The following is a 114,831-nucleotide window of genomic DNA, read 5'->3' as shown; positions in this document are numbered from 1 at the left end:
TAGTATGATCGAGTGAACTCGACCGGAGGGGGTGGCCTGGATGATCCGTGCGTACAAGTTCCTCCTGCGGCCCACCGTCCGCCAGGCCCAGGCGCTGGCCGAGATGGTGCGGGATCACTGCTCCCTCTACAACGGGGCGTTGCAGGAACGCCGCGACGCCTGGCGGCACGTCTCGAAGACCACCGTCAAGTACGGGATGCAGTCCGCGCAGCTCAAGGAGATCCGGGCGTTCGACCCGGAGCGTCAGGGCCGCTGGTCGTTCAGTTCGCAGCAGGCCACCTTACGCCGTCTCGACAAGGCGTTCGCCGCGTTCTTCCGCCGGGTCAGGTCCGGCGATGCCCCGGGCTACCCGCGCTTTCGCGGGGTGAACTGGTTCGACACGGTGGACTTCCCCAGGGACGGGGACGGCTGCCGGTGGAACTCCACCCCGCACGACCCCGTCACCCGGGTCCGCTTCCAGGGCGTCGGCCACGTCAGGGTCAACCAGCACCGCCCGGTGGCCGGCCACGTCAAGACCGTGTCGGTGAAGCGCGAGGGCCGAAAGTGGTTCGTCGTGCTGACCGCTGAGCAGGACCAGCCCGAACCGCTGCCCGCGACCGGCTCCGTGGTCGGCATCGATCTGGGCATCGCGAACTTCCTCGCCGACTCGCACGGCGATTTCGTGCCCAGCCCGCACCACGGCCGCCGTGCGTCCGCGAAACTGGAGGCAGCGCAGCAGGCCCTGTCCCGGTTCCCGCGCCGCAAGGCGAAGGACCGCACCGCCAACCCCCAGCGCGCGGTGGAGAAGGTCGCCCAGCTCCACGGCAAGGTACGGCGCCGGCGGCTCGACCACGCACACAAGACCGCGCTCGGCCTGGTCCGCGCACACGACTTCATCGCGCACGAAGACCTCAAGATCCGCAACATGAGCAAGGCCCCCGCACCGAAACCCGACCCCGGTCGGCGGGGCACCTTCCTGCCCAACGGAGCCGCCGCGAAGGCCGGGCTCAACAAGTCGATCAACGATGCCGGATGGGGGGTGTTCCTGACGATCCTGCACGCCAAGGCTGAAAGCGCCGGACGGGAAGTGATCGCCGTGGACCCCCGCAACACCTCCCGCACCTGCCCCGAATGCGGGCACACCGCCAAGGAGAACCGGCCCACACAGGAAAAGTTCCACTGCGTCTCGTGCGGCCACCACGCGCACGCCGACACAGTGGGAGCCACCAACGTTCTACGGGCCGGGCTGGTCCGTCGCGACGCCAACCCGGCGTAACGAGAAGCCCCCGGCTTCAGCCGGGGGAGGAGTCACGATTCCCACGTACTACAACGTGCCGGAGACACTCGCGCAGCTGCGGGACGAGTTCGTCGAACGCGTCCTGCAGTTCCTGGGCCTGCCCGGCACGGACCGCTACCAGTGGGACGGCAGCGACACCGCGGCGCGACGCGAGCACACGCAAGCGCGGTAATGGACGCGCGGTGTTGGACGGCCATCAGCGGCGTACGCAGGGGGCTGCGGGCGGGCATCAGGTCCTGCCCGACGGGTCGTTGACGGGGACAGTGATCGGTCCCAGGGTCCGGGTGGATGGTTCAACAGCGGTCGGCGGTTACTTCGAAAGCGGTAAATTCCCTGCTCAGCGCTGATGTGCCAGGGAATTCGGTCCGTCCGGCGGGCCGGGAGCGGGGCACATACCGGTTGCATACCAGCGATTCACCGATCCCGAATGGGCCGGACCTAGCGTCGGTCCCACCGGTCGGCGATCGCCGGTCGGTCCGCTGAAATCCACCGGAGGATCACTGTGGCCGACGAAATCGAGCCCACCGCCGAAGAGATCGTGGAGACCGAAGCGACCGAGGAGGAGCCGGAGGTCGAGGCGCACTCCGCGGAGGAGGTGCTGGGTCTGCAGGGGATCAGCATCGACGACGAGACCGGGATCTCCGACCCGGCGGCGGGGAGCTGCAGCTCCTGCCTCGGCTCAACGTGCATGTGACCCGCATGAAGTAGTCGGGTGCCGGCCGGGCCTGTGGCGGACCACCGGCCCGGTCGGCGGCCGGCCCCCGATCGCCGGACGTGGACGAGAGAGGAACCCGTAGGCATGCAGCTGCCCTGGAACACGATGCTGCGTTACCTGAAATATCACCCGCGGTGGTTCGAGGACGCCGGCCGTCGCCAGCCGGACAGCGCCCATCTCGTCGAGTTCCGTGCGGCGATGCCGGGCAGCTGGCGCCTGCGGCGCCACGGCCACTGGCTGATAGCGGACCCGCCCGGCGCGCCGGAACTCGGCCAGGGCTGGAAACTGCACGTCAGCGCCGCGTCGCGGACCAGCGCCGACACCCTGCGCCGAAGCCTGCCCGTACTGCGCGACGCGGGCGTGCGGTTCAAGTTCCTGGTCGACCCCGTCGAGGTGCGGGAGTTCAACAGCAAGTCCTTCTCCCGCGAGGCGAGCGGGAAGTTCATCACCGTCTACCCGCCGGACGAGGAGTCCTTCCACCGCGTCGCCCGCGCGTTGACCGAAGCGCTCCAGGGGTTCGACGGACCGTACGTCCTGTCGGACCGCCGCTATCCGGGCTCCCGCGTCGTCTCCTACCGCTACGGCGGTTTCACCAGCAGGTTCCGGCTGCAGGCGCTCGGCTTCCGGGAGCTGTTCATCGAGTCTCCCGACGGAACACTGATCCGGGACACGCGCACCCCTTACTGGACCATGCCGGACGGGGTCACGGATCCGGTGACCCACGAGGGCCCGCCCGCCGCCGTGTCCCCGGACGCGCCGGACGCGAAGCGGCTGCTGGGCGGGCGGTACGAGGTCGAAAGCGCGATCGTGTTCAGCAACCGCGGGGGCATCTACCGTGCGGTCGACACCGTCACCGGCGCGGACGTCGTGCTGCGCGAGGCCCGGCCGGGCGTGGAGATCGGGCCGGACGGCATCGACGCGGTGACGCTGCTGCACCACGAGCACGATCTCCTCGTCGAACTGGCCGACAGCGGGTTCTTCGTCCGTCCGCTCGGCCTCTTCCAGCAGTGGGAGCACTCGTACCTCGTCGAGGAGTGGGTGGGGGACAACTACCTCGGACGGTTGACCACGACCGAGAACCCGGTGTTCGAACTCGACCTGACCGCGGCCCGGCTGTCCGACTACTACCAGCGGCTGCAGGGCCTGTGGCTGCAGATCGCCGACGCCATCGCGCTGTGCCACGAGCGCGGCATCGTACTCGGCGACCTGTCCCCGACCAACGTCATGGTGACGCCGGACGACCGGATATGCATCATCGACCTGGAATCGGCCTTCCACGAGGGTGTCGACCGCGGAGCCGGACTCTGCACCCCGGGCATGGTCACGCGGCGCGCCCTGGCCGCCAGGCACGGTGACCGCCGTACCGACTACTACGCGCTGGGCGGCCTGATGCTCGGGACCATGCTGGCCTGCCAGCAGAACGACATGGTCGACCACGAAGTGCCGCTGCGGCTGCTGGCCGAGGCGGCCGAGGACCTCGCGCTGCCGGCCGAACTGGTGTCTTTGATCACCGACCTCTACAGCGAGGACGAGCAGCTGCCCGACCCGGCGGCGCTGCGCCGGCGGATGGCCGAGCTGCCGTTCGCCACCGCATGGCGGCAGCCGCCGCCACTCGCTCACCGGCTGCCCGCCGAACCGGCCCGCAGCGCCGAGTTGCACGGCCGTATCTCCGAGGTGCTCGACGGCGTCGTCGACTACATGAACGGGACCGCGGACACCACCCGCGAGGACCGCCTCTTCCCCGCGGACGTCCTGGTGTTCGAGACCAACCCGCTCTCCATCGCCCATGGCGCCTACGGCTGCCTGTACACGATGCACGCGCTGAAGCGGGAGATACCGGACGCCTACCTCTCCTGGGCCCTGCGCCGGCCGACCGACTACGACGCGCTGCCGCCCGGCCTCTACTACGGCTCGGCGGGGGCGGCCTGGACACTGTCCGCGCTGGGCCACCGGGACCAGGCGGTACGGCTGCTGCGGGAGGCCGGCGGGCACCCGTTGCTGCACACCGAACCCGGCGTGCTGACCGGCGCGGCCGGCCACGGCATGGCATGCCTGCGCCTGTGGCGGGACCACGGGCTGCCGGAGTTCCTCGACCGCGCCCGTGAGATCGGCGACCGGCTGGCGGCGACCGCCGTGTGGGAGGACGACCGGGCGCACTGGCCCGACTCGACCGGCCGGGTCCCGGTCGGCTACGGCGGCGGCGCGTCGGGCGTCGCGATGTTCCTGCTCGCCCTGCACACGGCCACCGGTGACGGGCAGCCGCTCGGCCTGGGGCTGGCGGCGCTGGACTTCGACCTCGCGTCCGCCTTCCCCTCGACGAGCGGAGTGCTCTCCTTCCCCTCGTTCGTCAACGGCGACGGCCCCCGGGTGCGGCGTCACTACTGGGACGAGGGCACGGCCGGCGTCCTGACCACGCTCCTGCGCTACTGGGACGTCACCGGCGAGGACCGGCTGCGCAAGGAAGTGGACCGCATCCTCCCGGACGTCCGGCGCAAGTACACCGGCCTTCCGCAGTTCTTCCACGGAATCAGCGGCCTCGGCAATGCCCTGCTGGACGCCTACGAGTTCCTCGGGGATCCGGAACTCCTCGGCGACGCGGAAAGGGCGGCGGAGGCGGTGCTGTGTCACGCGGTACGGCGCCCGGAGGGCATCGTCTTCCCGGGGGAGCAGTCGCTGCGGGAGTGCTGTGACCTGGCGAGCGGCTCGGCCGGGGTGGCGCTGTTCCTGGACCGGGTGCGGTACGCCGCCCCGGGACTGCGCACCAACCGGAATTTCGTGCTCGACGACCTGCTGTCCCGTCCGTCCTCCTCTCCGGGTGACGACTCGTGACCACCGTGACCGTGGAGGCCGACGGCCGGGCGTCGGTGCTGCGCCGCAACCGGCAGTTCCGTCTGCTGTGGGTGGGCCAGGCGCTGTCGGGCTTCGGCTCCTCGATGTCCGCGGTGGCGTTGCCGCTCGCGCTGCTGGCCGCGGGCCATCCCGCCACCGCCGTCGCCGTGGTCGGCACGGCGTTGGCGGTCGCCGGGCTCGCGGTCCGCATCCCGGCCGGGCTCCTGAGCGATCGCTACGACCAGCGCGTTCTCCTGATCGGCTCCGATCTCGTCCGCCTCGTGGCGGTCGGCGCGGTGGCCCTGTGCCTCGTCGTGCGGCCGCTGCCACTGTGGCTGGCGATCGTCGCCGCCGTGTTGTCGGCGAGCGCCACGGAGGTGTTCAAGCCGGCGCAGTTCCGGCTGATCCGACGGGTCGTCAGCGCCGAACAGATCCCCGCGGCGATGTCGCTGAACCAGGCACGCGGCTACGGGGCCGCAATGATCGGACCGGCAGCGGCCGGACTGCTCATCGGGGTGCTTCCGGCGCTGCCGTTCACGGTGGACGCGATCACCTTCCTGGTGTCCGCGCTCTGTATCGCGGCGATGGCACAGGGGGTCCGGGCGGCGCCCGCCGTACCGGCGGCCCGAAAGGACGACCGCCCCGTGCGGTGGGGGCCGCCACCAGGATTCTGGAGCCGGCTGACCGCCGGATTCCGGCACCTGGCGCGCGACCCGTTCCTTCGCCGCTCCACCGTGATCTTCAGCGGTCTCACGGTGGTCTTCACCATGTTCAGCTCCGCCCTGCTCCTCGGGGTGGGGCGGGAACCCGGCGGCGCGACGGCCGTCGGCTGGGCGCTCAGCACCGCGGCCCTGGCGGGGCTGCTCGGCTCGCTCGCCGCTCCACACCTCCAGCGCCTGCTGCCGCTGGCGGTCCTCGTCGCCACCGGCCCGGCCGTCGCCGCCGTACTGCTGCTGACGGCCTGGCTCAGCGGAAGCACCCTCGCGTTCGTCGCCGGATTCTCGGCGATGTGCCTGCTCGTCCCGGCGATCAACTCCGCCGTCGTCTCGGTCATGGCGATCTCGGTCCCGGAGGAGATCTACGGCCGGGTCACCACCGCCAACGACTTCGTGGTCCAACTGCTGCAACCCTGCGCGCCGTTGGCCGCCGGGACGCTGCTGGTCACCTACTCGCTCCCGGTGACCGCCCTGGTCCTGGCGGCCTGCTTCGGGGTGCTGGCGCTGCTGGCACTCACCCTGCCCACGCCCGAGCCCGTACCCACCGGTCGTCCAGAGCCCACCGGTGGTCCAGAGCCCACCCGGAGTGACGCATGACCACCACCTCGCAGTCCGTGCCGCGGTCCGTGGACCTGCCGCCGCTGCCCGTCCCGTTCTCCGTGCTCGAACGGGGCGGCCATCTCGCGGGGACAACCGGCGAGCAGGCCGTCCAGGACGTGGTGGACACGGCCAGGACCGCCGACGCGTACGGATACCACCGCATCTGGATCGCCGAGCACCACGCCGCGCAGAAGAGCGCCAGCAGCTTTCCCGGCGTGCTGATCGCGCACATCGCCGCGCGGACCGAGCGGATACGGGTGGGTTCGGGCGGTGTCATGCTGCCCAATCACCCTCCTTTCACGGTCGCGGAGCAGTTCGCCACCCTGCAGGCCCTGCACCCCGGCCGGATCGACCTCGGCGTCGGCCGCTCCTCGGGCGGAAACACGGACGCGCACCGACTGCTGGAGGCCGCTCTCCGGCGCGCCCCGGACGCCTCCGCCGAGTTCCCCGCCCAGGTCGACGAACTGCTGGCCTTCCTGCATCACCGGGGGCCGGACCGCAACCGTTTCCACGCCCTGCCGTTGACCCCGCACACGGCCACGGCCCCCGAGGTCCACGTCCTGGGCGCCGGTGCGAGCAGCGCGCGGATCGCCGCGGAACGTGGCCTGCCCTTCGCCTACGGCCACCACCTCAGCCGCACCATATGCCGCCCGGAAGCCGTCGAGCGCTACCGCTCCGCCTTCGAACCCGGGCAGGACGGCGCACGGCCCTATCTCATCGTCTCCGTCAACGTGGTCTGTGCGGAGACCGACGAACTGGCCGAGTCGCTGGCGCTGCGGACCGCTGCCTACGTGGTCGAGCACTCCCGGGACGCCGCCCCGGACGCTCCGCTGTCCCCGGTCCGTGCGGAATACCTGGCCCGCCGGGTCCTCGACGAATACCAGGTGGTGCACGGCGCATCGGCGAAGGTGGCCGCCGAACTGGAGTCACTGAGCGCCGCGTTCGGCGCGGACGAGCTGCTGATCGTGCCCTACGAACTCACCGGGCCCGCGCGCAGCCGCACCCTGCGCCTGACGGCGGGCGTCCGCCGCGCGCGGCGACCGGAAAGGATCTCCCGCTCATGACGGCGGCGCCACCACTGAGCGCCGGTGCCGCCGGACGCGACCACCTGCGGACCGTGCTCGGCCGGTTCGCGACCGGGGTGACCGTGCTCACCGCGGGACGGGAGGTCCCCCAGGGGATGACGGCGAACGCCTTCACGTCGGTCTCGCTGGACCCGCCGCTCGTCCTCGTCTGTGTGGCGCGCACCGCCGCCGTGCACGGGACCGTTCTCACCGAGGGCGGCTTCGCGGTCTCCATCCTCCGCGCCGGCCAGGTCCACCTGGCCCGGCACTTCGCCGACCACCACAGACCGCGTGAGGGCCGCGAGTTCGACACGGTCGACACGTTCAGCGGCCGCTTCACCGGTGCTCCGCTGCTCGGCGGGGCACTGGCGTGGCTGGAGTGCTCCCTGGCCGCTGTGTACGACGGCGGCGACCACTCCATCCTGCTCGGGTCGGTGCTCGACCTCTCCCGCGGGACACCGGACGAACCGCTGCTGTACTTCGACAGCGCCTTCCGTCCATGACCGGCCTCGACTCCCGAAGCACCCCGGAGCGAACGATGACCATGGCTCAGCGGACCGCGGCGGACGCCCTGGCCCCGTCCACACCTCCCTCTCCCTCTCCCTTTCCCTTCCCCGTTTCCGTACTCGAACTCGGTGCCCGCCTCCCCGAGGCCGGTGCCGAGCGGGCCGTCCAGGACATGGTCGAGACGGCCAGGACCGCCGACGCGTACGGATACCACCGCGTCTGGATCGCCGAGCACCACTCCTCGCGCAGGACCGCGAGCGGCTTTCCCGGCGTGCTGATCGCGCACATCGCCGCGCGGACCGAGCGGATCCGGGTGGGTTCGGGCGGTGTCATGCTGCCCAACCACCCTCCTTTCACGGTCGCGGAGCAGTTCGCCACCCTGCAGGCCCTGCACCCCGGCCGGATCGACCTCGGCCTCGGCCGCTCCCTGGCCGGACCCGCTACGAACGGGCTCCTGGAAGCGGCCCTGCGCCGCGATCCCCGGGGAGTGGTCGAGTTCGCGGAGCGCATCGACGAGCTCATGGGCTTCCTGCACCACCGGGGGCCGGACCGGAACCGTTTCCACGCCCTGCCGTTGACCCCGCACACGGCCACACCGCCCGAGGTCCACGTCCTGGGCGCCGGCGAGGGCAGCGCGCGGATCGCCGCGGAACGTGGCCTGCCCTTCGCCTACGGCCACCACCTGGGCAGGTCCAAGTGCCGCCCGGCGGCGCTGGAACGCTATCGCTCCGCGTTCGAACCCGGGCACGACGGCGCACAGCCCTGTCTCATCGCCGCGGTCAACGTGGTCTGCGCCGAGAGCGACGAGGAGGCCGAGGCCCTGGCGCTGGGCGCCTCCGCCCACCTGGCGGGAGACCCGGAGGAGCCCGCCCCGGACGCTCCGCTGTCCCCGGCCCGTGCGCGATACCTGGCCCGCCGGACGCTGGAGGAGAACCAGGTGGTGCACGGCGCACCGGCGAAGGTGGCCGCCGAACTGGAGTCGCTGGCGGCCGCGTTCGGCGCGGACGAGCTGATGCTCGTGCCCTACGAACTCACCGGGCCCGCGCGCTGCCGCACCCTGCGCCTGACGGCGAGTGTCCGACGCACAGCGCCGCGCGAGCAGCACCCGGAACCGACCGCGGCTCTCTGAAGGCCGACCAACTGCCGGCCGCAACCAACCACCTTCAGGGCACCGGCAGGAGCGTACGCACGCTCCTGCCGGTGCCTGTTCCTGCTCCCGGCCCTGTTCCCGTTCCCGTTCCCGTTTTTGCTCCGGCACCGGCGGCCGACGCCGCCGGTGCCGGAGGCGAGGACCCGTCAGACCGACGTCTCCAGCAGCCGACGGAGATCCTCGGCCATGCGGAGTGCCGCGGCCCGGTCGTCGCTGCCGAGGGCCGGGCCGTCCGCCTGTCGCCGGCGGTCGGCCACCACGCGGAGCGCGACGGCCGCCTGCCGGGCGAACAGCGCCAGCAGATCCAGCTCGTCGAGGCTGGAGCGGGACTGGGGGGCGGGGTCGAGGACCTCCAGGACGCCGAGGATCCGGTCGCCGTGGGTGAGCGGAGCGGCCATCAGGGAATCGGGGACGTACTGCGTGGACTTGGCGAACGCCCGGTCGAAGTCGGTGTTGCGCGACAGGTCGTCCACGATCACGGGTTCGCCGGACATGACCACCCAGCCGGCGATACCGCTCTTCGCCGGGAAACGCCGCCCCACCAGGACGTCTTCGCCCTCGCCGGAGACCGCCTGGAAGATCAGTTCGTGCCGCGCCTCGTCCAGCAGGAACACCGAGCTGGCGGCGGCGCCGAAGAGGGCGCGCGCCACGTCGACCACGGACCGCAGGAGTTCCTGGGAGAGCGGATCGGTCTCGGCGTTGTCCCCGGCCGTGCTGTCGGCGGTTCCTCGCGCGTCGGTCGAGGTGTGGATCCGGGCGTTGCTCTCGGCGCTGTTGTCGTTCACGAGGCACCTCTCATGCCGATGTGTACGTTGGCCGCGGAAAGGTAGAGCGCGTTCTTGAGCTGAAAGCTCGTCAGCCTGCGATGCCTGGACAGGATGCGGGCGCACAGTCCGGTGATGTACGGCGTGGCGAAGCTGTTCCCCGTCGTACGAATCGTCGTTCCGCCGAGCCAGGCGACCTGGACGTTCTGGCCGGGGGCGAAGAACTCCACCGGAGGCTGGGGGTTGTAGAGATGCAGTTCGGGTTCGTCCTCCGTGTGGCTGCCCACCGAGATCACGGAGGCGAACCGCCACGGGAAGCTCTCCACCGAGGTGTTGTGGGCGGAGGCGACGATCACGGTCCGGCGGAAGTACGCCTCGTCGGCGAGGGACCGCAGTTCCTCGACGAACTGCGCCCGGGTCGTCGACAGGCTCAGGTTGATCACGTCGAAACCCTCACGGATCGCCCAGCGCAGGCCCGCGAGCAGTACGTCTCCCGTTCCCCCGAATGTCTTGCCCAGCACCTGCACGCTGTAGAGCTCGCACTCCGGCGCGGTTCTGCGGATGATTCCCGCGCAGGCCGTGCCGTGTCCGCAGCCGTCCGTGGCCTCGGTCTCCAGCACGCTGATCCCGTGCTCGTCCTTGGTCACGGTCCAGGCGCCGTCCACCCGGCCGATCAGCGGATGGCCGTCCTCCACCCCGGAATCCACGACGCACACGCGCACACCGTGCCCCCGCGCGTCCCCCCACTCCCACGCGGGCCCGGGGCGCTCCCCGTCGGCGGCCACCCCGATGTCCTGCGGTCGCCTGCCGCGCAGGCTCCACACGAGACCGGGGCGGCGCGCTGCCGTCTTCGCGGTATCCATTCAGCGGCCTTTCGGAGTCGGGTGGGGGAGGGGGTTCGGGTCGGTGCGGGGGCCAGGGTCCGGTTCGGCGCGGCCAGCGGCGGGTGTGAGGCGCGCGTGGAGTTCCGCGGCCCGGCGTGCGCCGGGAAGGTGTCCCTTCGCCTCGAAGCACCGGACGGCCCGGCCCGCCGCCGCATGGGCCTCGGCCGGGCGGCCCGCCTGCCGCAGGACGTCGGACCGGTCGAGCCATGCGACCGCCCTGACGACGGGGGAGTCCGTGCTCGCGGCGGTGTGCACGGCGCGTTCCGAGAGGGTGGCGGCCTCCACGGGCCGCCCCTGCGCCGCGGCGATCCGGGCCATCAGACCGTCGAGGTCGGCGGCGTCGGAACGGGCCAGGGCTGCTGGAGCGTGCGGGGAGCCGCTCGGACCGCTCGGGCTGTTCGGACCCCTCGGACCATTCGGACTGTTCGGACCGCTCGGCCCGGCGGTCGCGGCCAGGCGCTCGACCGCCTCGTCGACCCGGCCCGCGTCCACCAGCAGCCGTGCCGACTCGCGGGCCACCGTGCCCACAAGGCCGTCGGCCTTGAGTGCCCGTCCCGCGGCGGCGGCCTCGTCCAGCAGGAGGAGCGCGCGTTCTCCGTTGCCCGCGAGGGTCTCCACCGCGGCGTTGAACAGCGGCAGCACCACCGCGCCCTCGGCGTACCCGAGCCCGTCGGCGAGCCGTCGTGCCTGCGCCATGCAGGCGTACGCGTCCTCCCACCGCTCCTGGAGGGCGAGCAGTACGGCCAGCGGACAGTTCAGCGTCAGCCGTACGGTCGGCCGTCGTTCGCCGTGCCGGGAGAGCAGGCTGCGGCCACGGGACACGGCCTCGGGCACCGGCTCCGGTCCCCGCCACAGGGAGACCCCGATGGCGCCCAGCGCCAGGGCGCGTTCCGGCTCGGCGCCCGAGCGCTGCGCGTGTCCGAGCCCGCGGGTGAGCAGGGCGTCGGCCGCAATGTGCCTGCCCTGGAGCTGCCGCTCCTGCGCCAACCTGATGCACGCCCTGGCCTGGCCGAGTTCGTCACCGGCCCGTTCGAAGACGCCCATCGTCCACTCGGCGACCTCTCCGGCGGTACCGCCCGCGGAGGCCGCGGACACCACGGCCAGCGCGAGCCGCGCATGCGCGGCCTCGACCGTCCCTACGGTCGCCGTGTCCGCCGCGCCCGCGCCCGTCCCGCCGCCGCTGCCCACCCCTGCGGGTTCGCCACCGGCCGCCGATGCCAGGACGGCCTCCAGCAGAGCCCGTCCCTCGTCCGTGTGGCCGGTGGCCAGGCGGACTTCGCCGAGTCCGCGGGCGGCGGTGGTCCACTCGGGTTCGCCCTCGCGGGCGAGGTCGAGGGCGCGGCGCAGCAGGCTGCCGGCCCAGGCGAGGTCGGAGCGGGCGAGTGCCTGGGCGCCGCTCTCGACCAGACGGCGGACGGCGGCGCGCCGCAGTTCGTCGGTACGGGGCTCGGTGAGGCCCAGTTCGGTCCGGTACCGGTAGGCGTTCTCCAGGTGGCCGGCCACCGCCGCGCTCGCTTCCGCCGTCCGGCCCTCGCCCCGTACGGCCGCGTCCGGCAGGCGCGCGGCGAGCAGGGCGGCGACGTACTCGTGCCGCTTGGCCCGCGCACGTTTGGCCATGGACTGGTAGGTGACCTCGTGAATGAGACCACTGCTGAACCGCAGGGCGGACGTCTCGCGGCCGACCCGTTCCGTCGTCCGGTCCGCGGTCTGGTCCACGGTCTGGTCCGCCGTGCCGACGAGCCGCTGCCGACGGAGCCGCGCGAGGGCGGTGCCGACCCTTCTGCGCGGGGACGACAGACCGGAGAAACCGTCTGCCGCCCGGGCGTCGCCCGCGCCGCCACCGCCATTGCCGTCACCACCACCACCACCGTCGCCGCCTTGCGCGGCGTCGTCGTCGTGCAGGGCGCCCCCGGGTGCGCTCTCGTGGTCGTGCTCCGCGAGTGCTACCACGTCGTCCACGGTGAACTCCCGCCCCACCACCGCGGCCAGATCGAGAGTGGTGCGCTCGGCCCGGCCCAGCGCGCCGATCCGGGCGCCGAGCAGGGCCTGGAGGGTCGTGGGCAGGTCGCTCGCGCCGTCCGCCCGGTACCCGGACCCGTGCTCCGCCAGGGCCGCGAGCAGGTGCTCCAGGTGGAGGGGGTTGCCGCCGGCCGCCTCCAGTACATGTGCGGGTACGCCGGCCCGGGACCCGGCGCCCTCGGCCCCGGATCCGCCGTCCCAGTGCGCGCCGACCTCCATGAGCGAGTCGGCCACGGCGCCGACCTCGGGCGCGGTCAGCCCGAGCAGCATCAGGGACCGCGCTCTGGGCCGCGTGGTTCCCCAGCCGGGGCGGCGGTCGAAGAGGTCCGGCCGGGCCACGCAGACGAACAGCACGGCGGACGACGCCAGTTCCTCGGCCAGCGTGCCGAGCATGTCGAGCAGCACGTCGCCGGCCCACTGGCAGTCGTCCACCACCAGCACGATCGGCCGGCTGCGCGCGAGGACGGCCAGCAGCTCGCCGACGGCGGCGCAGGTGTCGTCCACCGAGGGGTTGGGCGTGCCGTCCTCCAGCAGACCGCCCGCCAGCACCGCGAGCGCCTGCCCGGCCTCGGCGCGCTCGTCCGGTGCGAACGGTCCGGGCCGGCTCCGGTCCGGACCGGACGAACCCCGGTCGGCCCCGGCCATGTCCCCCACGTCCGGGAACTGCCGCAGCAGTTGCCGCAACGCGTCCGCCAGTGGTGTCAGGCTTCCGTGCTCGCCGTAGGGGCGGCAGCGGCCCGAGCCCTGGGCGCAGTCGGGGGTCGCGGTCTTGCGCCATTCGTGGACGAGACGGGTCTTGCCCATCCCCGCCTCGCCATGGAGGACGAGGACGTTCGGGGCGCCACGCCCGTCCACGATGTCCCTCAACGCCCGTTGGAGTTCGGCCAGTTCGTGGGTACGGCCGACGAGCGGCAGGTCGAAGCGGCGTGACACCTCCGGGTCGTCCTCGGTGATGCCGAGCAGCCGGAACGCGGTCACCGGTTCGGCCTTCCCCTTGAGCCGGAGCGGGCCGACACGCTCGGTGCGGGCGGCGGGGCCGGCCGCCTGCCGTGTCTCGGGGCCGATCAGCACCTCGCCCTCGGCGGCGTGCTGTTCCAGTCGGGCGGCGATGTTGACCGTCTCGCCGGAGACCAGGGCCTGGCGCGTCGATACGTCGCTACTGGTCACGGCGGGACCGGTGTTGATGCCGATCCGCACGCTGAGCCGGATGCCGAAGGTGGGGTCGAGTTCGGTCTCGTTGAGTTCCCGTACCGCGTCGAGCATGGCGAGCGCCGCGGCCAGCGCTCGGCGGGCGTCGTCCTCATGGGTCACGGGCACCCCGAAGACGGCCATGACGGCGTCCCCGATGAACTTCTCGACCGTGCCGCCGAATTCCTCCAGCCGCGCCCGCATCAGGTCGAAGTACCGCAGGACCACGGTCCGCAGGGTCTCCGGATCCAGTACTCCCGACAGCGCGGTCGAACCGACGAGGTCGCAGAAGACAACGGTCACGACCTTGCGTTCCTCGACGGGAGCGGCCGTGACGGCGGGGCCGACCGGCCCGCCGCAGAACGGGCAGAAGCGCGCGTTCTGCGGCAGCGCGCCGTCGCATGTGGCACACCGCAAGGCTGACTCCTCTCGTCCGTGGCGCCTTTCCGCGACTCCGCTCAGAAGAGCGCTCCGCCCGCGATCTCGCTGTGCGCCTGCACTTCGGGGCCCACCTCGTCGAGACGGCTGTTGATGTCGAGGATGAGTTCGAGTTCCTCCGCACTCAGGTCCCGCAGCACCTGGCGTTGCTCGGCGGTGAGTCTGGCGAGGTCGAAGCCGTGCGCTTCGAGGACGACGAGCGTGTCGTCCGCAGAGTCGCCAAGGCCGATGGAATCGCCAAGGCCGATGGAATCGCCGGTTTCCTCTGCGCGGTCGCTCATGACGGGTACGTTCCTCCCCTGGTGCGGTGGTGTGGGCGCGGCGTCCGTTCGATCCGGGCGAACAGCCCGGTGAGGCCGTCCACGGTGTGCACGGCGCTCGTGGTGACGGCGGACCGCAGGACGGGGGTCAGGGGAAGCGCGTCGAGCAGCGTGAAGAGGGCGGCGGTGTGCTCCCCGTCGAGTTCGGCGTGCTCGCGGACCGTACGCAGAGCGGCGTCCGGAACCCCCGCCGCGGCGATCCGGTCGGCGAGCCGGGGGGCGGGCGCGTTGCTCTCCAGTACGGCGATGTAGCCGAGCAGGGCGATCGGGTGGTGGTGCTCGACCCAGTAGTACTGGGCCCCCACGAACCGGGCGACCGAGGGCGGCGGCTGCTCGGCGACGACGGTCGCGGGGGTGCCGCCCAGCGCGGTGAGGTCGGCGAGCAGCCAGTCGTCGTGGCCGCGTTCCTCGGCGGCGTGCGCACGGAAGTACCGTTCCAGCGGTCCGGCGACCGGGTCGTGCGGGCCGAGTTCGCCGCAGCGGGCGGCGGCGCGCTCCATGAGCGGCACCGAGGCCCGGACCACCCCGTGCATCACCGCCAGGTACTCCGCGTAGCGCGCGCCGAGCCCGGTGGTGTGCCACAGCCGGGCGGTGGCTCGCCGCACCGCAGGCTCGGTGAGGGCAAGACGCGCCCGCAGGGCGGCTCCCGCGGTTCCCGGCACCGCGGGAACCCCTGGCGAGCCGTATGTCTTCTCCGCCGGTGCCGGTGCCGGTGCCGGAGCGGGTCGCGCGGTGGTGCTCATCGCGCGGCTCCCGGCAGTTCGACCAGTTCCGCGTACGCGGCCGAGCCGTGACGCCGTACGAAGGCCACCGGACCGGCCGCTTCCTGCCGACGTGCCACGTGCAGGTCGAGCAGGGCGCCTGCCGGGCCGCCGGCCAGCCGGTTTGCGGCGGCGAGAACTTCGGGGTGTTCGCCCAGCGCACGGCACCCGGCGCAGTACCCCGGCCGCGGTCCGTCCCCGGTGGCCGCCCCGTACCTGTCCCTCAGATGGCTCGGCCCCACCGTCCTGATCATCCGCAGTACCGGTGAGGACCGTACGCGTTCGCTGACGGTGGCCCAGTCGTCCTGCGCGACATGACCGACGGTCAGATGGGCGGGAGCCGGCCTGCGGTCGACCGCGTCCTGGTTGCAGCAGGCCAGGACCGTGCCGTCGGCCGCCACGACGGGCCAGGCGGCCATGGAGCACGGCAGCACCCGGCGGGGACCGGGGACGGCGGCGGAGCGGGCCGCCGCCCAGGACGCGGCGCGGCCCACCGGGCGCAGCGAGTTGACCAGCATGGGGACACGGTTGCCGAAGGTCCGGCGGATGCCGGTGGTCACGTCGGCGAGGTAGGGGTCGTCGGGCCCGTGACCGACCACGTGGAAGCTGCAGGCGACCCCGGCGTCGAGTGCCTGCCGCACCACCGCGAAGGCGTTCGCGCGGGGGACCTCGCGTTCGTGGAAGGCGTCGACGCTCACGGAGAAGTGGTCGACCGCGGTGATCGCCCGCATGACGGCCTCCGGAATCGCGGCCCGAGGCGATCCGGTACGCCGTGACCCCGTACGCCCCAACCCCGTACGCTCCGAGCCGCCGGCTGCGGCGAAGTACGCTCCGGTGAGCAGCGCGCTGCGGGTGCCCGCGGCCCGTGCCTTCGTGGCGAGTTCGGCCGTCAGCCCGGGGCGCAGCAGCGGCTCACCGCCGGTCAGCATCAGCACCCCGGGGTGGTGGGTGGCGTCGAAGGAGCCGATGAACCGCAGGAGTCGACCGGCGTCCGGCTCGCGGGAGGCCATCGTCGAGGCGGTGGAGCAGTGCGCGCAGTGCAGCGGACAGCGCCCGGTGACGGTGAGCAGCAAGCCCGCGGACGGGACCGGACGAAGTGACATCAGCTCGGCGAGTTCCATGGCGCGCTCACCCTCCCTCTGCGGGCTCGGCCTCCCCCGAAGTGTCGGCGGGGGTGGTTGGAGACTCGGGTCGAAGCGGTTGGGATGCGGTAAATCACCAGGTCGTGGCGGGGTGCGGAAGGTGATTCAAGCCGACGCCCAGGCGGCGGGGGGCACTTCCGGGACGCCCTGCTCCCGGGCGAAGACACGGATGAGCCGCGGCAGTTCGTACAGTGCGGCGTGCGAGGTGACCTCGCTGTCCGGGGCGAGGATCGCTCCCGAGTCCATCAGGGACTCCAGCCTGCAGCGCGCGGCATGCTGCCCGCAGGTGAGGGCCGCGGCCGCCTGACCGAGAGTGAAGGGACCCTCCGGGAGCTCTGCCAGTCTGCACAGCGCGGACCGGTCCGCCGGGGACAGGTCCTGCCAGCCGCTCGCCAGCCGCGGCCGTACGTCCATGTCTCCGGCCACGAGTTCGTCGAGCACCGTCCGGCTGTCGGCCAGGCGTTTCGCGTACTCGTCCAGCGGAAGGTACCGCCGCACGGCGAGCTTCAGACCGCACACGCGAACCGCCAGCGGCAGCATTCCGGTCGCGGTGACGATGTGCTCCGCCGCCTCCCGGCCGGTGCTCAGCCGGTCGGGGCCGACGATCCTGCCGAGCAGTTCCAGGCTCTCGGCGGCATCGAACGGTGTCATCTCCATCCGGTGGGCCGACGTCAGGCCGGCCAGCGGGGTCCTGGCCGTGACCAGCACGGCGCTTGCTCCGGTGTCCGGGACGAGCGGCCGTACACCCGCCTCGTCCGCGCAGCCGTCCAGGAGGAGCAGGACCTTCCGCCGCGACAGCCAGGCACGCCAGGCGGCCGCGGTCCGTTCCGGCTCCGGTGCGCCCGCGGCCCGCGAAGCCGGGGGTCCGGACGGTCCGAGGCCGGCGAGTTCGGCGACCTCGGCCAGTACCGACGCGGCCGACCGTGCCCGGCCCGCCGTGTCCCGCATGCGTATCAGCACCCTGCCGTCGGGGAACTCCTCGGCGAGCCGGTGCGCGGCGTGGACCGCCAGCGCGGTCTTCCCGGTCCCGACCGGTCCGGCCAGCACGGTCAGCCGCCGGCCGCCGTCCTCATGGGCCAGGAGGGCGAGCAGGGCGCGCAGTTGCTCCCGGCGTCCGGTGAAGTCCGGCAGGTCCGGCGGAAGCAGGGTGCCCAGGCGTCGGCCCGCACCGCGCGCGGCCCCGGCGCCGGCGGGGGCGAACAGACCGCCCGCTTCGCCGCGGCCGCCGGAGAGCATCGACCGGTAGAGCGTTTCGAGCGCCGGGCTCGGCCGCAGTCCGTACTCGGCGGCGAGCAGTTGGCGCAGCCCCTCGTAGGTGGCCAGCGCCTCGGTCTGCCGGCCCTGGTTGAACAGGGCGTTCATCTGCGCGGCCCGGAGCCGTTCGCGTTCGGGGTACGTCTCCACGAGTTCGCCGATGGTCTCCGCCACCTCGTGGGGGTTGCCCAGCCGCAGTTCGGCCTCGGCCCAGTCCTCGTACGCCTGGAGGTGACGGCCGTCCAGACGGTCCGCCTCGTACCGCAGTGCCGGGGAGAACCGCAGTTCGTGCAGTGCAGGTCCGTGCCGGAGGGAGAGCGCCTCCCGCAGCATCCGGGAGGCCGGGGCGTAGGAGCCCTGGCACGATTCCTGCCGGGCGGCGCGGACCAGGTGCTGGAAGCGCAGGGTGTCCAACTCCTCGGCGCCGACGCGCAGCAGATAGCCCCCCGCCTGGTGGACGAGCCGGTCACCGGCGCCGGCCGAGTCCAGCAGTCTGCGCAGCGCCGAGACGTACACCTGGATGTTCTTGCGCGCCGTACGCGGCGGTTCGCCGTCCCACAGCGTCTCCGTCAGCAGGTCGAGCGAGACCGGGGCGCAGGGACGGCACAGCAGCATCGCCAGGAGCAGTCGCTGTTTGAGCGGCCCGAGCGGGAGGACCCTCGTGCCGGTCGCGCCCGGGGCTTCCGCGGACAGCGGGCCCAGGACGGAGAACCGTAAGCCGGTGCACGGTGGTTCGGCCATATCCGGTTCACCCTTCTGATCCTGTCATGAGCTGCCAAGAGCCTTCATGGGCCTATGGGCCTTCACGGACTTTCACGGGCCTTCACGGGCCTTCAATGGCCTTCATGAGCTGAGATGAATGACTGAGCCGCCTGACATATATCAGATGATCCGGGCAAATGAGAACAGGCAGTGCTCGCCGGGCTCCGCGCGGTGACCGCCGTACTCGGCCCGCCGTTGCGGGCCTTGGCCCGCTTGCCCGCTTGCTTGCCTGTGGGGCGGCGTCCGCTTCCCGTACCGCGGTCGGAAGCCTTCTGTCGGGGATACGGGCCGTCAGCTACGATGAACGGGAGTGGACACCGCCCAACTGGGGCGGCTCGACGGGGCGGAGGGCACGTGATGCGCGAGACCGGGTCCGCGCCGACGCCGTCCGCGCCGACGCCGTCCGAGTCGCCACCGTCGGAGTCGACGCTGGCGGACCGCATCGACGCGCTGTTCCGGGTCGTGCGCCGCCCCAACCGCGAGCAGTACAGCCATGAAGAGGTCGCCCGCGCCTGCCGCGAGGCGACGGGGGAGAGCTTCTCCGCCACCTATCTGTGGCAATTGCGTACGGGGCGCCGGGGCAATCCCACCAAGCGTCACCTGGAAGCCCTCGCACAGTTCTTCGACGTCCCCGTCGTGTACTTCTTCGACGACGAACAGGGCGCCGTCATCGCGAAGGAACTGGAACTGCTCGGTGCGCTGCGCGACGCCGAGGTGCGCAGCGTGGCGTTGCGCGCGGTCAACCTCTCGCCCGAAGGCGTCGGCACGATCAGCGACATGATCGACGTCATCGCCCGCCGCGAGAGCGACGCCAACGGCGGAGGGCCGTAACCGAACCACTCGCTCGTGCTCGGCAAAGCTCGCGGGTCCCGGTGGCGGTGGGAGGACGGCTTGTGAGTACTGACCGGCGAAGGCGACAGTGGCGGCGATGTCGGCGGATCGTCAATAAGCTCGATCTGCCCAACCCTTTCGACGTCACCGAATTCATCCGTGCGCTCGCCCGCACCCGCGGCCGCCCGATCGAACTGGTCCCGGTCTCCTCCCGGCTGGACGTTCCGTGTGGTGTTCTGGTCACCACCGACCGCGCCGACTACATCGTCTATGCCACCGACACCACGCCACTGCATCAGCAGCACATCCTCCTGCACGAGGCCGCCCACGTCATCTGCGGCCACTACGAGACGGCGTCCGCCGCGTCCGTCGCCGCCCGCGTCCTGCTGCCCGACCTGCCCCCGGCACTGGTCCAACGCGTCCTCAACCGGAGCGTGTACACCGAGCCGCAGGAGCAGGAGGCCGAACTGGTCGCCTCGCTCATCCTGACCCGCGCGGCACATCTGGCCCGGACCGGACCGGCCGTCCCGGAGTGGTCGCGACTGCGCACACTGTTCGGACGGCCACGGGACCGCGAGTCCTCCAGCGACCAGGGCGGCCCGAATGGCTGACCTCGGCACGCTGCTCGCCGCCGCCGTCTTCCTCGCCTTCGCGGCCCACCGCGCGGTGATCATCCTGCGGGGGGCCGACCCCGCGCAGCGGTACATCGCCGGCTTCGCCGGGTGCATGGGAACGGCGATGCTGTTCAGAGCCCCGGTGGTGGTGTCCGCCCTGCACCGCCGGCCGCCGCTGGACACGGTGATGATGCTGGCCACTCATGAACTCAAGACCTGCGCGCAGGCCCTGCTCCTCTTCGTGGCACTGTCGCTCAGGCCTTCCGGTTCCGACCGGCGTTCGGTACGGCGGCAGTTGTGGCTGGCGGTCGCGGTACTGGCGGTCGGGGCCGTGACCCTGCTCGCCGCGGGCGCCAGGGCCGAGGGCGGCCTGGGCGCCGCCCCGGTGGACCGGCGGTGGCTCCTCGCCTCGTACAACGTGCTCTTCGCCGCTTACGGCTCCTGGTGCCTGCTCGTCCTGGTCCGCGAACTCGTCGGCCAGACACGTCACTTGGCGTCGGGGCCGATGCGTACGGGACTGCGGCTGATGACGCTCGCCGCGCAGGTCGGCACGGTGTGGACCCTGTGGGTGCTGACCTACATCCCCACCAACCTGGCGCGCGGGGTTCAGATGCCCAGCGAGGACGCGGTGTGCAGTGTGCTCGGCGCCGTCACCGCCATTCTCGCCACCAGTGGGGCCACCGCGACCTGGTGGGCGGCGCTGCCCGAGGGCCCCCTCGGCGCGCCCGGCCGCTGGCTGTTCGCGTACCGCACCCACCGGGCTCTGGAGCCGCTGTGGTCGGCTCTGCGCACCGAACTCCCGCAGATCGCCCTCGATCCGTCCGCCGCCACCCGCCGCCCGGCCCTGCGGAGGGCCGAGTTCGCCCTCTACCGCCGCGTCATCGAGATCCGCGACGGCCACCTCGCTCTGCGCCCCTACGTCCCCACCGACGTTCCGGGCTGGGCCGCCGAGGCCGTGGACCATTCCGCGGACCGCCGCGCGGTCCTGGAAGCCGCCACGATCGCCGCGGCCCTGGAGAGCAAACGCGCCGGACACCGTCAGGCCGGTCCGCACCGCCCCGGTCCCGTACCTCAGCAGATAGCGGGCACGATCGCCGCCGAGGCCGCGTGGCTCCTCCAAGTCACGACCGCCTTCACCTCTTCCCCCACGGTCGCCGCCGTCCGCATCCGAGCCCGCACGGCCTCCACCACCAAGGACCGGGTCACCTGACACCCGTGACACCCCTGACACCCGTGATGGTCGGGTGCCATGCCCTGTGCCGGGGCCAGGACGAGCCGCACCAGATGCTGGGCCACCTCGCGGGCCGCGACCGGCTGGGTCCGCATCCGGGGCACCACGGCGAGGGGCTTCGGTACCCGGTCGAGGGTCTGCTCGGCGAACTCGTGGAACTGGGTGGCGCGCAGCACCGTCCACGGTGTCCGCCCGTTCTTGACGACGTCCTCCTGGCGCAGCTTTCCCTGGTAGTAGCCGAGGCCGACACGGTCGATGCCGACGATCGACAGCAGGACGTAGTGGCCCACCGCGGCTCGCTCACTCGCGTCCAGGAGGTGGTGGGCTGCGCTGTCGAAGAACGCGATGGCCTTCTTGCCGCTTGTGGTCGTCGTGTTGCTGACGTCGATGACCGCGTCCACGTCCGCCATGGCCGCGTCCAGGCCCGCGCCGGTCACGAGGTCCACACCGTGTGATCTCGACAGCACCACCGGTTCCTGTCCTGCCGCCGTCAGCTCTTCGACCACGTGCCGTCCGACCAGTCCGGTCCCGCCTGCCACTGCCACCCGCATGCCGAGCCTCTCCTTCGCGTTCATCCCGCTGTCGCTGTCGCTGTGGTTGTCGCCGTGGTTGTGGTTGTGGTCGTACGTCATCGGGTGTCGTCCCGTCGCCCGGGGAGGGCCGGGATCAGCAGCAGGACCGCCAGCAGGACCAGTGCGGCCAGGGACACGACGTTGAGTACCTGGTCGCGCGTGTTGTACATGTCGAGGTGTTGCACGTGGTAGGTGAAGTGCAGCACGTTGAAGATCAGCCACACCGCCCCCGTCGTCTGCACCAGCCGGGTGTTGTGCACGGAACGCATGGCGATGATCGTCAGCACGGCCAGCGCCAGGAACATGGCCCCTGCGTCCTTGGCGAGGTGTTCGTTGTAGGGGCCCAGCTGGGGCAGCCAGCTGAGGCCGAGGCCGGGGAAGTTCGCGTACCAGCTCGTGGGGGAGAAGTAGGCCCAGAAGCCTGTGTACAGCCCCGTCACGGTCAGGATGCCGAGAGCGGCGTACCGGAGTTTCGTGTTCATACCCCTATGACGAGACAGCCCCCTCGAATGTGATGCGGGCTGTCACTCGAATGCGTCAGGGAAGTGGTTCGCGCCGGTCGGAGCGAGTCAGGGTCTGCCGGGAGTGGAAAGCGGTGCGATAGGCATGGGGGGAGGTGCCGGTCAGACGGGCGAAGTGGTGGCGCAGCGTCGCGGGTGAGCCGAAGCCCGCCAGGTCGGCCACGTGATCGATGGGGATGTCGGTGGTCTCCAGAAGCTGTTGGGCGCGGTGGACGCGGGCGCGCAGCAGCCACTGCAGGGGTGTGGTGCCGGTCTGCGCGCGAAAGCGCCGGTTCAGGCTGCGCACGCTCATGGCGGAGTGTTCCGCGATCTCCTCCAGTGGCAGGGGGCGGTGCAGGTTGCCTTCCATCCAGTGCAGGGTCGGTTGGAGGGAGGTGTCGTACGCGGCGGGGCCGGCGTGCTCGATGAACTGGGCCTGTCCGCCGTCGCGTTGCAGCGGCATCACGGTGCGGCGGGCGGTTGCGGCGGCCAGGTCGGCGCCGAGGTCGCGGCGTACGAGGTGCAGGCACATGTCGAGCCCGGCGGCGATGCCCGCCGAGGTGATCAGACTGCCGTTGTCGATGAACAGGACGGCCGGGTCGACGTCGACGCGAGGGTGGCGGCGGGCGAGTTCGTCGGCGTACTGCCAGTGTGTGGTGACCCGGAGTCCGTCGAGCAGACCGGTGGCGGCGAGGGTGAAGGCACCGATGCACACGGAAGCCAGGCGGGCGCCGCGCAGGGCCGCCTCGGACAGGGCCCGCAGCACGGCGCTCGGGGGCGGTTCCAGAAAACCGGTGTGGCCGGGGACGACAACGGTGTCGGCCTCGGCGAGGCCGTCCAGGCCCCAGGGGGCGTCGAGGAGAAAGGCCCCGTGTTCGGCGGACGTGGTGACGCTACGGCGCTCGGCGCAGACGCGTACCTCGTAGTACGGGGTGGACATGGCGAGGTTGGCGGTGCCGAAGACCTGGCCGGGCACCGACAGCTCGAAGGGCAGGACGCCGTCGAGTGCCAGGATCGCGACAACATGCATGGCTAGAACTTAGCGGATGCTGGCATTCTGGCCCCTGGTCGCGAGGCTGCGCCGGTCACAGGATGGTGAGACATCCCGGTCCGAGTCAGGAGCACTCGCCATGGACCTCGCGCTGCCCGCCCCTTATGACGATTTCGAACTTCCGCTGACCGAGCTGACCGTCGGCGCCCTGCGGTTCGCCGAGGAGACCGAGCCCGGCGTCGTCTACCGCCACAGCCTGCGCAGCTACCTCTTCGCCGCGGAACTCGCCGACCGCCGGGGGCTCGGGCCCGGCACCGACTACGACGACGAGCTGGTGTTCCTGAGCTGCGTGCTGCACGACCTGGGACTGTCCGAGCAGGGCAACGGGGACCAGCGTTTCGAGGTCGACGGCGCCGACCTCGCCGCCCGGTTCCTGAGGGACCGCGGAGCCGGCGAGGACACCGTCGCCGTGGTGTGGGACGCCGTCGCGTTGCACACCTCGGACGGGATCGCCGCACGAAAGGGCCCGGAGGTCGCCCTCGCACAGGCGGGAATCGGCCTCGACATCTTTGGCCGCGGCAAGGAAGAGCTCCGAGCGGGATTCGCCGAGCGGGTCCACACCGCTTTTCCGCGGGAGGACCTCGGCTACGCGCTGACCGACATCATCGTGCGGCAGGCCCTGGCCAACCCCGCCAAGGCCGGCCCCGTGGGTGGCTTCCCCGGCCAGGTGCTCCGCCGCCATCTGCCGTACGGAACGCTGCCGGACTGGCACGACGTGATCGACGCCTCGGGCTGGGGCGACCGGCCGGCGGCCGTCCGTTCGGACGCCGCCGTCGCCAGGGAACCCCACGAGCTCGCCGGGCTCTTCGAACGGTGTCTGGAGGCCGGTGACCTGGACGGCCTGGTCTCCCTGTACGAGCCCCGGGGCGTCTTCGTCCCCGATCCGAGCGGCACCGCGGTCACCGGCACCGCCGCCATCAGGGAGGCACTGCGCCCGTACGTCGACAACGAGGCGCATGTCGCTCTTCAGCTCAGGAAGATCCACCGGGTGGGAGACATCGCCGTGCTGTCCTCGACCGCCACGGTGACCGGCCTCGCCCCCGAGCCGGTGACGACCGACACCACCGAAGTGGTGCGCCGCCAGCTCGACGGCCGCTGGCTCTACGTGGTGGACGATCCGTTCTTCGGCGCGTAGGACGAGACGATGGCTGATTCCGGTCCCCGGCAGGGGGGCCGGACGCGGCGGCCCGCCGGAAATTCGGTTGACCGCGATGGTGCGGCGCGGGCTAGGTTCCACGCATGGTCGAGATTCAGGGCTCGTACGACGAACTGTTCTCCGCGGTGCCCGGCGCGCTGGCCGCATTGCTGGACGCCGGGGACGCGGGCGCCTCGGTGGCGGTCTTCGTGGACGGCGAGCCGGTGGTGGACGTCTGGGGCGGATGGGCTGACGCGGACCGTACGATCCCCTGGCAGCGCGACACGATCACCGGCGTGTGGTCGGTCACCAAGACGATGACGGCGCTGTGCGCCCTCGTCCTGGCGGACCGCGGTGAGCTCGACCTGTCCGCGCCGGTCGCGCGGTACTGGCCGGAGTTCGCCGCGGCGGGCAAGGGCGGGGTGCTGGTGCGGCATCTGCTCGCGCACACCGCGGGCCTGCCCGACTGGGACGAGGCCTTGACGGTCGAGGAAGTCTGCGACTGGCCGTCCGCCACCGGGCGGCTCGCGCTGCAGGCTCCGCGGTGGGAGCCGGGCACCGCGGCCGGATACCACTCGCTCACCCAGGGATTCCTGGTGGGCGAGGTCGTGCGCCGGATCACCGGCGGCAGCGTGGGTGAGTTCTTCGCCGCCGAGGTGGCCGGGCCGCTGGGCGCGGACTTCCACATCGGGCTGTCCGCGGAGCACGACCACCGGGTCGCGCTCTCGGTCCCGCCGCCGTCACGGGACGAGGACTACCTTTCGAGCGCCCCCGGCAGCACCGCAGCACCCGCCGACGGGACTGCGATACGGGTTCGTGACGGCAACAGCGTGGCCTGGCGCCGCGCGCAGATCCCCGCGGCGAGCGGGTTCGGCCATGCCCGCTCGGTCGCGCTCGCGCAGTCGGCCATGGCGTGCGGGGGAACGGTACGAGGTGTGCGGCTGCTGTCGCGGGAGGGCTGCGAGCGGGCGTGGCAGGAGCAGTTCCGCGGCGAGGACCGCATGCTGGGCATGCAGATGCGCTGGGGCCTGGGGTACGGCCTGTTCGGCAGCACCTACGGCTGGGGCGGCTGGGGCGGCTCGATGGTCATGATCGAGCCCGACGCCCGCATGGTGGTGGCGTACGTGACCAACCAGATGCGCGAACCCGGGGACGACAATCGCGGACTCGACATGGTCATGGCCGCCTACGACGGCCTTACGGGCCTGCGCGCCTGACCCACCCACCGGGCGACCCACCTACCGGGCGACCCACCCACCGGGCGCGCATCAGGGTCCCGCGACACCGCCACCCTCCTGGACGTGACGGGCCGGGGACACGCGTGTCCCCGGCCCGTCGAACGGATCGGCCCGTCGAACGGATCAGTCGGCGGGCAGTTCGGCGCGGACCGTTCGGGCGGCCGCGACCAGGTTCTCCAGGGACGCCCGGGTCTCGGGCCAGCCGCGGGTCTTCAGTCCGCAGTCGGGGTTGACCCAGAGCCGTTCGGCGGGGATGGCCTCAAGTCCCTTGCGCAGCAGGGCGGCTGCCTCGTCCGCGCTCGGCACGCGCGGGGAGTGGATGTCGTACACACCGGGCCCGGCCTCCCGCGGGTAGCCGTGCTCGGCCAGCTCGCGGCCCTGACTCTGGCGGGGGTGGCCGTACACGGTGGCCCGTGCCGCCGCGGCTGCGGACTTCGCTGTCACGGAACTCTCCTTCGCGAGCTGTGTCCCTGGGATCCCGGGACGGGACGCGAGCGCGAAGGAACGCCAGACCGGGCGGACGCACGGTGGCCGTGCCCGCCAGGTATGTACGCCGACCCGCCCACGAGGTCACCGGGATGTCCGCGCACGCATCGTTCGTACGCGGGCAGTTGGCAGGTCTTCGGACTCGCGAGCACGCCCTCCTGACGGAGGAACACCTACTGGCCGTCGCTTCCCAGACCCTGTTCGTCGGGCCCAGTGCGTATGACGGCGGTCGTTCCCGCTCACCGCTGCGGGGCAGTCCCGGATTCCCACCGGGTTCCCTCTTGCGACGCATCCCGCCTGGCGGACGGGGGCGAACCAGCTGCACGGGCCAGCTTGGGGGGTGGAGCCCGGCCGGGGCGAAGACTTTCCGGCCGGCATGATCAGTTCGCGTCGCTCCCGAACGCCCGCAGGATGCGCTCGGCGGCGAGCGTGGCCGTCAACTCGCCGTCCCTGACCTGCTGTTCGAGGGCGGGCCCGAGGGCGCGTACGGCCGGGTCGGCGTGCAGCCGGCCGAGGAGTTCGTCGCGGACCATCGTCCACGTCCAGTCCACCTGCTGCTCGCGGCGCTTGGCGGCGAGCCGGTCGGTGGAGTCGAGGAGCGTACGGTGCTGTTCGAGACGCTCCCAGACCGTGTCCAGGCCGGTCGACTCACGGGCGCTGCAACTGAGCACCGGCGGGGTCCAGGCGGCGTCGACGGGATGCATCAGCCGCAGCGCGCCCGCCAACTCCCGTGCCGCGCCCCGGGCGTCGCGCTCGTGCGGTCCGTCCGCCTTGTTGACGGCGATGACGTCGGCGAGTTCCAGAACGCCCTTCTTGATGCCCTGCAACTGGTCTCCGGTGCGGGCGAGGGTCAGCAGCAGGAAGGAGTCGACCATGTTCGCGACCGCGGTCTCGGACTGGCCGACGCCGACCGTCTCCACCAGGACGACGTCGTAACCGGCCGCCTCCATCACCACGATCGACTCCCGGGTCGCCTTGGCCACCCCGCCGAGCGTGCCCGCGGTGGGGGAGGGCCGCACGAAGGCCGCCGGGTCGACGGCCAGGCGCTCCATCCGCGTCTTGTCACCCAGGATCGACCCGCCCGTCCGACTCGACGACGGGTCGACGGCGAGCACCGCGACCCGGAACCCGAGCGAGGTGAGCAGCGTGCCGAACGCGTCGATGAACGTCGACTTGCCGACGCCCGGCACACCGCTGATCCCGATCCGCCGGGCCCGCCCGCTGTGCGGCAGCAGCTCGGTCAGCAACTCCTGTGCCATGGCCCGGTGCTGGGGCTTCGTCGACTCGACGAGCGTGATGGCACGCGCCACCAGCGCCCGCTTCCCGTCGAGTACGCCCTTCACATAGGTGTCGAGGTCGATCGCCATGGGGGTCAGAGGACGTGACCGAGATCGGTGGCCAGGCGCTCGACCAGGTCGTACGCCGCGTCCGGGATCACCGTTCCGGGCGGGAAGACGGCCGTCGCGCCCATCTCCAGCAGCGTGGGCACGTCATGCGGCGGAATCACCCCGCCGACCACGATCATGATGTCCTCGCGCCCTTCCTCGGCGAGCTGCTCCCGCAACGCCGGTACGAGGGTGAGGTGTCCGGCCGCCAGCGAGGACACCCCGACGATGTGCACGTCCGCCTCGACGGCCTGGCGGGCCACCTCGCCCGGGGTCTGGAACAGCGGGCCGACGTCGACGTCGAAGCCGAGGTCGGCGAAGGCGGTGGCGATCACCTTCTGGCCGCGGTCGTGGCCGTCCTGGCCCATCTTGGCGACCAGGATGCGGGGGCGGCGACCCTCGGCCTCCTCGAAGGAGGACACCAGCGTGCGGGTGCGCTCGACGGACGGGGACTCACCTGCTTCGGTGCGGTACACACCGGAGATCGTACGGATCTGGCTCGCGTGCCGCCCGTACACCTTCTCCAGGGCGTCGGAGATCTCGCCGACGGTGGCCTTCGCGCGGGCCGCGTTCACCGCCAACTCCAGGAGATTGCCGGTGCCTTCGGCGGCCCGGGTCAGGGCGTGCAGCGAGTCCTGGCAGGCCTGCTCGTCGCGCTCCGCGCGCAGCCGCCGCAGCTTCTCGATCTGCTGGGTGCGCACCGAGGAGTTGTCGACCTTGAGGACGTCGATCTGCTCGTCGGTCTCCACGCGGTACTTGTTGACGCCGATGACCGGCTGGCGCCCGGAGTCGATCCGGGCCTGGGTGCGGGCCGCGGCCTCCTCCACGCGCAGTTTCGGGATACCGGCGTCGATGGCCTGCGCCATACCGCCCGCCGCCTCGACCTCCTCGATGTGCTGCCAGGCCCGGCGCGCGAGGTCGTACGTCAGCTTCTCGACGTACGCGCTGCCGCCCCACGGGTCGATCACCCGGGTGGTGCCCGACTCCTGCTGGATCAGCAGCTGGGTGTTGCGGGCGATGCGCGCCGAGAAGTCGGTGGGCAGGGCGAGCGCCTCGTCGAGGGCGTTGGTGTGCAGCGACTGCGTGTGACCCTGGGTCGCCGCCATCGCCTCCACACACGTACGCGTCACGTTGTTGAACACGTCCTGCGCGGTCAGTGACCAGCCGGAGGTCTGCGAATGGGTGCGCAGGGAAAGGGACTTGGTGTTCTTCGGGTCGAACTGCTTGACCAGTTTGGCCCAGAGCAGCCGCGCCGCCCGCATCTTGGCGATCTCCATGAAGAAGTTCATGCCGATGGCCCAGAAGAAGGACAGCCGGGGCGCGAACGCGTCCACGTCCAGCCCGGCGCCCAGGCCGGCCCGCAGGTACTCCACCCCGTCCGCGAGTGTGTACGCCAGCTCCAGGTCGGCCGTCGCGCCCGCCTCCTGGATGTGATAGCCCGAGATGGAGATGGAGTTGTAGCGCGGCATCCGCTGCGAGGTGAAGGCGAAGATGTCGGAGATGATCCGCATCGACGGCTTCGGCGGATAGATGTAGGTGTTGCGGACCATGAACTCCTTGAGGATGTCGTTCTGGATGGTCCCGGCCAGCTTCTCGGGCGGTACGCCCTGTTCCTCCGCCGCCACGATGTACAGCGCCAGCACCGGCAGCACGGCGCCGTTCATCGTCATCGACACCGTCATCCTGTCCAGCGGGATGCCGTCGAAGAGCTGCCGCATGTCGTAGATCGAGTCGATCGCCACACCCGCCATGCCGACGTCACCGGTCACGCGCGGGTGGTCGCTGTCGTAGCCGCGGTGGGTGGGCAGGTCGAAGGCGACGGACAGGCCCTTCTGGCCGGCCGCGAGATTGCGCCGGTAGAAGGCGTTGGACTCCTCGGCGGTGGAGAAGCCCGCGTACTGGCGGATCGTCCAGGGCTGGTTGACGTACATCGTCGGGTACGGGCCCCGCAGATACGGGGCGATGCCCGGGTAGGTGCCCAGGAAGTCCAGGCCCTCCAGGTCCTGCCCGGTGTAGAGCGGCTTGACGGCGATGCCCTCCGGGGTCTCCCAGAGGAGGTCGTCGCCGCCGGTGGCCTTCTTGACGGCAGCGCGCCATTCGTCGGCGCCGCCGTCGGCTGTCGGGACCCCCAGCTCGATCCCGGAGAAGTCGGGGACGGGCATCAGGACACTCCCATGCGGTCGAGGGTGGCGGAGAGCACGGCTACGGCGTCACAGCCCGCGAAGACGTAGGCGTCGACACCGGGGTACTGCCCGGGACGCCCCGCGAGGAACACCTGCGCGGCGCCCGCCGACCGCACCGAGGCGGCGACCTCGGCGGCCCGTTCCTCGTACAGCGCGTCGCTCGAACACAGACAGACCTCGGTGGCACCGCTGTCCTCGAAGGTGCCCTCGGTGACGGGTTCGATGCCGCCCGCCTGGAACAGGTTCGAGGCGAAGGTGAGGCGGGCGGTGTGGGCGGCGGCGGGGCCGAGGGCGGCCAGGAAGATCCGTGGCCGGGTCCCGGTCGCCGCGAGGTGGGCGTCGGAGCGGGCGCGCAGGTCCTCGTACGCCTCGTCGCGGTGTACGCGGGGGAGTCCGCCGGACGGCGGCTCGGGGGCGGATTCGCGCTCCACGGGGCGTTCGGCCAGGTTGGGGAACTCGCTGACCCCGGTGACGGGTTCGCGCCGCTTGGCGAGCTTCGCGCTGCGCGCCTCCCAGGTGGCGGCCAGATCCTCACCGACGCGGCCCGAACGCAGGGCGGCGGCCTGACCGCCGAGTTGCTCGATCCGCTGGAAGAACTCCCAGCCCGCGTGGGCCAGTTCGTCGGTGAGCCGTTCCACGTACCAGGAGCCGCCCGCGGGGTCGATCACCCGGGCGAGATGCGACTCCTCGACCAGGATCGTCGAGGTGTTGCGGGCGATCCGGCGGGCGAACGCGTCCGGCAGGCCGAGGGCGTGGTCGAAGGGCAGCACGGTGACGGCGTCGGCGCCGCCCACCCCGGCGGCCAGCGTGGCGACCGTCGTGCGCAGCATGTTCACCCACGGGTCCCGGCGGGACATCATCACCGGCGAGGTCACCGCGTGCTGGAGCTGTCCGCCCGGGGCCCCGCAGACCTCGGCGACCCGCGCCCACAGCCTGCGCGCCGCCCGCAGCTTGGCGATGGTCAGGAACTGGTCGGCGGTGGCCGCGTACCGGAACTCCAGCTGAGCACAGGCCTGTTCCACGCTCAGCCCCGCGGCGGTCAGCTCCCGCAGATAGGCGACACCGGTAGCGAGCGAGCAGCCCAGCTCCTGAGCGGCGGACCCGCCGGCCTCGTGGTACGGCAGGGCGTCGACGGTCAGCGCCCGCAGTCCCGGGTACTCCTCCGCGCACCGCCGCGCCAGAGCGGCGACGGGCGCGAAGTCGAAGCCGTCGTCCCCCGTACGCGCCTCGAAGCCCAGCGGGTCGGCTCCCAGGTTGCCGCGCGCCGCCTCCTCGGCGACCCCCCGTTCCTCGTACAGCCGCAGCAACTCCCCGGCGGCGGACTCGACTTCACGTCCCGCGTCGAGGACAACGGGTGCCAGGTCGAGGTAGACGCCGTCGAGGACCCGGCCGAGCGACGACACGGGGAAGCCGCCCGCGCCGACGACCAGCCAGAGCGAGGTGACCCCGTTCTCCAGGTCCGCGAGGACCGCGGCGCCGTCGGCGGCCGTGTGCCGCTGCCGTACGCCCCAGCCGCCGAGGGTGGTGCCCTCGGCACGGCCGCCCCGTACGAAGGGGGCGAAGCCGGGCAGGCCGGGGTCGGGCGCGGAATCGTGTGTGGTGTACAGGGGCCGGGCGCGCAACCCGTCCTCCAGCGTGGTGGACAGAGCCTCCTCGGCTGCCTCGTCCGAGACTTCCTTGCCCGACTTGCGCAGTACGCCCGCCACGAGGCGCTGCCACTGCTGATGGGTCGCGTCAGGGAACTCGGCGGCCAGCGAGAGCCCGTCGTCAGGCAGGACCGTCATGCTCGGATGCTAGGCCAGATCCGCAGGTGAGCAGCAGAGGGCGCGGCTGTGACCTTGCCCTCCCGGAGACAGCCTTGATCCCCGGGCCGGGTTCGTACTACGGCAGTGCCCGCGCTTCGGGCAGTGCCGGGTGCCGCGGAGCGAGGAAGACGACCGGCGCGGGGTGCGCGCCCGGCCGGGGACGGACGGGTCTTGACGCCACCGAGCGCCGAGTCGCCCTGACGGACGGTGGTACCGACGTCCATGAACCGTTCCTGTGGACCGAGCGGGAGGGCGGCGACACGCGTCCTGTGCGTGGTCCGTTCCCGGGAGGCCAGTTCCCGGCCCGCGAGCCGACCATCACACGATCGAAGGCTGAAGGCCGAGGTCAGGGCACGGCGGGTCCGGTGATGAGCACACCCGCGGTGTCGTACGGCCAGACGTTGGGGGTGCAGCCGAGCATGCCCTTGATCTGCTGCATCATCACGGGGGCCGGCCGGCCCGCGCCGGGGCAGGTCACGTGGTTGTGGCCGAGGAAGTGGCCGACCTCGTGGTTGATGATCAGCGCCCGGTAGGCGTTCACGTCCTTGGCGTACACGGGAGTGGCCAGCAGCCACCGCTTCAGGTTGACCACGACGTCCTTGCCCACGCTGCAGTTGACCTCACCGCCGGTGTCGAGCCCGTACCGGCCGCAGATCTTGTCCACCGTTGTCGGCGTGGCGAGCCGTACGACGAAGTCGGGCGTACCGCTGGAGACGCGCCGGAACGCGGACACGCCGTCGGCCGTCCAGCCGCGCCGGTCGGCGAGTATGCCCTCCACCTGCTGGGCGACGCCGTCGGCCGACTGCTTGAGGCCGTCCTCGACGACGACCTCGTAGCGCAGTAAGCGGCTGCCCTTCCCCACGGTCGGGCTCGTGCCCCCGGCGGTGGTGAACGTGCCGGGGCCCGAGGCCGGGACGAAGTCCACGGAGGAGCTTGAGGAAGAGCCCGAAGTAGAGCCCGAAGACGGGTTGACCATCCCGCTGGGTTTGCTGTCGGCCTTCTCACCGCCCTCGGCTCTGGCAGCCGTGTTGCTCGGCTTCGGGGGCGCGGACACGGACGCGGACACGGACGGGGAAGAAGACGGGGACGATGCCGACCGGGAGGGCCGTGCGGCGGCAGCGGGCTCGTCGTCGGATGTGGAGGCGGCGGGCGACGTCGCGTGCAGGGCCAGGGCGGCGGCCGAGGCGAACACGGCGAGCGCGGCCAGGCCGCCCAGCAAGGGGCCTTTCCCCTTACGGTTCGGGTTCCGGTTACGGTTCCGGCCGGGCCCGCCGGCGTCCACGGGACCTCCGCGACGACGGGATCGCGAGGTCGAAGGCGTCGCACGGTGAGCGTTCTTGGTCATGGCCGCCAAGGCTGTGCGCGCGATGTGATGGGATCTTGCCCAAGAGGTAACGAAAGTGTAACGTTCCGGCGATGGTCGGACTATGTGATCGTCGCGTAACAGTTCCCCGGTCACGGCTCGTCCTCGCCTCAAGTCTCCTGAGCTGTACGGATACTGAGCGCATGTCACGTGTCCTGCTCATCGAAGACGACCGCGCCGTACGGGAGGGCGTCCTGCTCGCGCTGCGCCGCCAGGGACACGACGTCACCGCCGTGGGGACGGGAGAGGACGGACTGGCCCGGTTGCGGTCCTTCCGGCCGGATGTCGTCGTGCTCGATCTGATGCTGCCCGGCCTGAGCGGCCTGGACGTGTGCCGCCGGATCCGTGCCGAGGACCAGGTGCCGATCATCATGGCGACCGCCCGGGGCGACGACACGGACATCGTGATCGGGCTCGAAGCCGGAGCGGACGACTACGTCGTGAAGCCGGTGCAGGCACGCGTACTGGAGGCCCGTATCCGTGCGGTCCTGCGCCGGGTCGGCGGCACACCCGCGGAGGGCGGCATACCGAAGATCGAGGCCCACGGCGAGAACGGCGAACTCGCCATAGACCGGGCCGGGTTGACCGTCACCCGGCAGGGTGTGCCGGTCACCCTCGCCCCCTCCGAACTACGGCTCCTGCTGACGCTCTCGGCCTCGCCCGGCCAGGTCTTCTCCCGCCAGCAGTTGCTGGAGGCGGTCTGGGAGCACAGCTACCACGGCGACTCCCGGCTGGTGGACGCCTGCGTCAAGCGGCTGCGGACCAAGATGGGCGAACCGGCGGGGCAGCCGCGGTACATCCAGACCGTGCGCGGCTTCGGCTACCGGTTCCAGTCCCGGTGAAGTCACCGCTGCGCGGGCTGCGCGGCCGGCTGCTGGTGGCGTTCGTGCTCGTCGCCGCCGTCGCCACCCTGACCACGGGCGCCCTGACCTTCCGGGAGGCCCGCACGGGGGTGCTCCAGCAGAGCCAGGACGCCGTGATCAAGCGCCTTCGCTATCACGTCAACACCCTTGCCGTGAGCATGTCCTACCCCCCGAGCCGGGCCGACCTGGAATGGCTCGCCACGCTGGTGGCGCGCGCCGAACCGGCGCAGAACTGGCGCGTACTGGCGACCTATCGCGAGTTGCGCGCCACCTCCGTGCCACAGGACGGGTTCACCGAACTGACGCCCGCCATGCGGTCGGCCGTGGGCTCCCGCCGGGCCGCCGTCTTCCAGCGGGTGTCGACGGACGGCCGCTCCTCGCTCGTCGTCGGCCTGCCGGTCACCCTGGAAACGCCCACCGAACACCCGTCGTCCGGGGTCGCGGTCTTCCTGGTGGTGCCGCAGACCGGCGAACAGGGGTACGTCGACGCCCTGGTCGCCGCCATCGGGCGCGCCGTCGTGCCCGCGCTGGGCCTGGCCGTCCTGCTCGCCCTGCTGGCCGCCCGGGGCGTGCTGCGCCCGGTACGGGAATTGCGCCGGGCCACCCGCAGGATCGCCGAGGGCCACCTGGACACCCGGCTCGCCATCAACGGCTCCGACGAACTCGCCGACCTCTCGCTCACCTTCAACGAGACCGCCGCCGCGCTGGAGGAGTCCGTGGCCGAACTGCGCCGCATGGAGGCCCGCGCCCGCCGTTTCGTCGCGGACGTGTCGCACGAGCTGCGCACCCCGCTGGCCGCGATGTCGGCGGTCACCGACATCCTCGACGAGGACGCGGCCCGGCTCGCCCCGGACACCGCCACGGCCGTACGGCTCATCAGCGAGGAGACCGTGAAGCTGGCCCGGCTGGTGGACGACCTGATGGAGATCTCCCGCTTCGACGCGGGCGCGGCGGGCCTGCAGCTGGACGACATCGACCTCGCCGAGTCCCTGCGGCGCACCCTCGGCGCCCGCGCGTGGCTGGACCTGGTGGACACCCGGCTTCCCGGGCCCGGCGAACTGCGCGGCCGGGTGGACCCGCGCCGTCTCGACGTGGTCGTCGCGAACCTGGTCGGCAACGCGCTCCGGCACGGGGCCCGCCCCGTGGAACTGCGCCTGTACGCACGGGAGTCGCCGGATGCGGAGGGAACGGGGTGGGCGGTCATCGAGGTGCTGGACAGCGGGCCGGGCATTCCCGAGGACGTCCTGCCGCAGGTCTTCGACCGCTTCTACAAGTCGGACACCGCCCGGACCAGAACGGAGGGCAGCGGCCTCGGGCTCTCGATCGCGGCCGAGAACGTCCACCTGCACGGCGGCACGGTCGGGGCGGCGAACCGCGCGCAGGGGGGCGCCGTGTTCACGGTCGAGTTCCCCCTGAGCCGACCTCCGCAAGGGCCCCGACGACAGCCATTGGAACGGCCGTTGGAACCGTCTCCGGAACGGCCCTCGAAGCGGCCCTCGAAGCGGCCCTCGAAGCGGCCGTCGGAGCGGCTCTCGAAGCGGCCTTCGGAGCGGCTCTCGGAACGGTTTCTGGCCAGGGAGAAGTCGTGAGCCCCGCCCGCCGCTCGCTCCGGCCCGCGCTGCTGCTCACGACCGCCCTTCTGCTCTCCTCCTGCGGCATCCCCGAGACCGGTGTCGTGGAGGCCGGAGAGCCCGCCACCGGCATCCGGCCGGCGCTGGTCCTCTACTTCGTCGGCAAGGGCACCCCGCTCGCCGTCCGCCGCCAGGACTTCGGCCCGGTCGACATCGAGACGGCCGTGCAGTCGGTGCTCAGGGGCCCGGAACCCGTGGAACTCCGTAAGGGCCTGACCACCGAGCTGCCCCTGCTGGCGGCCACCCCCACGGTGCGGACGGACGGCGCGCGGGTGACGATCGAACTGCCCTTGGACACCGAGCCGTTGACCGAGACGGCCGTCGCCCAACTGACCTGCACGGCCGCCGCCGCCCGCCTCGTCATGGCCCCGGACACCGACATCGCCTCGACGAAGGTCACCGTGACGGCTCGTGGTGCCTGGCGCACCGAAGGCTCCGCCGAGAGGTGTCCCTCCGTGACGAGCGACGGCTGACCCCGTCCGAGGCCGGTGGGCTCGGCCGGTCGTCACGGTCCGACATGGATGTACGGCGCCCACAGGCTGGGGTTCTGCCGGAAGCCCTCGTCGGCGTCGCGGATCCCGCGCACCGCGTCGCGCAGCGCGTGCGCCGTGTGCCGGGGGAAGGGGCGCTCGGTCTCGAAGGCCGCGTAGAAGCGTTCGGCCAGCTCCCGGGACGTGTCGTCGTCGACGGCCCACAGGGTGCCGACGACATGCGTGAACCCGGCCATGTGGAAGGCGCCGGTGATGTGCAGCGCCTCCTCGGCGTACTCGCTGCGCCCGCGGGTGGTGTCGCACGCCGAGAGATAGGCCAGCTCCGCGCCCGGGAGCCGGAGCCGGGCGATGTCGGAGAGGGTGAGCGGGGCCGTCTCGTGGTCGTGCAGCAGCACCCGGCCCGCCGCCGCCCCGTCCGTCGCGCCGACGGCGTGGCAGGCGAAGTGCACCCACGCGTGCCGGGGGAGCGCGTCCAGCACGGCCCGGCGCACCGCCTGCTCGGCCATCAGCACCCGGGCGCCCGGCACCCGGGCCAGTCCGGCCGCCTCCTGCCGGACGCCGTCGAGCGGCGGGAGTCTCGCCCCCGGCGGCTCGGGTACGGCGACGACCAGCGGGGCGGTGGGGAGCGGCGGCGCCGGGTCCGGACGTGCGGCCTGGTGCCGCCGGGCATGGACGAGGCTGTTGACGGTCGGCGCGTACGAGGAGACCGCCCGGTCGAGCAGGTTGTCCCCGTCGTTCCTGTGGTGGCCCGCCGCGTGCAGGGGCAGGGCGATCAGCGGGCCGGTGGGGATCCACCACATCCGCGCTGCGGACGTCTCGCCCGGCCACCCGTCGGCGCGGAGCGCCGCCAGGACGGGTTCGGCCACGGTCGTCCACAGCCACGCCAGCGTCTCGCGGACCCGCGACTGCGCGTCCCGCTGCGCGGACATCGGCACGGAGGGGTCGCCCGCCGTCCGGACGGCGGCGAGGTAGCCGTTCGCCCGGCGGACGGCATCCGCGTGGCCGAGCCCCGCGAGCGGTTCGCAGTGCACGCGCCCCTTGTACAGGACGAGCGCGTCGCAGCGCAGCGGGCTGATGTTGACGATGACGACCGGGCCCTCGTCGCCGAGATCTTCGAGCAGCTCGCGGGCGTGCGGCAGCCGTAGGAAGCTCTCGCATCCCGGCTCGTCCCGGATCGCCGCCACGAGCCGCTCCCACCGCTCGGCCAGGGCGTGCCGGTCCTCGCCCGCCAGCGGGGCGTCCGGAGCGGGGCCGCCCGTCCCACCCGGCCCGGACGAGGTGAAGGCGGCCGCCTCGGGACGGTCCAGCTGCGGGAGCAACCTGGTGTATTCGGCGGCCAGTTCGTCCGGCAGCCGGCTCAGCAGCCCGGTGGTGTCCGTGCGGGCGTCGAGCGCCTGGGCGAGCAGCACGCCACGGCCCTGCTCCAGGAGCGTGACGGCCAGTTCCGGATCGCCCAGCTCCAGCGCGCACGCGGCCGCGTCGACGGCGAGTCCCGCGAAGTCGCCCAACTGGCGGGCCCGGTCCATGCGTCCGACGCGGTACGAGGCGGTGCGCGGCAGCAGTTCGACCGCGAGCCGGAACGGCTCCATGGCGGCCTCGTAGTCGTCGGGCGAGGGGTGCGCGCGGCTGCCGAGGGTGTTCAGCGCCCACAGGTGCGCGCAGCCCACCCGGATACTCACGTCCATGGCCGGATCGAGGGCGGCCCGTTCGAAGAGGGCGTTCGCCGCCGCCCGGGCGCGCGGGTCGTCCTCGCTCACCCCTTGAGCGGCCAGGGCCGAAGCGTGGTTCAGCAGGGCGAGTCCGTGCAGCACATGCCCTTCGGGCGTGGTGACGTACGCCTGTTCGGTGGCCTGGACCCAGGCGCGTACGGCCCGCCGTTCGCGCCGCGCCCTACGACGTCCGGCGTTGCCGCCGAGGCCCGAGGCGTCGATGAGCTCCAGGTGCCGCACGGTCGCCAGCACCGCGTTGCGCTGCACCAGGTTGGGATGCCCGGCGGGCGTCGCCGCGACCGCCCCGCGGGCGCTGCGCGCGGCCTCCCGCAGATCGTCGGGGTCCGCCCGGAACCGGTAGCGGTCGGTCAGGACCAGGGCGAGGTTCGACAGGAACCGTGGATACAGCCGGTGGTGCCCGGAGATTCCGGCGAGCACCTCCCGCGCCAGCAGGGTGGCCTCGTCGAGTGCCTCGGGGTCGCCGCCCGGGGCGTGATGGTGCCGGTGGCGCAGCGCCTCGGAGAGATTGGAGCGGGCCCAGGCATGCTCGTCGCTGCCCGGATCGGCGCAGGCCACCGCGGTCCGGAAGCTCTCGACGGCCTCGGCGAGCGCGCTGGAGTCGCGATGCAGGTGGTAGAGGCTCAGCAGCGCGTCGCCCAGGCTGTTCTGGCGGTTGGAGCGCCGCGCGCCCCGCGCGGGCGTCGAGTCGAGGGCCGTTCTGATCGCGTCGACGGAGGCGTTCAGGTCCCGGATGTCGTGGGCGCGCAGCCACCGCAGCCGCAGCGCGCCGGAGAGGTTCGTCCAGTAGGACGGGGTGGCGACGGTGACCTCCGCCCCGTACGGGGCCAGGGCCTCGCGGAAGAGGGTGATGGCCCCGTCCAGGTCCGCCGGTTGCCCGAACCGTTCGTAGCGCGACCACAGGACCATCCCGATCCCGTTCATGGCGCCGCTGCGCAGGTCGATGTTCTGCGTTCTGGCGAGCACGGCGTCGAAGAGGACGAGGGCGCGTTCGAGGTCCGGGAGGTGGCCGGTGCTCTCGTACTGGGTGTGCGCGTTCTCGGCGGCACCGAGCACCGTCAGCAACTGGTCGTGTCCCGGCGTGCCGAACAGGTCGTACGGAGTCGTCATCGGGGTCAGCGGCCGCCGGCGGCCCCGGGATCGTCATCCTCGCCGCGCTTCTCGCGGATGCTCTGGGCCATCATTTCGCCCATCGGCCCGTTCCGCTCGAACCACGCGGCGGCCTCCTCGCGGCGTCCCAGCGAGAGCAGGGTCAGGGCGAGGTTGGCCGTGGCGTCCTGGTGGCCCTGCTCCGCGGCCCGGGTGAGGACTTCGACAGCCTCCTCCAGGCGCCCTTCGATCCGCAGTTTGATGCCGTACTGGTTCAGCGCCTGCGGGGACCCGGTCGCGGCCCCCCGGCGCAGCTCGGCATCCGACGGCATGGCCCTGACCGTGAACTGCGGCCCGTCGGATCCGCCCTGCTCCGCCTTGCGTGCCCGAGCGCGTCGACGCCAGAACATCGGCATCACCCCCAGTGATCGTCGGTGATCGCCCAGTATCCTCTCAACCCGGTTGACTTGTAAGGAGGTTGCACGGATGGCGGAAACCCGCACCGGCGACGGGGACGGCGAGTCGAGGGCGGTGCGGTCGGCCATCTGCGCCCGGCTGGACCAGATCCGCGAGGCTGTCCCGCCGGAGCGTGGCCCGGAGTTGGAGGAGATCCTCGCGGCCCTACGCGGCAGCGGCGACCCGACCGTTCCGCAGGCGGCGCTCCATCTGTTCCTGCGCCGCTGCGGGGTGGCTCTCGGGCTGCGCGCGTTCCCCCGTGGCGCCGGTGTCGGCGGGCTCCCGGCGGCCGTGGCGGGCCACCCCGTGGTGGAGGCGTACGTCTGTCCGGGGGACAGGTGCGACCGCCGTGTCCCCGCCCGGAACCAACCGGTGCCCCAGACCTGCCTGCTGTACGGCGAGCCCATGCGCCACCGCAGGCTGTCATGAACGCCGTGCTCGCCGAGCTGGGCAAGAACCTGGCCGCGCGCTGGCTCACCCACCTCGTTCCCTCGGGGCTGCTGTTCCTGGCCGTCGCCGGGGCCGGACGGCTGCTCGGCCAGGCGCACTGGTACGAGGTCGGCCGGGTCACGCGCGCGCTCGACGACCTGGCCGGGCATCCGGCGAGCCGGTCGACCGGCGGGGTGGTGCTGGCGGCCTCCGCCGCGGTGATCGCCTCGGCCGCGCTCGGCCTCCTCGCCCAGGCGCTCGGCGGCCCGGTGGAGCGGCTCTGGGCCGGGGAGTGGCCCGCACCGCTGCGGCCGCTCGGCAGCCGGCTGACCGGACGTCGGCTACGGAAGTGGCGGGCGGCCGAGGACGCCTACGCGCGGGTGGAGGAACGGGCCGTCGAGCAGGGGGCGCCCCTCGACCCCGGTACGGTCCGCGCCCTCGCGCGACTCGCCGCGGTCCGCAATCGGATCTCCCTCGTGGAGCCCGCCCACCCCTGCTGGACCGGTGACCGCGTCCGCGCCCTCGACCTGCGCGTCCACCAGGCCTACCTGCTCGACCTCGACTCGGCCTGGTCCCGGCTCTGGCTCGTCCTGTCCGCCGACACCCGCTCCGAACTGCGCACCGCGCGCGAGTCCTACGACGCCGCCGTACGCCTCACCGCCTGGAGCCCGCCGTATCTGCTGGTCGCCGTCTGGTGGTGGCCGTCCGTCCTGATCGCGCTGGGCCTGGCAGCCGTCGGTGTGCGCCGTGGCCGGGCGGCGATGGACGCGTTCGCCGAGCTGGTCGAGTCCGCGGTGGACCTGCACGGCCGCGACCTGGCCCTCGCGTTGGGCGTGGACTGCCCGGGCAGGCTGGACCGGGAGACCGGCCTGGAGATCACCGCCCTGCTCCGCAAGGGTGCCTGAGACCGCGACCCGGCGCGGAAGGCGTACGCGCTTGTGTTCGCATCAAGGACTCCTGCGCGTCACACCCGCGCCACGGGGTCTTCCCCGGCATTCGATCCTCTTGGAACACTCCCCCCGCGCAGGCCCCATTCACAGCACCACGTCAGGACAAGAGGTCACCCAGCCATGCCTCAAGTGAACCGACGCCGATTCCTGCAACTCACCGGTGGCACCGCGGCGTTCACCGCTCTGTCGAACAGCATCGAGCGCGCCGCCGCGCTGCCCGCGCACCACCGCTCCGGCACGATCGACGATGTCGAGCACATCGTCGTGCTGATGCAGGAGAACCGGTCCTTCGACCACTACTTCGGCTCGCTCAGAGGCGTCCGCGGCTTCGGTGACCCCCGCCCGTCCACCCTGCCCAGCGGCAAGTCGGTCTGGCACCAGTCGGACGGCACCAAGGAGGTGCTGCCCTTCCGGCCCGCCGCCGACAATCTGGGCCTGCAGTTCATCCAGGACCTCCCGCACGGCTGGAGCGACGGGCACACCGCCTTCAACCAGGGCAAGTACGACAAGTGGGTGCCCGCCAAGTCGTCGACCACGATGGCGTACCTGACGCGTGAGGACATCCCGTTCCACTACGCGCTCGCCGACGCGTTCACCATCTGCGACGCGTACCACTGCTCGTTCATCGGCTCCACCGACCCGAACCGCTACTACATGTGGACGGGTTACACGGGCAACGACGGCAAGGGCGGCGGCCCGGTCCTCGGCAACGACGAGGTGGGCTACGACTGGACGACGTACCCGGAGCGGCTCGAAGCGGCCGGGGTCTCCTGGAAGATCTACCAGGACGTCGGCGACGGACTCGACGCGAACGGCTCCTGGGGCTGGATCCCGGACGCCTACCGCGGCAACTACGGTGACAACTCGCTGCTGTACTTCAACCAGTACCGCAACGCCGAGCCCGGCGACCCGCTCTACGACAAGGCCCGCACCGGCACCGACGCCCGCAAGGGCGAGGGCTTCTTCGACCAGCTGAAGGCCGACGTCAAGGGCAGGAAGCTGCCCAAGATCTCGTGGATCGTCGCGCCCGAGGCCTTCACCGAGCACCCCAACTGGCCCGCGAACTACGGCGCCTGGTACATCGCGCAGGTCCTGGACGCGCTCACCTCCAACCCCGAGGTGTGGGCGAAGACGGCCCTGTTCATCACCTATGACGAGAACGACGGCTTCTTCGACCACCTCGTGCCGCCGTTCCCGCCGCAGTCCGCCGCGCAGGGCAAGTCCACGGTCGACGTCGGCCCGGACCTCTACAAGGGCGACGCGAGCCGTACCGCGGGACCCTACGGGCTCGGTCAGCGGGTGCCGATGCTCGTCGTCTCGCCGTGGAGCAAGGGCGGGTTCGTCTGCTCCGAGACGCTCGACCACACCTCGATCATCCGGTTCATGGAGCGCCGCTTCGGCGTGCACGAGCCCAACATCTCGCCCTGGCGGCGCGCGATCAGCGGCGACCTCACCGCCGCCTTCGACTTCTCCCGCAAGGACACCAAGCCGGTCGTGCTGCCGGACACCGACGGCTACCTGCCGCCGGACCACGACCGCCACCCCGACTATGTGCCCACCCCGCCCGCCAACCCCGTGCTGCCCAGGCAGGAGCGCGGTCTGCGGCTCGCCCGCCCGCTCAAGTACGCCCCGCTGGTGGACGGTTCGGCGGACGCGGCGGCCGGGACGTACACGCTGACCTTCGGCTCCGGTGCCAAGGCCGGTGCCGCCTTCTTCGTCACCTCCGGCAACCGTACGGACGGCCCCTGGACGTACACCACCGAGGCCGGCAAGACCGTCTCGGACACCTGGAACTCGGCGTACTCCGGCGGCTCGCACGACCTCACGGTGCACGGTCCGAACGGCTTCCTGCGCGTCTTCAAGGGCTCCGGGAAGACCGCGGGACCCGAGGTCACCGTGCGGCACCTCGGCACGAACGTGGAGCTGACCCTCACCAACAAGGGCTCCCGCACGGTCGAGCTCACGCTCACCAACGGGTACGGAGGGCGGCCCTGTTCGTTCAAGGTGCGGGCGGGCGCGACCGTGAAGCACACCGTGGACCTGCGGGCGAGCAAGCGCTGGTACGACCTGACCGTCGTGTCCGCCGCCGACGCGGGGTTCCTGCGGAGGTTCGCCGGACATGTCGAGAACGGTCTGCCGGGTGTGAGCGACCCGGCGATCGTCACCGGCTGATGGATACCCGAGCGATTACCCCGGCTCTGGTCAATTTCCAGCCAACTCACGGTAGTGTGCCCCGGTGACCACGCATTCGAACACTCCTGCAGGTTGGTACGCGGATCCGAACGGAGCGCCCCAGACGCTGCGCTACTGGGACGGCTCGCAATGGACCGAGCACACCAACGGGGACCAGCAGGCCCCGGCCGGGCAGCAGGTTCCGCAGCAGGCCCAGCAGCCCTACGGACAGCCGACGGCCGGCCCCGACCCGCGTGTGCAGAATCAGGTGCAGCAGCAGGCGGGTGTCGCGGGCGGCGGCGTCGGCGGCGGCACCCTGTTCACCGAGCCGGTCCTGGTGGTGAACCAGAAGGCCAAGCTGATCGAGCTGACCAACGAGTACAAGGTCATGGACCAGCAGGGCAACCAGCTCGGCTCGGTCGTCCAGGTCGGGCAGGGCATGATCAAGAAGATCCTGCGCTTCGTCTCCAGCCTCGACCAGTTCATGACCCACAAGCTGGAGATCCGGGACGCCCACGGCCGGCCGCAGCTGCTGCTGACCCGGCCCCGGAAGTTCATGAAGTCGCGGGTGCTCGTGGCGCGTCCGGACGGAACGCCCGTCGGCGAGATCGCGCAGAAGAACATGATCGGGAAGATCAACTTCGCGATCAACGCGGGCGGCCAGCAGGTCGGCGCGGTCAAGGCGGAGAACTGGCGCGCCTGGAACTTCTCGATCGTCGACCACGCGGACAACGAGGTCGCCCGGATCACCAAGACCTGGGAAGGTCTCGCCAAGACGATGTTCACCACTGCGGACAACTACGTCCTGCAGATCCACTACCAGCTGCCCGAGCCCCTGCTCAGCCTCGTCGTCGCGACGGCGCTGACCGTCGACACGGCGCTCAAGCAGGACTCCCGCGGCCTGGGCTGACGCGGACATCAATGACGGCGGCGGCCGGCGCGTCATGCACGGGTGAAGGCCGACTCCGCCCGACGTCAGAGCGGGGTGAGGTGCCCGGGGCCGGTCTGCCGGGGTATCAGGGAGGGTTCCGACCGGGCCGCTTCCGCGTCCAGCGCGAGTACCGCGGCGACCGGGTGGTCGTCGTCCACGAAGGGTTCCGGCAGCGCAGGCTCCGGGACCGAGCGGGACAGCGTCACCACACCCCAGGCCGCCACGCCCGCGCTGGCCGCGGCCAGCAGCAGGCCCGCCGCGCCGCCCTGGAGCTGCTCGCCGAGCAGGAAGAGACCGATCGCGGCCGCCGCGACCGGATTGGCGAGCGTCACGACGGCGAGCGGAGCGCCGAGACCGCCCCGGTAGGCGGTCTGCGACAGGAGCAGTCCGCCCGCGGCGAAGGCCGCCACGAGCAGGGCCACCACGATCACCTGCGCGCTGAGCAGCGGGCCGGAGCGGTCCGTCACCGCCACCGTCACCGTCTGTGTGAGCGCGGACGCGACCCCCGAGGCGAACCCGGAAGCGGTCGCGTGCCGCAGCCCCGGCCGGGCGCCGGGCCTCGACAGGATGCCGATCAGCGCCGCCGTGGTGGCGGCCACGCCCAGTGCCTGCGGCACGCTCAGCACCTCGTCGGGCGCGGGCCCGGACGCCGTGACCAGCAGCGCGGACAGCCCGATCAGGGTGAGCGCGGTACCGCGCCACTCGACCGCGCTGACCCGGCGGCCGGCGACCCGTGCGCCGAGCGGCACCGCGGCCACCAGCGTGAGCGCGCCCAGCGGCTGGACGAGGGTGAGCGTTCCGTACTTGAGCGCGGCCACGTGCAGCAGCGCGGCGGACGCGTTCAGCACGACCGTCCACCACCAGGCGGCGCTGCCCAGCAGGCGCAGCATGCCCGAGTCGGAGGTCCGGGACGCGAGCCGCTCCTGGGCCACGGCCGCGGCGGCGTACGCCACGGCCGAGAACAGCGACAGGACGACGGCGGCGAGAGTGGCGTTCATCGTCTTGCCCCCACGAGCTCCGGTACGGATTCCTTTGCGCCGGCCTCGCCGGACTGCCCGGTTTCGGCGACGGCTTCTGCGGCGGTGACGAGCTTCTCGGCGTGCTTCGCGGTCGCCTCGGTCCGGCGCGGCAGGCGGATCACGGCCAGGGCGACGCCGAGCAGCGCGCTCGCCACGATCGCGTCGAGCCAGTAGTGGTTCGCCGTACCGACGATCACCAGCAGGGTGAGCAGCGGATGCAGCAGCCACAGCCGGCGCCATCGGGAGCGGGTCGCGGCGATCAGGCCGATCGCCACCATCAGCGCCCAGCCGAAGTGCAGCGAGGGCATCGCCGCGAACTGGTTCGCCATCTGGTCGGTCGCCGGGTGCGCTCCGTACACCGTGGGTCCGTACACCTGCCCGGTGTCCACGAGGCCCGCGGCGGCCAGCAGCCGGGGCGGGGCGAGCGGGAAGGTGAGGTGCAGTACCAGGGCGGCGGCGGTGACCACGGCCAGTATCCGGCGGGACCAGATGTAGTGGACGGGGCGCCGCAGGTACATCCAGACCAGGAAGGCCACGGTGGCCGGGAAGTGCACGGTCGCGTAGTAGGTGTTCGCGAAGTGCACCAGGGTGTCGCTGTGCAGCAGCACGCCCTGCACGGAGCCCTCGTCCGGCAGGTGGAGCGTGCGTTCCCAGTCCCACACACGACCCGCGTTGCGGAAGGCCTCGGCGGTGTGGCCGTCGGCCGCCTGCCGGCCGATCTTGTAGACGGCGAAGAGTCCTACGACGAGCAGAAGCTCACGGACGAGCGGCGGCCGCGCCGCGGTGCCACGTGGCGCCGGCCGCGGTATCGCCGCGGCCGGCTCTGGTGCTGCTTCCGCAGGCTCGGTTCGGGATTCCATCCCCCGGCCCCTTTGCTGACGGTCTTGCGTGGGGTGGTGCGTGATGAGCCCAGGACAGAATCCACGCGACATCCACTCGGCAGAAGAGTGGGTTCTGTCCAAGGCTCATCGATACGAGAGTGTACCGATACGATGATGTACCGATACGCCAGTGTACCGATACGTGACCGTTCCGGTACACTGGTGTTTCGATTAGACTGTGTGCAGCGCAACACCGGACAGGGCACAAAGAATTTCCACGACGAGCGAGGAGAAGAGCCATGACGTCGCAGGCCGCGGACGGACCGGAGACGGTCGTCGCCTCGCGCCGCTCCAAGATCACGCCGGAGCGTGAGCAGGAGTTCTACGACGCTGTGCTCGAACAGATCCGCGAGTGCGGCTATGACTCGCTCACCATGGAGGGCGTGGCCGCGAGCACCCGCTGCAGCAAGTCCACGCTCTATCGCCAGTGGAAGACGAAGCCCCAGTTCGTGGCGGCCGCGCTGCGCGCCACCACCTGCCCGCGCTTCTCGGGCATCGACACGGGCACGCTCGCCGGGGACCTGCGCGCGATGGCGCGGGCCGCGGGGAACTGGGCGGGCCGCGACAGCCAGCTGCACCAGGCGCTCGGCCATGCCGTGCTGCAGGACAAGGAACTGCAGGAGGCGCTGCGCGACGCGCTCATCGAGCCCGAGGTCGGCGCGGTCAGGGAGATCCTGGCTCGCGGGGTCGCCCGGGGCGAGGTGGCCGCCGGCCATCCGGCGCTGGAGTTCATCCCGGCGCAGCTGTTCGGTGCGGTGCGGGTGCGTCCCGTGCTGGAAGGGAGGAACGCCGATGCGGCGTATCTCACACAATTCGTCGAGGCGGTCGTGATTCCGGCCCTCGGCCTGACCTGAGACTCAGGTCGCCGTCCGCGGGATGACCGGACGGTGGCCTGCTCGCGCCGCACCGTGGGGACGGGGGCGGCGCGCACCCCCGGCCGGGTGGGGCTCCTCTTGAGCGGAGGGGCGCCCCACCCGGCCGATCCATGTCCGGGGATCCCCCCCGGGCCCCGGATGCTGTTGGCCAACCCGGTTGGCCACGTCGGCTCCGTGGCATGTGTGCCGGAAGCCGTGAACACTAGATCGGTCTAGTGTTCACGGTTTCCGGGGAGAGTGCTCCCTGCGGCGGATTTGCCAACAGCATCCGGCCCCGGGGGGCTAGACGTTCTGCCCGTCGCCGCCCGCCCCGGGCGCCACCTTGATGCCCTTGGTGATCGTGTCGATCACGGACTCCTTGGGCGCCTGGGAGCTGACGTCGACGCCGAAGCGGACGACGACCAGCGACTTGGAGTCGACGGGGGACGGGAAGACGAGCGACTCGACATAGCCGTCGTCACCCTTGCTGGTGACGACCTTCCAGCGGACGAGATAGCCCTTCGCGCCGGCCACGGTGACCGCCTTGGAGGCGAGCTCCGTGTGCGAGGTGATCTCGCCGTAGCCCTTGCCGTACGACTCCTGGGCGTTCTTGGAGATGTCCTCCTTGGCGGCTGCCTCGGCCGTGGTGGACTTCAGGCCCTGTGCCTGCGCGGGCGCGGAGTAGGCCCCGCCCCGCTGGCAGTCCTCGGTGGTGGCGCCGGGGCACTTGTAGGTGTCCTTGGTCGACAGCACGGCACCGCTCGTGGTGCTCCCGCCGGTCCAGTCGTCGGGCACCGGCATGCTGATGCCGCTGATCAGATCGGTGGCGTAGCCGTCCTCCAGCTGCGGCTGCGCGGACTGGCCCGGCGCCGGGGTCTGGCCACCGGAGCCGCCCGAGCCCCCGGAGCCGCCGGGAACGCCGCCCGGTCCGCCTTCGAGGCCGCCGCTGCCGCCCTGGCCGCCGAACCCGCCCTGGCCGCCGTTCTGCCCGCCGGGGCCCTGGGAGTTGGCGCTGTTCCCGCCGTTGCCGTCGTCCGTGGTCAGGGCGTACACGCCGCCTCCGATGCCCGCGAGGACCGCGATCGCGGCGGCGACGGCTATGCCGGTGCGCAGCCCGCGCCGCGGGGCGCTCGGGGGAAGGTCCGGATAGTTCGGATAGTCCGGATAGGGGCCGCCCGCCGGCGGGTGCGCCGGGGGACCCCATGCGGCGGCCGACCCGACGGGGCGGGTCTGGTCCGTCCATGTCCTGCCGTCCCACCAGCGTTCGGTGGCGGGACTGTCACTTGTCTGCCCGGGGTCGGGATACCAGCCGGGAGGAGTCACCTGCGTCATGGACCCACCGTATGAGCCCTGGGTGAAAGGCGGATGAGAGGGTTCCCGGAGCTTTGCCCCGGGAACGCTTCCGCGGCACTCGCGGATGTCATGTCACGACCAGTCGTGTCGGTGCCTCTTTCGCCCGCGCCGGCAGCCGTGGCCCGCCCCGACCCGGCGTGATCGAGCCGAGCACGCTCGGGTGCCGGGCCCCGGTGCTCACCGGATCGGTGCCCGCGAGCCCGTGCAGGGTCAGGAAACCCAGCACGGCGAAGGCGTACGCCTCCTTGGCGGCCGACGGCAGCCCCAACGCGTCGGAGGTGCGCACCACGAGCCCCGTCAGCTCCTCGCCCAGCATGGCCATCAGTACCGGGTTGCGGGTGCCGCCGCCGGAGGCGATCACCTCCGTGGCACCCACCGAGCGCACGGCAGCGGCGACCGTGCGGGCGGTGAGACGGGTGAGGGTCGCGACGAGGTCCTCGGCGGTGAGCGTGCCGAAGCCGCTCAATGCCGCCCGCAGATGACCGAGGTGGAAGAGCTCCTTGCCGGTCGTCTTGGGCGCGGGCAGGGCGTAGTACGGCTCCGCGAGCAGGCGCTCCAGCAGCGGTTCGTGGACTGTGCCGCGGGCGGCGAGGGCGCCGTCCACGTCGTGGTGGAGGCGGCCGCCGGTCAGACCGTGCACGGCCGCGTCGATGAGCGCGCCCCCGGGCCCGGTGTCGAAGGCGGTGCCGTCCGGCGCCGTGAGATTGGCGATGCCGCCGAGGTTCAGCGCGACCGGCGTCCCCGCCCTGCCGCGTAGCCACAGCAGGTCGACCAGGCTCACCAGGGGCGCGCCCTGCCCTCCGGCGGCGATGTCCCGCGGACGGAAGTCGGCGACCACCGGCAGCCCGGTCGCCTCCGCGATCCACGCGGGCTGCCCGAGCTGCAGCGTGCCGTGCACCTCTCCGTCCTTGGCCCAGTGATAGACGGTCTGCCCGTGTGAGGCGACCAACTCGGCTCCGCCGTCGCACAGTTCACGGTCGGCCCGGACGGCGGCCGCCGCGAAGGCCTGCCCGATCCGGGTGTCCAGCAGACACACCTCCGCCAGGGTGGTGGCGGCCGGGGGAAGCGCCGCCGCCAGTGCGTCGCGCAGTTCGCCGTCGTACGCCTCGCTCACCAGCCCGAGCGGCCGTAGGACGAGGCTGTCGCCGTCGAGGGCCAGTTCGGCCGCCGCCGCGTCGATGGCGTCGTACGACGTCCCCGACATCAGGCCGATCACCCGCATGTGCTCAACTCCCTTGTTCGTCGGGGAGCGTGGCCAGGGCGAGCACACTGACGGCGCACGCCGCCGCCGCGTAGTACGCGGGAATGTCCACGCTTCCGGTCCGCTTGACCGTCTCCGTGATGATGACGCCCGCGCAGCCCGAGAACACGGCATTGGACAGGGCGTAGGCGAGTCCCAGGCCGGTGTGGCGCACGCTTGTGGGGAACATCTCGGAGAGCATCGCGGGCCCCGGTCCCGCCATCAGCCCGACGACGGCACCCGCCCCGAACACGGCGGCCCCCTTCGCGGCGTGCGGAGTCCCCGTGTCCTGAAGGACGTTGAGCAGCGGGAGGGCCAGGACCACGACCAGGCCGGCGCCGGTGAGCATCACGGGGCGGCGCCCGATCCGGTCGCTGAGCAGGCCCGCCGGGACGATCGTCAGCGCGAACCCGAGGTTGGCGAGGACGGTGGCGAGCAGTGCCTGCTGGAACGTGGCGCCCAGGGTGCTCTGGAGGTACGAGGGGAGCACGACCAGGAAGGTGTAACCGGCCGCCGCCCAGCCCATGACACGCCCGGCGCCGAGGACGACGGCCCGGGCGACCTCGCGGCCGGGCGGGCGTTCCCGATGGGCCCCGCGGCGGAAGGAGGGCGTCTCGTCCAGCCGCAGACGCAGCCACAGCGCGCCCAGTCCGAGCGGCAGCGTCAGCAGGAACGGCAGCCGCCAGCCCCAGTCGCTCAACTGGCCCTCGGTCAGCACCGTGGCCGACAGCGCGGCCACCCCGGCACCGCCCAGCAGCCCCAGAGCCACCGTGAAGGACTGCCACGACCCGTACAGTCCCCGCCGGCCCGGCGGCGCGAACTCCGTCATGACCGCGACCGCGCCCCCGAACTCGCCACCCGCGGACAGCCCTTGGAGCGCCCGGAGGAAGGTCAGCAGCCAGGGCGCGAGGGCGCCGGCCGTGGCGTACGTGGGCAGCGCGCCGATCAGGGTCGTCGCGGCCGTCATCAGCGCGATCACCAGGATCAGCACCGGACGGCGCCCGACGCGGTCGCCCAGCCGCCCGAACAGCGCGGCGCCCACCGGCCGGAAGAAGAACGCCAGTGCGAAGGACGCGTACGCCTTCACCAGTCCCTCGGCCTCGCTGCCGCCCTCCGGGGTGAAGAACCGCGCCGCGATGACCGTCGCGAAGGAGCCGTAGACCCCGAACTCGTACCACTCGACGAAGTTGCCGACCGAGCCGGCGACCAGGGCCCTGCGCCGGACGCGCCCGGGTCGGCCGGTGCGGGGGCCCGAGTCGTGCACCGGGGCGCTCATGCGTTCTCCCGTCCCGTCCCGAGCGGTCCCGAGGCCGTGTGGAGGCGGTCCCAGGGTCCTGTGGACGGCGGACGATGTTGGAAATTTGGCTTCATTTCCCTGCCTGTTGACTGTCGACGACTTTCCGCACGGCAGGTCGGCGCCCCGCCGCGTCGCCCACGGGCACCTCACGTCACCCGTCTCGGCAACAGGTGCACCGACCCGCCTCCACATCGGCTTCCGGACGGCTAGGCTCAATGTCTGTACGCCGTACGGGCGACCTGGGGAGGCAGCGGCATGACGGAGGCGCGGTCCGGACCGGCTCCCGCGGCCTCCTTGTGGGAACGTGAGGCGGAGATCGCCGATGTGCTGGCGGTCGTCAAGGCCCTGCGCGCGGACGCCTCCTCCTCGGGCAGCCTGCTGGTCTTCAGCGGTGAGGCGGGCATCGGCAAGACCGCGCTGCTCGCCGAGACACGCCGGATCGCGGAGGCCCACGGCTGCACGGTGTGGTCGGCCCGCGGCGGCGAGACCGTCACCTCCGTGCCCTTCAACGTCATACGGCAGCTCCTCCAGCCCGCCATCGTCTCGCTGATGCCCGAAGAGGCCCGCGAATACCTGGGCGACTGGTACGACATCGCCGGACCCGCGCTCGGCATCGCCGAACCGGGCGACCGCCAGGCCGACCCGCAGGGCGTGTGCGACGGACTGGTCGCGGCGGTGCGCCGGCTGGCCAAGCGCGAGTGGCCACTCGTCCTGATCGTCGACGACGCGCACTGGGCCGACCAGGAGACCCTGCAATGGCTGGCCGCGTTCGCCGAGCGCCTCGACGACCTGCCCGTCCTGGTCGTGGTCGCCCGCAGGCCCGGTGACGTCCAGGGCGAGCGGGCCCGCCAGCTCGACGCCGTCGCCGCCGCGGCCCGCCCGGTCGTCACGCTCAGCGAGCTGACCCCCGACGCCACCGCCGGGCTGACCCGCGCCACGCTCGGGGAACACGCGGACGCCCCGTTCTGCCGCGAGGTGTGGGCGGTCACCGGCGGCAATCCCTACGAGACCGTCGAACTCCTCGCCAAGGTGCAGGACAGCGAGCTGGAACCGGTCGAGTCCTCGGCCGCCGAACTGCGCGCCCTGAACCGCTCGGCACGCGGCCGCGGACTCGTCGCCCGCCTCGAAGGCCTCGGCATCGACGCCACCCGCTTCGCCTGGGCGGCCGCCATCCTCGGCACCGGCATCTCCCTCGACCTCGCCGCCCAGCTCGCCGGGATGCCGCACGACGAGGCCGTACGCTGCGCCGAACTGCTCGGCGCGGCCCGCATCCTCACCGAGACCGCCCCCGAGAGCCGCCATCTGGCCGGCGGCGACCTGGAGTTCGTGCACCCGCTCATCGCCAGCGCCGTCTACCGCTCGATCCCCGACGCGCTGCGCACCGCGATGCACGGCCAGGCCGCCTGGGCGGTCACCGAATCGGGACGCGGAGCCGCTGCCGCCTCCCGCCATCTCCTCGAAGTGCACCCGGACGACGACCCCGAACTCGTCGAGCAGATGCGCGAGGCCGCCCGCGAACACCTCGCCGTCGGAGCCCCCGACGCGGCCCGGCGCTGTCTGGAGCGCGCACTTGAGGAGCCCCCGCTGCCCGAGGTCCACGCGCGCGTGCTCTACGAACTCGGCTGTGCCACCCTCCTGACCGCGCCCTCCATCACGATCAGCCATCTGCGCGCCGCGCTCGACCAGCCCGGCCTGGAAGGCGATCTGCGCGTGGACGCGGTCTTCCGCCTCTCCCAGGCGCTGGTCCACAACAACCAGCTGGACGAGGCCGTCGGCACGGTCGACACGGAGGCCGCCCGGCTGACGGCGGGCCCCGCCCGGATGCGGCTGCAGGCCGTGCACTACATGTGGGAAGGCATCCACGCGGGCGAGGACCACGTTCCGGGTCGCTCCAGGAACCTCGCCGAACTCGTCAAGACCTGCACCGGACGCGACAACTCCGAGCGTGCCCTGCTCATACTGCGCGGCTTCGACGCGATGACCCGCGGAGAGAGCGCCGAGGAGGTCGTGGAACTCTGCGACCGCGCCCTCGTCAACGGCCGCCTCGCGCCCGGACTCGGCTGGACCGACACCGAGTGGGGCATCGAACTGCTCATGATGCTGGGCAGTTCGTACGCCTACGCGGACCGGCTCGACCGGGCCGAGAGCCTGTTCTCCGAGGCCCTGCGCTCGTACACGACCGCGGGCTGGAGCGGCGGCCATCTCGCCCTGGCACACGCCTTCCTCGGTCTCGCCCACCGAAGGCGGGGCCGCCTCAGGGACGCGGAGACCACCCTGCGCGAGTCGCTGCGCATCGCCGAGCGGGTCGGGCGCGGGCTGCCCCTGTACTGGTCCGCGACCTGCGGTCTCGTCGACACGCTGCTCGCCCGCGGCGACGTCCAGGAGGCCTGGGCGATCGCCGAGCAGTACGGCTTCGCACCGCCCTACCCCTCCACCATCGTGCTGCCCGACACCCGCTCCGTGCGGGGCCGGCTGCTGCTCGCCGTCGGCCGCGTCAAGGACGGCATCAACGAACTGGAGGCCGCCGAGAAGGCCGCCGCCGTGCGCGGCCACCACAACACGGTGATGGCGCCCTGGGCGATCGACCTGGCCCGCGCGCTCGCCTCGGAGGACCCGGCCCGCGCCGCCGCGCTGGCCACCGACGCCCGCCGCCAGGCCGAGCGCTTCGGCACGGACACCGCGATCGGCGAGGCCCTGCGCTGCGCGGCGACCCTCGAATCGGGACAGCGTGCGGTACGCCTGGCCGCCCAGGCCGTCGCCTATCTGGAAGCCTCGCCCTGCCAGTACGAACACGCGGCGGCCCGCGTCGAGTACGGCATCGCCGCGCGTTCGGTCTCGGAGCTCAACAAGGGCCTGACGCTCGCCCGTTCGTGCGGGGCGGACGGGCTGGTGGCGAAGGCGGAGGAGGTCCTGGCGATGGGCAGGGGCCTGCGGTAGCCGTCGGACCTCCCGGTCCTACGCCCCTTCGTACGACGGCCGTCCAGCAGCAGGATCGCCCTCAGGCGCCGCTGGTGCCGTCCTCCTCGGCGAGCACCCGCTGGGCCGTCGCGAACGCCGAGTTCGCCGCCGGCACACCGCAGTACACGGCCGTCTGCAGCAGCACCGCGCCGATCTCCTCCGGCGTCAGCCCGTTGCGCCGGGCCGCGCGGACATGCATGGCCAGCTCGTCGTAGTGACCGTGCGCCACCAGCGCCGTCAGGGTGATCATGCTGCGCTCGCGGCGTGAGAGCGTCGGGTCGGTCCAGATCTCGCCCCACGCATAGCGTGAGATGAAGTCCTGGAAGCGCGCGGTGAACGGGGTCTGCCGGGCCTGCGCACGGTCCACATGCGCATCGCCCAGCACCTCGCGCCGCACCTCCATGCCCCGCTGGGCGGCACCGTCGAAGTGGGCCCGCAGCGCCGTCAGGACCGCCCGCGGACACTGGGCGGGCGCCAGGTGCGAGGCTCCCGGCAGCTCGACGAGCGCGGCGCCCGGCACCGCGTCCGCGATCTCCCGCAGATGCGCGGGCGGCGTCGCCGGGTCCTCGCGGCCCGCGATCAGCAGGGTGCGCGCGGAGATCTCGGGGAGCCGGTCGCGGAGGTCGAAGGCGGCGAGTGCGTCACAGCAGGCGGCGTACGCCTCCGGGTCCGCGTCGCGGTGGTCCTCGATCAACCGCGGCACGGTGAAACCGGGCGTGAACCAACGGGATTTCGCGCTCTCCGCGAGCGCGCCCAACCCCTCCCGCCGTACGGTCTCCGCGCGCTCCTCCCACGGCTTGGAGCCGTTGAAGTGGGCCGAGGAGCAGATGACGGCCAGGGCCGACACCCGCTCCGGGTGATGGACGGCGAGATGCAGGCCGACCGCGCCGCCGAGCGAGACACCCGCGTAGTCGAACCGGTCGATGCCGAGCGAGTCGGCGAGGGCGAGCACCAGCGCGGCGAGGTCGGCGACGGTCGCACCGGGCCCGATCAGGTCCGCGGGGGAACCACCGTGGCCCGGCAGGTTCCAGCGCACGACCCGGTGGGTGACGGACAGCTCGGGCGCGACCTGGTCCCACAGGGCGTACGACGTGCCGAGCGAGGGTCCGAGGAGCAGCGGGGGAGCCGTCTCGGGTCCCTCGGCGTGGTGGTCGAGCAGGGTGCGGGTCACGTTCGCTCCAGAGCACGGTCGGTGAGGGCTCCCGCGGAGCCCGTGTAGCGGGTGGGGTCGGTGAGGTCCACGAGGTCGAGATCCTTGAGTTCCGGCTCCTCGCCGAGCACCTCCACGAGGGGCCGGTTCTCGGCCACGGCCCGCTCGGCGGCCCGTGTCAGCAGTTCCTTGGCGCGGGCCCGTCCGAGCACGGGAGCGAGCTCGACGGCCAGCCGCTCGGAAACGATCAACCCGTGGGTGAGACCGAGGTGCGCGCGCATGGCGTCCGCGTTCACCCGGAGCCCTTCGGCCAGGTCGGCGGCGTATCGCGCGGCACCTCCGACCAGCCGCAGCAGCTCGCGCAACGGTTCCCACTCGGCATGCCAGGCACCGGCGGGCCGCTCGTCCTCGGCGACCATCGACCCGTAGAGCGTGGCCGCGAGCCCCGGCGCGCGCCGTGCGGAGGCGACGATCATGGTGGCCGCCACGGGGTTGGCCTTGTGCGGCATGGCGGACGATCCGCCGCCGCTCCCCTCGGACACCTCGGCGATCTCCGTACGGGAGAGGGTGAGTACGTCGGCCGCCAGTTTGCCGAGGGCTCCGGCCGCGAAGGCCAGACCGCCTGCCAGATCGGCGATCGGTGTCCGCAGGGTGTGCCAGGGCAACACCGGTTCCGCGAGCCCGAGTTCATGGGCGTACGCCGCCACGAGGGCCTGCGCGTCCTCGGCGCCGAACGCGGTGAAGGCGGCCAACGTCCCGGCGGCACCGCCCAGTTGGGCGGGGAGCCGGATGCCCGAGAGCCGGTCCCGCGCGTCCAGCAGCAGCGACCGCCACCCCGCCGCCTTCAGCCCGAAGGTGGTCGGGACGGCGTGCTGGGTGAGGGTCCGGCCCGGCATCACCGTGTCACGGTGGGCGGCGGCCAGCCCGCCCAGCGCCCGCGCCGTACGCTCCAGATCCTCAAGGACCACATCCAGCGTGCGACGGGCGACCAGCACCATCGCCGTGTCCATGATGTCCTGGCTGGTCGCGCCCCGGTGGACGTACGGCCCGTGCTCCTTGCCGACCGCCGCCGTCAGATCCGCGACCAGGGGGATCACCGGATTGCCGCCGCTTCGGGCGCGCAGCGCGATCGCGCGTACGTCGAGGTCGCGGGCAACGACGGCGGACACCGCGGCCGCGGCCTCGGCCGGGGCCGACCCGAGCCGCGCCTGAGCACAGGTCAGCGCCGCCTCGGCGTCGAGCAGCGCCCGCAGAAACGCGCCGTCCGAGGCCGAGGCCGCGGCCGGGGAACCTGCCCAGCCGGGGGCGAGCAGACCGGCATCGGCATCGGACTGGGCATCGGACTCGGCATCGGCATCGGACTCGGACTCGGACTCGGCATCGGACTCGGAATGGACCGGGCCAACAGGTGTCACTGGAACTCCAGGAAGACCGTCTCGCCTTCGCCCTGAAGGCGGATGTCGAAACGGTACGTCCGGTTGGCTCCCTCGGTGGCGATCAGCGTGGCGCGCCGGTCGGCCGGGAGCGAGTCGAGCAGCGGGTCGGCGCCGTCGGCGAGGTACGCACGGGTGAAGAGGTGGTGCACCAGGCCGCGGGCGAACACGCACACGCTGATGTACGGCAGCCCGGCGTTGCCCGGCGGCAGCGTGTGCAGCGCGAAGTGGCCGTCGGTGTCCGTGGCGACCCGGCCGAAGCCCGTGAAGTCGACGCCGTTGCGGCCGACGAAACCGCCCGTCGACGGGTCGCGCCGCATCGAGCCCGGGGCGCCCTTCGACGAACCGTCGGGCGCCGCCTGCCAGAAGTCGAGAAGGGCGTCCGGGATCACCTGGCCCGCGCCGTCGAACACGTACCCGTGCAGGGTGATCGTGTCGGGACGGCCCTGGGGCGCGACCTGCCCGCCTCCGGGAAACGGGAGGGCATGACCGTAGAAGGGGCCGATGGTGTGGGACGGGGTGGGGAGCAACCGCTCGGCCATGTTCAACGGCCTTCCTCGATCCGGGTGGCGGAGGGACCGTCGAGGACGATGTCCCACTCGTAGCCCATGGAGAACTCGGGCCGGGAGAGATCGTGGTTGTAGGTGGCGATCAGACGGTTGCGGGCCGCCTCGTCCGTCACGGACTGCAGAATCGGGTCGTACCGGAACAGCGGGTCGCTCGGGAAGTACATCTGCGTCACCAGCCGCTGGGTGAACGCCGTACCGAAGACCGAGAAGTGGATGTGCGCGGGCCGCCACGCGTTGGTGTGGTTGCCCCACGGGTACGGGCCCGGCTTGATCGTGGTGAACGAGTAGCGGCCCTGGTCATCCGTCAGGGTCCGTCCGACACCGGTGAAGTGGGGGTCGAGCGGCGCCGGGTGCTGCTCGCGCAGATGGGCGTAGCGGCCGGCGGCGTTGGCCTGCCAGATCTCGATGAGCTGGCCGCGCACGGGACAGCCGTCGCGGTCGAGCAGCCGTCCCGAGACGGTCATGCGCTCACCGATCGGCTCGCCCCGGTGCTGGAGGGTCAGGTCGTTGTCGAACTCGGTGATGTCGGTGACGCCGAACACCGGCCCCGACAGCTCGACCGTCTCCGGGTCACCGCCGTCGATGGCGACCAGCGGCTGCTTGGGGTGGCGCAGGAGGGAACTGCGGTACGGGGGGTAGTCGCGGACCGGGTGGTTGCGTACCGGCGCGCCACCGGCGACCGCCTTGCCGTACGCGTCCTGGAGATCCTTGATCTCGACGTCGATGTCCGACTGAGTGAGAGCCATGGTCGACTTCCTATCGTTCGAGGACAAGGGCGAGGCCCTGGCCGACGCCGATACAGAGGGTGGCGATGCCGGTGCCGGTGCCCTGGCGGGCGAGTTGGTGGGCGACGGTTCCGGCGAGGCGGGCGCCGGAGGCGCCGAGGGGGTGGCCGAGGGCGATGGCGCCGCCCTGGGGGTTGAGGATCGCGGGGTCGAACTCGGGCCATTCGGCCACGCAGCCGAGGACCTGGGCGGCGAAGGCCTCGTTCAACTCCAGCACGGACAGGTCGTCAAATCCTCTGCCTGCCTTGGCGAGTGCGCGGTTGACGGCCTCGACGGGGGCGAGTCCGAAGTAGTGCGGGTCGAGGGCGTGGACGCCGGTGGCGGAGATCCGGGCGAGGGGTTCGCGGCCGGTGGCCCGCAGGCCGTCCTCGTCGGTCAGGAGGAGGGCGGCGGCCCCGTCGTTGAGGGGGGAGGCGTTGCCTGCCGTGACCGTGCCTCCCCCAGCCTCCGGCCGGGGGGACCCCCCTCTCGCTTCGCTCGCCGTGCGGAAGGACGGCTTGAGGCGGGCCATCGCCGCCAGGGAGGTATCCGGGCGTACGCATTCGTCGGCGGCGAAGAGCACCGGGTCGGCCTTGCGCTGTGGGACGGGCACGGGCGCGATCTCGGCGTCGAACAGGCCGTCCGCTTGGGCCCTCGCGGCCTTGTGGTGGCTGGCGAGGGCGTAGGTGTCCTGCTGTTCGCGGGTGATCTTGTGTTTGTCGGCGATGAATTCGGCGGACTCGCCGAGCGGGATGGTCCACTGCGGGTCCATGGCCGGGTTGACCATGCGCCAGCCGAGCGTGGTCGAGTACAGCTCGGTGTGTGCGGCGGGGAAGGGCCGGTCGTTCTTGGGCAGGACGTAGGGGGCGCGGGTCATGGACTCCACGCCGCCGGCCAGGGCGATGTGGGCGTCGCCGGTGGCGATGGCGCGGGCGGCCTGGATGACGGCTTCGAGTCCGGAGGCGCACAGCCGGTTGACGCTCACTCCCGGCACGGAGGTGGGCAGGCCGGCCAGGAGGGCGGCCATGCGGGCGACGTTGCGGTTCTCCTCGCCGGCGCCGTTGGCGTTGCCGAAGTAGACGTCCTCGATCCGCGCCGGGTCCAGCTCAGGTGTACGGGCCAGGAGTGCGCGGATGGTGTGGGCGGCCAGGTCGTCGGGGCGGACGGAGGCCAGCGAGCCGCTGTACCTGCCGATGGGCGTGCGGACGGCGTCGACGATGTAGACGTCCCTCATGTCACGGTCTCCTCAGCGAGGTCTTCCGGGATACGGACCGTCGCGGCGGTCTTGGTGATGATCTCCCCGACCGGCACACCGGGCGCGGTCTCGACGAGGACCAGCCCGGCATCGGTGACGTCCAGGACCCCCAGATCGGTGATGATCCGGTTCACGCACGCCTTCCCGGTCAGCGGCAGCGCGCATTCGTGGAGGATCTTCGGCGAGCCGTCCTTCGCGGTGTGGGTCATGACGACGATGACGGTGCGGGCGCCGTGGACGAGGTCCATCGCCCCGCCGATCCCGGTGATCATCTTCCCGGGTACCGCCCAGTTCGCGAGGTCACCGCCCGCGGAGACCTGCATCGCGCCGAGCACGGCCACGTCGATGTGCCCGCCGCGGATCATCGAGAACGACAGCGCCGAGTCGAAGTACGAGGCGCCGGGCAGGACCGTGACGGTCTCCTTCCCGGCGTTGATGAGATCCGGGTCGACCTGGTCCTCGGTGGGGTAGGGGCCGGTGCCCAGGATCCCGTTCTCCGACTCCAGCACCACTTCCACGCCGGCAGGCAGGTAGTTGGGGATCAGGGTCGGCAGCCCGATCCCGAGGTTGACGTACTGGCCGTCGTGCAGCTCGCGCGCGGCACGGGCGGCCATCTCTTCCCTGCTCCAGGCCATTACCTGCTCACCGTCCGCTGCTCGATCTTCTTGTCCGCCGCCTGTTCCGGGGTGAGCGCGATAACGCGCTGGACGAAGATGCCGGGCAGGTGCACCGCGTCCGGATCGATCTCGCCCGGCTCGACCAGTTCCTCCACCTCGGCGATCGTCACCCGCCCCGCCATCGCGGAGAGGGGGTTGAAGTTCCGGGAGGCCTTGTTGAAGACGAGGTTGCCGTGCCGGTCGCCTTTCGCCGCCCGTACCAGCGCGAAGTCGGTACGGATGCTGTGCTCCAGCACGTACTCGGTACCGTCGAACTCCCGGACCTCCTTGGGCGGCGAGGCGAGCAGGACTCCGCCGTTGCCGTCGTACCGCCACGGGAGTCCGCCCTCGGCGACCTGGGTGCCCACTCCGGCCGGGGTGTAGAAGGCGGGGATCCCCGCGCCACCGGCGCGCAGCCGCTCGGCCAGCGTGCCCTGCGGGATCAACTCCACCTCCAGCTCACCGGCCAGGTACTGCCGTGCGAACTCCTTGTTCGCCCCGATGTACGAACCGGTGACGCGGGCGATCCGCCCGGCGGCGAGCAGTACCGCGAGCCCGGACTCCATCGCCCCGCAGTTGTTGGAGACGACACTCAGACCGGAAACCCCACGCTCGTACACCGCCTGGATCAGCACGTTCGGCACCCCACTCAGCCCGAATCCGCCCGCCGCGAGCGACGCGCCGTCCGGCACATCAGCCACCGCCTCCAGGGCTGTGGCGACCACCTTGTCCATCCGTGAAGCCCCCTCTCTTCCGAGCGTCCCGCGCCCCGATTAATCAGGGCACTGAGCATTTCCGCAAGGTTTCCTTCACGCTGCCACTCGCAGGTCCAGTCGTCAAGAGCCCCAGGGAACCAGCAGATCAGAGCGCTTCCGCCAGGCAGAAGACAGGGCGCGTCGCGAGCGGTATCGTTCAGTACACCAACGATTTGGCGCCGACTTCGACGACCCTGGAGCACACATGGCCGCGGTGGACCTCTCCACCCACCCCGGGCACCTGGCCCGGCGGCTGCAGCAGGCGCACTACCTGCTGTGGAACACGATGGTCTCCGAGGAGATCACCTCCCCGCAGTTCGCGGTCCTGAACGCGCTGGTCGCGGAGCCGGGACTGGATCAGCGCACGGTGGGGGAGCGGGTGGGGCTGGACCGGTCGACCATCGCCGAGGTCATCAGCCGGCTCAGCCGTCGCGGCCTGCTCGACAAGGTGCGCGACCCGCAGGACGGCCGCCGCTCTCTGCTGCGCCTCACCGACGACGGGACGCGTACGCACCGCAAGCTGACTGTGCGCACGGCGCGGATGAACCAGGTCTTCCTGGCCCCGCTCTCCGCCGAGGAGCAGACCGTCTTCTTTGATCTCATCCAGCGTGTCTCGGACGCGGCGGAGGGGCTCCGCAACCCGGGGGAACCCCTCACCACCCAGCGCTAGGCGTCCGGCAGCTCGACCTTGTCGACGTCGACGTCACGCCTTGGCGAAGACCACCCATACCTGGCCCTGCGCGAAGTTCATCGGCGCGCCGTCCGCGGTCGTGAACTCCGTGCCGCCCGTAGCCTCGGGGCGGTCCCAGTGCGCCGTGTAGACCTTGCCGTCGCGCAGCACCTTCGCCGTCCCCGAACCGACCGTCTCCGTGTACGGCGTGTTGTTGCCGAGAACGTCGTGGTACTTGGACTTGTGCACCTTCACGTACTGCACCACGACGGTCGCGGGAGCCACTCGTTTCCCGTCCGTCGTCACCGTCGGCGTCCCGTCCATCGACACCAGCCAGCGGTGCTTGCTCGCGGACCAGGAGAAGGCGAAGCGGGCGGCCGGGAAGCGCACCGTACGTGAGGTCTCCGGGGTGCCGCCCGCGGGGGCCGCACCGTAGTGGAACCCCGTGGTGAGGGCGGCGGCGCCGGGTGCGGAACGGACCAGCTTCCGGGGGTGCAGATAGAGGTTGTGCGGGGCGGCCTTGTCCGTGCCGCGGTAGTAGGCGCCGGATTCCTGCTCGGGTGGTATCGCGCGCAGCGGGGCCTTGTCGATAATCGGGAGCAGCTTGTGCTGGGCGCCCGAGAAGGCGAGCGTCGGCTTGTCGAACTGGCGCAGCAGTTCGAGGTCGGATTCGCGCGCACTGCGCACCGGCCCGATGGCCTTCGGCAGCTTGCTCGCATAGATGGCCATCAGCCGGCTCAGACCACCCTCGACCTGCTCCGCGTACACGATGTCCGCCGCGTCGAGACCCGTCTGGGGGCGGGCCGCGGCCACGTTGTCGATCTTCACGGCCAGTACGGGGCCCGCGTCGGCGACGCCGGCGGGGCTCGGCGCGGGTCCCTGCCCCGATTCCTGCGGCCGGCTCGCGCTGGGCACGGGTCCGCGTCCGTCGTCGGTCGCGCCACCGTTCGAGCTGCAGCCCGTCACCAGGGAGCCCGTCACCGCGACGGTCAGCAGCGCCGCCGCCGTCGTCGCGCCGCGCCGTATCCGCATCCGCATCCGCGCCATCTGTCGCATGCCCACCGTGCCACCCTGTCCCGTGCCGTCGATTATGTGCTCATAGGTTCATCGGTGGACATGCCCGTTCAGTTCTGTTCGTGCGCGTCGAGTGGGGCCGATCAGTCCACCTGTTGGACTGATCGGGCGGCGGGTCGGTTGTGCGGGTGACGGGGTCAGTTCTGCGGTCCGAGGATCTCCGCGAGGTCGTACCCGACGGGCTCGTCCAGCTGGCCGTAGGTGCAGCTCTCGGCGGTACGGTCCGGGCGCCAGCGGCGGAAACGGGCCGTGTGGCGGAACCGGACGCCGTTCTCCATGTGGTCGTACGCCACCTCGGCCACCCGCTCGGGCCGCAGTGGCACCCAGGAGAAGTCCTTCTTCGTCGACCACCGGCTGGGAGCCCCCGGCAGCCGAGCGGACTCGTGCGCCGACTCGTCCGACCAGGCCGCCCAGGGATGCTCCTCGACGTTCTCCAGGCGCAGCGGTTCCAACTCCTCCACCAGTTCCGCCCGTTGTCTCATGGGAAAGGCGGCGCTCACGCCCACGTGCTGGAGGGTGCCCCCGTCGTCGTACAGGCCGAGCAGCAGGGAACCGACAATGGGCCCGCTCTTGTGGAGGCGGTACCCCGCGACGACGACGTCCGCCGTGCGCTCGTGCTTGATCTTGAACATGGCCCGTTCGTCCTGCCGGTAGCGCAGGGTGAGCGGTTTGGCGATCACCCCGTCCAGGCCCGCGCCCTCGTACTGCTCGAACCACCGCGCCGCCACCTCGCGGTCCGTGGTCGCCGGTGCCAGATGAACCGGAGCCGTCACCCCGGACAGGGCCATCGTCAGCAGGGCGCGACGGTCGCCGAGCGGAACGTCGAGCAGTGACTCGTCGGACAGCGCGAGCAGATCGAAGGCCACGAAGGAGGCGGGGGTCTTCTCCGCCAGCATCCGCACCCTTGAAGCCGCGGGGTGGATGCGCTCGGTGAGGGCGTCGAAGTCGAGCCGCCCGTCCCTGGCGATCACGATCTCGCCATCCATCACACAGCGCTCCGGCAGCCGCTCCCGCAACGCCTCCACCAGCTCGGGGAAGTACCTGGTCAGCGTCTTCCCGGTGCGACTGCCGAGCTCGACCTCGACGCCGTCGCGGAACACGATCGCGCGGAAGCCGTCCCACTTCGCCTCGTACTGCATGTCCGGGGGGATCTTCGCCACGGACTTGGCGAGCATCGGCTTCACGGGTGGCATCACCGGCAGATCCATGCCTCGATTCTGCTGCGGTCCGTCATCTTTCGCCCGGTGTGCGAGGTGCCGGTTCCGCCCGGTGTGCGAGGTGCCGACGCTGCGCCTACCGTGGCTCGCATGGCGGATGCGGTGGAACTCGACGCAGCCGGGAGGACCGTACGTCTGTCCAGCCCGGGCAAGATCTTCTTCCCGGAGCGCGGCTTCACGAAGCTGGACCTCGCCCAGTACTACCTGTCCGTCGGCGACGGCATCCTCCGCGCCCTGCGCAACCGCCCCACCACCCTGGAGCGGTACCCGGAGGGCGTCACGGGCGAGAACTTCTTCCAGAAACGGGCGCCCAAGAACATGCCCGACTGGATCCCGACCGCGCACATCACCTTCCCCAGCGGACGCAGTGCCGACGAGATGTGCCCCACCGAGGTCGCCGCCGTGGTGTGGGCCGCGCAGTTCGGCACGCTCACCTTCCACCCCTGGCCGGTACGCCGCGACGACGTCGACCGCCCCGACGAACTCCGTATCGACCTCGATCCGCAGCCCGGCACGGACTACGAGGACGCGGTGCGCGCCGCCCATGAACTGCGCGAGGTGCTCCACGAGTACGGGGACCTGCGCGGCTGGCCCAAGACCTCCGGCGGCCGCGGGCTGCACGTCTTCGTGCCGATCGCACCCCGCTGGACCTTCACGCAGGTACGCCGGGCCGCCATCGCCGTGGGGCGCGAGCTCGAACGCCGGATGCCGGATCAGGTGACCACCGCCTGGTGGAAGGAGGAACGCGGCGAAAAGATCTTCGTCGACTACAACCAGACGGCGCGGGACCGCACGATCGCCTCCGCCTATTCGGTACGGCCCCGCCCGCACGCCCCCGTGTCGGCGCCCCTGCGCTGGGACGAGGTGGGCGACGCCCGTCCCCGGGACTTCGACCTGGCGACCATGCCCGAGCGCTTCGCCGAACTCGGTGATGTGCACGCGGACATGGACGACCACGCCTTCTCCCTCGAAGCACTGCTGGAACTGGCGAGCCGCGACGAACACGACCATGGTCTCGGCGACCTGCCGTATCCCCCCGAGTACCCGAAGATGCCGGGCGAGCCGAAACGGGTACAACCGAGCCGGGCCAGGCGCGAGGAGGGGTAGCGGGCCGGGGCAGGCCGGATCGGACCGGCCAAGGCGGAGCAGAGTGGAGCAGGGCGGAGCAGTGCGGATCAGGATATGTCGGGGCGGGAGGCGCGGAGGTGCCTCGGCGGTGGTGACGTCGGCGCGCGCCGGCAGCTGCCGCTCATCCGGCCTGGAAGGGGGTTTCGGGCGGGGCCGGTGCGGGTCGGGGAGCGCTCTCATCGCGCGCTGCCTGGGGCTATTCTTCTCCGCAACCGCCGAGGAGGAGCCCTGAGGTGACCGAGACAGCGTCGCGCCCCACGCTGGAGGCCGTGGCCGCGCGGGCCGGGGTCTCCCGGGCCACGGCCTCACGTGTGGTCAACGGCGGCGACGGAGTGCGCGAACCGCTCGTCAGGCGGGTCAGACGGGCCGTCGAGGAGCTCGGTTACGTGCCCAACCAGGCCGCACGCAGCCTGGTCACCCGGCGCCACGACGCTGTCGCCGTGGTCATCGCCGAACCGGAGACCAGGGTCTTCGCCGACCCCTTCTTCGCCCTCCAGCTCCGGGGCATCAGCAAGGAGTTGACGGCGCACGACTCGCAGCTCGTCCTGCTGCTCACGGAGGGCCGCGACGACCACGCCCGCGTCGGCCGCTATCTCGCCGGCGGGCACGTCGACGGCGCGCTCGTCTTCTCGCTGCACCTCGACGACCCGCTCCCGGAGCTGATCCACGGCGCGGGCGTGCCCACCGTGTTCGGCGGCCGGCCCGGCTGGGGCGACGGTACGCGCCACGCCGTGTCCCCGGTGTACGTCGACAGCGACAACCGGGGTGGCGCCCGCGAAGCCGTACGCCATCTCGTCGGACTCGGCCGTACGCGCGTCGCGCACATCACCGGCGCCCTCGACCAGACCTCCGCGGTGGACCGGCTCGACGGGTTCCGGGACGTCATGGCCGACGCCGATCCACGGTTTGTCGTCGAGGGCGACTTCACGCCCGCGGGCGGCGAGCGCGCGATGCGGGAGCTGCTGCGGCGCTGCCCCGACGTCGACGCGGTGTTCGCCGCGAACGACCTGACGGCCTCCGGAGCCCTGCGGGTGCTGCGCGAGCGGGGGCGGCGGGTGCCGGAGGACGTCGCCGTGATCGGGTTCGACGACATGCTTCCGGTCGCCGAACAGACGGACCCGCCCCTGACGACGGTCCGTCAGGACATAGAGGAAATGGGCCGGTTGATGGCCCGCCTGCTGCTGTGGGAGCTCGGTCGACGGACCGGCAAGGTGGGTTCGGGGGGCGGGCCTGCCAGCGTGGTGCTGCCGACGACCTTGGTACGGCGGGCCTCGGCGTAGGTCCGCCGCGATCACGTCCGTTCGCGTCCGTCCACGTTCGTTCGCGTTCGCTTGGGTCTGCTTGGGTCCGCCTTGGTCTGCTTGGGTCCGATTGCTTCCGTCAGTTCCCGTGCGGGCCCAAGTACCCGAGGAATGCGCCGAGTTGGCGAGGGGTGAGGGACGGCTCGGGCAGCGGATCCGCGGCGGGAGAGGCGCGCAGGCCGGCCAGGAGGAGGGCGAGCGGACGGCGCCAGGCGTCCGGGGCCGTGCTCGTGAGGGCCGGGACGGCACGGCCGAGGGCGGCCAGTGCGACAAGGAGGTCCTCGGTGGTGAGATCGCCACGGATCGTGCCCTGTTCACGGCCGCGCCGCAGAAGCACCTCCACCGTCTCCCTGTTGTGGGCGTGGACGGCATCGAGGGATTCGACGCCTTCCAGGCGGGTGGTCATCAGATCGTTGGTCCCGCGGTCGGCGGCGAGGCCCGCGAAGACCGATTCGACGTAACCCAGCAGACCCGCCCAGGCGTCCTCGGCGGTCCGGGCCAGCTCCCCGGCGTCCATGGTCTGGGTGAGCGAGCCGCGGAACACCTCGTCGACCAGCGCGGCGCGGCTCGGGAAGTGCCGGTAGAGCGTGGCGTTTCCGACGCCGGCCCGGCGTGCGATCACATCCAGCGGCGCGTCCAGGCCCTGCGCGGCGAACACCTCCCGGGCCGCGTCGACCAGCAACTCGCGGTTGCGCCGCGCGTCGCGCCGCCGCACCGGATCGGGCCCGTTCACCCCGACGGTCATGATCTCGCCTCTCGGTAGTAACGGGGACTGCTCCCCGGAACTGATGGTATCCTCGATCGGCGAAACGGGGATCAATCCCCGTTTTGTTGGGGCGCACGGAGATGGGGAGTGCCTTGGTGGTGGGGGGACCGGGAGCGCTTCCTCGGGCGGGGGATGTCCTGGCGGCTCCGGTGACGGGGGGGATCGGTGGGGTCCGTACATCGGGACTCCACCGGTCCCGGTCCCGGCTCGGTGCGATGTCAGCTCTGCCGCGGCGCGCTCTTGATCACCGCGAAGCGTGCCCCGTAAGGGTCGGCGAGCTTCGCCATACGGCCGACACCTTCCAGGTCCGTGGCCGGCATGCGGACCGTGCCGCCCAGCTCCAGCGCCTTGGCCACGGTCGCGTCCGTGTCCGTGACCTCGAAGTAGGGCAGCCAGTACGCGCCGGACTCGGCCTCGGTCGGGTCGTCGGCCAGCGGGACCACGCCGCCGAACATGTCCTCCTCCTCGCCTCCCGCGGGATTGACGCAGGTGTAGGTACCGCCGGGGAAGGGCGCGGCCGAGGTCTCCCAGCCGAACACGGAGTTGTAGAACGCGGCGGCCGCGGGGACGTCCGGGGTGTAGAGCTCGACCCAGCACAGCGAGCCCGGGTCGCCGGCCACGTCGACGCCCTTGGTCTGGCCCGGCTGCCAGATGCCGAAGGGCACCCCGGCCTCGTCGGTGAGGATCGCCATGTGGCCCTGGCCCATGACGTCCATGGGCTGGAAGAGCACACTGCCGCCGGCCTGCTCGACGGCCTTCGCCGTGGCCTGCGCGTCAGGACTCTGGAAGTACACCGTCCAGGAGGGCGGGCCCTGTTCGGCGGTGGTCTGCATGCCGCCCGCGGCGGTCTTTCCGGCGAGTTGGAAGAAGCCGTAGCCGCCGGCGTCGGGCCCCGCCGACTGGAACTGCCAGTCGAAGAGGCCTCCGTAGAAGGAAGTGGCGCCTTCGATGTCGGGGGTGCCGACATCGAGCCAGTTCGGAGCGCCGGTGACAAAGCGGGTGGTGAGCATGATTGCCCTCCTTTGAGGGGTCCCGTTGTCTGCAGTGCCGAGTCTTGCACCGCCTACTGACAATCGCTGCCGGTACGCCGACCGTGGGCGAGCGTGACCGCTGTGCTTACCCTGGGTGATCGGGTATGTTTGTATTGTTTTCATGACTCGCGCGCGCCGCTGTGCGTCGCCCTGTTCGGCGGGCCATCATCGGGGGCGCCGAGCACTTCGGAACGCGGCGTTGATCCCGCGTTGATCGAACGTTTTTCGCCGCGCGGCACGATCTCTGTCATGCACACCGACACCATCACCCCGGCCGACTTCGCCTGGCAGGAGCAGGCGCTGTGCGCGCAGACCGGGGCCGATTTCTTCTTTCCCGAGCCGGGCAGTTCGGTGCGTGAGGCCAAGCGCATCTGCGGCATGTGCGAGATGCGCTCCGCCTGCCTCGAATACGCGCTCAACAACGACGAACGCTTCGGCGTCTGGGGCGGCCTGTCCGAGAAGGAACGGCTCAGCCTCCGGCGCGCGGACCAGAACTGACCGGGCCCCTCGCACGCGTGCAGGGCAACCCGCACACCTGCACACCTGCACACCTGCACCGTGAACGGCCACGCCCCGGCCGACTCCCGACCGTAATTCGGTAGGGCGGCCCGGTGGGTGTGCGGTTAGGATCCGGTGGCGCACCCGGGCGTAGAGCAGAGGCAGACTCGCCGCCTGGCAAGGCGGGCACGCCGGTTCGAATCCGGTCGTCCGGGCTGCGTCCGGTCCGGCGGACCGGGAGAGCGGGGCCCTGTAGAGCAGAGGCAGACTCGCCGCCCTCTCAAGGCGGTCACGCCGGTTCGAATCCGGCCGGGGCCACGGCAGTGCACACGCGGGGCGGGGACACATGGGTGAGGGCGGCGGGATCACTGACGACGAGCTTGCGGCATTCCACCGTACGGTCGGCAAGCTGCGGGCGCTGCCCGTCGACGACCCGGTGCGGCTGCGGGCCGAACAGGTCGCCGCGTCCTTCGCGCGCGACGGGCGGCTGCGCAGGCGCAAGGCGCGCGGAGCCGAACTGTCCGCCGCCGACGCGGCGGTGATGGCCGCGACCGCGACCGGGGCGCTCGACCGGCGCGAGGACGCGCCGCTGTCCCTTCCTCAAACCGCGGGGGTTCCCGGAACCGCGGGGGTTCCCGGTGGCACGGGTGCTTCCGGAGCCGCGGGGGTTCCGGGAGCCGAGGCTTCTTTCGAAGCCGGGGGTGTCCCGGGAGCCGGGGCGGGTTTCCGTCCTGGGGACGTTCCGGGAGCTGAGGCTGTTTTCGAAGCCGGGGGCGTCCTGGAGCCCAGCGCTGTTCCCGGAACCGCGGGTGTTTCCGGAACCGCGGGTGTTCCCGGAGCCGGGGGTGTTTCCGGAACCGCGGGTGTTCCCGGAGCCGGGGGCGTCCCAGGATCCGAAGCTGGTTTCCGGGCCGGGGCTGTTTTCGAAGGCGGAGGTGTCCTGGGCCCCGGGGCTGTTTCCGGAATTGTGAGTGTTTCCGGAGCTGGAGGTGTCCTGAGGCCGGGGGCTGTTCCCGGAGTCGCGGGTGTTTCCGGAGACGGACATGTTGCAGGGCCCGGGGCCGTTTCTGGCGCGGGGGTCTTCGTGAGGGCTCGGGCCTGCTACGTCTGCAAGACGTCCTATCGACAGGTCGACTCCTTCTACCACCGGCTGTGCCCGGACTGCGCCGCCGACAACGCCGCCCGGCGTACGCTCGGCGCCGATCTGAGCGGTCGGCGCGCGCTGCTCACCGGGGGCAGGGTCAAGATCGGCTTCCAGCTGGCCTTGATGATGCTGCGCGACGGCGCCGAACTCCTGGTCACCAGCCGCTTTCCGCACGACACCGCACGTCGCTTCCGAGCCGCTCCGGGCAGCGAGAAGTGGCTGGACCGACTGACGGTGCTCGCGGTGGATCTGCGGGATCCGCGCCAAGTGCTCGGGATCTGCGAGCAGCTCAGGCAGGAGGGCGAACCCCTCGACATCCTGGTGAACAACGCCGCGCAGACGGTGCGCCGCCCCGCCGAGTCGTACGCGCTGCTGGCCGCCGGGGAGCGCGCCGGGCTGCCCGAAGGCGCCCGGTCGGCGCCGGGGTTCGCGCCGATGCGGGCACTCGGGAGCGGCCCCGCGGCGCTGCCCGCGGCCTTGCGGGAGGCCGACGAGGCCGGACTGCTGCCCGATCCCTCCCCGGAGAACTCCTGGTCGGCCCGGCTGGGCGAACTCGACCCGGCCGAGGTCCTGGAGACCCAGTTGGTCAACGCGCTCGCCCCGGCGCTGCTGTGCGACCGGCTGCTGCCCCTGCTGCTCGCCTCGCCCCACCCCCGCCGATATGTCGTCAACGTGACCGCCGTCGAGGGCCGCTTCGCCGTACGCAACAAGATGCCGGGCCACCCGCACACCAATATGGCCAAGGCCGCCCTCAACATGCTCACCCGTACCAGCGCCGCCGAACTGGCCGAGCAGGGCGTGCACATGTGCGCCGTCGACACCGGCTGGATCACCGACGAGAACCCCGCTCCGAAGAAGGAGCGGATGGCGGACGCCGGCTTCCGTACACCGCTCGACGTGGTGGACGGCGCGGCCCGGGTGTACGACCCGATCGTGCGCGGTGAGGCGGGCGCGCCCGTGTCCGGGGTGTTCCTCAAGGACTACCGGGAGGCGGAATGGTGAACGAGCCGGAAGGGGAGCAGGAGGAGGAGCAGGAGTCGGCGTCGGAACAGGCGTCGGTATCGGCGCCGGAGTTCGCGGGCGTACCGCCGGTCGTGCCGCGCCCCTTGGCCGAACTCGCCCCGCTGCTCGACTGGTTGCGCGGCGGTCGTCCGGCGGGCGAGCGGCTGGACTTCACGGCCGGTACGGCGCTGCCCGACGGCCGTCTCGACCTGTGCAAACAGGGACTCGGTGCGGAGGGCGCGGCGCTGGTCGCCGAGGCCCTCTCCGAGGTGTCCGCCGTCTCGGAGGGGCCCTCTCCCGTGCGGCACCTGCTGCTCGGCACCGACGGGCTCGGCGACGAGGGTGCCGCGGCCGTGGCCGCGAACGCGGATGTCGAGACGCTGTACCTCGGCTGCAACGGGATCACCGCGGGCGGCGCCTGCCGCATCGCCGACAACCTGCGCGCCTCGCCACGGGTGGTCACGGGTGTGTGGCTCAAGCGCAACCCGCTGGGCAGCGGGGGCGGTCGGGCCGCCGCCGAGCTCGTCGAGTCCGCACGGTCGTTGCGTACCCTCGACCTCGTGCAGACCGGACTCGACGCGTCGGGCGCCCTCGTCCTCGTCGACGCGCTCCTCGCCGCGGCGGAGCACGGGCGCCGCATCGAGCGGCTGTTCGTGGGGGGAAATCCGCTCGGCGCGGCGGGCGCGGTACCGCTGTCCGCGCTGATCGCCGAGGGCGCGGTCGACGAACTCTACGTATCCGCGGCGCGGTTGGGCGACCGGGGCGCGCTGCGTCTCGCCGAGGCGCTGGAGCGGGCTCCGTACGGACGGCTCACCCGGCTCTCCGTCGCCAGCAACGGCATCGGACCGAGCGCCGCCGCCCGGCTGGTGACGGCGGCGACCACGGCCGGTGTCACCCTGCTCGACCTCGGACGGGTACGGGCGGCCGCGGTGCTCGGCGCGGCCGACAACAGGGTCGACCTCACGGCGGCCGGCGACATCGCGGACATCCTCGCGAGCGCCGAACACCGTCTCACCCATCTCGTCCTCACCCACACCGGCATGCGCAGCCGCGAGGCCCACCGGCTCCTCGACACCGCCCCGCGCGCCGCGACCGCGACCCGGTTCGTGCTGGGCCAGTCCATCGCGACCAGCGTCAAGCGCCGCCTGGACGTACTGAGCGCGCACCTCCCGATGCCGGCGGTGCCCGCCGACGTCGCCGCCGTGCGCAGTGTCCACCGCACGGCGCCGCCCGGCGGCGACGCCGACCGGTGATCAGCGCCGCATCGCGACGAATATCTCCGTCCAGAACCGCTGCTGCTGCTCGGACGCCCCCACCAGATACGTCGCCCGCAGCTTCGGCGGCAGCAGCGGCACCAGGCGGGCCACCACCGCCCGGTGCTTCCTCAGCTGGGACAGCTCCGCGTTGGCGAGGATCTGGTGGACGACGTCGCTGTCGTCGGCGCCCTCCTCGGAGTGCTCCGCCGCACGCCGCAGCCGCGCCTCCCACCCGTCCGCCTCGCGGGCGAGCTCGCGCAGGCCCGTCACCGGGCGTCCGCGCAGCCGGTCGACGAGCGCCGTCAGCGACACCGGGGCGTACTCGCCGTCGCCGAGGTAGACCGTGCCCATCTCCAGCGGCAGCCCCCGCCGGTGCAGTTTGATGAGCCGCTCCAGGGTCCGCTTGGTGATCCAGGCACGCCCGTCGTCGTCGATGTCGTGCTTCCACCACTCCAGCACGGTCTCGGCGTCCGAGCCGTAGCGCGCGAGCAGCCACTCGTTGGCCGGGATGTCCCCGGGCTCGACCGTCAGCGAGGCCGTGAAGCGGCTGGCCTGCGCGATGTTGTTCCGCGCGACCAGGAGCTTGCGGCCCAGGTGGTACGGCGGGTTCTGGACGGCGATCTGCGCCCGCAGGTTCTCGATCCGCCGCCCGGCGAGCGACCACTCCTGGGTGATCTCCATCAGCTTGGCGAACGCGGCCTTGTCCTTGGGCCGGTTGTACTCGTCCCAGACGATCGCCTTCGGCTCGGGACCGGTGAAGTTCGCCGCGAGCAGGTTGTCGAGCGTGCCGTCCGCCGACGGGATGGGGGCGCACAGATCCTCGACATTGGTCACCGGCAGCGAGAAGTACAGCGGCTCCCGGCCGAGCCCCGCGCGCACCGTCTCCCGTACGAGCTCTGTCTTGCCGCACCCCGGCGGGCCCTGGAGCAGTACCGTCCAGCGATTGCGCAGTGCGGCCCGCACCACCTGACGCACCGGATCGGGCAGCGTCGGGGGATTGGACACGCCCAGGTGCTCGGCGATCCGGTCCAGGATCTCGGCCGTGCGGTTCTGCCCGGGCCTGCCGTCCGGCCGGGGCTCGACGAGACGCAGCCGCTCGCCGTCCACCAGCGGCAGGCCCCAGCGCAGCGGGAATCCTTCCCGGGCGTTGGCCAGCACATGGTCCAGCGTGCGCGGTGACAGCAGCTCGCGCAGCGCGGGGGAGAGGGACGCCCACAGGGAGAGGACCGGAGTCAGGTCCCACTCCCGGTACGTGGCCGCGAGGTGGCGGCGCCACGAGGTGTCGTTCGCCGAGACGCGCAGGGTGACCATGCGGTCGAGGAGCGCGAGGTCGCTGCGCCGCGCCGAGGTCTCGGCGAGCGACTCGTTGTCGGTGAGGAAGACGCCGACGCAGCCCAGGGCGCGCAGATCGTGCTCGCCGAGGGTCCAGTCGCAGGCGATCTGCATCAGCTGCGACTGGACCGTGTCGCCGGCCTGCAGGGAGTCGTCGATGAGCAGCACGAAGGGAGTGCCGGGCTTCAGCTGGCTCATGACGAGCTGACGCAGCACGAGTTCGCCGGTGCGGGGGTCCCGTACCGGCGCGTTGACGAGCAGGTCGTCCGGGGTGAGGTTCGCCGCGGGCACGTAGACCAGCGTGGCGTCGGGGTGGGCGCGTGCCACGTGCGAGAAGAACGTCGCCGTCTTGCCGATGCCGTGCTCGCCGAAGATCTGGCCGGTCTGCCCCATGTCGATCATCGCGTCGATGAACGCCTCAAGGCGGGAGGGCACGGGTGAGGTGCGGTCGGAGTGGCTGGAGTCGGTGGCGGTGGTCATCCGTCCTGGTCCTGTGCTGAGGGGGCTTGGTGGCTAGCGTGATCCGGTGGTCACGCGATGGCAGTCCATGGCCGGTATGTGCGTCTCGGGCCACTCGCGACCGCCTTCGGTGATCAGCCAGATCCATTTGTCGGGCTCGGCGGGGGTGATCGGCGGGGCGTATCCGTCCGTGAGCATCACCACGGCGTCCGGACTCGCCTCACAGCGGCGGCCGTTCACCTCCGTGCGCCCCTCCACATAGTCGGCGACGGCCTGGAAGCTCGTGCCGCCCCCGCCGTAGACCCGGCCGCCCGGCTCGAAGGGCATCACCTCGGCGTCGAAGGACAGCCAGTGCGCCTCGACGCCGTCGATCCTCCCGACGAGGTCGGTGAGCCAGTCGACCACCCGGTCGGGCATGGAGCCCGAGGTGTCGTACGCGATCACGAGCACCTTGTCCCGCACCGGGCCGCGCCGCGAGAGCATCGGGTCCTGGCCGAGCGCCGCGAGCAGCGCACCCCGCTTCTTGGGGTACACGAGCCGTTCGCCGTCGCGGAGTTTCGAACCGAGCACGTCGACGAGCCAGCGCTGCCACCAGTCGACCGTCCGCGTGCGCGCGGTCTCGCCGCGCAGCGCTCCCGCGCCGAGCCGCCCCCAGATCTTCGCGGCCCGCGCCGACGCGTCCTCGGTCCGGCCCATCAGGTCCAGCAGCTCCTGCTCGGCGCCCGTATGCCCGCGACGGGCCGCGAGCAGGGCGTTGAGCAGAGCGGAGGAGGACACCTCGTCGACGGTGTCCTGATCGGCGGGCACCCCGGACGCCAGGTGGACGCACAGGCGTCCGGCGGGAACCGGAGGCCGGCGCATCCTCTTCAGCTCGCCGTACACCGTCATGTCCGTCTCGGTGAACTCGTCGTAGGCCACGGGCTCCAGTCCCTGCGCTAGCAGGTCCTCCCGGTACCCCTCATGGACCGTGCGCGGATCGATGCCCGTCGGGCGGCCGTCCAGCAGGGGCAGTCCCTTCCGGCCGAGCCGCACGAGTGCCACGTGGTTGATGGACACCTCGGTGGCGACCTCGAAGACCGGGTCCGCGTGCAGCTCGGGGTCGGCGAACAGATGCCGCTGGACCAGATGCCGTGCCTCGTGGAACAGCACGAACTTCACGCCGTCCAGGCCGAGTCGTACGAAGAAGTCCGGGTTGTAGAGCAGCAGGCAGGAGCCGTCGCCGGAGGCCACCACGGCCGCCGTGTCCACGGCTGTCGTCGCCAGCTGGTGGTGGCACTTCGCGTACAGCCAGGAGGCCACCGCCGACTCGGTCAGTCCGAAGTCCAGCAGCGCGGCCTCCTTGAGACGGCGCGCCGACTCGACCACCGCCGGGTCGGCGGGCCGGAACCGCTCCAGTGCCCTGCGGTCCGCCAGATCGACGACGGGCCGCCGCCCCCGCTCTCCATAGGCCATTGCCCCACCCCCGTGCCCGACCAGACCCGACCTTGTGTCGGATCTCCCCCTTGCCTCCTTGGTACCAGGCCCCACTGACATCGGGCCAAGGCATTACGCTCGGAGGCAAGGGCGGGGCCGTAGCGCAGAGGCAGGCGCATTGGTCTCCCAAACCAGAACACGCTGGTTCGAATCCAGCCGCCCCGCCCCCCTGCGTGCCGGCCGATCCGCCCCCTCGCCCTGCAGCCACCCGCCCCTTGCAGCCCTTTCCGGCCCCTGCCGACTCAGGCGATGGCACCGGCCGTCATCACCAGTTCAGGAATCGTCCCGTGGTACGTCCCGACCAGTTGGGAGACCACGGCCCACGCGTCCTCACGCTCGCCCAGGTGGTCCCGTACGAGCGGCCGCAGCGTGTCCTCGGCCTGCCGCACACGGGCCGGGAACATGCTGCGTCCCAGGGACAGCACCCGCAGCACCTGGTCCGCGGGGCTCCCCGACATCGCGTACTGCGCGGGACTGTCGAGGACGCCCGCCCGCCGCACCCGATGGGTGAACTTCGTGTGCGAGCCGAACTGGGCGCGCAGCGCGTCGGGGCAGTCGGGGCGCACGGCCAGCGCCCAGCGCGCGTAACCGGGCAGCGCGCGCTCCCCGTCCGCCGCCGCGACGGCTTCCCAGCCGGGGCGCCCGACGACCATGGACGCGGCGGTTCTGGCCGGCCCCATGGACGTGGCCGCCCGCAGCGCACCGATCAGCCCGAACGTGTGGAAGTGCGGGGGCACCGGCGGTTCCGGCTCGCGGCGCAGTGTCTTGTCCACCCGTACGGCACGCGTACGGCCGGGCCCGTGCGGTACGCCTCGCAGGATCGCGCGGCGCATCGCGTCGTCCGCCGACACATGCCGCCACACCAGGGCGTTCAGTTCCGGATCGTCCTCCTCCAGCACCCACAGCAGCACGGAGGACGGCACGGCCGTCCGGGCCCACCAGGAGTGCACCGTGCGCCGCACATCCACGGACTCCCCGGAAATCCCCGGTTCCCCGGCCGGAAGGGGACGCGCGCCGATCCGCCGCCGGACCCGCTCGGCGTCCTCGTCCCCGATCAGCCCCAGCAGGAACCCGACCGCCCGCTCCGAGGCGCTGTTGGCATCCATGGCCGCATGATGCCGCAGGCGTGCGCCGGACCGCACCGGGAAATCGGTACGCCGCACCCGTTCCAGCAGGCACAATCCCCGCATGGATCGCACCCCGCAGCGGCACGCCGAAACTCTGCTCAACGCCCTCGATCCGCTGCCGTTCCCCCAGCGCATGTGTGAACTCGCCCTGCGGGTGCGGGAGACGGCCCCGCTGCGGCCGGTGCTGGAAGAGCTCGAAACCCGCGGACCGTACGAACGGTTCATCGCCGTCGTCGCGGCCTCCGTCGGCCGCGACGCCGAGTGGATCGCGGACCGTATCGCCGACCCGGACGCCGTCGTGCGCGGACATGCCCTGCGGGTCGCGCACAGTCTCCAAGTACCCGACTCCGCGTACGAGTCGGCGCTCGACGACGCCCCGGAGGCGGTCCGCAGAGGGCTGCTGCGCGCGATCGTCGCGGGCCGGCGCACCGCACTCGCCGACCGGCTGCTGCCGGGCCTGCGGCGGGACTGGGGCGACGCGGAGGCCGCACGGCTGCTGCCGGCCTGCGCGCCGGAGACGGTCGCCCGGCTGCTTCCCGGCCTCTTCCACGCCGTCCCGGGCTGGAAGATCCTCGCCGAGCGGCATCCGGGCACCCTTCTCGACGTCGCCGAAGGGGAGTTGGCGGCGCTCCCCGAGGCCCTGCGGGACACCTGGTGGGGCCGGTACGCGCCCGGCGTGGCCGCCACGGTCGCGGCGGAGCCACTGCGCGTGCTCGACCTTCTCGAACGCTTCGGACCCGCCACCCTTCCCCACCAACTCCGCGACCGCTTCGCGCAGTTCGCGGCGGCCGACCCGAGTCGGCTGCTGAGGCTGCTGCTCACCCCCACCGGATTCGCGGCGCGCCGCAGCCGGGCCCTGAGCTCCGCCGTGCTGCGCAGGCTGGCCCGCTCCGGCGCACCGGAACTCACCGCCTACGGCAGGGACTTGGCCGACCGGGGTGATCTCGCACCGCTGCTGAAGGCGCTGCCGCCCGCGCGACGCCACGCCTTCTACCGGGCCGCGCAGGAAGGCCGAGGAGCCGGACACATCACCGTCGACGCGGCCATCCTCGAAGTGCTGCCGCGCAGTTGTGTCGCCGAGGAGGCCCGGCGGACGGCCGCCGTCGCACACGAACGCGGCGCCCCGTGGCACTCCGTGCTGCTCGCCGAGTCCTTCCTGCCCGTCGCCGAGGCGTGCGCACGGCTCGTCGAGGCCACCCGCCGCCCGTCCGCCGAAGACCGTGCCGAGGCATGGCCGTTGCTCATCCGCAACGCCGCCCGCTCCGGCGACCGCGCGGCCGTCACCTCCGTACTGGAGGAGATGGGCCGGCTGCGCAACGAACACGACCCGGTGCGCTCGGCCGCGCTCGACGCACTGTCCGAGGTCCGGCCCGCGCTGTTCACCGAGGACGCCGAGCCGCACCTCGACCGCATCGCCACGGACGCCGTCGAGGCCCGCGACTCCTCGCCCGCCACCCGGCAGAACCTCAGCCACCTCGCCCTGTCCGTGCTGCGCGAGCACGCGGCGGGCGGGCAGCGCGAGCTGGTGAACTGGGCCCTGCGCACCCTGGTCCGGATCTCCGGCAACACCGGTGACGCCGACCTCGGCCGCCTCGACACGATCCTGCGGCGCGGCCAGGAGCACCAGGTGTACGAGGCCCTGCGCCCCTGGATCGAGGCGGGCGCCGAAAAGGCCGACTACAGCCTCGCCTTCACGCTCGCCCGTGCGGTCGGGCGGCGCGCCGCCGGCATGCCCGAACTGCAGGAACTCCTCTGGCAGGCCGTCCGCTACGGCAATGACGCGACCGCGCGCCGAGCGGTCGACCTGTGGCTGGAGCCACGCGCGACCCGGGACGAGCGGGTGGCACGCGTCCTCGCCTTCGAACCGTCCGCGGGTGCGCTGTGGCCCGTCCTGCGGATCGTCACCCGGCGCCGCACCGACCTGCTCGACCCGCTGCTCGCCGAGTCACCTCCGTACGGCCGCTTTCTGACCAAGGGCACCCCCTGGACCGTACCGGCGGGCTCTGCCGTACGGCGCTGGGTGCCACGCCAACAGCGCGCGCTGGCACGACAGTTGACGGACCAGGCCGAGGACGCCGGCCTGCCGCTCCGCGAACGGGCCGCCGCCGTCGCACAGGGCGCCCTCGTTCCGGGACGCGGCGCCGATCTCGTACGCCACTGGACCGGATCCTTGGACGTGGTGCTCGCCGAGGCCGCCCTCGCCGCCCTCGCGCGAACGGACCGCCCCGCCGACGCGCTGCCCGAACTGCTGGCGCACGCGGACGGCGAGCGCGCGCGGGTCGCGGTCCACGCGGCCACGCAGGCCTCCCGGTACGCGGCGCCCTCACGGCTGGCCGAGCAGCTGCGCGCGGTGCTGTGCGCCCCGCACGCCAAGGTGACCAGCCGCAAGGAGGCCGCCCGGCTCACCGCGGTACGGCTTCCGATGCCGCGGGCGGCGGCGCTGCTGACCGAGGCCTACGCCGCGCCGGGCACCCATGTCGACGTCCGCGCCGCCATCGTGGCCTTCGCGGGCGGACTGCTCGCCGAGGAACCGGTCTGGGGCCTGCTGCGCGACGCCGCCGGCGCGGAGCCGGTGCTGCGCACCGCGGTCCTTCGGGTCACCCCGCTGGAGCTGCCCGAGTCGCATCGCGAGCGGTACGCGGGGCTGGTCCGCGACGTGTCGTCCACCGACGACCCGGAGACCGCCACCCTCGCCTTCGACGCCCTGGCCCGCTGGGCGCCCTGGTCCCCGGAGGCCCCGACGGTCCTCGCCGACGCCGTCACCGATCTCACGGGACGCATCGGCTGGCACGCGGCGGCGGGCGGTCTGGTGACCGCGGCGGCCGGCTCGCCACGGGGCGGCCGGGGCCTTGAGCAGGCGCTGAGGGCGTTGGCCGAGGCGGAGACCGCCGCCGCGGCGGAGGGGGTCGGCCGTGCCGACGCCGGCGAGCGGCGCGATCGACCCGCCAGACGGCGCGTCGACCACCTCGTCGAGCGCCTCGCCCAGCAGGCATGGACGGCCCCGGGGCCCATCCGCCCCGCGGCCCTCGCCGCCGCGGAACTGCTCGCCGGGTACGACGCCTTCGTACCGCAGGCGGCCGCCCTCACGGCGTTCCACCTGGACCTCGACGCGGAACCGCGGCAGCTGGAGCGCCTCGCCGCCCTCACCGAAGGCCGCCCGGCACTGGCCGCACGGACGGCCCAGGAGGTCGGGGAGCGACTGGAGAGGCAGCCGCACGAGGGTGACCCCGACGTCCTGCTGGACCTGGTCGGGCGGCTGGGCGCGCACGGCGGGTACGGCGAGGGGCTGCTCGCCGTGGCCGTCACCGGGGCGATGGGCGCCCGTACGGGCTGGGCCGCGCCCTGGCGGGAGCGGCTGAGAGCACTGCGCCGCCACCCGGTGGCCGACGTGCGGGACGCGGCGCTGGACCAGGTGACGGCGTACGAGTGAGGCGGCTGCGACCGGAGGGCGTCAGCCGGCGGCGCGCGCCGCCATCCGGGCCTTGCGGGTCGCGAGCTTCTCGTCGAACTTCGCGGCCTCCGCGTCCAGGCCGCGCATGTAGAGGCCGAGCTCCTCCTGGGCCTGCAGGCCCTCGGGGCCGAGGCCGTCCATCTCCAGGACCTTGAGGTGGCGCAGCACCGGCTGCAGCACGTCGTCGTGGTGGATGCGCATGTTGTAGACCTCGCCGATGGCCATCTGCGCCGCGGCCCGCTCGAAGCCGGGCATGCCGTGACCGGGCATCCGGAAGTTGACGAGGACGTCCCGCACGGCCTGCATGGTCAGGTCGGGGGCCAGCTCGAACGCGGCCTTCAGCAGGTTGCGGTAGAAGACCATGTGCAGGTTCTCGTCGGTCGCGATGCGCGCCAGCATGCGGTCGCAGACCGGGTCGCCCGACTGGTGGCCGGTGTTGCGGTGCGAGACCCGGGTCGCCAGCTCCTGGAAGGCGACGTACGCGACGGAGTGCAGCATCGAGTGGCGGTTGTCCGACTCGAAGCCCTCGCTCATGTGTGCCATACGGAACGCTTCGAGCTTGTCGGGGTCGACGGCGCGCGAGGCGAGCAGGTAGTCGCGCATCACGATGCCGTGCCGGCCCTCCTCGGCGGTCCAGCGGTGCACCCAGGTGCCCCAGGCGCCGTCGCGGCCGAAGAGCGAGGCGATCTCGTGGTGGTAGCTGGGCAGGTTGTCCTCGGTGAGGAGGTTGACGACCAGGGCGATCCGGCCGAGCTCGGTGACCTTGGACTGCTTCTTGTCCCAGGCCTCGCCGTCCTCGAAGATGCCGGGGAAGTTCCGGGCGTCGCTGAACGGCACGTACTCGTGCGGCATCCAGTCCTTGGCCACCTTGAGGTGGCGGTTGAGCTCGGTCTCGACCACTTCTTCCAGCGCGTACAGCAGCCGAGCGTCGGTCCAGGCGGCGGACGGGCTGCCGAGGTGGGGAGAAGTGATCGTCACGGGTACTCCAGGGGGACGTGAAAAAACTGAGCGAGCTACTGAAAGAACTGCTGAGCGTGTTACCGAGTGTGTTACCGAGAGGGGATGAAACCTACGGCATCGTAGGCTACGTATCCGTAGGTTACGAAACCGTAGGTTAAGTTCACTGTAAAGAGTGCCTGATCAGTGGGGTCTCAGCGGGGCGCGGGCGCGTTCAGACGTACAGCTCGCGAAGCCGTACTGAGAGGCAGGTCACACACCCTTCGAGCTTCTCGAACTCGCTGATGTCCACCAGCACGGGTTCGTGGCCGAGGCCCGCGAGCAGCTCCGCCGTCTTCGGAGCGCTCGCCGCCATCAGCACCTTCCCGCCGCCGAGCAGCACGACGTGCGCCCCGGACTCCTCCGGCACCGGCAGGAAGCGCGGGAACAGCGACGGGGCGTCCACCAGCGGCTCATGGCCGATCACCGTCCCGTCGGGCAGCGCGGTGACCGCCGACTTCAGATGCAGCACCTTGCTCACGGGTACGGCGACGACCCGCGCCCCGAGCGGTTCGAGGGCCGCCCGCAACTGCTGGACCCCGGCCGTGTTGGTGCGCCCGCCGCGGCCCACGTACACCGTGTCGCCGATCTTGAGGACATCACCGCCGTCCAGGGTGCCCGGCTCCCAGATCCAGTTCACCGAGCAGCCCAGCCGGGCCACGGCCTCCTCGACCCCGGCCGTCTCGCCGCGCCGGGACTCGGCGCCGGGGCGGGAGATCAGCGCGACATTGCGGAAGACGACCACGGCGTCCTCGACGAACACCGAGTCGGGGCAGTCGTCGGCAGGATCGACCTCGACGGTCTCCCAGCCGTGCGTGCGCAGGGCCTCCGCGTACGCCTCCCACTGCTCGACGGCCAGGTCGACGTCCACCTTCTCGCGCTCGATGTGCGTCACCAGTCCCTCGGCGAGACGGGGACCGGGCCTGCGGATGAGGGCTTTCTGGCTGGGCACGTGCGGTCTCCGAATCGGCAGGGTGCGTCGGCGCACATCATGCAGCGCCCGTCGCGCGCACAAAAGCCCCCGGCTCGGCGCGGGGCGACCGAGGACCGCCCCCGACCCACGTCCCGCCGAGGGGCTGCCCACCACACGCAGGTCCGGGACACGCGGGCCGCAACTGACGGTGGACAGCCCTGTCGGGCGCGGGGAGGCCCCGGGGCCGGTCGGCGGACCATTCCGTCGTCCGAACACGAGGCGGTGCCTGAGAGTGACGTTAGTCAGCGGCCCCGTCCGGCGCTATGAGGGATACCCGACAGCTTCCGGCGAGGTTTCTTGCAGTTCTCCTCCTTCCAGCAGCAGCCAGCGTGTGATTCCGATCGACTCCAGGAACGGCACGTCGTGGCTCGCGACGATCAGCGCGCCCTCGTACGACTCCAGTGCCGTGGTGAGCTGCCGGACGCTCGCCATGTCGAGGTTGTTCGTCGGCTCGTCGAGCATCAGCAACTGCGGCGCGGGCTCGGCCAGCATCAGCGCCGCCAGCGCCGCCCGGAAGCGTTCGCCGCCGGAGAGCGTCGCCGCCCGCTGGTCGGCCCGCGCCCCCTTGAACAGGAAGCGGGCGAGCCGCGCCCGGATCCGGTTGTTGGTGGCGGCCGGCGCGAACCGGGCCACGTTCTCGGCAACAGTCAGCCCGTCGTCGAGGACGTCGAGCCGCTGCGGCAGGAAACGCAGCGGCACATGGGTCCACGCCCCGCCGGACACGGCCTCCAGCTCCCCGGAGATCGTCCGCAGCAAGGTGGTCTTGCCCGCGCCGTTGCGTCCGATCAGCGCGATCCGCTCGGGCCCGCGCAGATCGAACACGCCGTCCACGCGCGCGCCGTACTTGAGTTCCAGGTTCTCCAGGGTGAGGACCGCACGGCCCGGCGGCACGGCCGTGTACGGCAGGTCGACGCGGATCTCGTCGTCGTCCCGTACGGCCTCCGCCGCGTCGTCGAGCCGCTCCCTGGCCTCGGCGAGCCTCTCCTCGTGCAGGACGCGGTGCTTGCCCGCGGACTCCTGGGCCGCCCGTCTGCGCGCGCCCATGACGATCTTCGGCTCCCGCTTCTGCTCGAACATCTTCTGGCCGTACCGCTTGCGACGGGCCAGCTTGACCTGCGCGTCGACCAGCTCGCGCTTCTGCTTCTTCAGGTCGGCCTCGGCGACGCGCACCATGCGCTCGGCCGCTTCCTGCTCGCCGGCGAGCGCCTCCTCGTAGGCGGAGAAGTTGCCCCCGTACCAGGTGACCCCTCCCACCCGTCGCCCGCCACCACCCTCAACCGAGGCGCTGCGCGCCGCACCTCTTCCTCGGTGCAGATCGGCGATCTGGTCGACCAGGTCCAGGAGTTCGCGGTCGTGGCTGACCACGACCATGACCCCGGACCAGGCCTCGACGGCCGCGTACAGCCTGCGCCGGGCGTACAGGTCGAGGTTGTTGGTGGGTTCGTCCAGCAGCAGGACGTCGGGCCGGCGCAGCAGGAGCGCGGCCAGCCGCAGCAGCACCGACTCGCCGCCCGACAGCTCGCCGATGGTGCGGTCCAGCTCGATGTGGCCGAGCCCGAGTTCGCCGAGCAGCGCGAGCGCCCGCTCCTCGACGTCCCAGTCGTCGCCGACGACCTCGAAGTGCTCCTCGGCCGCGTCGCCCGCCTCGATGGCGTGCAGCGCGGCGCGGGTGGCGGCGATACCGAGCGCCTCGTCGACCCGAAGGGCGGTGTCGAGCGTGACGTTCTGCGGCAGGTGGCCGACCTCGCCCGTGACACGAACCGTGCCGTCGGTCGGGGTCAGTTCTCCCGCGATCAGCTTCAACAGGGTCGATTTTCCTGATCCGTTGACGCCGACGAGCCCGGTCCTGCCGGGGCCGAAGGTGACCTGGAGGTCGTCGAAGACGGCGGTCCCGTCCGGCCAGGCGAAGGAAAGGGAGGTACAGGTGAGGGAGGTGGGGAAGGTGGACATGAGGGCCTCGCGGTTGCTGGATGCGGTCAGGGGCACGCGTTCGGGACACCGCGAGGTGACGACGATCCAGTCAGGAGGGCAGCAGGAAAGCCCCGCACCGGAGGACGGCTCGTACGCCGAGGTCGCACGCTGCGCACACGGGGCCGGACAGGGCCGGCTGTGTGTGACGCGGTGTCTCAGACCTCAGACGAGCAACGTCCTTCTCCAATCGACGGCAACAGGACCGTTTCACACCGTACGAACGGCCCCGAACGCTGTCAACGAATTAACGTGGCCCCGACCTCGTCCGCATCACCTCTTGTCACCTCTTGATCGGCCCCGCAAAGGAGACGCCGTGCCCAACGGCTCGCTGTCGCTGCCCGCCCGGCTCTACCTGCTGGCCTGGGACACCACAAAGCTCAAGGTCACCGGCGCGACCCAGCTCCACCACCTGGTGCGGGCCGGAGCCCTCACGGAACTCGCCCAGCGCGGACTGCTCAGCGACGTGGACGGCATCGCCACGCCGGTCGACGCCGACGCCCGTACGGGGGACCTCGTCCTCGACGGGCTGCTGGAACTCGTGGAGGAGTCCCGGCCGCGGAAGTGGAAGGCGTGGGTGACGCTGCGGGCGCGCGTCACCCTCGACGCGGTGCGGGCGCAGCTCGTCGCCGAGGGGTATCTGCGGGCCGAGAAGAAACGGGTGTTCGGACTCTTTCCGTCCGTGGAGTACGAGCTGGAGCGGGTGTCCGCGGTGGACGCACTGCGGCAGGACGCACGGGCGGTGCTGCACGGGCCGCTGCCCGTCGCCGAGGTCTCCGACCGCGACGCGGCCCTCGTCGCCCTGGCCGCCGCGGCCGAACTGCGCACCCTCGCACCGGGCAAGGACCGCAAGCTGTACAAGGAGCGCATCGAGGAGCTGACCGACCGCAGCGGAGCGGCGGCCCCGGCCCTGAAGAAGGTCATCCAGGAGGTGCGCACCGCGATCGTCGTGGCGGCCACGGCGGCCTCGACGTCGGGCGCGGCGACGGGGGGTTGAGGTGCCCCGGAAGGAGCGCGGGGAACTGCGCGAGCAGCCCCGGCCACCCGCTCGTCCTCCCGAACGCCTGGGACACCGACATCAAGAGCGGCTACGCGCAGGACGCCGAGGGCGTCGGGGACACGATCCGCTGTTCGTCAACGCCCGCATCGACACGTTCCTGAGGGGCGCGGGAGGGGCCGAGGAGACCCTGGAGCGAGCCGCTGCCTTCCTGGCCGCCGGAGCCGACGGGATCTTCGTCCCCGGGGTTGTCGACCGGGCGACGGTCAAGTCGCTCGTGGCGGGCGTCGAGGGCCCGCTCAATGTGCTGGTCGGTCCCGGCGCACCGTCCGTCGCCGAACTGGCCGCGCTCGGAGTCGCCCGGATCAGCACGGGCTCGGGCGTCGCGCAGGCCGCGCACGCCGTGGTCCGCCGTGCCGCGCGGGAGCTGCTGAACGGGGGGACCTACGACTCGCTGACCGGCGGGCTCGACTACGGCGAGCTCAACACCGTGCTGGGCGGCGGTCGCTGAGGGCGGGGGCGCCGCTCAGCAGGTGCCCCGCATGAGCTCCGCCAGGTCGTGGTCCAGGTCGACCTGCAGATGCTCCAGCCCGACCGGCACCAGTTCGGTCGTGCGCTGCAGGAACTTCCGCATCTCGCCCGAGCGTACGTGCACCACGGCGGTGCCCTCGGGGGCGTGGAACTCCAGCACGGTGCGGTCGTAGCCGTACGGCCGCACCCGTACGTCGCCGTACCCCACCGACTCCTCCATCCCGGAGGCGAGCAGCTCGCGCGCGAACGTCCAGCAGACCTCCACGCCCTCCAGCGTGGCCGGGGCGGGGAAGGTCATACGGACGGCGAAGGGATCGCTCCGGTCGTAGTGGAGCGTTGCGGGAATGCTCGGCATCCGCGGCGCGGCGGCGACGAGACGGGCCTCTACGGGCTGCTCGATGACGGTGGACAACGCCTTGCTCCCTTGTGACGGGTGGACGAACTCCGGGCGGATGAGACCAGGCAATGAAAGAGCGGATGAGACCAGGCAATGAAAGAGACGACGGAATGAGCCATTCAGTGCACCTGAAACCCAGTGACCTCTGTCACCGCGTTCATTCACCGCGGGTGATCCGTTCACGTTGGTGATCGGCGACGATCGTCGGTGATCGTCTGGTGATCCGTGGTGAACCCTTACCCCGATGGTCCGTAGTGATCCGTTTTCCGTCTCGTCATGCCCGCGATACCGGAGAGGACACCAACCGCGGCCTCCGGGTTCCCGTCGAGGGCATCTGGACGGCGCCGGGGGAGTGGGCTAGCTTCGCCCGCCATGAGGGGCTTGGGGAAGTCGAGACGTACGAGTCGGGCGGTCACCGTGGGACTGTGCGCGGCGGCGTTCGCCGCAGCGCTCACGGCGGCGCCCGCGCAGGCACACGAGCCGGGGAAGGCGGCCCATTGGGCAGTCAAGGACAGTGGCACGGATGTACGGTTCCGCGGACTGTCGGCCGTCAGCCGGGACACCGCGTGGGTGGCCGGATCCAAGGGCACCGTGCTGCGCACCACCGACGGCGGCGCGAACTGGCGGAACGTCTCGCCGCCCGGCGCCGGCGACCTGGAGTTCCGTGACATCGAGGCGTTCGACGCACGGCGCGCCGTGGTCCTGGCCATCGGCGAGGGCGAGGCCTCCAGGGTCTTCAGGACCGACGACGGCGGAGCGACCTGGACCGAGTCCTTCCGCAACACCGACGCGAAGGCCTTCTACGACTGCCTGACCTTCTTCGACCGGCGCCACGGCCTGGCGATGAGCGACCCCGTGGACGGCAGGTTCCGCATCCTGTCCACCAGCGACGGCGGACGGTCCTGGAAGGTGCTGCCCAGCACCGGAATGCCCGCGGCGCAGGACGGTGAGGCGGGCTTCGCGGCGAGCGGGCAGTGCCTGGTGAGCTCCGGGCCGCGGGATGTGTGGCTGGCCACCGGCGGGGGCGCACACGCGCGCGTGCTGCACTCCTCCGACCGTGGACTCACCTGGAAGGCGGCCGACACGCCCATTCCGGCGGGCGACCCGGCGCGCGGCGTCTTCGCCCTCGCCTTCCGGGACCGCGCCCACGGCCTCGCGGTCGGCGGCGACTACCGCGCCGACCAGGCCTCTCCCCAGGCGGCGGCCCTCACCCCCGACGGCGGCCGCACCTGGGCCCCGGCGGCCGAGCCGCCGCCCGCCTACCGCTCCGGGGTCGCCTGGCTTCCGCACAGCCGCACCTCCGCCCTCGCGGTCGGCCCGACCGGCACCGACCTCACGACCGACGGCGGCCGCACCTGGCGCACCCTGGACACGGGCTCGTACGACACCGTGGACTGCACCCCCGACCTGGGCTGCTGGGCGTCCGGGGAGAAGGGCCGGGTGGCCCGCCTGGAGCGCTGACGGCCGCGTGCCCCGGGACGAACGGGGTACCCGTGCCGGCGACCCGGAAGGAAGAGGGCGACGACCCGGAAGGAAGTGAGCCGACATGCCCCGTGGCTCCAGTCCCAAGCGCGAACGCCAGTACGAGCACATCAAGGAGAGCGCGCTCGACCGGGGGGAGAGCAGGGAGCGCGCCGAGGAGATCGCCGCGCGCACCGTCAACAAGGAGCGCGCGCGGTCCGGCGAGTCGAAGACCGCGAGCCGCACGTCCACCGAGGACATCTCCTCGGGCAGGCGCGGCGGCCTGCGCTCCCATCAGGGCGCCCAGGGACCCACGTACGACCAGCTGTACCAGGAGGCCAAGCGCCGCAATGTCCACGGCCGTTCGGACATGAACAAGGAGGAACTGCGGCGCGCGCTCGACGGCGGCTGACGGGTCCTGGGACCCCACGGCTTCGGGAACTCCAGACCGCAGGAACTCAGGACCGCGGGAAAACAAGGCCGCGGGAACTCAGGACCGAGGGGCCTTAGGCTCGGCACCATCATGAACACCGTACGGATTCCCGCGGGTTGGCCCGCGACCGAGGAACAGGCCCGCGCCGTCCAGGACGAGTTGCGGGGGCGGGTGGTGCTCGACGAGCCGGGCCCGCTCCCCGGCACCGGCAGGGTGACGGGGGTCGACGTGGCCTACGACGACGAGCGGGATGTCGTCGCGGCCGCGGCCGTCGTGCTCGACGCGGCCACCCTCGACGTCGTGGCCGAGTCCACCGCCGTCGGACAGGTCTCCTTCCCGTACGTTCCCGGGCTGCTCGCCTTCCGCGAGATCCCGACCGTGCTGGCCGCGCTCGACGCGCTGCCGTGCGCGCCGGGCCTCGTCGTCTGCGACGGCTACGGCCTGGCCCACCCCCGCCGATTCGGCCTCGCCAGCCACCTCGGCGTGCTCACGGGGCTCCCCACGATCGGGGTGGCCAAGAACCCGTTCACCTTCTCGTACGAGGAACCCGGCGCCCGGCGCGGCAGCACGTCCCCCCTGCTCTCCGGCGAGGACGAGGTCGGCCGCGCCCTGCGCACCCAGGACGGGGTCAAGCCCGTGTTCGTATCGGTCGGCCACCGGATGAGCCTCGACAACGCGTGCGCGCACTCCCTCGCGCTCACTCCGAAGTACCGCCTCCCGGAGTCCACCCGCCGAGCGGACTCCCTGTGCGGACGCGCCCTCCAGGAGGCCATTTCCCGGGCAACCGCCTCAGGGACTCCGTCCGTCGACTGAGTACCCGTACTGAGTACCTGCACTGAGTACCCGTACGGAGTAGTTGTATTGAGTACCTGTACGGATGTGGGGACACCGCCGTGATCGGCAGGCTGTGGCCCATGACGACGCACCGTTCTCCGAAGCCCACCATCGACGCCACCCAGCCCGTGGAGCGCGCCGTGACGGCCGCGCTGGTCGTCTCCGTCATCGCCGGGCTCGGCTGGATCGGCGGGATGATCTACACGGTGCTGGGGTGGCCCCTGTAAGCCCCTGTAAGCCGCTGCAGGCTGTAGGCGCGGCCGAAGAGCCCGCGGCCGGCACTACCGGGAGGCGGCCACCCGGAAGGTGATCCCGGCTCCCCGGAGCCGTTCGACGAGCGCGTCGCCCATCGCCACCGCCGTGGTGACCTGCCCGGCTGTCTCCGGGAGGTCGTCGAAGGCGAGCGACAGCGCGGCGTGCGCGAACATCTTGGCGGTCTCGTCGTAGCCGGGATCGCCGCCCGCGACCTCCGTGAACACCCGGCGTCCGCCGCCCTCGCCCACGAACCGCACCGAGAACCAGCTCTTCGCCCGCAGGGCGGCACTCGGCCCCTCGCCGGGCTTGATCCGGTCGGACAACCAGCGCCGCGCCGGCGGCAGCTGCGCGGCCGCGAACACCGCGCCGACGGCCGCGGTCCCGCCCAAGGCGATCGGCAGCCACTCGACGGCCGCGTAGTGGCGGTAGCGGAAGTCGGGCCCGTAGCGCTCCAGCGCCCGCGCCGAGCGACGCACTATCTGCGGGTCGATCGTGGGCAGCGGCAGCGCCCACGCCCCGACCTCCTTGGCGAACCGCGGCACGCTCATCGGGGCGTCCGCCCGGCGCCCCACCAGCCGCGGTTCGTGCCGCCCGCGGTCCCGCGCGGCGGCCAGGATGTGGCGCCCGCGCGCGAACTGGGTCAGCGCCGAGGCGAACGTGCCGCCCGAGAACATCGCCTGCGTGCGCACGAACGCGTCGACCCGCAGCGGCACGCCCTCGGGAAGCTGCCGCACCGTGAAGTACGCGCCCAGGTCGTGCGGGACCGAGTCGAAACCGCAGGCGTGCACCAGGCGGGCCCCGGTCTCCCGCGCGCGTGTGTCGTGCCGGACGTACGTCAGGTCCACGAACTCGGGTTCACCGCTGAGGTCCAGATAGTCGGTGCCCGCGTCGGCGCAGGCGGCGACCAGTTCCTCGCCGTGCACGATGTACGGCCCGACGGTCGTCGCCACCACGCGCGCGCGGCGGGCGAGTCCGCGCAGTGACGCCGGATCGGCGACATCCGCCCGGAGCACGTCCGGGGCGCCGCCCAGCCGCTCCCGCAGTCGCTCCAGCCTTTCCTCGCCGCGCCCCGCGATCGCCCAGCGCAGCCCCTCGGGAGCGTGTGCGGCGAGATACTCCGCCGTGAGGGTTCCGACGAAACCCGTCGCTCCGAAGATCACGATGTCGTACGCGCGATCCGACCCGTTCAGCCTGCTCATGACACCCCTCTGCCGTGCGCGAAGCGCCGTTGTCGGTGGCTGAGGCTAGCGTGAGTTACGAGCAGCCGAACGACGAGGTCGGACGAAGAGGTCGGAGGTGGCCATGGCCGTACCGGGGAACACCCTGAAAAAGTGGGAGAAGGCGCCCGATTCCGCCCTCGGCCGGGTGTGCATACCCCTGGCGGAGCGGGTTGCTCCGGCCGCGGCGTCGACCCCGTATTGAATCACCCCGATCGGACCAAATATGTCCAGATCTGTCACCCGGGTTTTAACTAAGCGCTTGCTCGTCAAGGGCTTGCCCTGGCGTGGAACACGTTCTTAACATCTCTGATGTCACATCAGTAGTGTCACAGTGCTGGGGGCTTGATGGCAGTGGCAGGGACGCCGGCGCAGGGCCCGCTCGCCGGGGTGCGCGTGGTCGAGCTGGCGGGCATCGGCCCCGGCCCGTTCGCCGCCATGCTCCTCGCCGACCTCGGCGCGGACGTCGTCCGGGTGGACCGGCCCGGCGGCACGGGGCTCGGTATCGACCCGGAGTACGACGTCACCAACCGCAACAAACGGTCGGTCGTGATCGATCTGAAGGCCGCCGACGGTCCGGCCCGCGTCCTCGACCTGATCGACCGCGCGGACGTCCTCGTCGAGGGCTACCGCCCCGGCGTCGCCGAGCGCCTCGGCGTCGGCCCCGAGACCTGCCACGCCCGCAATCCCGCGCTCGTGTACGGCCGTATGACCGGGTGGGGCCAGGAGGGTCCGCTCGCCCCGCGCGCGGGGCACGACATCGCCTACATCGCGCTCACCGGCACCCTCGGCATGATCGGCGGTGCGGACGAGCCGCCCGCCGTCCCCGCGAACCTCGTCGGCGACTACGCGGGCGGCTCGCTGTATCTCGTCGTCGGTGTCCTCGCCGCGCTCCACCACGCCCGGGCGACCGGCGCCGGGCAGGTCGTGGACGCGGCGATCGTCGACGGGGCCGCGCACCTCGCCTCGATGATCCACGGCATGCTCGCCGCGGGCGGCTGGCGGGACCGACGGGGTGCCAACCTCCTGGACGGCGGCTGCCCGTACTACGGGACGTACGAGACGGCCGACGGGAAGTACATGGCCGTGGGCGCCCTGGAGCAGCGGTTCTACGCCGAGTTCGTCGAACTGCTCGGCATCGAGGAGCATGCGGGCGCCCGCAAGGACCTCTCCCGCTGGGGCGAGCTGCGCGCATCGGTCGCCGCCCGCTTCAAGACCCGCACCAGGGACGAGTGGACCGCGGTCTTCGAGGGCTCCGACGCCTGTGTGGCACCCGTGCTGTCCCTGCGGGAGGCCCCGGCCCACCCCCACCTTGCCGCCCGCGGCACCTTCACCGACCACGGTGGCATCACCCAGCCCGCCCCGGCGCCCCGTTTCTCCCTGACCCGCACCTCCGTCCGCACCGGGCCCGCCCAGCCGGGCGCCGACACCGCGGAGGTGGCCCGCGACTGGGACGTACCGCACCTGATGGACGTACCGCACCCGACGCACGAACCGCACGCGATGCACGAACCGCACGCCGAACCGCACGCGATGAAGGACGGCGACTGATGGAGCTCTCTCTCCCGCTCGACTACGCGGGCGACGCCCGGCAGGCCGCCGACGAGGTCGCCGCCCTGGAGTCCGCGGGCCTGGACGCCGTCTGGGTGGCCGAGGCGTACGGCTTCGACGCTCCCACGATCATGGGCTATCTGGCCGCCCGCACCGAACGCATGAAGATCGGCTCCGCGATCCTCAACGTCTACTCGCGCACCCCCGCGCTCATCGCGCAGACCGCCGCCGGACTCGACGCGATCTCCGGCGGCCGCGCCATCATCGGGCTCGGTGCCTCGGGCCCCCAGGTCGTCGAGGGCTGGCACGGCAAGGCGTACGACAGACCGCTGGGCCGCACCCGCGAGACGATCGAGCTGACTCGCCGCATCCTGCGCCGCGAGGTCATCGACCACCACGGCATCACCGACATGCCCCGCCCCGGCGGCCTGGGCAAGCCCCTGAAGCTCCTCACCAAGCCGGTACGCGCCGAAGTCCCCCTGTACGTGGCCTCGCTGGGCCCCGCGAACGTCCGCATGACCGCCGAACTCGCCGACGGCTGGCTGCCCACCCTCTTCATCCCGGAGAAGGCCCACCAGGTGTGGGGCACCCCCCTGTCCGAGGGCGCCGCGCTCCGGGACCCGGCCCTGGGCCCCCTGCGGACCGTGGCGGGCGGACTGCTCGCCATCGGGGAGGACGCGGCGGCCGTACGCGAACTGGCGCGGCCCAAAATCGCCCTCTACGTAGGCGGCATGGGCGCGCCCGGCAAGAACTTCTACAACGACCTCGCCGTGGCGTACGGCTACGAGAAGGAGGCCCGGCTCGTCCAGGAGCTGTACCTCTCCGGAAGGAAGAAGGAGGCCGAGGCCGCCGTTCCGGACGAGTTCTGCGAGCTGATCTCGCTGTGCGGGCCGGAGGGCTATGTGCGGGAGCGCGTCGAGGCCTTCCGGGAGGCCGGGGTCGACATGCTCAACGTCATCCCCATGGGACCGGAGCCGGCCCGGCTGGTCGAGACCGTCAAGAGCTGGCTCTAGGAGGAGCGACCGCGCATGAAGCGGCAGATTTTCGGCGCCGAGCACGACGCGTTCCGCGCGACCGTGCGCACCTTCCTCGCCAAGGAGGTGCTGCCCTTCTACGAGCAGTGGGAGAAGGACGGCATCGTCTCGCGCGAGGCCTGGCGCGCGGCAGGGACACAGGGGCTGCTCGGGCTCGCCGTACCGGAGGAGCACGGGGGCGGTGGCAACACCGACTTCCGCCACAGCGCCGTACTCGCCGAGGAGTTCACGCGCGCGGGGGCCGCCGGGCTCGCCCTCGGGCTGCACAACGACATCATCGGGCCCTATCTGACGGACCTGGCCACCGAGGAGCAGAAGCGGCGCTGGCTGCCCGGGTTCTGCGACGGCTCGCTCATCACGGCGATCGCGATGACCGAGCCCGGCGCCGGATCAGACCTCCAGGGCATCAGGACGCACGCGCAGGACCGGGGCGACCACTGGCTGCTCAACGGCTCCAAGACCTTCATCTCGAACGGGATCCTCGCCGACCTCGTGATCGTCGTGGCGAAGACGACCCCCGAGGGCGGCGCCCACGGGCTCTCCCTGCTGGTCGTCGAGCGCGGCATGGAGGGCTTCGAGCGCGGTCGCAACCTCGACAAGATCGGCCAGAAGGCCCAGGACACCGCCGAGCTGTTCTTCCACGACGTACGCGTCCCCAAGGAGAACCTGCTCGGCGAGCTCGACGGCGCCTTCACACACCTCATGACGAACCTCGCACAGGAGCGCATGGGCATCGCCGTCGCGGGGATCGCCGCCGCCGAGTACCTCCTGGAGATCACCACCGAGTACGTCAAGGAGCGCGAGGCCTTCGGACGGCCGCTGTCCAAGCTCCAGCACATCCGCTTCGAGATAGCCGAGATGGCGACCGAGTGCGCCGTCACCCGTACGTTCCTCGACCGCTGCATCGTCGATCACTCGAACGGGGAGCTCGATGCCGTGCACGCCTCGATGGCCAAGTGGTGGGCCACCGAACTGCAGAAGCGTGTCGCGGACCGCTGTCTCCAGCTGCACGGCGGCTACGGCTACATGACGGAGTACCGCGTCGCCAGGGCCTTCACCGACGGCCGCATCCAGACCATCTACGGCGGGACCACAGAGATCATGAAGGAGATCATCGGCCGCTCCCTGCTCGGCTGATCCTCCGCACCCTCCCCGAAAGGCTTATCAGTGAGCACCGAAGCGTACGTGTACGACGCGATCCGCACCCCGCGCGGGCGCGGCAAGGCGAACGGCGCCCTGCACGGCACCAAGCCCATCGACCTGGTCGTCGGGCTCATCCACGAGATCCAGCGCCGCCTCCCGGGCCTGGACCCGGCCGCGATCGACGACATCGTGCTCGGCGTCGTGGGCCCGGTCGGCGACCAGGGCTCCGACATCGCCCGCATCGCCGCGGTCGCCGCCGGACTGCCCGACACGGTCGCCGGAGTCCAGGAGAACCGCTTCTGCGCCTCGGGCCTGGAAGCCGTCAACATGGCGGCGATGAAGGTCCGTTCGGGCTGGGAGGACCTGGTGCTCGCGGGCGGCGTCGAGTCGATGTCCCGGGTGCCCATGGCCTCGGACGGCGGCGCCTGGTTCGCCGACCCGATGACCAATATCGCCACCAACTTCGTGCCCCAGGGCATCGGCGCCGACCTCATCGCCACCATCGGAGGCTTCTCGCGGCGTGCCGTCGACGAGTACGCGGCGCTCTCCCAGGAGCGCGCGGCCGCCGCCTGGAAGGACGGGCGCTTCGAGAAGTCCGTCGTCCCCGTGAAGGACCGCAGCGGGCTCGTCGTCCTCGACCACGACGAGCACATCCGCCCCGGCACCACCGCCGACTCGCTCGCCAAGCTGAAGCCCTCGTTCGCGGACATCGGCGAACTGGGCGGCTTCGACGCCGTGGCGCTGCAGAAGTACCACTGGGTCGAGGAGATCGACCACGTCCACCACGCGGGCAACTCCTCCGGCATCGTCGACGGCGCCTCCCTGGTCGCCATCGGCTCCAAGGAGGTCGGCGAGCGCCACGGCCTCACCCCGCGCGCGCGGATCGTCGCCGCGGCCGTCTCCGGCTCCGAGCCGACCATCATGCTGACCGGCCCCGCGCCCGCCACCCGCAAGGCGCTCGCCAAGGCCGGGCTGACCATCGACGACATCGACCTCGTCGAGATCAACGAGGCCTTCGCCGCGGTCGTCCTGCGCTTCGTGCAGGACATGGGCCTGTCCCTGGACAAGGTCAACGTCAACGGCGGTGCGATCGCGCTCGGCCACCCGCTCGGCGCCACCGGCGCGATGATCCTCGGCAGCCTTGTCGACGAACTGGAGCGCCAGGACAAGCGCTACGGCCTCGCCACGCTGTGCGTGGGCGGCGGCATGGGCATCGCGACCATCGTCGAGCGCCTGTAACTCCCCGGCGGACCCCCAGACTTCCACGGCTTAAACGGCTTCTACGGAGACCCTCCTCATGACCGAGAGCACCACCATCCGCTGGGAACAGGACGAGACCGGTGTCGTCACCCTCGTCCTCGACGATCCCAACCAGTCGGCCAACACCATGAACCAGGCCTTCAAGGACTCGATCGCGGCGATCGCCGAGCGCGCCGAGACCGAGAAGGACTCCATCCGGGGCATCATCTACACCTCCGCCAAGAAGACCTTCTTCGCGGGCGGCGACCTCAAGGACATGATCAAGGCAGGTCCGGAGAACGCCCAGGACGCCTTCGACACCGGCATGGCCATCAAGTCCTCCCTGCGCCGCATCGAGACCCTGGGCAAGCCGGTCGTCGCCGCCCTCAACGGCGCGGCCCTCGGCGGCGGCTACGAGATCGCCCTCGCCTCCCACCACCGTGTCGCCCTCGACGCCCCCGGCTCCAAGATCGGCCTGCCCGAGGTCACCCTCGGCCTGCTGCCCGCGGGTGGCGGCGTCACCCGCACCGTCCGCCTCATGGGCATCACCGACGCTCTGCTGAAGGTGCTCCTCCAGGGCACCCAGTACTCCCCGCAGCGGGCCCTGGAGAACGGCCTCGTCCACGAAGTGGCGGCCACCCCCGAGGAGATGCTCGCCAAGGCGCGCGCCTTCATCGACGCCAACCCCGAGTCGCAGCAGCCCTGGGACAGGCCCGGCTACAAGATCCCGGGCGGCACGCCGTCGAACCCGAAGTTCGCCGCCAACCTGCCCGCCTTCCCGGCCAACCTGAGGAAGCAGCTGAACGGCGCCCCCTACCCGGCGCCGCGCAACATCATGGCGGCCGCCGTCGAGGGCTCCCAGGTCGACTTCGAGACCGCGCAGACCATCGAGGCCCGCTACTTCACCGAGCTGGTCACCGGGCAGACGTCCAAGAACATGATCCAGGCGTTCTTCTTCGACCTCCAGGCGGTCAACTCCGGCGCCAACCGCCCCCAGGGCATCGAACCGCGCAAGGTCCGCAAGGTCGCCGTCCTCGGCGCGGGGATGATGGGCGCGGGCATCGCCTACTCGTGCGCCCGCGCGGGCATCGACGTCGTCCTGAAGGACGTGTCGGCGGACGCGGCGGCCAAGGGCAGGGCCTACTCCGAGAAGCTCTGCGCGAAGGCCATCTCCCGCGGTCGTACGACCCAGGAGAAGGCCGACGAACTGCTCGCCCGCATCACGCCCACCGGCGACCCGAACGACCTGGCCGGCTGCGACGCGGTGATCGAGGCCGTCTTCGAGGACACCGCCCTCAAGCACAAGGTGTTCCAGGAGATCCAGAACGTCGTCGAGCCCGACGCGCTGCTGTGCTCCAACACCTCGACCCTGCCGATCACCGTGCTCGCCGAGGGTGTGGAGCGGCAGGGCGACTTCATCGGACTGCACTTCTTCTCGCCCGTCGACAAGATGCCGCTGGTCGAGATCATCAAGGGCGAGCGGACCGGCGACGAGGCACTGGCGCGCGCCTTCGACCTCGTACGGCAGATCAAGAAGACCCCGATCGTCGTCAACGACTCGCGCGGCTTCTTCACCTCCCGCGTCATCGGCCACTTCATCAACGAGGGCGTCGCGATGGTAGGCGAGGGCATCGAGCCCGCCTCCGTCGAGCAGGCGGCGGCCCAGGCGGGCTATCCCGCCAAGGTCCTGTCCCTGATGGACGAGCTGACGCTCACCCTGCCCCGCAAGATCCGCAAGGAGTCCAGGCAGGCCGTCGAGGAGGCGGGCGGCACCTGGCAGACGCACCCGGCGGAGGCGGTCATCGACCGCATGGTCGACGAGTTCGGCCGCACCGGGCGCAGCGGCGGCGCGGGCTTCTACGAGTACGGCGCGGACGGAAAGCGCGGCAAGCTGTGGCCCGGGTTGCGCGAGCACTACACCAAGCCCGGCCACGAGATCCCCTTCGAGGACATGCGGGAGCGCATGCTCTTCTCCGAGGCGTTGGACACCGTCCGGCTCCTGGAGGAGGGCGTGCTGACCTCGGTCGCCGACGCCAACATCGGTTCCATCTTCGGGATCGGCTTCCCGGGCTGGACCGGCGGCGTGCTCCAGTACATCAACGGATACGGCGGTTACGCCGGGGCAGCCGCCGGACTGCCCGGATTCGTGGCACGCGCGCGTGAACTCGCCGAGCGCTACGGGGAGCGGTTCACGCCGCCCGCGCTGCTCGTGGAGAAGGCGGAGAAGGGCGAGAGGTTCAGCGACAAGTAGCGCCGGCGCATCGGTGAGCGGGGGAGTGGCTCAGGACTCCTTGAGCCACTCCCGCAGCTCCTCCTTCAGGGAGCGCTGGAACGTGGTCAGCAGCGCCTGCACCACCAGCGGCTGCATGTGCGCCGACAGGGACTTCACCGCCGCCACCGACTCGTGCTCGCCCACCGCCTCGCGCAGCAGCGTGGAGAGCTCCCGTGCCGCCGCGCGTGAGTGTTCCAGCAGGACGCTCCGCGCCGCGAGGATCGTCTCGTGCGCGAGGGGTACGTCGAGGAGCTGGACGCCGAGCGCCAGCAGCGTCGGGTCCGCACGGAAGAAGACCGAGGAGTCCTCGGCCCGCTCGATGACGCTCATCGCGACGAGCCGCTCCAGATCCTGTTGCCCCAGGGGGCGGCCGGCCCGCCGCTCCAGTTCCTCGCGCGTCACGTCCTCCGTGGCGTCCGGCGCCCAGGAGGCCACCACGGCACGATGGATGGCGAGATCCTGGGCGCTCAGGTCGGGCGGCAGCTGCTGCAGATGGCGCTCGATCGCGGCCAGCGTCATGCCCTGGCGCTGCAACTCCTCGATGAGTGCGAGCCGGGCCAGATGCTCCTGGCTGTAGTGCCCCACCCGGCGGGGTCCGATCGCGGGCGGCGGCAGCAGCCCCTTGGAGCTGTAGAAGCGGACCGTACGGACTGTGACGCCCGCGCGCGCGGCCAGCTCGTCGACCGTGAGCGCCGGCTCCTCGGTGTCCGTGGTCATGACAGGTCCTCGCCTCTTCGATGGTGCACCGATCAGGTGTAACAGTATTGCTGTCTCACCGGACCTGTGAAAGCGCTGTCGGTGAGTTCTGTACCCATTGATCACCATGTGAGATGTTCCGCGATGTGAGGTGTGCCATCGCATCCGGGGTGATCCCTCGGGGAGGGTGGCTCCTTGGTCCGTGCCGTGTCAGGGGTGGCGCGGACCGAGGCACATCCGGACACCCGCGCACCCGGTGCGCGGGCGCACCAGAGAGTAGATCCATCCGTGAGCAAGGACGCCGTGGACACGGCCGAGGCCGCATCCCGCACCGACGCGGCCCGTACGCCCGCGGACGCGGGCGACGCCGGTTACAGCAAGGACCTCAAGGCCCGCCACGTCAACATGATCGCCATCGGCGGCGCGATCGGCACCGGACTCTTCCTCGGTGCCGGCGGCCGCCTCCACACCGCGGGCCCCGCGCTGGCCGTCGCCTATCTCGTCTGCGGCGTCTTCGCGTTCTTCGTCGTGCGGGCCCTCGGCGAACTGGTCCTCTACCGGCCCTCCTCCGGTTCCTTCGTGTCCTACGCGCGCGAGTTCCTCGGTGAGAAGGGCGCGTACGTCGCCGGGTGGATGTACTTCCTCAACTGGTCGACGACCGGTATCGCCGACATCACCGCGATCGCGCTCTACACGCACTACTGGAGCTTCTTCACCGACATCCCGCAGTGGGTGCTGGCCCTGATCGCCCTCGCGGTGGTCCTGGCCGTCAACCTGATCTCGGTGAAGATCTTCGGCGAGATGGAGTTCTGGTTCGCGATCGTCAAGGTCGCCACACTCGTCTCCTTCATGCTGGTCGGCATCTTCCTGCTGGCCACCCACCACGAGGTGGGCGGCCGGAAGCCGGGACTGAGCGTCATCACGGACCACGGTGGTCTCCTCCCGCACGGGACCATGCCGGTCGTCCTGGTGATGCAGGGCGTGATCTTCGCGTACGCGGCCCTGGAGCTGGTCGGCGTCGCCGCGGGTGAGACCGCCGAGCCGGAGAAGGTCGTCCCGCGCGCGGTGAACTCGATCATGTGGCGTGTGGGTCTGTTCTACGTCGGCTCGGTCGTCCTGCTCGCGCTGCTGCTGCCCGGTTCGGTCTACTCGGCGGACGAGAGCCCCTTCGTCACCGTCCTGTCGAAGATCGGCGTCCAGGGCGCCGGTGACGTCATGAACCTGGTCGTCCTCACCGCGGCCATGTCGTCCCTGAACTCCGGCCTGTACTCCACCGGCCGCATCCTGCGCTCCATGGCCGTGGCGGGTTCCGCGCCCAGGTTCACCGCGAGGATGAACCGCAACCAGGTCCCGTACGGCGGCATCCTGCTCACCTGTGCCGTGTGTGTGCTCGGTGTCGGCCTGAACTATCTGATGCCGAGCCAGGCCTTCGAGATCGTTCTGAACGTGGCGTCCCTGGGCATCATCAGCACCTGGGTGATCATCATGATCTGTCATCTGGTGTTCGTCCGCCGCGCCAAGGACGGCCTGGTCACCCGCCCGTCCTTCCGGCTCCCCGGCAGCCCCGTCACCGAGATCGTCACGATCGTCTTCCTGCTGGCCGTGCTCGGCCTGATGGGGAACGACCCGGACGTCGGCCGCAAGACCCTGCTCCTCGTCCCGGTGATCGCGGCCCTGTTGGTCGGCGGCTGGTTCGCGGTCCGCCGCCGGGTCTCGAAGACCGCGGACCAGGAGCTGAGCAAGCTCACGAAGTAGCGGACGAAGTAGCGGACGAAGCAGCAGACGCAGTAGCAGGTCAGGCGCCACTGTCAGTGGCGGCGCCTACGGTGACGTCATGTCGGGGATCGGATATGTCCGGGGTGACGCCACCGTGCCGTCGGTCAAGGGCGTCAAGCTGATCGCCCACGTCTGCAACGACGTCGGAGGCTGGGGGAAGGGCTTCGTCCTCGCCCTCTCCCGCCGCTGGCCCGAGCCGGAGGCGGCGTACCGGGCGTGGCACCGGGACCGGGCGCACAACGACTTCGGGCTGGGCGCGGTCCAGTTCGTCCAGGTCGAGAAGTATGTGTGGGTGGCGAACCTGATAGGCCAGCGGGGTATCCGGACGGGCAGCAAGGGGGTCCCCGTCCGCTACCAGGCGATCGACACGGGCCTCGCCCATCTGGCGACCAAGGCCGCCGATTTCGACGCGTCCGTCCACATGCCCCGCATCGGCTGCGGTCTGGCCGGCGGCGACTGGTCCCGTGTGGAGCCGCTCATCATGCGACGGCTGGTGGAGCGGGGGGTGGCGGTGACGGTGTACGACCACGGGGGGTGAGCGGTGCCCGAAGGCCGGGCGCGCGGTTCCCCGCGCCCCCGGCGGGGCACCGGGGCCGACCGTAGGGGCTGTTTTCGGTCAACTCTGGCGCAGATGCGCGTTGGCTCGCACGCATGAGCGGGTACATCACGGCCATGGATCTCATCCCCTACCCCATAGGCCCACTCAACCCGAAGGTTCAGGATCTCGGCTACGCACTGGTGCTGTTCGCCTTCGCCTATGTGTTCGTCGCGCGGTTGCTGCCGCGGATGAACCAGGTGCTCGAAGCACGCGACGACGCGATCAACGGCACCAGGAACCGGGCCGAGGCAGTGCGCGCCCGCGCGGCGCAGGAGCATGCCACGGCAGAAACCCTGCTGGCCGAGGCCCGTCACGAAGCCGCCCGCATCCGCCAGCAGTCCCTCGAACAGGGCGCCGCCCTGATCGCCGAGGCCCGTGCGGACGGGCAGCGCGCACGTGACGCCGCGCTGGCCGAGGGCCGCGCCCGCATTGAGGCCGAGTGCGCGGCCGCCGAGGCCGAACTCCGCGTGTCCGTCTCGGAACTGGCCTCCGACCTGGCGAGCCGCATCGTGGGCGAGCAGGTCGCGGCCCCCGTGGAACAGAGCAACTGAGGCAGCCGGCACCTTCCTCGGAAGGCCCCACCCGCGCACCGCCGAGAAGGTCGCGGGGCGGGTGGGGCAAAGAGCCCGTTCGAAGGCCGGAGTCCCGGCTCAGCCGAAGTCCCGGCCCACCGGCCGAAGTCCCGGCTCAGCCGGAGTGGACCGCGTCGGTCGCCGCGATCTTCTTCCACGACCTGGGCTGAGCGGGCGCCCCTTCGGCGGCCCCGGCCCCCGAGATCGACGCGCTGCGTGCCGCGGGTGCCGCCGGCTTCGACGGCTGGAACAGCCAGGTGTCGAACAGGGCGGCGAGCGAGGTGCCGGACACCTGTTCCGCGTACTTCTGGAAGTCCCCGACCGACGCGTTCCCGTAGGCGTGCTCCTTCGGCCACCCCTTCAGGATGGTGAAGAAGGCGTCGTCCCCGACCTCGTTGCGCAGCGCCTGGACCGCCAGTGCTCCCCGGTCGTAGACGGCGAGGTCGAACTGGTTGTCCGGCCCCGGATCACCCGGTGCGACCGTCCAGAAGGCGTCGTCCGCCGGATGCGAGGCGTACACGTAGTCGGCGAGTTCCTGCGCCGTCCCCTCGCCCTCGTGCTCGGACCACAGCCACTCCGCGTACCGCGCGAAGCCCTCGTTGATCCAGATGTCCTTCCAGCCCTTCAGCGACACGTCGTCCCCGTACCACTGATGCGCCAACTCGTGTGCGACGACGTAGGTGTTGGAGCCGCGCGCGAATTGCCGGGGGCTGTAGTACACCCGGGTCTGCGTCTCCAGCGCGTACCCGGTGGTGGTGTTGGGGACGTACCCGCCGACGGAACTGAAGGGATACGGCCCGAAGTAGCCGCTCAGCCAGTCGACGATCTCCCCGGTCCGCTCCACGCTGGCGCGCGCCGCGCCGTCGTTGTCGCCGAGAGCCCTGCTGTAGGCGTTCATGACCGGGACGCCGCCCTCCGACGTGCTGGTCGTGATGTCGAACTTGCCGATCGCCAGTGTGGCCAGATATGTCGCCTGCGGCTTGTTCGAACGCCAGGCGTAGCGGGTCCGGCCGAGCTGTGAACTCACCGACTGGAGTGTGCCGTTGGAGATGACCTGGGTGCCGTCCGGCACGGCGACCGAGACGTCGTACGTGGCCTTGTCGCTCGGGTGGTCGTTGCTCGGGAACCACCACCAGGCCGACTCGGGCTCGTCTGCCGCGACAGCCCCGTCCGGGGTGCGGTGCCAGGTCGAGAAGCCGTACGCGCTCTTCGTCGAGGGCACCCCGCTGTAGCGGACGACGATCGTGACGGACCTGCCCTTGGGCAGCGGTGTCGCCGGGGTGACCTCCAGTTCGTGCTGGCCCGAGGTGGTGAACGAGGCCTTCGCCCCGTTGACCCGCACCTCGCTCACATCCAGCAGGAAGTCCAGATCGAACCGTGAGAGATCCTCGGTGGTGGTCGCCAGCAGGGTCGCGGTTCCCGCCAGTTCGTCCGTCGTGGGCTGGTAGGTGAGCCGCAGGTCGTAGTGCGAGACGTCGTATCCGCCGTTGCCGTAGGCCGGGTAGTAGGGGTCGCCGATACCGGGCGCCCCGGGCTGGTAGTCGGCCGCCGATGCCGGGATCGCCAGCAGCAGAGAGGCGGCGAGCGCGCCCGGGGCGATGAGTCTGCGGTGCACGTCGAGCTCCAAGTCGTGGGAGAACGAGGACAGTTGGGAGCCTATTGACTCCCTGTGCCTCCACCCTGTCCATCGCCGCTCCTGTCACACGATCGCCATTCGGCCGACATGACCGATTCGGGCCCTGCGGCACCCATGGACCCTCTTTTGCAGGGGAGTTGACCGGGGTACCTTCCGCGCATGCCGACACCATGGCGCCGTATGCGCTTCATGACCTGGAGATCGCTCGCGACGGCGGTCACCGCCGCCCTGATGGCCGTCTTCCTCGCCCCCGCCGCCGCACACGGCGCGTCCCGGGAGAGCACCCCGGTCTACTCGTACGAGAACGCGATCCGCGAGTCCGTCTGGGTGGACACCGGCCTCGACGGTGACGGCGACGGAAGGTCCGACCGGGTCGCCGTAGACATCGTCCGGCCCCGCGAACTCGCCCAGCAGGGCCGCAAGGTCCCCGTGATCATGGACGCCAGCCCGTACTACTCCTGCTGCGGACGCGGCAACGAGAGCCAGCTGAAGACGTACGACGCGAACGGCGACGTCGTCCAGATGCCGTTGTTCTACGACAACTACTTCGTGCCGCGCGGCTACGCCTTCGTCGGTGTCGACCTGGCCGGAACCAACCGCTCCGACGGCTGTGTGGACGTCGGCGGCCGCTCCGACATCCAGTCCGCGAAGGCCGTGGTCGACTGGCTCAACGGCCGGGCCAAGGGCTACACGACGCGTACCGGCGCCGACCGTGCCAAGGCGACCTGGACCAACGGCAGGACCGGCATGATCGGCAAGAGCTGGGACGGCACCATCGCCAACGGTGTCGCCGCGACCGGCGTCAAGGGCCTGAAGACCATCGTGCCGATCAGCGCGATCTCCTCCTGGTACGACTACTACTTCGCCCAGGGCGCCCCGCTCTACGACTCGGGCCCGGACTGGCTCTCCGACTACGTCGACAGCCCCGACGCCCGCGCCAAGTGCGCCGCCGTACAGCAGAAGATCGTCGACGGGGCCCCGCGCACCGGCGACCGGACGCCGTTCTGGACCGAGCGCGACTATGTGAAGGACGCGAGCAAGGTCAGGGCGAGCGTCTTCCTGGTGCACGGCATGCAGGACCTCAACGTCCGCACCAAGAACTTCGGCCTGTGGTGGAACGCCCTCGCCAAGAACGGTGTCGAGCGCAAGATCTGGCTCTCCCAGACCGGCCACGTCGACCCCTTCGACTTCCGCCGTGGCGCCTGGGTCGACACCCTGCACCGCTGGTTCGACCACGAACTCCTCGGCTACGACAACGGCATCGACGACGAGCCCATGGCCGACATCGAACGCCACCCCGACCAGTGGGTCACCTCCGGCGTCTGGCCGCCCCGCGGGACGGAGACGACGACACTCCGTCCGGGCACGGGCACCCAGGCGGGCGTCGGCACCCTTGGCCTGCGTACGGGCCACGGAACCGAGACCTTCACCGACGACCCGCGGCTGAGCGAGACCGACTGGGCCGCGAACATCGACCGGTCCAGCTCCGAGAAGGCCGGGTTCGTCACCGAGCCGCTGACCCGGGACCTGCGTCTGTCCGGCTCCTCCAAGGTGACCGTCACCGCCACACCGACCACCTCGACCGCCCACCTCTCCGCGGTCCTCGTCGACCTCGGCCCGGACACCATCCGCGACTACGCCGCCGGGGGAGAGGGCATCACCACCCTCACCGACCGCACCTGCTGGGGCCCGAGCAGCACCGGCGACAGCTCCTGCTTCAAGGTCACCCGCGCGAGGACGACCGACGTCGCCTCCACGGTCCTCAGCCGCGGCTGGGCCGACCTCGGCACCTACGCCTCCCCCGGCAAGGGCGTCCCGCTCACCCCGGGCAAGGCGTACACGATCACGCTCGACCTGGCCGCCACCGACCACGTCGTCCCGGCGGGCCACCGGCTCGCCCTGATCGTCGCGGGCACCGACAGGGACCTCATCGACCCCCCGTCGAGCACGCCCACCCTGACCCTGGACCTGTCCCGTACGTCGGCCCGTGTCCCCTTCGTCGGCGGCGCCGGGGCCTTCGCCAGGGCGACGGCGGGATCCATTGCCGCCGCGAGCACGGCCGGCCTCGACGGCGTGGGCGATCCGGGCGGCGCCCTCCGGGTCCCGGGGGAGACCCGCTGATCCGCTGACGCCCTCAGCGCACGGCGGCCGGGCCCTCGCCCAGCGCGAGCTCGGCCGCCTCCCGCGCACAGCCCCAGGCCACCGTGACGCCCGCGCCGCCATGGCCGTAGTGGTGCACCAACACCCGCCCGTCCGGCAGCACTTCGCGCTCCAGGCGGACCGTGTCGCGCACCGGCCGCAGCCCCACCCGATGGCCGAGCACACGCGCCCCGGCGATCTCGGGCCGCAGCGCCACACATCGTTCGACGATCGCCCCGGCCGCCGCCGGATCGGGCGTGAGCGACCAGTTGTCCTCGTCGGTCGTGCCGCCCAGCACGAGCCGGTCCGGGTGCGGGAAGACATAGGTGGTCGTCCCGGCCTCCGGGTCCGTCGAGACGACCCAGGTGCGGATCCCGGGGTTCTCCACGATCACGAGCTGCCCGCGCACGGGCCGTACGGCCGGATCCGGTACGAGCGTGTGGGCGCCCAGCCCCGTGCAGTTGACGACGACCGGCGCCTCGACCTCCGCGAGATCCGTCACCGTCCGTGTCTCGATGCGCCCGCCCGCCGTCAGAAACCGCTCGCGCAGCCAGCGCAGATGCACCGGCATGTCGATCAGCGGCAGCCGGGCCCACAGCCCCGTACCCGTGTACTCCTCGGCCGTTGTGGCCCGAAGTCCCGGCACCCGGGCGGCCCACGGCTCCAGCGCGTCCAGTCGCGTCTCGCCCTGTACGCCCTCGACCACGCGTACGCCCGTCTCCCGGGGCCGGGCCGCCAACTCCTCGTACACGGAGAGTGATTGGAGGGCCCATTCACCCGCGAGCGCCTTCGGCCGGATGCGGTACGGCCACCACAGCGCGCCGGCAACCGCCGAGGTGGTCAGCTCGCCGGGCTCCCGCGCCCACACCCGTACCCGGCGGCCGCGCTCGGCCAGGACCACGGCCGTCGTCAGCCCGATGACCCCGCTGCCGACCACGACCACATCACCGCTTCGCGCGTTCTCCACGCCGGGACGCTAGCGGAATATGTCATGCCGTGCTCACATCACTCCCAGTCTGGGGATACTCACAGCATGTCTGCCGAGTACGCGACCTTCGGCCTGGCACCGGCGATGCGTGCCGGTGGAGTCCTCGCCAACGGTGACTACCAAGTGCACCGGGACTTCGTCGACTTCATCGTCGACGGGCGCCCGCTGCTGTACCAGCTCTCCGACCTCGACGCGGTGTCCCCGCTCGCCTCCGACGTACCACCCGCGATCTTCACCGCCCAGGTCCGAAGCCTTCTCCTGGAGGCCGAGGCTCCGCTCGACGGCGGCCGGTACGTGATCTACGGCTGCCCCGAGTGCCAGGGCATCGAATGCGGTGCCGTGACCGCCGTCATCGAGAAGTCCCACGCCACCGACTCCGCCCACTCCACCCACTCCACCGACTCCGCCGACTCCGCCGACTCCGCCGACTCCGCCGACTCCGCCGACTCCGCCGACTCCGCCGACTCCGCCGACTCCGCCGACTCCGCCGACTCCGCCCACTCCACCGACGACTACGTATGGCGCGACTTCGCCTGGCAAACCGACGAACACGCCGATCTGGAGCTCAACGGCTACCACGGGATAGGGCCGTTCCGCTTCCGTGGCGCCGAGTACCGCGACGCGCTGAACTCGCTGCTCTCGGGTGATCCCGGGGCGCGCCGCCGGGTCCTGCTCATCGGGGCCCGGGTCGCCGTGCTCGCCAAACTGGCCGCCGCCCTGCGCACCATCGGCATCGGCGCCGACATCACCCGTGACGCCACCGACGTCCCGGCCGAGGAACTCCGCGGATACGGCGCGGTGGCCTTCGGGCGCGCCGTCGGCGAGCCGGAGCGCGCGGCCGTACGGCGGTCCTTCGAGCGGGCCGGGGTCGAGGTCGCCCACGTCGACGGGCTGGCCCCGATCATCCCGCTCCTCGTCGCGCAGATCGAGTACGCCCTGGACCGGGGCCCCCGCGAGCTGCGCCGCCTCACCCGCCTCGTCGCCGCCGACGGCGAGGCGGGCATCGAGGTCACCTCCACCTGCCGGGTCAAGATCACCGCGTACCGCCTCGACCGGCTGTACCGCACACACACGCAGGAGGTCTTTGACGGGATCCTGGAGGCGGGCCGGCACCGGATCGCGCTGGACGCCAAGGCCGTGAAGGGGCAGTCCTTCCTCGTGGCGCGGACCTCGGGGAGCGTGCTGGTGGAGGCGATGGCCCACTGAGCGAGCCGCACGGGAACGGAAGCGCGGCCCCGCCCGGAAACGGGGACGTAGCCCCGCCCGGAAACGGGGGCGCAGCCGGGGCGGCCGGGCCGTTAGGATCGGCCTCCTGATGACTGCCACTCTCGTCGCCAAGAACCTCGCCGCCGGACACGGCGACCGCTCGCTCTTCTCCGGGCTTGACCTCGTGGTCGCGCCCGGCGATGTGATCGGGCTCGTCGGTGCCAACGGCGCGGGCAAGTCCACCCTGCTGCGGATGCTCGCCGGCCTGCTCACGCCCGAGGAGGGGGAGCTGCGGCTGTCCCCGCCGTCGGCGAGCGTCGGGCATCTGCCGCAGGAGCCGGAGCGGCGGGAGGGCGAGAGCGTCCGGGAGTTCCTGGCCCGGCGCACCGGTGTGGCCGAGGCCCAGCGCGTGATGGACGAGGCGACGCAGGCGCTCGTCGACGGCGCGCCGGGCGCGGACGACGCGTACGCGGAGAGCCTGGAGCGCTGGCTCGACCTCGGCGGCGCCGACCTCGACGAGCGCGCCGAGGAGGTCGCCGACACCCTCGGGCTCGGCGTCGACCTCGACCAGCCGATGACGTCGCTGTCCGGCGGCCAGGCGGCCCGCGCCGGACTCGCCTCCCTGCTCCTGTCCCGCTACGACGTCTTCCTCCTCGACGAGCCCACCAACGACCTGGACCTGGAGGGCCTGGAGCGGCTCGAACGCTTCGTCTCCGGGCTGCGCGCGGGCACCGTCGTCGTCAGCCACGACCGCGAGTTCCTGACCCGCACGGTCACCAAGGTGCTCGAACTCGACCTCGCCCAGCAGCAGATCACCCTCTACGGCGGCGGCTACGAGGCCTATCTGGAAGAGCGCGACACCGCCCGCAGGCACGCCCGCGACGACTACGAGGAGTACGCCGACAAGCGCTCCGCCCTCGAAGGCCGCGCCCAGATGCAGCGCTCCTGGATGGACAAGGGCGTCAAGAACGCCCGGCGCAAGGCGAACAACGACAACGACAAGATCGGCCGCAAGTTCCGCAGCGAGGCCAGCGAGAAGCAGGCCGCCAAGGCCCGGCAGACCCAGCGCATGATCGAGCGCCTGGACGTCGTCGACGAGCCGCGCAAGGAGTGGGAGCTGCGGATGGAGATCGCGGCCGCACCGCGCTCCGGTGCCGTCGTCGCCACCCTGCGTGACGCCGAGGTGCGGCGCGGCGACTTCACCTTCGGCCCCGCGACCCTCCAGATCGACTGGGCGGACCGGGTCGCCGTCACGGGCGCCAACGGCGCGGGCAAGTCGACCCTGCTCGGCGCCCTGCTCGGCCGGGTCCCGCTGGACGCCGGTCACGCGACCCTCGGCTCCGGTGTGGTCGTCGGCGAGGTCGACCAGGCCCGCAAGCTCTTCCACGGCTCCGAGGCGCTGCTCGACGCGTTCAGCGCCGCCGTCCCCGACACCGAACCGGCCGAGCTCCGCACCCTGCTGGCCAAGTTCGGCCTCAAGTCGGAACACGTCCTGCGCCCGGCGGCCACCCTCTCTCCCGGCGAGCGCACCCGCTCGGCCCTAGCCCTCCTCCAAGGCCGGGGCGTCAACCTCCTCGTCCTCGACGAGCCGACCAACCACCTCGACCTGCCCGCGATCGAACAGCTGGAGACGGCGCTCGACTCGTACGAGGGCACGCTGCTGCTCGTCACCCACGACCGCCGCATGCTGGACGCCGTCCACACCACGCGCCGACTGGAAGTGGCGGCGGGCAAGGTGACGGAACGCTGAGCTAGGCCATGGCCAGCCGCCGCGCCATCGTGGGGTAGTCGACGACGTAACCCTCCGCGTCGAACTCCAGATCACTGCGGTAGTCGCCGGACGAGAACCGGACGCGCCCGCCGTCCCCGCTGCGCCCGAGATGCGTGTACGTCTGCTGTGACGCCCGCACGGCCAGGTCCGGCACCGACACCCAGGCCATCAGGAACTCCCGCTCGCCCGGCGCGCGATGCAGGCCGTGGCGCAGCACCGGCATGGTGTTCGTCAGCGGGCACAGCCCCAAATCGCAGTCGAGGGCGCCCCCGAGCTCGGGCAGCCAGTCCCCGTCCGCCGTCCAGTGCCCCTCGCCGTCGTGCCGCAGATCCAGCGAGCCTGTGCCCGAGGCGGTCTCGGCGGTCACACACAGCCGCCGGGTCACGAACCCGTCGATGGTGTCGAGCTCGTAGGAGATCCAGTACGGCTCGGGAACTGTCCCGACTGCACGCCCGCGCGCCCGCAGAGAGCGGGCGCCGGACACGATCCAAGAGGTCTCGAGCCCCTTGCTCTCCGTGACTTCCCAGGTAATGACACGCGAGTCGGCCATACGGTCACTTTAAGGAGCGGGGCTCGTGCAAGCGCCCCGTCAGAGGCGCGGGGAACTGCGCGCTCAGCCACTGACGGCCCGCAGTTCCCCGATGTACCTTCAGTGGCTCAGCGCCTGCCCTTCTTCGGATCGACAAGCCCCGCCCGCCGCAGGGCGTCGGCCATCGCGCTGTTGGCCGGCGGCGGCGCGGCCTGCCGCGCACCGCCGCCACCGCCTCCGCCCGCACCACCACGCGGCTGACGCTGCTGCTGTCGCTGCTGCGGCGGCCGCCCGCCCCGCTGGGGGCGTCCACCGCCGCCCTGCTCGTCCTGCGGCGCAGCCTCGTCGTCGAGCCGCAGAGTCAGCGAGATCCGCTTGCGCGGGATGTCGATGTCGAGCACCTTCACCTTGACGATGTCGCCCGACTTCACCACATCGCGCGGGTCCTTCACGAACGTCTTCGACATCGCCGAGACGTGCACCAGACCGTCCTGGTGCACGCCGATGTCCACGAACGCCCCGAACGCGGCCACGTTCGTCACGACCCCTTCGAGCACCATCCCGGAGGCCAGGTCGGAGATCTTCTCGACGCCCTCCTTGAAGGTGGCCGTCTTGAAGGCGGGCCGCGGGTCGCGCCCGGGCTTCTCCAGCTCCTTGAGGATGTCCGTGACGGTCGGCAGACCGAACGTCTCGTCCACGAAGTCGGTCGGCCTGAGCGAGCGCAGCACACCGGTGTTGCCGATCAGGGAGGCGACCTCGCTGCCCGCCGTCTTCACCATCCGGCGCACCACGGGGTACGCCTCCGGGTGCACGCTGGACGCGTCCAGCGGGTCGTCCCCGCCGCGGATCCGCAGGAAGCCCGCGCACTGCTCGTACGCCTTCGGGCCGAGCCGGGCCACGTTCTTCAGGGTCGTACGGGATGTGAAGGGGCCGTTGGCGTCGCGGTGCGCCACGATGTTCTCCGCGAGCCCGGAGGTGATGCCGGAGACCCGGGCGAGCAGCGGAGCGGACGCCGTGTTCACGTCCACGCCCACGCCGTTCACACAGTCCTCGACCACCGCGTCCAGCGACCGGGACAGCTTCACCTCGGACAGGTCGTGCTGGTACTGCCCGACACCGATGGACTTCGGGTCGATCTTCACCAGCTCCGCGAGGGGGTCCTGGAGCCGGCGCGCGATGGAGACGGCGCCGCGCAGCGACACATCCATGTCCGGCAGTTCCTGGGAGGCGAACGCGGACGCCGAGTACACCGACGCCCCCGCCTCGGAGACCATCACCTTGGTGAGCTGCAGCTCCGGGTGCCTGGTGATGAGTTCACCGGCGAGCTTGTCCGTCTCGCGGGACGCCGTGCCGTTGCCGATCGCGATCAGCTCGACCGTGTGCTCCTTGGCGAGCCGGGCGAGCTTGGCGATGGCCTCGTCCCACTTGTTGGCCGGGACGTGCGGGTAGATGACGTCCGTCGCGACGACCTTGCCGGTCGCGTCGACCACGGCGACCTTCACGCCCGTACGGAAACCGGGGTCGAGGCCCAGCGTCGACCGTGTGCCCGCCGGGGCGGCGAGCAGCAGGTCGCGCAGGTTCGCCGCGAAGACGTTCACCGCCTCGTCCTCGGCGGCCGTCCGCAGCCGCAGCCGCAGATCGATGCCGAGGTGCACGAGGATGCGGGTCCGCCAGGCCCAGCGGACCGTGTCGGTGAGCCATTTGTCGGCGGGGCGGCCACGGTCGGCGATCTGGAAGCGGTGCGCGACGATCCCCTCGTACGAGGAGGGGCCGGGCTGCTCGGAGGGCTCCTCGGGCTCCAGGACGAGGTCGAGGACCTCCTCCTTCTCGCCGCGCAGCATGGCGAGGATGCGGTGCGAGGGCAGCTCCTTGAAGGGCTCGGCGAAGTCGAAGTAGTCGGCGAACTTGGCGCCCGCCTCCTCCTTGCCGTCCCGGACCTTGGCGGCCAGACGGCCGCGCACCCACATGCGCTCGCGCAGCTCGCCGATCAGGTCGGCGTCCTCCGAGAACCGCTCGGTGAGGATCGACCGGGCGCCGTCCAGCGCGGCCTGCGGGTCGGCGACGCCCTTGTCCGCGTCGACGAAGGCCGTCGCCGCGGCGAGCGGGTCGACCGACGGGTCGCCGAGCAGGCCCTCGGCCAGCGGCTCCAGGCCCGCCTCACGCGCGATCTGCGCCTTCGTGCGCCGCTTCGGCTTGAACGGCAGATAGATGTCCTCAAGGCGCGCCTTCGTCTCGGCGCCCCGGATCTGCGCCTCGACCTCCTCGGTGAGCTTGCCCTGCTCGCGCACCGATTCGAGGATCGCCGAGCGCCGCTCCTCCAGTTCCCGCAGATAGCGCAGCCGCTCCTCGAGGGTGCGCAGCTGCGCATCGTCGAGCATCTCGGTCGCTTCCTTGCGGTAGCGGGCGATGAAGGGCACCGTCGAACCGCCGTCGAGCAAGTCGACGGCGGCCTTGACCTGCCGCTCCCGTACGCCGAGCTCCTCGGCGATCCTGCCTTCGATGGACCCTACGAGGGGTGTCGTCACGATCCCGTACCGCCTTCTCCACTGAGGTTGCGCGGCAATTGTGGCAGGTGACACCGACAACGGGGGATCAGGGCGCCGATCGGCGCGGTCAGCCCTTGCCGGTCATGCCCTCGGGGAAGGCGCCGGCCGCCAGCGCCCGCATCAGGATGCCCCGCGCCAGCTCGGTGAGGCGCTCCACCCCGGCGGCGCCCAGATGCTCGTACGGCGCGCGGTCCAGCCGGTCCGTGCGGGCCTCGATCCCGGCCCGCAGGGCCGTGCCCGCCTCGGTCAACTCACCCGCCGCGTCGAGCAGTCCGCGCTCGCGCAGTCGCTCGACCGCCGCGTCCCAGTGCGTGCGCGACCAGCCTCGCGTACTCAGCGCCCACTTCGGGGCCATGCCCCTGCCGGTCGCGGTGTGGCTCACCAGGGCCTCGACCGGGTCGAGCTCCGCGTCGAGCAGCACCGCGAGGTGACCGTCGCCCCGGTGCTCGCGCAGCAGCGTGGCGGCGTGCCAGAACGCGAGGTGCGGCGCGTCGGGCACGGGCAGGTCCGCGTGGGCGGAGTACAGCGGGCGCGCGGTCCTGGTGCAGGCCTCGGCCGCCCGCAGGGCCAGCTCCGCCGCCTCGGCCATCTCCTTCGAGGCGACGACGTCGTCGCCGAGGAGCCGTCGCCAGGTCGCGTCGACGCCGCGCGCGCGTGCGGCGAGGACGGTCTTCGGAGAAGCCTTCTCCCACACCTCGGGCACGTGCCGCGCCACCAGCTCGTGGCGGAAGTTGTAGAACGTCGCCGTCACCGTGCCCGGACCCACCGGGCCCATGGCCGCGGCCCGGACGGCGAAGTACGCGGCGTTGCTGTCCTTGATCCCGACCTCGGCCAGCTCTCGCCCCAGGTCCGGCGAGAAGTAGTGCGTCGAGTGCAGCGGATTGAGGGCGTTGTGGCAGCGCCGTCCGGCGCGCTCCGGCAGTGGAGTGGTCATGACCGCAGGTTACCGACTGGTCGGTACGTCTGGAACGGCGGGACGCGCGAGGGCAGGAAAGGTGGGGTACTCGTCATTGCGGCCATCGCCCGGGCCGCCAAGAATCGACGGTATGCGAACCGTCCTGGTCGTCCTCTTCGACGACGTGCAGAGCCTCGACGTCACCGGGCCCGTGGAGGTCTTCGCCGGTGCCGAGGCCTGCCACGGCGGCTCGTACCGCATCCGCACCGCCTCCCTGGACGGCGCACCCGTACGCACCACCAGCGGCCTCACCCTCGTCCCGGACCAGGCTCTCGCCGACACGCCCGCCCCGCACACCCTGCTCGTGCCGGGCGGCCGGGGCACCCGGCGCCCCGACCCCCGTCTGACCGACTGGCTGCGCGCGTGCGGCCCGAACGCCGACCGTCTGGTCTCCGTCTGCACCGGCGCCGCCCTGCTCGCCGCGGCGGGCCTCCTGGACGGCCGCCGCGCCACGACCCACTGGGCCTACTGCGACGAGCTCGCCCGCGACCACCCGGCGATCCGGGTCGACCCCGACCCCATCTACGTCCGCGACGGCCGGGTGTCCACCTCGGCCGGGGTCACGTCGGGAATCGACCTCGCCCTCGCGCTCGTCGAGGAGGACCTGGGCCGGGAGACCGCCCTCACCGTCGCACGCCACCTGGTCGTCTTCCTCCGGCGCCCCGGGAACCAGGCCCAGTTCAGCGCCCAGCTCGCCGCGCAGACGGCGCAGCGCGCGCCCCTGCGCGAGGTGCAGCAGTGGATCACCGAACACCCCGGCGACGACCTGTCCGTCGGCTCGCTCGCCGCCCGCGCCCGTCTCTCGCCCCGGCACTTCGCCCGCGCCTTCCAGGCGGAGACGGGCATGACACCGGGCCGGTACGTGGACCGGATCCGCCTCGAACACGCCCGGCGGTTGCTGGAGGACACCGCGGACGGTGTCGAGGAGATATCCCGGGCCTGCGGCTACGGCACCCCGGAGGCGATGCGCCGCGCCTTCGTCAAGGCGCTCGGTTCGGCCCCGGCGGAGTACCGGCGCCGCTTCCGGCCGTCCCTTTCCCATTGATACGGCCGCTTCCCATTGATTACGGCCGCCGTCACCTGTCGGCCCGGCCGGCCCCCGCACTCGTCGCTCCGGCCGACCGCCACCCGTTGAAAGGAAGCCCGATGCAGATCGCCATCGTCCTCTTCGACCGCTTCACGGCCCTGGACGCCGTGGGCCCGTACGAGACCCTCGGCCGCCTGCCCGGCGCCGAGACGGTCTTCGTCGCCGAGCACACCGGCCCCGTCCGCAACGAGAGCGGCAACCTGGCCCTGACCGCCGACAAGACCCTTGCCGAGGTGCCGAACCCGGACATCCTCGTGGTCCCCGGCGGGCCGGGCCAGACCCCGCAGATGGAGAACCGGGTCCTGCTGGACTGGCTGCGCGCCGCCGACGCCACGAGCACCTGGACGACGTCCGTGTGCACGGGCTCGCTGCTGCTGGCCGCCGCCGGGCTGCTCGACGGCCGCCGGGCCACATCGCACTGGCTGGCCCTCGACCTGCTCAAGCGGTTCGGTGCCGAGCCGACCGGGGAGCGGGTGGTGTTCGACGGGAAGTACGTCACCGCGGCCGGGGTCTCGTCCGGCATCGACATGGGGCTCACCCTGCTCGGCCGGATCGCGGGCGACGAACACGCCCGGGCCGTACAACTGCTGACGGAGTACGACCCGCAGCCGCCCTACGACGCCGGGTCGCCCCAGAAGGCACCCGCACATCTCGTGGAGGAGTTCCGGGCGAAGAGCCGCTTCATCATGGAGTAGTCATGGAGTAGTCATGGAGTGGTCGTGGATGTAGCCATGGATGTAGTCATGGAGTGGTCGTGGTGGGCGCCGGAGCGGTCCACGTGAACCGTGGCTGCCGGCGCTCCAGGAAGGCGGCGACCCCCTCCGCGGTGTCGCCGCTGCCGCGCGCCTGCTCGGCCCAGTGCGCGTCCCGGTCGGTCCGTCCGTTCGCGAACTCCTTGGCGGCCGCCTGCGTCAGCAGCGACCGCCCGGCCAGCACGCGCGTGAACTCGCCGATCCGCTTGTCGAGCGTGCCCTCGGGCAGCACCTCGTCCACCAGACCGGTGCGCAGCGCGCGCTCGGTGTCGATCAACTCGCCGGAGAACAGCAGGTACTTGGCGGTCGCCGGACCCACCAGCGACACCAGCCGCCGGGTGGAGGAGGACGCGTAGACGATCCCCAGCTTCGCCGGCGTCACCCCGAACCGCGCCCCCTCCTCCGCGAACCGCAGATCGCAGGCCGCCGCGAGCTGGGACCCGCCGCCGACGCAGTACCCGCGGATCGCCGCGAGCGTCGGCTTCGGGAACGCGGCGAGCGCCTCCTCGGCGGCCACGGCCAGGCCCTGCGCCTCGTCCGAGGAGCCCCGCAGTGTCGAGATGTCGGCCCCCGCGCAGAAGGTGTCGCCCTCGCCGGTGAGCACGAGCGCGTGTACATCGGGGTCGGCGGTCAACTCGTCGAGCAGCGGCGGCAGCGCCCGCCACATGGCCGCCGTCATGGCATTGAGCTTGGCGGGGTGGTGGATGACGACAGTGGCGACTCCGTCGCCGAAACGGTGCAACAGCTGCGGCTCCATGGGCCGGATGCTATCCGGCCCCCCTCGAACGTACGATCAAGAAGGGGGCCGGGCGCGAGGAGGCGCTGACGGCCAGGTCCAGGGGCAGGGCGGCACCCGACGAGACCGCCAGACTGAGCCGCGACTTCAGCTGGATCGCGGCGCTCGGCGTGATCCTGGTGATCGCCGGGCTCGTCTACACCGACTGGCCGAGCAGCGGCAAGTACGTCATTGGCTGCTTCTTCGCGCTCGCGCTGCTCTTCGACGGACTGGGCCTGGTCGCCACCGGCTTCGGCGGGCGGCGGATCGTGCACCTGGTCTCGGGGCGACCGGCGGACGAATCCGGCGAGCCCGAGGCCAAACCCGTACAACCCGAATAGTTCGCGAAGCAGGCACGACGGGGACAGGAGCGGTCGCACAACTGACCGTGTCATACGCCGACGATCAGAAATCGTCGATAATCGCTGACTTCTGTTCAGGCATTCGGTCCGGACCAGCGCGTTACCAACACTCGACGTGTGGTGACAATCGAGCGCAAGGGTGGCGACCGGACGATGGAGAACCACGGGCGGGGGTTCGACTCCCGCCCCGAAGGCGGCGGGGACGTGCCTCCAGACCGGAGACCACCGGGCCCGCTGCCGTACGAGGGGGTGTGGCGGTTCACCGCTCCCGCCATCGACGCCTCGGTGCCGCAGGCGCGACACGCCGTGCGTGACCTGCTCCACCGTCAACAAGTGCCCGTTTCGGACGACCTCGCCCAAGGGCTCCTGCTGATCGTCTCCGAACTGGTGACGAACGCCGTCCGGCACGCGGCGCTGCTGTCCCCGATGCTCGCCGTGGAGGTTGCCGTCGGCGCCGAGTGGGTGCGGGTCTCCGTGGAGGACAACCACCCCTATCGCCCGACCGCC

General features: G+C 71.7%; 95 protein-coding genes, 3 tRNA genes, 4 pseudogenes and 1 riboswitch (1 of these 103 cut by a window edge). Of the genes and pseudogenes, 53 read left to right on the top strand and 49 right to left on the bottom strand.

Going from position 1 to position 114,831, the window contains the following annotated elements; genetic code table 11:
• Positions 1-40 precede the first annotated feature (40 nt).
• From RV986_RS08375 to RV986_RS08340, 8 genes are all read left to right on the top strand, one after another.
• Entirely contained in the window at positions 41-1,255 is a 1,215-nt protein-coding gene (locus RV986_RS08375; protein ID WP_475916782.1) for an RNA-guided endonuclease InsQ/TnpB family protein, read from the top strand.
• Positions 1,256-1,310: 55 nt separating this feature from the next.
• The gene (locus tag RV986_RS08370; protein ID WP_475916781.1) at positions 1,311-1,448 is read left to right on the top strand and encodes a hypothetical protein; all 138 of its coding nucleotides are present in this window, start codon (positions 1,311-1,313) and stop codon (positions 1,446-1,448) included.
• Between the two features lie 330 nt (positions 1,449-1,778).
• Positions 1,779-1,970, top strand: coding sequence for a hypothetical protein (locus tag RV986_RS08365; RefSeq protein WP_475916780.1), 192 nt, complete (start codon positions 1,779-1,781; stop codon positions 1,968-1,970).
• Between the two features lie 105 nt (positions 1,971-2,075).
• Positions 2,076-4,820: a class III lanthionine synthetase LanKC gene (gene lanKC, locus RV986_RS08360; RefSeq protein WP_475916779.1), complete on the top strand. Its 2,745-nt coding sequence runs from the start codon at positions 2,076-2,078 to the stop codon at positions 4,818-4,820.
• Entirely contained in the window at positions 4,817-6,133 is a 1,317-nt protein-coding gene (locus RV986_RS08355) for an MFS transporter (RefSeq protein ID WP_475916778.1), read from the top strand. Before lanKC ends, RV986_RS08355 begins: the two co-directional genes overlap by 4 nt.
• Positions 6,130-7,200 (top strand): MsnO8 family LLM class oxidoreductase, encoded by a 1,071-nt coding sequence (locus tag RV986_RS08350; protein WP_475916777.1) that lies wholly within the window; start codon positions 6,130-6,132, stop codon positions 7,198-7,200. The genes RV986_RS08355 and RV986_RS08350 overlap by 4 nt, the downstream gene beginning before the upstream one ends.
• A complete protein-coding gene (locus RV986_RS08345) occupies positions 7,197-7,703 on the top strand; it encodes a flavin reductase family protein (protein ID WP_475916776.1) in 507 nt (168 codons plus the stop codon). Before RV986_RS08350 ends, RV986_RS08345 begins: the two co-directional genes overlap by 4 nt.
• A 35-nt stretch (positions 7,704-7,738) precedes the next feature.
• On the top strand, positions 7,739-8,836 hold the full coding sequence (locus RV986_RS08340; RefSeq protein ID WP_475916775.1) for an MsnO8 family LLM class oxidoreductase: 1,098 nt from the start codon (positions 7,739-7,741) through the stop codon (positions 8,834-8,836).
• A gap of 167 nt (positions 8,837-9,003) precedes the next feature.
• On the opposite strand, the gene RV986_RS08335 is transcribed toward RV986_RS08340, so the two are convergent.
• The 7 genes from RV986_RS08335 to RV986_RS08305 form a co-directional block, all read right to left on the bottom strand.
• Positions 9,004-9,525, bottom strand: coding sequence for a GAF domain-containing protein (locus tag RV986_RS08335; RefSeq protein ID WP_475924217.1), 522 nt, complete (start codon positions 9,523-9,525; stop codon positions 9,004-9,006).
• Positions 9,526-9,638: 113 nt separating this feature from the next.
• Positions 9,639-10,484 (bottom strand): S8 family peptidase, encoded by an 846-nt coding sequence (locus RV986_RS08330; protein ID WP_475916774.1) that lies wholly within the window; start codon positions 10,482-10,484, stop codon positions 9,639-9,641.
• Entirely contained in the window at positions 10,485-14,129 is a 3,645-nt protein-coding gene (locus RV986_RS08325) for an AAA family ATPase (protein WP_475916773.1), read from the bottom strand.
• A 41-nt stretch (positions 14,130-14,170) separates the two neighbouring features.
• Complete coding sequence (locus RV986_RS08320; RefSeq protein WP_475916772.1) at positions 14,171-14,431, bottom strand: aroma-sacti cluster domain-containing protein; 261 nt, start codon at positions 14,429-14,431, stop codon at positions 14,171-14,173.
• The gene (locus RV986_RS08315) at positions 14,428-15,213 is read right to left on the bottom strand and encodes an iron-containing redox enzyme family protein (RefSeq protein ID WP_475916771.1); all 786 of its coding nucleotides are present in this window, start codon (positions 15,211-15,213) and stop codon (positions 14,428-14,430) included. Before RV986_RS08315 ends, RV986_RS08320 begins: the two co-directional genes overlap by 4 nt.
• A complete protein-coding gene (locus RV986_RS08310; RefSeq protein ID WP_475916770.1) occupies positions 15,210-16,352 on the bottom strand; it encodes a radical SAM protein in 1,143 nt (380 codons plus the stop codon). The genes RV986_RS08315 and RV986_RS08310 overlap by 4 nt, the downstream gene beginning before the upstream one ends.
• Before the next feature lie 126 nt (positions 16,353-16,478).
• Positions 16,479-18,368: an AfsR/SARP family transcriptional regulator gene (locus RV986_RS08305; RefSeq protein WP_475916769.1), complete on the bottom strand. Its 1,890-nt coding sequence runs from the start codon at positions 18,366-18,368 to the stop codon at positions 16,479-16,481.
• A gap of 378 nt (positions 18,369-18,746) precedes the next feature.
• Here RV986_RS08305 and RV986_RS08300 point away from each other — a divergent pair, with 378 nt between their 5' ends.
• The 3 genes and pseudogenes from RV986_RS08300 to RV986_RS08290 form a co-directional block, all read left to right on the top strand.
• On the top strand, positions 18,747-19,220 hold the full coding sequence (locus RV986_RS08300) for an XRE family transcriptional regulator (protein ID WP_475916768.1): 474 nt from the start codon (positions 18,747-18,749) through the stop codon (positions 19,218-19,220).
• A gap of 62 nt (positions 19,221-19,282) precedes the next feature.
• Entirely contained in the window at positions 19,283-19,831 is a 549-nt protein-coding gene (locus RV986_RS08295; RefSeq protein WP_475916767.1) for a ParH-like protein, read from the top strand.
• Positions 19,824-20,915 (top strand): annotated as a pseudogene (locus tag RV986_RS08290) (MAB_1171c family putative transporter); the annotation flags it as partial. The gene RV986_RS08295 and the pseudogene RV986_RS08290, both read left to right, overlap by 8 nt.
• Here RV986_RS08290 and RV986_RS08285 read toward each other — a convergent pair.
• Genes RV986_RS08285 through RV986_RS08275 form a run of 3 tightly spaced genes read right to left on the bottom strand, consistent with a single transcriptional unit; the run spans position 20,906 to position 23,167 of the window.
• A complete protein-coding gene (locus tag RV986_RS08285) occupies positions 20,906-21,697 on the bottom strand; it encodes an SDR family oxidoreductase (RefSeq protein ID WP_475916766.1) in 792 nt (263 codons plus the stop codon). The pseudogene RV986_RS08290 and the gene RV986_RS08285 sit on opposite strands and share 10 nt — an antisense overlap.
• Positions 21,694-22,119 (bottom strand): hypothetical protein, encoded by a 426-nt coding sequence (locus RV986_RS08280; protein ID WP_475916765.1) that lies wholly within the window; start codon positions 22,117-22,119, stop codon positions 21,694-21,696. Before RV986_RS08280 ends, RV986_RS08285 begins: the two co-directional genes overlap by 4 nt.
• A gap of 55 nt (positions 22,120-22,174) precedes the next feature.
• A complete protein-coding gene (locus RV986_RS08275; RefSeq protein WP_475916764.1) occupies positions 22,175-23,167 on the bottom strand; it encodes a GlxA family transcriptional regulator in 993 nt (330 codons plus the stop codon).
• Between the two features lie 100 nt (positions 23,168-23,267).
• On the opposite strand from RV986_RS08275, the gene RV986_RS08270 reads away from it, so the two are divergent.
• Positions 23,268-24,323: a nuclear transport factor 2 family protein gene (locus RV986_RS08270; RefSeq protein WP_475916763.1), complete on the top strand. Its 1,056-nt coding sequence runs from the start codon at positions 23,268-23,270 to the stop codon at positions 24,321-24,323.
• A gap of 104 nt (positions 24,324-24,427) precedes the next feature.
• Entirely contained in the window at positions 24,428-25,540 is a 1,113-nt protein-coding gene (locus RV986_RS08265) for a serine hydrolase domain-containing protein (RefSeq protein ID WP_475916762.1), read from the top strand.
• A 144-nt stretch (positions 25,541-25,684) separates the two neighbouring features.
• Here RV986_RS08265 and RV986_RS08260 read toward each other — a convergent pair.
• The 5 genes and pseudogenes from RV986_RS08260 to RV986_RS08240 form a co-directional block, all read right to left on the bottom strand.
• Positions 25,685-25,933: pseudogene (locus tag RV986_RS08260) on the bottom strand (5-methyltetrahydropteroyltriglutamate--homocysteine S-methyltransferase); the annotation flags it as partial.
• Between the two features lie 224 nt (positions 25,934-26,157).
• Positions 26,158-26,382: riboswitch (cobalamin riboswitch) on the bottom strand.
• Positions 26,383-26,427: 45 nt separating this feature from the next.
• The gene (gene meaB / locus RV986_RS08255; protein ID WP_475916761.1) at positions 26,428-27,414 is read right to left on the bottom strand and encodes a methylmalonyl Co-A mutase-associated GTPase MeaB; all 987 of its coding nucleotides are present in this window, start codon (positions 27,412-27,414) and stop codon (positions 26,428-26,430) included.
• Positions 27,415-27,419: 5 nt separating this feature from the next.
• Positions 27,420-29,594, bottom strand: coding sequence for a methylmalonyl-CoA mutase (scpA, locus tag RV986_RS08250; RefSeq protein ID WP_475916760.1), 2,175 nt, complete (start codon positions 29,592-29,594; stop codon positions 27,420-27,422).
• Complete coding sequence (locus RV986_RS08245; RefSeq protein ID WP_475916759.1) at positions 29,594-31,399, bottom strand: methylmalonyl-CoA mutase family protein; 1,806 nt, start codon at positions 31,397-31,399, stop codon at positions 29,594-29,596. Before RV986_RS08245 ends, scpA begins: the two co-directional genes overlap by 1 nt.
• Before the next feature lie 367 nt (positions 31,400-31,766).
• On the bottom strand, positions 31,767-32,639 hold the full coding sequence (locus RV986_RS08240) for a DUF3152 domain-containing protein (protein WP_475916758.1): 873 nt from the start codon (positions 32,637-32,639) through the stop codon (positions 31,767-31,769).
• 287 nt (positions 32,640-32,926) lie between these two features.
• Between RV986_RS08240 and RV986_RS08235 the strand changes: the two genes are divergently transcribed.
• From RV986_RS08235 to RV986_RS08225, 3 genes are read left to right on the top strand one after another with little or no spacing between them, the layout of a single operon-like run.
• On the top strand, positions 32,927-33,625 hold the full coding sequence (locus RV986_RS08235) for a response regulator (protein ID WP_475916757.1): 699 nt from the start codon (positions 32,927-32,929) through the stop codon (positions 33,623-33,625).
• Positions 33,622-35,235 (top strand): sensor histidine kinase, encoded by a 1,614-nt coding sequence (locus RV986_RS08230; protein WP_475916756.1) that lies wholly within the window; start codon positions 33,622-33,624, stop codon positions 35,233-35,235. The genes RV986_RS08235 and RV986_RS08230 overlap by 4 nt, the downstream gene beginning before the upstream one ends.
• Positions 35,232-35,750: a hypothetical protein gene (locus RV986_RS08225; protein WP_475916755.1), complete on the top strand. Its 519-nt coding sequence runs from the start codon at positions 35,232-35,234 to the stop codon at positions 35,748-35,750. Before RV986_RS08230 ends, RV986_RS08225 begins: the two co-directional genes overlap by 4 nt.
• 32 nt (positions 35,751-35,782) lie before the next feature.
• On the opposite strand, the gene RV986_RS08220 is transcribed toward RV986_RS08225, so the two are convergent.
• Both RV986_RS08220 and RV986_RS08215 read right to left on the bottom strand, forming a co-directional pair.
• Positions 35,783-38,605, bottom strand: coding sequence for a CHAT domain-containing protein (locus RV986_RS08220; RefSeq protein ID WP_475916754.1), 2,823 nt, complete (start codon positions 38,603-38,605; stop codon positions 35,783-35,785).
• Between the two features lie 5 nt (positions 38,606-38,610).
• Complete coding sequence (locus tag RV986_RS08215; RefSeq protein WP_475916753.1) at positions 38,611-38,916, bottom strand: tetratricopeptide repeat protein; 306 nt, start codon at positions 38,914-38,916, stop codon at positions 38,611-38,613.
• 154 nt (positions 38,917-39,070) lie between these two features.
• Here RV986_RS08215 and RV986_RS08210 point away from each other — a divergent pair, with 154 nt between their 5' ends.
• From RV986_RS08210 to RV986_RS08195, 4 genes are all read left to right on the top strand, one after another.
• Entirely contained in the window at positions 39,071-39,469 is a 399-nt protein-coding gene (locus RV986_RS08210) for a hypothetical protein (protein WP_475916752.1), read from the top strand.
• The gene (locus tag RV986_RS08205) at positions 39,466-40,374 is read left to right on the top strand and encodes a hypothetical protein (protein ID WP_475916751.1); all 909 of its coding nucleotides are present in this window, start codon (positions 39,466-39,468) and stop codon (positions 40,372-40,374) included. Before RV986_RS08210 ends, RV986_RS08205 begins: the two co-directional genes overlap by 4 nt.
• A gap of 165 nt (positions 40,375-40,539) precedes the next feature.
• Positions 40,540-42,591 (top strand): phosphocholine-specific phospholipase C, encoded by a 2,052-nt coding sequence (locus RV986_RS08200; RefSeq protein ID WP_475916750.1) that lies wholly within the window; start codon positions 40,540-40,542, stop codon positions 42,589-42,591.
• A 64-nt stretch (positions 42,592-42,655) separates the two neighbouring features.
• Positions 42,656-43,501 carry an LURP-one-related family protein gene (locus RV986_RS08195; RefSeq protein ID WP_475916749.1) on the top strand — a complete coding sequence of 282 codons (846 nt, stop codon included), beginning with the start codon at positions 42,656-42,658 and terminating at the stop codon, positions 43,499-43,501.
• Positions 43,502-43,566: 65 nt separating this feature from the next.
• Here RV986_RS08195 and RV986_RS08190 read toward each other — a convergent pair whose 3' ends face one another.
• Both RV986_RS08190 and RV986_RS08185 read right to left on the bottom strand, forming a co-directional pair.
• Positions 43,567-44,520, bottom strand: a complete 954-nt coding sequence (locus RV986_RS08190) for a DMT family transporter (RefSeq protein WP_475916748.1) — start codon at positions 44,518-44,520, stop codon at positions 43,567-43,569.
• Positions 44,517-45,401: a phosphatase PAP2 family protein gene (locus RV986_RS08185; protein ID WP_475916747.1), complete on the bottom strand. Its 885-nt coding sequence runs from the start codon at positions 45,399-45,401 to the stop codon at positions 44,517-44,519. Before RV986_RS08185 ends, RV986_RS08190 begins: the two co-directional genes overlap by 4 nt.
• 260 nt (positions 45,402-45,661) lie before the next feature.
• On the opposite strand from RV986_RS08185, the gene RV986_RS08180 reads away from it, so the two are divergent.
• Entirely contained in the window at positions 45,662-46,276 is a 615-nt protein-coding gene (locus tag RV986_RS08180; RefSeq protein ID WP_475916746.1) for a TetR/AcrR family transcriptional regulator, read from the top strand.
• Positions 46,277-46,579: 303 nt separating this feature from the next.
• Here RV986_RS08180 and RV986_RS08175 read toward each other — a convergent pair whose 3' ends face one another.
• From RV986_RS08175 to RV986_RS08165, 3 genes are all read right to left on the bottom strand, one after another.
• Positions 46,580-47,608 carry a DUF2510 domain-containing protein gene (locus tag RV986_RS08175; RefSeq protein WP_475916745.1) on the bottom strand — a complete coding sequence of 343 codons (1,029 nt, stop codon included), beginning with the start codon at positions 47,606-47,608 and terminating at the stop codon, positions 46,580-46,582.
• Between the two features lie 88 nt (positions 47,609-47,696).
• Positions 47,697-48,851, bottom strand: coding sequence for an anhydro-N-acetylmuramic acid kinase (locus RV986_RS08170; protein ID WP_475916744.1), 1,155 nt, complete (start codon positions 48,849-48,851; stop codon positions 47,697-47,699).
• Between the two features lie 4 nt (positions 48,852-48,855).
• On the bottom strand, positions 48,856-50,145 hold the full coding sequence (locus tag RV986_RS08165; RefSeq protein ID WP_475916743.1) for an MFS transporter: 1,290 nt from the start codon (positions 50,143-50,145) through the stop codon (positions 48,856-48,858).
• Between the two features lie 276 nt (positions 50,146-50,421).
• Between RV986_RS08165 and RV986_RS08160 the strand changes: the two genes are divergently transcribed.
• Positions 50,422-53,103, top strand: a complete 2,682-nt coding sequence (locus tag RV986_RS08160) for an ATP-binding protein (RefSeq protein WP_475916742.1) — start codon at positions 50,422-50,424, stop codon at positions 53,101-53,103.
• A 61-nt stretch (positions 53,104-53,164) separates the two neighbouring features.
• Here the strand turns inward: RV986_RS08160 and pcaDC are convergent, their stop codons facing one another.
• The 7 genes from pcaDC to RV986_RS08125 form a co-directional block, all read right to left on the bottom strand.
• Complete coding sequence (gene pcaDC / locus RV986_RS08155; RefSeq protein WP_475916741.1) at positions 53,165-54,295, bottom strand: bifunctional 3-oxoadipate enol-lactonase/4-carboxymuconolactone decarboxylase PcaDC; 1,131 nt, start codon at positions 54,293-54,295, stop codon at positions 53,165-53,167.
• Positions 54,292-55,587, bottom strand: coding sequence for a 3-carboxy-cis,cis-muconate cycloisomerase (pcaB, locus tag RV986_RS08150; protein WP_475924216.1), 1,296 nt, complete (start codon positions 55,585-55,587; stop codon positions 54,292-54,294). The genes pcaDC and pcaB overlap by 4 nt, the downstream gene beginning before the upstream one ends.
• Positions 55,588-55,685: 98 nt before the next feature.
• Positions 55,686-56,249: a protocatechuate 3,4-dioxygenase subunit alpha gene (pcaG, locus tag RV986_RS08145; protein WP_475916740.1), complete on the bottom strand. Its 564-nt coding sequence runs from the start codon at positions 56,247-56,249 to the stop codon at positions 55,686-55,688.
• A 2-nt stretch (positions 56,250-56,251) separates the two neighbouring features.
• Entirely contained in the window at positions 56,252-57,022 is a 771-nt protein-coding gene (gene pcaH / locus RV986_RS08140; protein WP_475916739.1) for a protocatechuate 3,4-dioxygenase subunit beta, read from the bottom strand.
• Positions 57,023-57,032: 10 nt separating this feature from the next.
• Entirely contained in the window at positions 57,033-58,274 is a 1,242-nt protein-coding gene (locus RV986_RS08135; RefSeq protein WP_475916738.1) for a thiolase family protein, read from the bottom strand.
• A complete protein-coding gene (locus RV986_RS08130) occupies positions 58,271-58,930 on the bottom strand; it encodes a CoA transferase subunit B (RefSeq protein WP_475916737.1) in 660 nt (219 codons plus the stop codon). The genes RV986_RS08135 and RV986_RS08130 overlap by 4 nt, the downstream gene beginning before the upstream one ends.
• Entirely contained in the window at positions 58,930-59,685 is a 756-nt protein-coding gene (locus tag RV986_RS08125; protein WP_475916736.1) for a CoA transferase subunit A, read from the bottom strand. Before RV986_RS08125 ends, RV986_RS08130 begins: the two co-directional genes overlap by 1 nt.
• A 226-nt stretch (positions 59,686-59,911) precedes the next feature.
• On the opposite strand from RV986_RS08125, the gene RV986_RS08120 reads away from it, so the two are divergent.
• Positions 59,912-60,376, top strand: coding sequence for a MarR family winged helix-turn-helix transcriptional regulator (locus RV986_RS08120; protein WP_475916735.1), 465 nt, complete (start codon positions 59,912-59,914; stop codon positions 60,374-60,376).
• A 33-nt stretch (positions 60,377-60,409) separates the two neighbouring features.
• Here RV986_RS08120 and RV986_RS08115 read toward each other — a convergent pair whose 3' ends face one another.
• Positions 60,410-61,432, bottom strand: a complete 1,023-nt coding sequence (locus RV986_RS08115; RefSeq protein WP_475916734.1) for a DUF3048 domain-containing protein — start codon at positions 61,430-61,432, stop codon at positions 60,410-60,412.
• A 155-nt stretch (positions 61,433-61,587) separates the two neighbouring features.
• Positions 61,588-62,658, bottom strand: coding sequence for an ATP-dependent DNA ligase (locus RV986_RS08110; RefSeq protein WP_475916733.1), 1,071 nt, complete (start codon positions 62,656-62,658; stop codon positions 61,588-61,590).
• 99 nt (positions 62,659-62,757) lie between these two features.
• Here RV986_RS08110 and ligD point away from each other — a divergent pair, with 99 nt between their 5' ends.
• Both ligD and RV986_RS08100 read left to right on the top strand, forming a co-directional pair.
• Positions 62,758-63,774, top strand: coding sequence for a non-homologous end-joining DNA ligase (ligD, locus tag RV986_RS08105; protein ID WP_475916732.1), 1,017 nt, complete (start codon positions 62,758-62,760; stop codon positions 63,772-63,774).
• Positions 63,775-64,028: 254 nt separating this feature from the next.
• Positions 64,029-65,075: a LacI family DNA-binding transcriptional regulator gene (locus RV986_RS08100; RefSeq protein WP_475916731.1), complete on the top strand. Its 1,047-nt coding sequence runs from the start codon at positions 64,029-64,031 to the stop codon at positions 65,073-65,075.
• A 100-nt stretch (positions 65,076-65,175) separates the two neighbouring features.
• Here RV986_RS08100 and RV986_RS08095 read toward each other — a convergent pair whose 3' ends face one another.
• Together RV986_RS08095 and RV986_RS08090 are read right to left on the bottom strand one after the other, a co-directional pair.
• Entirely contained in the window at positions 65,176-65,841 is a 666-nt protein-coding gene (locus RV986_RS08095) for a TetR/AcrR family transcriptional regulator (protein ID WP_475916730.1), read from the bottom strand.
• Positions 65,842-66,080: 239 nt separating this feature from the next.
• Positions 66,081-66,872: a VOC family protein gene (locus tag RV986_RS08090; RefSeq protein ID WP_475916729.1), complete on the bottom strand. Its 792-nt coding sequence runs from the start codon at positions 66,870-66,872 to the stop codon at positions 66,081-66,083.
• 270 nt (positions 66,873-67,142) lie between these two features.
• Here RV986_RS08090 and RV986_RS08085 point away from each other — a divergent pair, with 270 nt between their 5' ends.
• From RV986_RS08085 to RV986_RS08075, 3 genes are all read left to right on the top strand, one after another.
• Complete coding sequence (locus tag RV986_RS08085; protein WP_475924215.1) at positions 67,143-67,391, top strand: WhiB family transcriptional regulator; 249 nt, start codon at positions 67,143-67,145, stop codon at positions 67,389-67,391.
• Between the two features lie 144 nt (positions 67,392-67,535).
• Positions 67,536-67,606 (top strand) — tRNA-OTHER (locus tag RV986_RS08080).
• Positions 67,607-67,637: 31 nt separating this feature from the next.
• Positions 67,638-67,709, top strand: a tRNA-Glu gene (locus RV986_RS08075).
• Here the strand turns inward: RV986_RS08075 and RV986_RS08070 are convergent.
• Positions 67,681-67,995 (bottom strand): hypothetical protein, encoded by a 315-nt coding sequence (locus tag RV986_RS08070; protein ID WP_475916728.1) that lies wholly within the window; start codon positions 67,993-67,995, stop codon positions 67,681-67,683. The genes RV986_RS08075 and RV986_RS08070 overlap by 29 nt on opposite strands.
• A gap of 456 nt (positions 67,996-68,451) precedes the next feature.
• Between RV986_RS08070 and RV986_RS08065 the strand changes: the two are divergent.
• Positions 68,452-69,537 (top strand): annotated as a pseudogene (locus RV986_RS08065) (SDR family NAD(P)-dependent oxidoreductase); the annotation flags it as partial.
• Positions 69,531-70,790 (top strand): leucine-rich repeat domain-containing protein, encoded by a 1,260-nt coding sequence (locus RV986_RS08060; protein ID WP_475916727.1) that lies wholly within the window; start codon positions 69,531-69,533, stop codon positions 70,788-70,790. The pseudogene RV986_RS08065 and the gene RV986_RS08060, both read left to right, overlap by 7 nt.
• On the opposite strand, the gene RV986_RS08055 is transcribed toward RV986_RS08060, so the two are convergent.
• Together RV986_RS08055 and RV986_RS08050 are read right to left on the bottom strand one after the other, a co-directional pair.
• Positions 70,791-72,605: an AAA family ATPase gene (locus RV986_RS08055; RefSeq protein WP_475916726.1), complete on the bottom strand. Its 1,815-nt coding sequence runs from the start codon at positions 72,603-72,605 to the stop codon at positions 70,791-70,793.
• A gap of 33 nt (positions 72,606-72,638) precedes the next feature.
• Positions 72,639-74,036 carry a DUF2201 family putative metallopeptidase gene (locus RV986_RS08050; protein ID WP_475916725.1) on the bottom strand — a complete coding sequence of 466 codons (1,398 nt, stop codon included), beginning with the start codon at positions 74,034-74,036 and terminating at the stop codon, positions 72,639-72,641.
• Between the two features lie 111 nt (positions 74,037-74,147).
• Here RV986_RS08050 and RV986_RS08045 point away from each other — a divergent pair.
• Positions 74,148-74,223, top strand: a tRNA-Gly gene (locus tag RV986_RS08045).
• Between the two features lie 76 nt (positions 74,224-74,299).
• On the opposite strand, the gene RV986_RS08040 is transcribed toward RV986_RS08045, so the two are convergent.
• Positions 74,300-75,163, bottom strand: coding sequence for a hypothetical protein (locus tag RV986_RS08040; RefSeq protein WP_475916724.1), 864 nt, complete (start codon positions 75,161-75,163; stop codon positions 74,300-74,302).
• A gap of 82 nt (positions 75,164-75,245) precedes the next feature.
• Between RV986_RS08040 and RV986_RS08035 the strand changes: the two genes are divergently transcribed.
• Complete coding sequence (locus tag RV986_RS08035; protein ID WP_475916723.1) at positions 75,246-78,614, top strand: hypothetical protein; 3,369 nt, start codon at positions 75,246-75,248, stop codon at positions 78,612-78,614.
• Positions 78,615-78,635: 21 nt separating this feature from the next.
• On the opposite strand, the gene RV986_RS08030 is transcribed toward RV986_RS08035, so the two are convergent.
• The 3 genes from RV986_RS08030 to RV986_RS08020 all read right to left on the bottom strand — a co-directional run bounded on the left by RV986_RS08030 (position 78,636) and on the right by RV986_RS08020 (position 82,554).
• On the bottom strand, positions 78,636-79,613 hold the full coding sequence (locus RV986_RS08030; RefSeq protein WP_475916722.1) for an acyl-ACP desaturase: 978 nt from the start codon (positions 79,611-79,613) through the stop codon (positions 78,636-78,638).
• Between the two features lie 193 nt (positions 79,614-79,806).
• Positions 79,807-80,583 (bottom strand): dimethylargininase, encoded by a 777-nt coding sequence (ddaH, locus tag RV986_RS08025; RefSeq protein WP_475916721.1) that lies wholly within the window; start codon positions 80,581-80,583, stop codon positions 79,807-79,809.
• A 282-nt stretch (positions 80,584-80,865) separates the two neighbouring features.
• Complete coding sequence (locus tag RV986_RS08020) at positions 80,866-82,554, bottom strand: ABC-F family ATP-binding cassette domain-containing protein (RefSeq protein WP_475924214.1); 1,689 nt, start codon at positions 82,552-82,554, stop codon at positions 80,866-80,868.
• Between the two features lie 334 nt (positions 82,555-82,888).
• On the opposite strand from RV986_RS08020, the gene RV986_RS08015 reads away from it, so the two are divergent.
• Positions 82,889-83,569, top strand: coding sequence for a GOLPH3/VPS74 family protein (locus RV986_RS08015; RefSeq protein ID WP_475916720.1), 681 nt, complete (start codon positions 82,889-82,891; stop codon positions 83,567-83,569).
• Between the two features lie 85 nt (positions 83,570-83,654).
• Positions 83,655-84,080, top strand: a pseudogene (locus tag RV986_RS08010) (isocitrate lyase/phosphoenolpyruvate mutase family protein); the annotation flags it as partial.
• A gap of 15 nt (positions 84,081-84,095) precedes the next feature.
• Here RV986_RS08010 and ssgD read toward each other — a convergent pair.
• Positions 84,096-84,512 (bottom strand): spore wall synthesis regulator SsgD, encoded by a 417-nt coding sequence (gene ssgD / locus RV986_RS08005; RefSeq protein ID WP_475916719.1) that lies wholly within the window; start codon positions 84,510-84,512, stop codon positions 84,096-84,098.
• Between the two features lie 357 nt (positions 84,513-84,869).
• Between ssgD and RV986_RS08000 the strand changes: the two genes are divergently transcribed.
• The 4 genes from RV986_RS08000 to mmpA all read left to right on the top strand — a co-directional run bounded on the left by RV986_RS08000 (position 84,870) and on the right by mmpA (position 87,452).
• A complete protein-coding gene (locus tag RV986_RS08000) occupies positions 84,870-85,958 on the top strand; it encodes an oxidoreductase (protein ID WP_475916718.1) in 1,089 nt (362 codons plus the stop codon).
• 85 nt (positions 85,959-86,043) lie between these two features.
• Positions 86,044-86,370 (top strand): plasmid stabilization protein, encoded by a 327-nt coding sequence (locus RV986_RS07995; RefSeq protein WP_475916717.1) that lies wholly within the window; start codon positions 86,044-86,046, stop codon positions 86,368-86,370.
• Between the two features lie 111 nt (positions 86,371-86,481).
• Positions 86,482-87,204: an endonuclease V gene (locus RV986_RS07990; RefSeq protein WP_475916716.1), complete on the top strand. Its 723-nt coding sequence runs from the start codon at positions 86,482-86,484 to the stop codon at positions 87,202-87,204.
• A 101-nt stretch (positions 87,205-87,305) separates the two neighbouring features.
• The gene (mmpA, locus tag RV986_RS07985) at positions 87,306-87,452 is read left to right on the top strand and encodes a morphogenic membrane protein MmpA (protein ID WP_475916715.1); all 147 of its coding nucleotides are present in this window, start codon (positions 87,306-87,308) and stop codon (positions 87,450-87,452) included.
• A gap of 54 nt (positions 87,453-87,506) precedes the next feature.
• Here mmpA and RV986_RS07980 read toward each other — a convergent pair whose 3' ends face one another.
• Positions 87,507-88,679, bottom strand: a complete 1,173-nt coding sequence (locus RV986_RS07980) for a saccharopine dehydrogenase family protein (protein WP_475916714.1) — start codon at positions 88,677-88,679, stop codon at positions 87,507-87,509.
• 366 nt (positions 88,680-89,045) lie between these two features.
• On the opposite strand from RV986_RS07980, the gene RV986_RS07975 reads away from it, so the two are divergent.
• Genes RV986_RS07975 through RV986_RS07955 form a run of 5 tightly spaced genes read left to right on the top strand, consistent with a single transcriptional unit; the run spans position 89,046 to position 95,915 of the window.
• Positions 89,046-90,248, top strand: a complete 1,203-nt coding sequence (locus RV986_RS07975; protein WP_475916713.1) for a CaiB/BaiF CoA transferase family protein — start codon at positions 89,046-89,048, stop codon at positions 90,246-90,248.
• A complete protein-coding gene (locus tag RV986_RS07970; RefSeq protein WP_475916712.1) occupies positions 90,248-91,261 on the top strand; it encodes an LLM class F420-dependent oxidoreductase in 1,014 nt (337 codons plus the stop codon). Before RV986_RS07975 ends, RV986_RS07970 begins: the two co-directional genes overlap by 1 nt.
• A gap of 15 nt (positions 91,262-91,276) precedes the next feature.
• The gene (locus RV986_RS07965; RefSeq protein ID WP_475916711.1) at positions 91,277-92,419 is read left to right on the top strand and encodes an acyl-CoA dehydrogenase family protein; all 1,143 of its coding nucleotides are present in this window, start codon (positions 91,277-91,279) and stop codon (positions 92,417-92,419) included.
• Positions 92,420-92,449: 30 nt separating this feature from the next.
• Positions 92,450-93,664, top strand: a complete 1,215-nt coding sequence (locus tag RV986_RS07960) for an acetyl-CoA C-acetyltransferase (RefSeq protein WP_475916710.1) — start codon at positions 92,450-92,452, stop codon at positions 93,662-93,664.
• A 58-nt stretch (positions 93,665-93,722) separates the two neighbouring features.
• Positions 93,723-95,915: a 3-hydroxyacyl-CoA dehydrogenase NAD-binding domain-containing protein gene (locus tag RV986_RS07955; protein ID WP_475916709.1), complete on the top strand. Its 2,193-nt coding sequence runs from the start codon at positions 93,723-93,725 to the stop codon at positions 95,913-95,915.
• A 30-nt stretch (positions 95,916-95,945) separates the two neighbouring features.
• Here the strand turns inward: RV986_RS07955 and RV986_RS07950 are convergent, their stop codons facing one another.
• Complete coding sequence (locus tag RV986_RS07950; protein ID WP_475916708.1) at positions 95,946-96,653, bottom strand: MerR family transcriptional regulator; 708 nt, start codon at positions 96,651-96,653, stop codon at positions 95,946-95,948.
• 267 nt (positions 96,654-96,920) lie between these two features.
• Between RV986_RS07950 and RV986_RS07945 the strand changes: the two genes are divergently transcribed.
• From RV986_RS07945 to RV986_RS07935, 3 genes are all read left to right on the top strand, one after another.
• Positions 96,921-98,387 carry an amino acid permease gene (locus RV986_RS07945; RefSeq protein WP_475916707.1) on the top strand — a complete coding sequence of 489 codons (1,467 nt, stop codon included), beginning with the start codon at positions 96,921-96,923 and terminating at the stop codon, positions 98,385-98,387.
• 79 nt (positions 98,388-98,466) lie between these two features.
• Positions 98,467-98,946 carry a macro domain-containing protein gene (locus RV986_RS07940; protein ID WP_475916706.1) on the top strand — a complete coding sequence of 160 codons (480 nt, stop codon included), beginning with the start codon at positions 98,467-98,469 and terminating at the stop codon, positions 98,944-98,946.
• Between the two features lie 113 nt (positions 98,947-99,059).
• Complete coding sequence (locus RV986_RS07935; RefSeq protein ID WP_475916705.1) at positions 99,060-99,557, top strand: F0F1 ATP synthase subunit B family protein; 498 nt, start codon at positions 99,060-99,062, stop codon at positions 99,555-99,557.
• A 136-nt stretch (positions 99,558-99,693) separates the two neighbouring features.
• On the opposite strand, the gene RV986_RS07930 is transcribed toward RV986_RS07935, so the two are convergent.
• Positions 99,694-101,193, bottom strand: coding sequence for a M1 family metallopeptidase (locus tag RV986_RS07930; protein ID WP_475916704.1), 1,500 nt, complete (start codon positions 101,191-101,193; stop codon positions 99,694-99,696).
• Between the two features lie 180 nt (positions 101,194-101,373).
• Between RV986_RS07930 and RV986_RS07925 the strand changes: the two genes are divergently transcribed.
• Positions 101,374-103,335, top strand: a complete 1,962-nt coding sequence (locus RV986_RS07925) for a Xaa-Pro dipeptidyl-peptidase (RefSeq protein ID WP_475916703.1) — start codon at positions 101,374-101,376, stop codon at positions 103,333-103,335.
• A gap of 13 nt (positions 103,336-103,348) precedes the next feature.
• Here RV986_RS07925 and RV986_RS07920 read toward each other — a convergent pair whose 3' ends face one another.
• A complete protein-coding gene (locus RV986_RS07920) occupies positions 103,349-104,320 on the bottom strand; it encodes an FAD-dependent oxidoreductase (RefSeq protein WP_475916702.1) in 972 nt (323 codons plus the stop codon).
• Positions 104,321-104,386: 66 nt separating this feature from the next.
• Between RV986_RS07920 and RV986_RS07915 the strand changes: the two genes are divergently transcribed.
• Together RV986_RS07915 and RV986_RS07910 are read left to right on the top strand one after the other, a co-directional pair.
• On the top strand, positions 104,387-105,547 hold the full coding sequence (locus RV986_RS07915) for an oxidoreductase (RefSeq protein ID WP_475916701.1): 1,161 nt from the start codon (positions 104,387-104,389) through the stop codon (positions 105,545-105,547).
• Between the two features lie 109 nt (positions 105,548-105,656).
• On the top strand, positions 105,657-107,297 hold the full coding sequence (locus RV986_RS07910; RefSeq protein ID WP_475916700.1) for an ABC-F family ATP-binding cassette domain-containing protein: 1,641 nt from the start codon (positions 105,657-105,659) through the stop codon (positions 107,295-107,297).
• Position 107,298: 1 nt separating this feature from the next.
• Here the strand turns inward: RV986_RS07910 and RV986_RS07905 are convergent, their stop codons facing one another.
• From RV986_RS07905 to RV986_RS07895, 3 genes are all read right to left on the bottom strand, one after another.
• Positions 107,299-107,868, bottom strand: a complete 570-nt coding sequence (locus RV986_RS07905; protein ID WP_475916699.1) for a putative glycolipid-binding domain-containing protein — start codon at positions 107,866-107,868, stop codon at positions 107,299-107,301.
• Positions 107,869-107,975: 107 nt separating this feature from the next.
• A complete protein-coding gene (locus tag RV986_RS07900; RefSeq protein ID WP_475916698.1) occupies positions 107,976-110,372 on the bottom strand; it encodes a Tex family protein in 2,397 nt (798 codons plus the stop codon).
• An 88-nt stretch (positions 110,373-110,460) separates the two neighbouring features.
• A complete protein-coding gene (locus RV986_RS07895; protein WP_475916697.1) occupies positions 110,461-111,327 on the bottom strand; it encodes an SCO6745 family protein in 867 nt (288 codons plus the stop codon).
• Positions 111,328-111,439: 112 nt separating this feature from the next.
• Between RV986_RS07895 and RV986_RS07890 the strand changes: the two genes are divergently transcribed.
• A complete protein-coding gene (locus RV986_RS07890) occupies positions 111,440-112,393 on the top strand; it encodes a GlxA family transcriptional regulator (RefSeq protein ID WP_475916696.1) in 954 nt (317 codons plus the stop codon).
• Positions 112,394-112,494: 101 nt separating this feature from the next.
• Positions 112,495-113,130, top strand: coding sequence for a DJ-1/PfpI family protein (locus RV986_RS07885; RefSeq protein WP_475916695.1), 636 nt, complete (start codon positions 112,495-112,497; stop codon positions 113,128-113,130).
• Between the two features lie 46 nt (positions 113,131-113,176).
• On the opposite strand, the gene RV986_RS07880 is transcribed toward RV986_RS07885, so the two are convergent.
• Complete coding sequence (locus tag RV986_RS07880) at positions 113,177-113,944, bottom strand: enoyl-CoA hydratase/isomerase family protein (protein ID WP_475916694.1); 768 nt, start codon at positions 113,942-113,944, stop codon at positions 113,177-113,179.
• 149 nt (positions 113,945-114,093) lie between these two features.
• Here RV986_RS07880 and RV986_RS07875 point away from each other — a divergent pair, with 149 nt between their 5' ends.
• Complete coding sequence (locus tag RV986_RS07875) at positions 114,094-114,303, top strand: hypothetical protein (protein WP_475916693.1); 210 nt, start codon at positions 114,094-114,096, stop codon at positions 114,301-114,303.
• Between the two features lie 174 nt (positions 114,304-114,477).
• Positions 114,478-114,831, top strand: the 5' portion of a protein-coding gene (locus RV986_RS07870) for an ATP-binding protein (protein WP_475924213.1). The gene runs 153 nt beyond the window's last position; the window shows 354 of its 507 coding nt (coding positions 1-354); it begins with the start codon at positions 114,478-114,480; its stop codon lies off the right edge, out of view.

This window comes from Streptomyces sp. RLA012 (assembly GCF_056270325.1).
This window is presented reverse-complemented; position numbering and strand designations above follow the sequence as displayed.

Bases quoted from the DNA above. Each gene is read 5' to 3' on its own strand.
- RV986_RS08375 (WP_475916782.1), top strand. From the start codon at position 41: ATGATCCGTGCGTACAAGTTCCTCCTGCGGCCCACCGTCCGCCAGGCC.
- lanKC (WP_475916779.1), top strand. From the start codon at position 2,076: ATGCAGCTGCCCTGGAACACGATGCTGCGTTACCTGAAATATCACCCG.
- RV986_RS08350 (WP_475916777.1), top strand. From the start codon at position 6,130: ATGACCACCACCTCGCAGTCCGTGCCGCGGTCCGTGGACCTGCCGCCG.
- RV986_RS08345 (WP_475916776.1), top strand. From the start codon at position 7,197: ATGACGGCGGCGCCACCACTGAGCGCCGGTGCCGCCGGACGCGACCAC.
- RV986_RS08340 (WP_475916775.1), top strand. From the start codon at position 7,739: ATGACCATGGCTCAGCGGACCGCGGCGGACGCCCTGGCCCCGTCCACA.
- RV986_RS08330 (WP_475916774.1), bottom strand. From the start codon at position 10,484: ATGGATACCGCGAAGACGGCAGCGCGCCGCCCCGGTCTCGTGTGGAGC.
- RV986_RS08320 (WP_475916772.1), bottom strand. From the start codon at position 14,431: ATGAGCGACCGCGCAGAGGAAACCGGCGATTCCATCGGCCTTGGCGAT.
- RV986_RS08315 (WP_475916771.1), bottom strand. From the start codon at position 15,213: ATGAGCACCACCGCGCGACCCGCTCCGGCACCGGCACCGGCACCGGCG.
- RV986_RS08310 (WP_475916770.1), bottom strand. From the start codon at position 16,352: ATGGAACTCGCCGAGCTGATGTCACTTCGTCCGGTCCCGTCCGCGGGC.
- RV986_RS08305 (WP_475916769.1), bottom strand. From the start codon at position 18,368: ATGGCCGAACCACCGTGCACCGGCTTACGGTTCTCCGTCCTGGGCCCG.
- RV986_RS08300 (WP_475916768.1), top strand. From the start codon at position 18,747: ATGCGCGAGACCGGGTCCGCGCCGACGCCGTCCGCGCCGACGCCGTCC.
- RV986_RS08285 (WP_475916766.1), bottom strand. From the start codon at position 21,697: ATGACGTACGACCACAACCACAACCACGGCGACAACCACAGCGACAGC.
- RV986_RS08280 (WP_475916765.1), bottom strand. From the start codon at position 22,119: ATGAACACGAAACTCCGGTACGCCGCTCTCGGCATCCTGACCGTGACG.
- RV986_RS08275 (WP_475916764.1), bottom strand. From the start codon at position 23,167: ATGCATGTTGTCGCGATCCTGGCACTCGACGGCGTCCTGCCCTTCGAG.
- RV986_RS08270 (WP_475916763.1), top strand. From the start codon at position 23,268: ATGGACCTCGCGCTGCCCGCCCCTTATGACGATTTCGAACTTCCGCTG.
- RV986_RS08265 (WP_475916762.1), top strand. From the start codon at position 24,428: ATGGTCGAGATTCAGGGCTCGTACGACGAACTGTTCTCCGCGGTGCCC.
- meaB (WP_475916761.1), bottom strand. From the start codon at position 27,414: ATGGCGATCGACCTCGACACCTATGTGAAGGGCGTACTCGACGGGAAG.
- scpA (WP_475916760.1), bottom strand. From the start codon at position 29,594: ATGCCCGTCCCCGACTTCTCCGGGATCGAGCTGGGGGTCCCGACAGCC.
- RV986_RS08245 (WP_475916759.1), bottom strand. From the start codon at position 31,399: ATGACGGTCCTGCCTGACGACGGGCTCTCGCTGGCCGCCGAGTTCCCT.
- RV986_RS08235 (WP_475916757.1), top strand. From the start codon at position 32,927: ATGTCACGTGTCCTGCTCATCGAAGACGACCGCGCCGTACGGGAGGGC.
- RV986_RS08220 (WP_475916754.1), bottom strand. From the start codon at position 38,605: ATGACGACTCCGTACGACCTGTTCGGCACGCCGGGACACGACCAGTTG.
- RV986_RS08215 (WP_475916753.1), bottom strand. From the start codon at position 38,916: ATGCCGTCGGATGCCGAGCTGCGCCGGGGGGCCGCGACCGGGTCCCCG.
- RV986_RS08210 (WP_475916752.1), top strand. From the start codon at position 39,071: ATGGCGGAAACCCGCACCGGCGACGGGGACGGCGAGTCGAGGGCGGTG.
- RV986_RS08205 (WP_475916751.1), top strand. From the start codon at position 39,466: ATGAACGCCGTGCTCGCCGAGCTGGGCAAGAACCTGGCCGCGCGCTGG.
- RV986_RS08200 (WP_475916750.1), top strand. From the start codon at position 40,540: ATGCCTCAAGTGAACCGACGCCGATTCCTGCAACTCACCGGTGGCACC.
- RV986_RS08190 (WP_475916748.1), bottom strand. From the start codon at position 44,520: ATGAACGCCACTCTCGCCGCCGTCGTCCTGTCGCTGTTCTCGGCCGTG.
- RV986_RS08185 (WP_475916747.1), bottom strand. From the start codon at position 45,401: ATGGAATCCCGAACCGAGCCTGCGGAAGCAGCACCAGAGCCGGCCGCG.
- RV986_RS08180 (WP_475916746.1), top strand. From the start codon at position 45,662: ATGACGTCGCAGGCCGCGGACGGACCGGAGACGGTCGTCGCCTCGCGC.
- RV986_RS08175 (WP_475916745.1), bottom strand. From the start codon at position 47,608: ATGACGCAGGTGACTCCTCCCGGCTGGTATCCCGACCCCGGGCAGACA.
- RV986_RS08170 (WP_475916744.1), bottom strand. From the start codon at position 48,851: ATGCGGGTGATCGGCCTGATGTCGGGGACGTCGTACGACGCCATCGAC.
- RV986_RS08165 (WP_475916743.1), bottom strand. From the start codon at position 50,145: ATGAGCGCCCCGGTGCACGACTCGGGCCCCCGCACCGGCCGACCCGGG.
- RV986_RS08160 (WP_475916742.1), top strand. From the start codon at position 50,422: ATGACGGAGGCGCGGTCCGGACCGGCTCCCGCGGCCTCCTTGTGGGAA.
- pcaG (WP_475916740.1), bottom strand. From the start codon at position 56,249: ATGGCCGAGCGGTTGCTCCCCACCCCGTCCCACACCATCGGCCCCTTC.
- pcaH (WP_475916739.1), bottom strand. From the start codon at position 57,022: ATGGCTCTCACTCAGTCGGACATCGACGTCGAGATCAAGGATCTCCAG.
- RV986_RS08135 (WP_475916738.1), bottom strand. From the start codon at position 58,274: ATGAGGGACGTCTACATCGTCGACGCCGTCCGCACGCCCATCGGCAGG.
- RV986_RS08130 (WP_475916737.1), bottom strand. From the start codon at position 58,930: ATGGCCTGGAGCAGGGAAGAGATGGCCGCCCGTGCCGCGCGCGAGCTG.
- RV986_RS08125 (WP_475916736.1), bottom strand. From the start codon at position 59,685: ATGGACAAGGTGGTCGCCACAGCCCTGGAGGCGGTGGCTGATGTGCCG.
- RV986_RS08120 (WP_475916735.1), top strand. From the start codon at position 59,912: ATGGCCGCGGTGGACCTCTCCACCCACCCCGGGCACCTGGCCCGGCGG.
- RV986_RS08115 (WP_475916734.1), bottom strand. From the start codon at position 61,432: ATGCGACAGATGGCGCGGATGCGGATGCGGATACGGCGCGGCGCGACG.
- RV986_RS08110 (WP_475916733.1), bottom strand. From the start codon at position 62,658: ATGGATCTGCCGGTGATGCCACCCGTGAAGCCGATGCTCGCCAAGTCC.
- ligD (WP_475916732.1), top strand. From the start codon at position 62,758: ATGGCGGATGCGGTGGAACTCGACGCAGCCGGGAGGACCGTACGTCTG.
- RV986_RS08095 (WP_475916730.1), bottom strand. From the start codon at position 65,841: ATGACCGTCGGGGTGAACGGGCCCGATCCGGTGCGGCGGCGCGACGCG.
- RV986_RS08090 (WP_475916729.1), bottom strand. From the start codon at position 66,872: ATGCTCACCACCCGCTTTGTCACCGGCGCTCCGAACTGGCTCGATGTC.
- RV986_RS08085 (WP_475924215.1), top strand. From the start codon at position 67,143: ATGCACACCGACACCATCACCCCGGCCGACTTCGCCTGGCAGGAGCAG.
- RV986_RS08060 (WP_475916727.1), top strand. From the start codon at position 69,531: ATGGTGAACGAGCCGGAAGGGGAGCAGGAGGAGGAGCAGGAGTCGGCG.
- RV986_RS08055 (WP_475916726.1), bottom strand. From the start codon at position 72,605: ATGACCACCGCCACCGACTCCAGCCACTCCGACCGCACCTCACCCGTG.
- RV986_RS08050 (WP_475916725.1), bottom strand. From the start codon at position 74,036: ATGGCCTATGGAGAGCGGGGGCGGCGGCCCGTCGTCGATCTGGCGGAC.
- RV986_RS08040 (WP_475916724.1), bottom strand. From the start codon at position 75,163: ATGGATGCCAACAGCGCCTCGGAGCGGGCGGTCGGGTTCCTGCTGGGG.
- RV986_RS08035 (WP_475916723.1), top strand. From the start codon at position 75,246: ATGGATCGCACCCCGCAGCGGCACGCCGAAACTCTGCTCAACGCCCTC.
- RV986_RS08020 (WP_475924214.1), bottom strand. From the start codon at position 82,554: ATGTCCACCTTCCCCACCTCCCTCACCTGTACCTCCCTTTCCTTCGCC.
- RV986_RS08000 (WP_475916718.1), top strand. From the start codon at position 84,870: ATGAGGGGCTTGGGGAAGTCGAGACGTACGAGTCGGGCGGTCACCGTG.
- RV986_RS07995 (WP_475916717.1), top strand. From the start codon at position 86,044: ATGCCCCGTGGCTCCAGTCCCAAGCGCGAACGCCAGTACGAGCACATC.
- RV986_RS07990 (WP_475916716.1), top strand. From the start codon at position 86,482: ATGAACACCGTACGGATTCCCGCGGGTTGGCCCGCGACCGAGGAACAG.
- mmpA (WP_475916715.1), top strand. From the start codon at position 87,306: ATGACGACGCACCGTTCTCCGAAGCCCACCATCGACGCCACCCAGCCC.
- RV986_RS07980 (WP_475916714.1), bottom strand. From the start codon at position 88,679: ATGAGCAGGCTGAACGGGTCGGATCGCGCGTACGACATCGTGATCTTC.
- RV986_RS07975 (WP_475916713.1), top strand. From the start codon at position 89,046: ATGGCAGTGGCAGGGACGCCGGCGCAGGGCCCGCTCGCCGGGGTGCGC.
- RV986_RS07970 (WP_475916712.1), top strand. From the start codon at position 90,248: ATGGAGCTCTCTCTCCCGCTCGACTACGCGGGCGACGCCCGGCAGGCC.
- RV986_RS07965 (WP_475916711.1), top strand. From the start codon at position 91,277: ATGAAGCGGCAGATTTTCGGCGCCGAGCACGACGCGTTCCGCGCGACC.
- RV986_RS07955 (WP_475916709.1), top strand. From the start codon at position 93,723: ATGACCGAGAGCACCACCATCCGCTGGGAACAGGACGAGACCGGTGTC.
- RV986_RS07950 (WP_475916708.1), bottom strand. From the start codon at position 96,653: ATGACCACGGACACCGAGGAGCCGGCGCTCACGGTCGACGAGCTGGCC.
- RV986_RS07940 (WP_475916706.1), top strand. From the start codon at position 98,467: ATGTCGGGGATCGGATATGTCCGGGGTGACGCCACCGTGCCGTCGGTC.
- RV986_RS07935 (WP_475916705.1), top strand. From the start codon at position 99,060: ATGAGCGGGTACATCACGGCCATGGATCTCATCCCCTACCCCATAGGC.
- RV986_RS07925 (WP_475916703.1), top strand. From the start codon at position 101,374: ATGCCGACACCATGGCGCCGTATGCGCTTCATGACCTGGAGATCGCTC.
- RV986_RS07915 (WP_475916701.1), top strand. From the start codon at position 104,387: ATGTCTGCCGAGTACGCGACCTTCGGCCTGGCACCGGCGATGCGTGCC.
- RV986_RS07910 (WP_475916700.1), top strand. From the start codon at position 105,657: ATGACTGCCACTCTCGTCGCCAAGAACCTCGCCGCCGGACACGGCGAC.
- RV986_RS07905 (WP_475916699.1), bottom strand. From the start codon at position 107,868: ATGGCCGACTCGCGTGTCATTACCTGGGAAGTCACGGAGAGCAAGGGG.
- RV986_RS07895 (WP_475916697.1), bottom strand. From the start codon at position 111,327: ATGACCACTCCACTGCCGGAGCGCGCCGGACGGCGCTGCCACAACGCC.
- RV986_RS07890 (WP_475916696.1), top strand. From the start codon at position 111,440: ATGCGAACCGTCCTGGTCGTCCTCTTCGACGACGTGCAGAGCCTCGAC.
- RV986_RS07885 (WP_475916695.1), top strand. From the start codon at position 112,495: ATGCAGATCGCCATCGTCCTCTTCGACCGCTTCACGGCCCTGGACGCC.
- RV986_RS07880 (WP_475916694.1), bottom strand. From the start codon at position 113,944: ATGGAGCCGCAGCTGTTGCACCGTTTCGGCGACGGAGTCGCCACTGTC.